At 71.8% G+C, this 108,505-nt stretch carries 111 protein-coding genes and 1 pseudogene (2 of these 112 cut by a window edge); 60 read left to right on the top strand and 52 right to left on the bottom strand.

The genetic code is table 11. The features are described 5' to 3' along the window. The 3 genes from ACFY2Z_RS11970 to ACFY2Z_RS11960 all read right to left on the bottom strand — a co-directional run. Positions 1-456, bottom strand: the 5' portion of a protein-coding gene (locus ACFY2Z_RS11970; protein ID WP_390744038.1) for an SDR family NAD(P)-dependent oxidoreductase. Its footprint begins 513 nt before the window's first position; only the first 456 of its 969 coding nucleotides appear in the window; it begins with the start codon at positions 454-456; its stop codon lies off the left edge, out of view. Positions 457-820: 364 nt separating this feature from the next. Beyond that, a complete protein-coding gene (locus tag ACFY2Z_RS11965) occupies positions 821-1,483 on the bottom strand; it encodes an HAD family hydrolase (RefSeq protein WP_390744037.1) in 663 nt (220 codons plus the stop codon). A gap of 51 nt (positions 1,484-1,534) precedes the next feature. After that, complete coding sequence (locus ACFY2Z_RS11960; protein ID WP_390744036.1) at positions 1,535-2,563, bottom strand: PHP domain-containing protein; 1,029 nt, start codon at positions 2,561-2,563, stop codon at positions 1,535-1,537. 111 nt (positions 2,564-2,674) lie between these two features. Here ACFY2Z_RS11960 and ACFY2Z_RS11955 point away from each other — a divergent pair, with 111 nt between their 5' ends. Then, positions 2,675-2,923, top strand: coding sequence for a hypothetical protein (locus ACFY2Z_RS11955; RefSeq protein ID WP_390744035.1), 249 nt, complete (start codon positions 2,675-2,677; stop codon positions 2,921-2,923). A gap of 118 nt (positions 2,924-3,041) precedes the next feature. Here ACFY2Z_RS11955 and ACFY2Z_RS11950 read toward each other — a convergent pair whose 3' ends face one another. Continuing rightward, complete coding sequence (locus tag ACFY2Z_RS11950; RefSeq protein ID WP_390744034.1) at positions 3,042-4,280, bottom strand: ricin-type beta-trefoil lectin domain protein; 1,239 nt, start codon at positions 4,278-4,280, stop codon at positions 3,042-3,044. A 236-nt stretch (positions 4,281-4,516) separates the two neighbouring features. Continuing rightward, the gene (locus ACFY2Z_RS11945) at positions 4,517-5,077 is read right to left on the bottom strand and encodes a VanZ family protein (protein WP_390744033.1); all 561 of its coding nucleotides are present in this window, start codon (positions 5,075-5,077) and stop codon (positions 4,517-4,519) included. 253 nt (positions 5,078-5,330) lie between these two features. Between ACFY2Z_RS11945 and ACFY2Z_RS11940 the strand changes: the two genes are divergently transcribed. From ACFY2Z_RS11940 to ACFY2Z_RS11915, 6 genes are read left to right on the top strand one after another with little or no spacing between them, the layout of a single operon-like run. Next, a complete protein-coding gene (locus ACFY2Z_RS11940) occupies positions 5,331-5,513 on the top strand; it encodes a hypothetical protein (RefSeq protein WP_390744032.1) in 183 nt (60 codons plus the stop codon). Continuing rightward, complete coding sequence (locus tag ACFY2Z_RS11935; protein WP_390744085.1) at positions 5,510-5,962, top strand: monovalent cation/H+ antiporter complex subunit F; 453 nt, start codon at positions 5,510-5,512, stop codon at positions 5,960-5,962. The genes ACFY2Z_RS11940 and ACFY2Z_RS11935 overlap by 4 nt, the downstream gene beginning before the upstream one ends. Next, positions 5,955-6,218, top strand: a complete 264-nt coding sequence (locus tag ACFY2Z_RS11930; RefSeq protein WP_390744031.1) for a Na(+)/H(+) antiporter subunit B — start codon at positions 5,955-5,957, stop codon at positions 6,216-6,218. The genes ACFY2Z_RS11935 and ACFY2Z_RS11930 overlap by 8 nt, the downstream gene beginning before the upstream one ends. Continuing rightward, positions 6,215-6,979 carry an MnhB domain-containing protein gene (locus ACFY2Z_RS11925; RefSeq protein ID WP_390744030.1) on the top strand — a complete coding sequence of 255 codons (765 nt, stop codon included), beginning with the start codon at positions 6,215-6,217 and terminating at the stop codon, positions 6,977-6,979. The genes ACFY2Z_RS11930 and ACFY2Z_RS11925 overlap by 4 nt, the downstream gene beginning before the upstream one ends. After that, positions 6,976-7,323: a sodium:proton antiporter gene (locus ACFY2Z_RS11920; protein ID WP_355915840.1), complete on the top strand. Its 348-nt coding sequence runs from the start codon at positions 6,976-6,978 to the stop codon at positions 7,321-7,323. The genes ACFY2Z_RS11925 and ACFY2Z_RS11920 overlap by 4 nt, the downstream gene beginning before the upstream one ends. Then, complete coding sequence (locus ACFY2Z_RS11915) at positions 7,323-9,083, top strand: complex I subunit 5 family protein (RefSeq protein WP_390744029.1); 1,761 nt, start codon at positions 7,323-7,325, stop codon at positions 9,081-9,083. Before ACFY2Z_RS11920 ends, ACFY2Z_RS11915 begins: the two co-directional genes overlap by 1 nt. A 25-nt stretch (positions 9,084-9,108) precedes the next feature. Here ACFY2Z_RS11915 and ACFY2Z_RS11910 read toward each other — a convergent pair whose 3' ends face one another. Then, positions 9,109-9,789: a DUF4230 domain-containing protein gene (locus ACFY2Z_RS11910; RefSeq protein WP_390744028.1), complete on the bottom strand. Its 681-nt coding sequence runs from the start codon at positions 9,787-9,789 to the stop codon at positions 9,109-9,111. Positions 9,790-10,039: 250 nt separating this feature from the next. Here ACFY2Z_RS11910 and ACFY2Z_RS11905 point away from each other — a divergent pair. Then, positions 10,040-10,183, top strand: a pseudogene (locus ACFY2Z_RS11905) (ribose-phosphate pyrophosphokinase); the annotation flags it as partial. 154 nt (positions 10,184-10,337) lie between these two features. Beyond that, positions 10,338-12,716 (top strand): DUF1996 domain-containing protein, encoded by a 2,379-nt coding sequence (locus tag ACFY2Z_RS11900; protein WP_390744027.1) that lies wholly within the window; start codon positions 10,338-10,340, stop codon positions 12,714-12,716. 90 nt (positions 12,717-12,806) lie between these two features. Here the strand turns inward: ACFY2Z_RS11900 and ACFY2Z_RS11895 are convergent, their stop codons facing one another. Together ACFY2Z_RS11895 and ACFY2Z_RS11890 are read right to left on the bottom strand one after the other, a co-directional pair. After that, the gene (locus tag ACFY2Z_RS11895) at positions 12,807-13,193 is read right to left on the bottom strand and encodes an anti-sigma factor antagonist (protein ID WP_390744026.1); all 387 of its coding nucleotides are present in this window, start codon (positions 13,191-13,193) and stop codon (positions 12,807-12,809) included. Between the two features lie 139 nt (positions 13,194-13,332). Beyond that, positions 13,333-14,283 carry an NADP-dependent oxidoreductase gene (locus tag ACFY2Z_RS11890; RefSeq protein WP_390744025.1) on the bottom strand — a complete coding sequence of 317 codons (951 nt, stop codon included), beginning with the start codon at positions 14,281-14,283 and terminating at the stop codon, positions 13,333-13,335. Between the two features lie 71 nt (positions 14,284-14,354). Here ACFY2Z_RS11890 and ACFY2Z_RS11885 point away from each other — a divergent pair, with 71 nt between their 5' ends. After that, on the top strand, positions 14,355-15,302 hold the full coding sequence (locus ACFY2Z_RS11885) for a GlxA family transcriptional regulator (RefSeq protein ID WP_390744024.1): 948 nt from the start codon (positions 14,355-14,357) through the stop codon (positions 15,300-15,302). A 12-nt stretch (positions 15,303-15,314) separates the two neighbouring features. On the opposite strand, the gene ACFY2Z_RS11880 is transcribed toward ACFY2Z_RS11885, so the two are convergent. Then, positions 15,315-15,878 (bottom strand): TetR/AcrR family transcriptional regulator, encoded by a 564-nt coding sequence (locus ACFY2Z_RS11880; protein WP_390744023.1) that lies wholly within the window; start codon positions 15,876-15,878, stop codon positions 15,315-15,317. Continuing rightward, the gene (locus ACFY2Z_RS11875; RefSeq protein WP_390744022.1) at positions 15,875-16,237 is read right to left on the bottom strand and encodes a DUF1304 domain-containing protein; all 363 of its coding nucleotides are present in this window, start codon (positions 16,235-16,237) and stop codon (positions 15,875-15,877) included. The genes ACFY2Z_RS11880 and ACFY2Z_RS11875 overlap by 4 nt, the downstream gene beginning before the upstream one ends. A gap of 184 nt (positions 16,238-16,421) precedes the next feature. Between ACFY2Z_RS11875 and ACFY2Z_RS11870 the strand changes: the two genes are divergently transcribed. Then, positions 16,422-16,814: a VOC family protein gene (locus tag ACFY2Z_RS11870; protein WP_390744021.1), complete on the top strand. Its 393-nt coding sequence runs from the start codon at positions 16,422-16,424 to the stop codon at positions 16,812-16,814. Positions 16,815-16,845: 31 nt separating this feature from the next. Here ACFY2Z_RS11870 and ACFY2Z_RS11865 read toward each other — a convergent pair whose 3' ends face one another. Further along, on the bottom strand, positions 16,846-17,154 hold the full coding sequence (locus tag ACFY2Z_RS11865) for a DUF4235 domain-containing protein (RefSeq protein ID WP_390744084.1): 309 nt from the start codon (positions 17,152-17,154) through the stop codon (positions 16,846-16,848). 72 nt (positions 17,155-17,226) lie between these two features. Then, the gene (locus ACFY2Z_RS11860; RefSeq protein WP_390744020.1) at positions 17,227-18,237 is read right to left on the bottom strand and encodes a glutathione S-transferase family protein; all 1,011 of its coding nucleotides are present in this window, start codon (positions 18,235-18,237) and stop codon (positions 17,227-17,229) included. A gap of 244 nt (positions 18,238-18,481) precedes the next feature. On the opposite strand from ACFY2Z_RS11860, the gene ACFY2Z_RS11855 reads away from it, so the two are divergent. Beyond that, entirely contained in the window at positions 18,482-19,426 is a 945-nt protein-coding gene (locus ACFY2Z_RS11855) for a cation diffusion facilitator family transporter (protein ID WP_390744019.1), read from the top strand. Between the two features lie 38 nt (positions 19,427-19,464). Here the strand turns inward: ACFY2Z_RS11855 and ACFY2Z_RS11850 are convergent, their stop codons facing one another. Further along, positions 19,465-19,896, bottom strand: a complete 432-nt coding sequence (locus ACFY2Z_RS11850) for a DUF3291 domain-containing protein (RefSeq protein WP_390744018.1) — start codon at positions 19,894-19,896, stop codon at positions 19,465-19,467. A 157-nt stretch (positions 19,897-20,053) separates the two neighbouring features. On the opposite strand from ACFY2Z_RS11850, the gene ACFY2Z_RS11845 reads away from it, so the two are divergent. After that, entirely contained in the window at positions 20,054-20,686 is a 633-nt protein-coding gene (locus tag ACFY2Z_RS11845) for a MerR family transcriptional regulator (RefSeq protein ID WP_390744017.1), read from the top strand. Positions 20,687-20,864: 178 nt separating this feature from the next. Beyond that, entirely contained in the window at positions 20,865-23,198 is a 2,334-nt protein-coding gene (locus tag ACFY2Z_RS11840; protein ID WP_390744016.1) for a SpoIIE family protein phosphatase, read from the top strand. Positions 23,199-23,262: 64 nt separating this feature from the next. Here ACFY2Z_RS11840 and ACFY2Z_RS11835 read toward each other — a convergent pair whose 3' ends face one another. Next, complete coding sequence (locus ACFY2Z_RS11835; RefSeq protein ID WP_390744015.1) at positions 23,263-23,709, bottom strand: nitroreductase family deazaflavin-dependent oxidoreductase; 447 nt, start codon at positions 23,707-23,709, stop codon at positions 23,263-23,265. Positions 23,710-23,862: 153 nt separating this feature from the next. After that, complete coding sequence (locus ACFY2Z_RS11830) at positions 23,863-24,495, bottom strand: LysE/ArgO family amino acid transporter (protein ID WP_390744014.1); 633 nt, start codon at positions 24,493-24,495, stop codon at positions 23,863-23,865. Positions 24,496-24,894: 399 nt separating this feature from the next. On the opposite strand from ACFY2Z_RS11830, the gene ACFY2Z_RS11825 reads away from it, so the two are divergent. Both ACFY2Z_RS11825 and ACFY2Z_RS11820 read left to right on the top strand, forming a co-directional pair. After that, positions 24,895-26,103, top strand: a complete 1,209-nt coding sequence (locus ACFY2Z_RS11825) for a cytochrome P450 (RefSeq protein ID WP_390744013.1) — start codon at positions 24,895-24,897, stop codon at positions 26,101-26,103. Positions 26,104-26,116: 13 nt separating this feature from the next. Next, the gene (locus tag ACFY2Z_RS11820) at positions 26,117-26,347 is read left to right on the top strand and encodes a ferredoxin (protein WP_355915892.1); all 231 of its coding nucleotides are present in this window, start codon (positions 26,117-26,119) and stop codon (positions 26,345-26,347) included. A gap of 369 nt (positions 26,348-26,716) precedes the next feature. Here ACFY2Z_RS11820 and ACFY2Z_RS11815 read toward each other — a convergent pair whose 3' ends face one another. Beyond that, on the bottom strand, positions 26,717-27,271 hold the full coding sequence (locus ACFY2Z_RS11815) for a TetR/AcrR family transcriptional regulator (protein WP_390744012.1): 555 nt from the start codon (positions 27,269-27,271) through the stop codon (positions 26,717-26,719). Between the two features lie 105 nt (positions 27,272-27,376). On the opposite strand from ACFY2Z_RS11815, the gene ACFY2Z_RS11810 reads away from it, so the two are divergent. The 4 genes from ACFY2Z_RS11810 (at position 27,377) to ACFY2Z_RS11795 (ending at position 31,908) form a co-directional block, all read left to right on the top strand. Continuing rightward, on the top strand, positions 27,377-27,907 hold the full coding sequence (locus tag ACFY2Z_RS11810) for a flavoprotein (RefSeq protein ID WP_390744011.1): 531 nt from the start codon (positions 27,377-27,379) through the stop codon (positions 27,905-27,907). A gap of 35 nt (positions 27,908-27,942) precedes the next feature. Further along, on the top strand, positions 27,943-28,830 hold the full coding sequence (locus ACFY2Z_RS11805; RefSeq protein WP_390744010.1) for an alpha/beta fold hydrolase: 888 nt from the start codon (positions 27,943-27,945) through the stop codon (positions 28,828-28,830). 173 nt (positions 28,831-29,003) lie between these two features. After that, positions 29,004-29,345 carry a hypothetical protein gene (locus ACFY2Z_RS11800; protein ID WP_390744009.1) on the top strand — a complete coding sequence of 114 codons (342 nt, stop codon included), beginning with the start codon at positions 29,004-29,006 and terminating at the stop codon, positions 29,343-29,345. Between the two features lie 418 nt (positions 29,346-29,763). Further along, positions 29,764-31,908 (top strand): ricin-type beta-trefoil lectin domain protein, encoded by a 2,145-nt coding sequence (locus tag ACFY2Z_RS11795; RefSeq protein ID WP_390744008.1) that lies wholly within the window; start codon positions 29,764-29,766, stop codon positions 31,906-31,908. An 18-nt stretch (positions 31,909-31,926) separates the two neighbouring features. Here ACFY2Z_RS11795 and ACFY2Z_RS11790 read toward each other — a convergent pair whose 3' ends face one another. Further along, on the bottom strand, positions 31,927-34,311 hold the full coding sequence (locus tag ACFY2Z_RS11790) for a SpoIIE family protein phosphatase (protein ID WP_390744083.1): 2,385 nt from the start codon (positions 34,309-34,311) through the stop codon (positions 31,927-31,929). A 251-nt stretch (positions 34,312-34,562) separates the two neighbouring features. Here ACFY2Z_RS11790 and ACFY2Z_RS11785 point away from each other — a divergent pair, with 251 nt between their 5' ends. From ACFY2Z_RS11785 to ACFY2Z_RS11775, 3 genes are all read left to right on the top strand, one after another. Continuing rightward, a complete protein-coding gene (locus ACFY2Z_RS11785; protein WP_390744007.1) occupies positions 34,563-34,808 on the top strand; it encodes a hypothetical protein in 246 nt (81 codons plus the stop codon). A gap of 3 nt (positions 34,809-34,811) precedes the next feature. Next, the gene (locus ACFY2Z_RS11780; RefSeq protein WP_390744006.1) at positions 34,812-35,189 is read left to right on the top strand and encodes a toxin Doc; all 378 of its coding nucleotides are present in this window, start codon (positions 34,812-34,814) and stop codon (positions 35,187-35,189) included. Between the two features lie 537 nt (positions 35,190-35,726). Continuing rightward, a complete protein-coding gene (locus ACFY2Z_RS11775; RefSeq protein ID WP_390744005.1) occupies positions 35,727-37,418 on the top strand; it encodes a ricin-type beta-trefoil lectin domain protein in 1,692 nt (563 codons plus the stop codon). Between the two features lie 76 nt (positions 37,419-37,494). Here the strand turns inward: ACFY2Z_RS11775 and ACFY2Z_RS11770 are convergent, their stop codons facing one another. Both ACFY2Z_RS11770 and ACFY2Z_RS11765 read right to left on the bottom strand, forming a co-directional pair. Then, positions 37,495-38,472: a 2-hydroxyacid dehydrogenase gene (locus ACFY2Z_RS11770; protein ID WP_390744004.1), complete on the bottom strand. Its 978-nt coding sequence runs from the start codon at positions 38,470-38,472 to the stop codon at positions 37,495-37,497. Beyond that, complete coding sequence (locus ACFY2Z_RS11765; protein WP_390744003.1) at positions 38,469-39,638, bottom strand: lactate 2-monooxygenase; 1,170 nt, start codon at positions 39,636-39,638, stop codon at positions 38,469-38,471. The genes ACFY2Z_RS11770 and ACFY2Z_RS11765 overlap by 4 nt, the downstream gene beginning before the upstream one ends. Before the next feature lie 114 nt (positions 39,639-39,752). Between ACFY2Z_RS11765 and ACFY2Z_RS11760 the strand changes: the two genes are divergently transcribed. Next, positions 39,753-40,922 (top strand): PucR family transcriptional regulator, encoded by a 1,170-nt coding sequence (locus ACFY2Z_RS11760; RefSeq protein ID WP_390744002.1) that lies wholly within the window; start codon positions 39,753-39,755, stop codon positions 40,920-40,922. Between the two features lie 87 nt (positions 40,923-41,009). On the opposite strand, the gene ACFY2Z_RS11755 is transcribed toward ACFY2Z_RS11760, so the two are convergent. After that, positions 41,010-41,690, bottom strand: coding sequence for a cyclase family protein (locus tag ACFY2Z_RS11755; protein ID WP_390744001.1), 681 nt, complete (start codon positions 41,688-41,690; stop codon positions 41,010-41,012). Next, on the bottom strand, positions 41,690-43,279 hold the full coding sequence (locus ACFY2Z_RS11750) for a purine-cytosine permease family protein (protein WP_390744000.1): 1,590 nt from the start codon (positions 43,277-43,279) through the stop codon (positions 41,690-41,692). Before ACFY2Z_RS11750 ends, ACFY2Z_RS11755 begins: the two co-directional genes overlap by 1 nt. A gap of 457 nt (positions 43,280-43,736) precedes the next feature. On the opposite strand from ACFY2Z_RS11750, the gene dnaK reads away from it, so the two are divergent. From dnaK to ACFY2Z_RS11735, 3 genes are all read left to right on the top strand, one after another. After that, entirely contained in the window at positions 43,737-45,599 is a 1,863-nt protein-coding gene (gene dnaK / locus ACFY2Z_RS11745) for a molecular chaperone DnaK (protein ID WP_390743999.1), read from the top strand. Between the two features lie 2 nt (positions 45,600-45,601). Beyond that, positions 45,602-46,150, top strand: coding sequence for a nucleotide exchange factor GrpE (gene grpE / locus ACFY2Z_RS11740; RefSeq protein WP_390743998.1), 549 nt, complete (start codon positions 45,602-45,604; stop codon positions 46,148-46,150). A gap of 429 nt (positions 46,151-46,579) precedes the next feature. Beyond that, positions 46,580-47,014 carry a protease inhibitor gene (locus ACFY2Z_RS11735; protein WP_390743997.1) on the top strand — a complete coding sequence of 145 codons (435 nt, stop codon included), beginning with the start codon at positions 46,580-46,582 and terminating at the stop codon, positions 47,012-47,014. A 315-nt stretch (positions 47,015-47,329) separates the two neighbouring features. Here ACFY2Z_RS11735 and ACFY2Z_RS11730 read toward each other — a convergent pair whose 3' ends face one another. Both ACFY2Z_RS11730 and ACFY2Z_RS11725 read right to left on the bottom strand, forming a co-directional pair. Beyond that, positions 47,330-48,109, bottom strand: coding sequence for a DUF899 domain-containing protein (locus ACFY2Z_RS11730; protein ID WP_390743996.1), 780 nt, complete (start codon positions 48,107-48,109; stop codon positions 47,330-47,332). A 176-nt stretch (positions 48,110-48,285) separates the two neighbouring features. Then, positions 48,286-48,705, bottom strand: coding sequence for an STAS domain-containing protein (locus ACFY2Z_RS11725; protein ID WP_390743995.1), 420 nt, complete (start codon positions 48,703-48,705; stop codon positions 48,286-48,288). Positions 48,706-49,210: 505 nt separating this feature from the next. Here ACFY2Z_RS11725 and ACFY2Z_RS11720 point away from each other — a divergent pair. Next, positions 49,211-50,086, top strand: coding sequence for a Cof-type HAD-IIB family hydrolase (locus tag ACFY2Z_RS11720; RefSeq protein ID WP_390744082.1), 876 nt, complete (start codon positions 49,211-49,213; stop codon positions 50,084-50,086). Between the two features lie 59 nt (positions 50,087-50,145). Here ACFY2Z_RS11720 and ACFY2Z_RS11715 read toward each other — a convergent pair whose 3' ends face one another. Both ACFY2Z_RS11715 and ACFY2Z_RS11710 read right to left on the bottom strand, forming a co-directional pair. Next, the gene (locus ACFY2Z_RS11715; RefSeq protein ID WP_390743994.1) at positions 50,146-51,360 is read right to left on the bottom strand and encodes a PP2C family protein-serine/threonine phosphatase; all 1,215 of its coding nucleotides are present in this window, start codon (positions 51,358-51,360) and stop codon (positions 50,146-50,148) included. A gap of 83 nt (positions 51,361-51,443) precedes the next feature. Then, complete coding sequence (locus ACFY2Z_RS11710) at positions 51,444-52,448, bottom strand: zinc-binding alcohol dehydrogenase family protein (protein WP_390743993.1); 1,005 nt, start codon at positions 52,446-52,448, stop codon at positions 51,444-51,446. A gap of 135 nt (positions 52,449-52,583) precedes the next feature. On the opposite strand from ACFY2Z_RS11710, the gene ACFY2Z_RS11705 reads away from it, so the two are divergent. Beyond that, on the top strand, positions 52,584-53,378 hold the full coding sequence (locus ACFY2Z_RS11705) for a VOC family protein (RefSeq protein ID WP_390743992.1): 795 nt from the start codon (positions 52,584-52,586) through the stop codon (positions 53,376-53,378). 80 nt (positions 53,379-53,458) lie between these two features. Next, the gene (locus ACFY2Z_RS11700; RefSeq protein ID WP_390743991.1) at positions 53,459-54,151 is read left to right on the top strand and encodes a ribonuclease H; all 693 of its coding nucleotides are present in this window, start codon (positions 53,459-53,461) and stop codon (positions 54,149-54,151) included. Positions 54,152-54,372: 221 nt separating this feature from the next. Here the strand turns inward: ACFY2Z_RS11700 and ACFY2Z_RS11695 are convergent, their stop codons facing one another. Continuing rightward, positions 54,373-55,197 carry a tyrosinase family protein gene (locus ACFY2Z_RS11695; RefSeq protein ID WP_390743990.1) on the bottom strand — a complete coding sequence of 275 codons (825 nt, stop codon included), beginning with the start codon at positions 55,195-55,197 and terminating at the stop codon, positions 54,373-54,375. Between the two features lie 34 nt (positions 55,198-55,231). Continuing rightward, a complete protein-coding gene (locus ACFY2Z_RS11690) occupies positions 55,232-55,639 on the bottom strand; it encodes a tyrosinase cofactor (RefSeq protein WP_390743989.1) in 408 nt (135 codons plus the stop codon). Between the two features lie 415 nt (positions 55,640-56,054). Between ACFY2Z_RS11690 and ACFY2Z_RS11685 the strand changes: the two genes are divergently transcribed. Together ACFY2Z_RS11685 and ACFY2Z_RS11680 are read left to right on the top strand one after the other, a co-directional pair. Further along, positions 56,055-57,560 (top strand): MFS transporter, encoded by a 1,506-nt coding sequence (locus tag ACFY2Z_RS11685; RefSeq protein WP_390743988.1) that lies wholly within the window; start codon positions 56,055-56,057, stop codon positions 57,558-57,560. 122 nt (positions 57,561-57,682) lie between these two features. Continuing rightward, complete coding sequence (locus ACFY2Z_RS11680) at positions 57,683-58,258, top strand: TetR family transcriptional regulator (protein ID WP_390744081.1); 576 nt, start codon at positions 57,683-57,685, stop codon at positions 58,256-58,258. 434 nt (positions 58,259-58,692) lie between these two features. Here ACFY2Z_RS11680 and ACFY2Z_RS11675 read toward each other — a convergent pair whose 3' ends face one another. Then, a complete protein-coding gene (locus ACFY2Z_RS11675; protein WP_390743987.1) occupies positions 58,693-59,319 on the bottom strand; it encodes an alpha-ketoglutarate-dependent dioxygenase AlkB in 627 nt (208 codons plus the stop codon). A 360-nt stretch (positions 59,320-59,679) separates the two neighbouring features. On the opposite strand from ACFY2Z_RS11675, the gene ACFY2Z_RS11670 reads away from it, so the two are divergent. The 3 genes from ACFY2Z_RS11670 (at position 59,680) to ACFY2Z_RS11660 (ending at position 63,876) form a co-directional block, all read left to right on the top strand. Further along, positions 59,680-60,726 (top strand): tetratricopeptide repeat protein, encoded by a 1,047-nt coding sequence (locus tag ACFY2Z_RS11670; RefSeq protein ID WP_390743986.1) that lies wholly within the window; start codon positions 59,680-59,682, stop codon positions 60,724-60,726. Further along, complete coding sequence (locus tag ACFY2Z_RS11665; protein ID WP_390743985.1) at positions 60,723-61,772, top strand: polyprenyl synthetase family protein; 1,050 nt, start codon at positions 60,723-60,725, stop codon at positions 61,770-61,772. The genes ACFY2Z_RS11670 and ACFY2Z_RS11665 overlap by 4 nt, the downstream gene beginning before the upstream one ends. Before the next feature lie 331 nt (positions 61,773-62,103). Next, the gene (locus ACFY2Z_RS11660; protein WP_390743984.1) at positions 62,104-63,876 is read left to right on the top strand and encodes a M4 family metallopeptidase; all 1,773 of its coding nucleotides are present in this window, start codon (positions 62,104-62,106) and stop codon (positions 63,874-63,876) included. A gap of 46 nt (positions 63,877-63,922) precedes the next feature. On the opposite strand, the gene ACFY2Z_RS11655 is transcribed toward ACFY2Z_RS11660, so the two are convergent. Next, the gene (locus ACFY2Z_RS11655; RefSeq protein WP_390743983.1) at positions 63,923-64,594 is read right to left on the bottom strand and encodes an AIM24 family protein; all 672 of its coding nucleotides are present in this window, start codon (positions 64,592-64,594) and stop codon (positions 63,923-63,925) included. Between the two features lie 159 nt (positions 64,595-64,753). Here ACFY2Z_RS11655 and ACFY2Z_RS11650 point away from each other — a divergent pair, with 159 nt between their 5' ends. Next, positions 64,754-66,241, top strand: a complete 1,488-nt coding sequence (locus tag ACFY2Z_RS11650) for an FGGY-family carbohydrate kinase (protein ID WP_390743982.1) — start codon at positions 64,754-64,756, stop codon at positions 66,239-66,241. Positions 66,242-66,307: 66 nt separating this feature from the next. Here ACFY2Z_RS11650 and ACFY2Z_RS11645 read toward each other — a convergent pair whose 3' ends face one another. Further along, positions 66,308-67,507 carry an ABC transporter substrate-binding protein gene (locus tag ACFY2Z_RS11645; protein WP_390743981.1) on the bottom strand — a complete coding sequence of 400 codons (1,200 nt, stop codon included), beginning with the start codon at positions 67,505-67,507 and terminating at the stop codon, positions 66,308-66,310. Between the two features lie 390 nt (positions 67,508-67,897). On the opposite strand from ACFY2Z_RS11645, the gene ACFY2Z_RS11640 reads away from it, so the two are divergent. Further along, entirely contained in the window at positions 67,898-68,758 is an 861-nt protein-coding gene (locus ACFY2Z_RS11640; RefSeq protein ID WP_390743980.1) for a cache domain-containing protein, read from the top strand. Positions 68,759-68,816: 58 nt separating this feature from the next. Here the strand turns inward: ACFY2Z_RS11640 and ACFY2Z_RS11635 are convergent, their stop codons facing one another. Further along, complete coding sequence (locus tag ACFY2Z_RS11635) at positions 68,817-69,737, bottom strand: LysR family transcriptional regulator ArgP (protein ID WP_390743979.1); 921 nt, start codon at positions 69,735-69,737, stop codon at positions 68,817-68,819. Positions 69,738-69,803: 66 nt separating this feature from the next. Here ACFY2Z_RS11635 and ACFY2Z_RS11630 point away from each other — a divergent pair, with 66 nt between their 5' ends. From ACFY2Z_RS11630 to ACFY2Z_RS11620, 3 genes are all read left to right on the top strand, one after another. Next, positions 69,804-70,415: a LysE/ArgO family amino acid transporter gene (locus ACFY2Z_RS11630; protein WP_390743978.1), complete on the top strand. Its 612-nt coding sequence runs from the start codon at positions 69,804-69,806 to the stop codon at positions 70,413-70,415. 97 nt (positions 70,416-70,512) lie between these two features. Further along, entirely contained in the window at positions 70,513-71,871 is a 1,359-nt protein-coding gene (locus ACFY2Z_RS11625; protein ID WP_390743977.1) for an MFS transporter, read from the top strand. Positions 71,872-72,015: 144 nt separating this feature from the next. Continuing rightward, complete coding sequence (locus tag ACFY2Z_RS11620; RefSeq protein ID WP_390743976.1) at positions 72,016-72,387, top strand: DUF6479 family protein; 372 nt, start codon at positions 72,016-72,018, stop codon at positions 72,385-72,387. A gap of 95 nt (positions 72,388-72,482) precedes the next feature. Here ACFY2Z_RS11620 and ACFY2Z_RS11615 read toward each other — a convergent pair whose 3' ends face one another. Then, positions 72,483-73,448, bottom strand: a complete 966-nt coding sequence (locus ACFY2Z_RS11615; RefSeq protein WP_390743975.1) for an ATP-dependent DNA ligase — start codon at positions 73,446-73,448, stop codon at positions 72,483-72,485. Between the two features lie 369 nt (positions 73,449-73,817). Then, a complete protein-coding gene (locus ACFY2Z_RS11610) occupies positions 73,818-74,711 on the bottom strand; it encodes a Gfo/Idh/MocA family protein (protein ID WP_390743974.1) in 894 nt (297 codons plus the stop codon). Between the two features lie 165 nt (positions 74,712-74,876). Here ACFY2Z_RS11610 and ACFY2Z_RS11605 point away from each other — a divergent pair, with 165 nt between their 5' ends. Next, on the top strand, positions 74,877-76,301 hold the full coding sequence (locus tag ACFY2Z_RS11605) for a M1 family metallopeptidase (protein WP_390743973.1): 1,425 nt from the start codon (positions 74,877-74,879) through the stop codon (positions 76,299-76,301). Position 76,302: 1 nt separating this feature from the next. Here ACFY2Z_RS11605 and ACFY2Z_RS11600 read toward each other — a convergent pair whose 3' ends face one another. Then, positions 76,303-78,024, bottom strand: coding sequence for an ArnT family glycosyltransferase (locus ACFY2Z_RS11600; RefSeq protein WP_390743972.1), 1,722 nt, complete (start codon positions 78,022-78,024; stop codon positions 76,303-76,305). A 119-nt stretch (positions 78,025-78,143) separates the two neighbouring features. Next, positions 78,144-78,644 carry a hypothetical protein gene (locus ACFY2Z_RS11595; RefSeq protein WP_390743971.1) on the bottom strand — a complete coding sequence of 167 codons (501 nt, stop codon included), beginning with the start codon at positions 78,642-78,644 and terminating at the stop codon, positions 78,144-78,146. Between the two features lie 252 nt (positions 78,645-78,896). Between ACFY2Z_RS11595 and ACFY2Z_RS11590 the strand changes: the two genes are divergently transcribed. Beyond that, a complete protein-coding gene (locus ACFY2Z_RS11590; RefSeq protein WP_390743970.1) occupies positions 78,897-79,427 on the top strand; it encodes a hypothetical protein in 531 nt (176 codons plus the stop codon). A gap of 260 nt (positions 79,428-79,687) precedes the next feature. Here the strand turns inward: ACFY2Z_RS11590 and ACFY2Z_RS11585 are convergent, their stop codons facing one another. Together ACFY2Z_RS11585 and ACFY2Z_RS11580 are read right to left on the bottom strand one after the other, a co-directional pair. Next, entirely contained in the window at positions 79,688-79,948 is a 261-nt protein-coding gene (locus ACFY2Z_RS11585) for a hypothetical protein (protein WP_390743969.1), read from the bottom strand. Between the two features lie 152 nt (positions 79,949-80,100). After that, positions 80,101-80,493: a transcriptional regulator gene (locus ACFY2Z_RS11580; RefSeq protein WP_390743968.1), complete on the bottom strand. Its 393-nt coding sequence runs from the start codon at positions 80,491-80,493 to the stop codon at positions 80,101-80,103. Between the two features lie 234 nt (positions 80,494-80,727). On the opposite strand from ACFY2Z_RS11580, the gene ACFY2Z_RS11575 reads away from it, so the two are divergent. The 6 genes from ACFY2Z_RS11575 to ACFY2Z_RS11550 all read left to right on the top strand — a co-directional run bounded on the left by ACFY2Z_RS11575 (position 80,728) and on the right by ACFY2Z_RS11550 (position 85,859). After that, on the top strand, positions 80,728-80,940 hold the full coding sequence (locus ACFY2Z_RS11575; RefSeq protein ID WP_311695359.1) for a hypothetical protein: 213 nt from the start codon (positions 80,728-80,730) through the stop codon (positions 80,938-80,940). A 208-nt stretch (positions 80,941-81,148) separates the two neighbouring features. Then, on the top strand, positions 81,149-81,367 hold the full coding sequence (locus ACFY2Z_RS11570; RefSeq protein WP_311695206.1) for a hypothetical protein: 219 nt from the start codon (positions 81,149-81,151) through the stop codon (positions 81,365-81,367). A 79-nt stretch (positions 81,368-81,446) separates the two neighbouring features. After that, the gene (locus ACFY2Z_RS11565) at positions 81,447-83,330 is read left to right on the top strand and encodes a hypothetical protein (RefSeq protein WP_390743967.1); all 1,884 of its coding nucleotides are present in this window, start codon (positions 81,447-81,449) and stop codon (positions 83,328-83,330) included. Between the two features lie 134 nt (positions 83,331-83,464). Next, positions 83,465-84,139, top strand: a complete 675-nt coding sequence (locus tag ACFY2Z_RS11560) for a hypothetical protein (protein ID WP_390743966.1) — start codon at positions 83,465-83,467, stop codon at positions 84,137-84,139. Between the two features lie 336 nt (positions 84,140-84,475). Next, on the top strand, positions 84,476-85,126 hold the full coding sequence (locus ACFY2Z_RS11555; protein ID WP_390743965.1) for a DUF4360 domain-containing protein: 651 nt from the start codon (positions 84,476-84,478) through the stop codon (positions 85,124-85,126). A gap of 217 nt (positions 85,127-85,343) precedes the next feature. Then, positions 85,344-85,859, top strand: a complete 516-nt coding sequence (locus tag ACFY2Z_RS11550; protein WP_390743964.1) for a YceI family protein — start codon at positions 85,344-85,346, stop codon at positions 85,857-85,859. Positions 85,860-85,945: 86 nt separating this feature from the next. On the opposite strand, the gene ACFY2Z_RS11545 is transcribed toward ACFY2Z_RS11550, so the two are convergent. Together ACFY2Z_RS11545 and ACFY2Z_RS11540 are read right to left on the bottom strand one after the other, a co-directional pair. Next, complete coding sequence (locus ACFY2Z_RS11545) at positions 85,946-86,413, bottom strand: peroxiredoxin (RefSeq protein ID WP_390743963.1); 468 nt, start codon at positions 86,411-86,413, stop codon at positions 85,946-85,948. Beyond that, positions 86,410-86,790 (bottom strand): hypothetical protein, encoded by a 381-nt coding sequence (locus tag ACFY2Z_RS11540; protein WP_390743962.1) that lies wholly within the window; start codon positions 86,788-86,790, stop codon positions 86,410-86,412. The genes ACFY2Z_RS11545 and ACFY2Z_RS11540 overlap by 4 nt, the downstream gene beginning before the upstream one ends. 226 nt (positions 86,791-87,016) lie before the next feature. On the opposite strand from ACFY2Z_RS11540, the gene ACFY2Z_RS11535 reads away from it, so the two are divergent. Beyond that, positions 87,017-87,835 carry an SAM-dependent methyltransferase gene (locus tag ACFY2Z_RS11535; RefSeq protein ID WP_390743961.1) on the top strand — a complete coding sequence of 273 codons (819 nt, stop codon included), beginning with the start codon at positions 87,017-87,019 and terminating at the stop codon, positions 87,833-87,835. A gap of 89 nt (positions 87,836-87,924) precedes the next feature. Here ACFY2Z_RS11535 and ACFY2Z_RS11530 read toward each other — a convergent pair whose 3' ends face one another. Together ACFY2Z_RS11530 and ACFY2Z_RS11525 are read right to left on the bottom strand one after the other, a co-directional pair. Beyond that, the gene (locus tag ACFY2Z_RS11530) at positions 87,925-88,854 is read right to left on the bottom strand and encodes a helix-turn-helix domain-containing protein (protein WP_390743960.1); all 930 of its coding nucleotides are present in this window, start codon (positions 88,852-88,854) and stop codon (positions 87,925-87,927) included. A 97-nt stretch (positions 88,855-88,951) separates the two neighbouring features. Beyond that, entirely contained in the window at positions 88,952-89,221 is a 270-nt protein-coding gene (locus tag ACFY2Z_RS11525) for a DUF397 domain-containing protein (RefSeq protein WP_390743959.1), read from the bottom strand. Positions 89,222-89,483: 262 nt separating this feature from the next. Here ACFY2Z_RS11525 and ACFY2Z_RS11520 point away from each other — a divergent pair, with 262 nt between their 5' ends. The 4 genes from ACFY2Z_RS11520 (at position 89,484) to ACFY2Z_RS11505 (ending at position 93,232) form a co-directional block, all read left to right on the top strand. Beyond that, positions 89,484-89,957, top strand: a complete 474-nt coding sequence (locus tag ACFY2Z_RS11520; protein WP_388968669.1) for a hypothetical protein — start codon at positions 89,484-89,486, stop codon at positions 89,955-89,957. Between the two features lie 246 nt (positions 89,958-90,203). Further along, on the top strand, positions 90,204-91,787 hold the full coding sequence (locus ACFY2Z_RS11515) for a PP2C family protein-serine/threonine phosphatase (RefSeq protein WP_390744080.1): 1,584 nt from the start codon (positions 90,204-90,206) through the stop codon (positions 91,785-91,787). Positions 91,788-92,055: 268 nt separating this feature from the next. After that, on the top strand, positions 92,056-92,439 hold the full coding sequence (locus tag ACFY2Z_RS11510; RefSeq protein ID WP_390743958.1) for an STAS domain-containing protein: 384 nt from the start codon (positions 92,056-92,058) through the stop codon (positions 92,437-92,439). Positions 92,440-92,779: 340 nt separating this feature from the next. Continuing rightward, positions 92,780-93,232: an ATP-binding protein gene (locus tag ACFY2Z_RS11505; RefSeq protein ID WP_390743957.1), complete on the top strand. Its 453-nt coding sequence runs from the start codon at positions 92,780-92,782 to the stop codon at positions 93,230-93,232. A gap of 206 nt (positions 93,233-93,438) precedes the next feature. Here the strand turns inward: ACFY2Z_RS11505 and ACFY2Z_RS11500 are convergent, their stop codons facing one another. Further along, positions 93,439-93,870, bottom strand: coding sequence for an ATP-binding protein (locus tag ACFY2Z_RS11500; protein ID WP_390743956.1), 432 nt, complete (start codon positions 93,868-93,870; stop codon positions 93,439-93,441). Between the two features lie 334 nt (positions 93,871-94,204). Between ACFY2Z_RS11500 and ACFY2Z_RS11495 the strand changes: the two genes are divergently transcribed. Further along, the gene (locus ACFY2Z_RS11495) at positions 94,205-94,672 is read left to right on the top strand and encodes a MarR family winged helix-turn-helix transcriptional regulator (protein WP_390743955.1); all 468 of its coding nucleotides are present in this window, start codon (positions 94,205-94,207) and stop codon (positions 94,670-94,672) included. A 91-nt stretch (positions 94,673-94,763) separates the two neighbouring features. Here the strand turns inward: ACFY2Z_RS11495 and ACFY2Z_RS11490 are convergent, their stop codons facing one another. The 6 genes from ACFY2Z_RS11490 to ACFY2Z_RS11465 all read right to left on the bottom strand — a co-directional run bounded on the left by ACFY2Z_RS11490 (position 94,764) and on the right by ACFY2Z_RS11465 (position 100,747). Next, entirely contained in the window at positions 94,764-96,488 is a 1,725-nt protein-coding gene (locus tag ACFY2Z_RS11490; RefSeq protein WP_390743954.1) for a PP2C family protein-serine/threonine phosphatase, read from the bottom strand. Further along, positions 96,485-97,555: a SpoIIE family protein phosphatase gene (locus ACFY2Z_RS11485; RefSeq protein WP_390743953.1), complete on the bottom strand. Its 1,071-nt coding sequence runs from the start codon at positions 97,553-97,555 to the stop codon at positions 96,485-96,487. The genes ACFY2Z_RS11490 and ACFY2Z_RS11485 overlap by 4 nt, the downstream gene beginning before the upstream one ends. Beyond that, positions 97,552-97,947: an anti-sigma regulatory factor gene (locus ACFY2Z_RS11480; protein WP_390744079.1), complete on the bottom strand. Its 396-nt coding sequence runs from the start codon at positions 97,945-97,947 to the stop codon at positions 97,552-97,554. Before ACFY2Z_RS11480 ends, ACFY2Z_RS11485 begins: the two co-directional genes overlap by 4 nt. Positions 97,948-97,994: 47 nt before the next feature. Next, entirely contained in the window at positions 97,995-98,414 is a 420-nt protein-coding gene (locus ACFY2Z_RS11475; RefSeq protein ID WP_390743952.1) for an STAS domain-containing protein, read from the bottom strand. Further along, the gene (locus tag ACFY2Z_RS11470) at positions 98,411-99,310 is read right to left on the bottom strand and encodes an STAS domain-containing protein (RefSeq protein WP_390743951.1); all 900 of its coding nucleotides are present in this window, start codon (positions 99,308-99,310) and stop codon (positions 98,411-98,413) included. Before ACFY2Z_RS11470 ends, ACFY2Z_RS11475 begins: the two co-directional genes overlap by 4 nt. Before the next feature lie 270 nt (positions 99,311-99,580). Then, a complete protein-coding gene (locus ACFY2Z_RS11465) occupies positions 99,581-100,747 on the bottom strand; it encodes a PP2C family protein-serine/threonine phosphatase (protein WP_390743950.1) in 1,167 nt (388 codons plus the stop codon). Positions 100,748-100,831: 84 nt separating this feature from the next. Between ACFY2Z_RS11465 and ACFY2Z_RS11460 the strand changes: the two genes are divergently transcribed. After that, positions 100,832-101,368: a MarR family winged helix-turn-helix transcriptional regulator gene (locus ACFY2Z_RS11460; RefSeq protein ID WP_390743949.1), complete on the top strand. Its 537-nt coding sequence runs from the start codon at positions 100,832-100,834 to the stop codon at positions 101,366-101,368. Positions 101,369-101,633: 265 nt separating this feature from the next. Here ACFY2Z_RS11460 and ACFY2Z_RS11455 read toward each other — a convergent pair whose 3' ends face one another. Further along, the gene (locus tag ACFY2Z_RS11455; RefSeq protein ID WP_390743948.1) at positions 101,634-102,011 is read right to left on the bottom strand and encodes an anti-sigma factor antagonist; all 378 of its coding nucleotides are present in this window, start codon (positions 102,009-102,011) and stop codon (positions 101,634-101,636) included. Between the two features lie 289 nt (positions 102,012-102,300). Further along, entirely contained in the window at positions 102,301-103,497 is a 1,197-nt protein-coding gene (locus tag ACFY2Z_RS11450) for a hypothetical protein (RefSeq protein ID WP_390743947.1), read from the bottom strand. A gap of 283 nt (positions 103,498-103,780) precedes the next feature. Here ACFY2Z_RS11450 and ACFY2Z_RS11445 point away from each other — a divergent pair, with 283 nt between their 5' ends. From ACFY2Z_RS11445 to ACFY2Z_RS11435, 3 genes are all read left to right on the top strand, one after another. Continuing rightward, positions 103,781-105,130 (top strand): transaminase, encoded by a 1,350-nt coding sequence (locus tag ACFY2Z_RS11445; protein WP_390743946.1) that lies wholly within the window; start codon positions 103,781-103,783, stop codon positions 105,128-105,130. Between the two features lie 43 nt (positions 105,131-105,173). After that, entirely contained in the window at positions 105,174-105,614 is a 441-nt protein-coding gene (locus tag ACFY2Z_RS11440) for an Lrp/AsnC family transcriptional regulator (protein ID WP_390743945.1), read from the top strand. A gap of 143 nt (positions 105,615-105,757) precedes the next feature. Further along, entirely contained in the window at positions 105,758-106,012 is a 255-nt protein-coding gene (locus ACFY2Z_RS11435) for a DUF5133 domain-containing protein (protein ID WP_390743944.1), read from the top strand. A 275-nt stretch (positions 106,013-106,287) separates the two neighbouring features. On the opposite strand, the gene ACFY2Z_RS11430 is transcribed toward ACFY2Z_RS11435, so the two are convergent. After that, positions 106,288-106,494 (bottom strand): hypothetical protein, encoded by a 207-nt coding sequence (locus tag ACFY2Z_RS11430; protein ID WP_390743943.1) that lies wholly within the window; start codon positions 106,492-106,494, stop codon positions 106,288-106,290. A 274-nt stretch (positions 106,495-106,768) separates the two neighbouring features. On the opposite strand from ACFY2Z_RS11430, the gene ACFY2Z_RS11425 reads away from it, so the two are divergent. Further along, the gene (locus tag ACFY2Z_RS11425) at positions 106,769-107,260 is read left to right on the top strand and encodes an Lrp/AsnC family transcriptional regulator (protein ID WP_390743942.1); all 492 of its coding nucleotides are present in this window, start codon (positions 106,769-106,771) and stop codon (positions 107,258-107,260) included. Positions 107,261-107,439: 179 nt separating this feature from the next. Continuing rightward, on the top strand, positions 107,440-107,925 hold the full coding sequence (locus ACFY2Z_RS11420) for a DUF2000 domain-containing protein (protein ID WP_390743941.1): 486 nt from the start codon (positions 107,440-107,442) through the stop codon (positions 107,923-107,925). Positions 107,926-107,946: 21 nt separating this feature from the next. Here the strand turns inward: ACFY2Z_RS11420 and ACFY2Z_RS11415 are convergent, their stop codons facing one another. Beyond that, positions 107,947-108,505: the 3' end of a multicopper oxidase family protein gene (locus ACFY2Z_RS11415; protein WP_390743940.1), read on the bottom strand. It continues 935 nt past the right edge of the window; 559 of the gene's 1,494 nt are visible here — the last part of the coding sequence; its start codon lies beyond the right edge, outside the window; it ends in the stop codon at positions 107,947-107,949.

Below are 108,505 nucleotides of genomic sequence, written 5' to 3'. Positions count from 1 at the left end.
CCGGGCCCCGCCCGGCTCGATGGCCGGCCACAGGTGGTTGACGAGCGCGTAGTGCCCCAGGTGGTTGGTGGCGAACTGGGCCTCCCAGCCGGGGCCCACCCGGGTCTCGGGGCAGGCCATGACGGCGGCGTTGTTGATCACGAGATCGAGGGTGCGACCGGAGGCGAGGAAGCGTTCGGCGAAAGCGCGCACGCCGGCGAGGTCACCGAGGTCCAGTTCGTCCACCTCCACGCGCTCGAATCCGGACAGCGCGGCCTCGGCGGCGGCACGGCGCCGCGCCGGGACGACGACCCGGGCACCCGCCTCGGTCAGGGCTCGCGTGGTCTCCAGGCCGAGCCCGGAGTAGCCGCCGGTCACGAGCGCGAGCTTGCCGGAGAGGTCGATTCCGTCCAGGACGTCCTTCGTGGTGCTCCTGGCGCCGAAGCCCGACCCGATTCTGTGCTGTGCAGTGCTCATACGTCGCACGCTACGAATTGGAGCGCGCTCGAAGTCAAACCGGAACCGGCCCCGGCCCTCTCGTCCGGCCCAGGGCGAACGCCCCTGTCCCGTCCCGGGCAGAAAAGAGCCCCGACCGGACGGGGGGATCGCGGTCGGGGCCGACTGTGGTGGGGGCGCACGGCGGTCGCCTCTCGGCGAAAGGCTCCACAGGGCTTCAGCCGAACGATCGTCCCTGTGAGCTGGAGTTGAGGCCCGGGGACACTGTCCCGTCCGCTCCCACGGCTGGTTCAACGGGAAACTACCGGTCGGTGTTCCGGAAAACTGGCGACCCATACGTGATCTACGTCACCTTGCGCACTCGTCGGTGGTACGTGCCTCGGAGCTACGCGTCCGGCGCCAGCGGACTGTCGCCCAGTCTGGCCAGCAGATGTGCCGGATCCCGGAAGACGGAACGGGCACCCGCCTCCCGTAGATCCGCCTCCGGAATGCCGCCCGACAGCAGACCGACGCAGGTCACCCCGGCCCGGGTGCCCGCCCGCATGTCCCAGACGGTGTCGCCCACGAACACCGCCGACTCCGGCGGCACCCCGGCGAGCTCAAGGGCGTGCTCGACGGGCTCGGGTGCCGGCTTCCCGGCCCGCACGTCGTCGGAGCTCGCCGTCGCCGCGATGGCGTCGTCCGCCCCGATCGCCCGGCGCAGCGCCGACAGCTCCCGGCCGCTCGCCGACGTGGCCAGGACGACGTTCCAGCCGTCGTGGTCGAGGCGCCGCAACAGCCGCCCGGCGTCCTTCAGCGGCGGCAGACGGTCGAAGTACGTCCCGTACAGGGCCGTGTGCGCGGCGACCAGCAGGTCGACCTCGTCCCGGTCCCGGCCGCCCAGAAGATGGGCGATCAGGTCCTCCGACCCGAGGCCCACCGACCGGTGGATCGCATGCATCGACACCTGGTGGCCCGCCTGCCGAAACGCCTCCCACCACGTCGTGACATGGAGATGATTGGTGTCGACAAGGGTCCCGTCCACGTCGAACACGGCCGCCCGTCCCATGATGGATCTTCCTCCCTCGCGTACGGGCTCGGGTACCACGGGACATGCCCGTCACACGCGCGAGGGCACCGTCCGCTCCCGGGCCCAGGCCAGCAGCTCGTCGGCGGTCCAGGTGGTGATCACACGCTCGGCGGGCACCCCGCACTCCTCGGCCCGGGCACAGCCGTGGATCTGCCAGTCGAGCTGACCGGGCGCGTGCGCGTCGGTGTCGATCGAGAACAGCACGCCCGCGTCCACGGCCTGCCGCAGCAGCCGGCGAGGCGGGTCGAGCCGCTCGGGCCGGCTGTTGATCTCCACGGCCGTACCGGACTCGGCGCACGCGGCGAACACCGCGTCCGCGTCGAACTCCGACTCGGGCCGTCCGCGGCCGGTGACCAGCCGTCCCGTGCAGTGGCCCAGCACGTCGGCCCGCGGATTGCGGACGGCGGCGATCATCCGGCGCGTCATCGAGCGGGCGTCCATCCGCAGCTTCGAGTGCACCGAGACCACCACGACGTCCAGCCGGTCCAGCAGCTCCGGCTCCTGGTCCAGCGCGCCGTCGTCGAGTATGTCGCACTCGATACCGGTGAGCAGCCGGAACGGTGCCCACTGCGCATTGAGCGCGGCGACCACCTCCAACTGCTCGCGCAGCCGCTCGGCGGACAGCCCACGGGCCACGGTGAGCCGGGGGGAGTGGTCGGTGAGCACCGCCCACTCATGACCGAGCCGCGCGGCCGCCCTGCCCATGTCCTCGATCGGGCTGCCGCCGTCCGACCAGTCGGAGTGCAGATGGCAGTCGCCGCGCAGCAGCGCCCGCAGCCGCTCGCCGCCCTGGGCCAGCGGTGTCTCGCTCTCCCGCTCCAGCTGCTCCAGATAGCCGGGGGCCCGCCCGGCCAGTGCCTCCCGCACCACCTGGGCGGTCTTCGGGCCGATCCCGCGGAGTGCCTCCAGCGTCCCGGCCGCCGCCCGCTCGGCGACCTCGTCCTCGCCCAGCGCGGACAGCACGGAGGCCGCGGTGCGAAACGCCCGTACGCGATAGGTCGGCGCACCGGCGCGCTCCAGCAGGAACGCGATCCGGTCCAGCGCTGCGACGGGACCCATCGGCACCTCCTCACCCCCCAGCCTTGCCCACGGGCACCCGGCTCGCACGGCGGACGCACCGCGGACACCGTCCGGAGCGCTCCGACTCCCGGGGCGCTCTACGCTCTATGCATGACCGAAATCGCGAGCCCCCACATCTCCCATCCGCGGATCATGGTGCTCGGAGTCCAGCCGGGCAATCCGCCGTTCCGAATCGTGGAGATCGACGGCCAGGTGGTCGCCGAGGCGAGGTCGCTCACCGACGTGCTGGCGGTCGCCGCGGAGGCCGGCATCCCGATCCATGACGTCGACGATCCCGACGTGGTCCGATGGGTGGGCGGCGACAAGCTGACCTGGACGCCGCACCACTACCGCCACTGAGTACCACCGGCAGGCCCGGTCCCGTGCCGCGACGCACCCGTACGGCGGGCCTCGGCGGTCCCATCGAAACCCGCCGTCGGGTACGTCCACGGCTCCCGTCGTACGAACCGACGACGGATCAGCCGACCGTCCACTTCTGGTTGGCGCCCCCGGAGCAGGACCAGATCTGCAGCCGGGTGCCGTTCGCGGAGTTGTTGTCGGTCACGTCCAGGCACTTGTTCGCCTGGGGATTGACGATGTCGTGGGCCGCGGTGACCGTCCACTTCTGGTTGGGGCCGCCGGTGCAGTCCCACAGCTGGACCTTGGAGCCGTCCGCCGTCCCGTTGCCGACCACGTCCAGGCACTTGCCGAGCGCCCGCAGGGTGCCGTCCGATCCCACCGTCCACTTCTGGGCGGCCGTGCCGTTGCAGTCGTAGAGCTGGACCGGGGTGCCGTTGGCCGGGTTCGCGCCCGCCACGTCCGCGCACTTGCCCGCGAGCCCGGTGATCGGGACACCGGTGCCGCCGGAGGTGTCGCTCGTCGTCACCTTCACCGAGTCCACGACGAGTTGCTGGGGGAACGTGGTGGAGCCGTCCGGGTCACCCGGCCAGTAGCCGCCGACGGCGAGGTTGAGAATGAGGAAGAAGGGCTTGTTGAACACCCAGGTCTTGCCGCCCAGATCGGCCGGGGTGCGCCGCTCGTAGACCGTGCCGTCCACGGACCAGGTGATCGAGTCGGGTGCCCAGTCCACGGCGAAGGTGTGGAACGCGTCCGCGAACGCCTGGCCGTTCGGCAGGGAGTAGCCGGCGCCTATACCGGCGGAGCCCGAGTAGCCGGGCCCGTGGATGGTCCCGTGGACGGTCCCCGGCTCGAAGCCGACGTTCTCCATCACGTCGATCTCACCGCTGTTGGGCCAGCCGACCTGCCCGATGTCGTTGCCCAGCATCCAGAACGCCGGCCACATGCCCTGTCCGCGCGGAATCTTCATCCGGGCCTCGACATGGCCGTACTGCGCCGCGAACTTGCCCGAGGTGTTGAGCCGGGCCGACGTGTACTGGCAGGTGCCGTACCAGCACTGGTAGTTCGCCGGGTTCTCGCGGCGGGCCGTGATCACCAGATGTCCCTGGCCGTCCAGCGCCGCGTTCTTGTTGCCCGACGTGTAGTACTCCCGCTCGTGGTTGTTGACGTTGTCGCCGGTCTCGATCTGCCACTTGGACGAGTCGACGGCGGCACCGGCCGGGCCGTCGAAGTCGTCGGAGAAGACAGTCGCGTCCGCCGCCTGTGGGGCCGCGTGGGCCGCCGGTGTGAAGGCGGACGCGGCGAGTACGGCGGAGAGCGCGGCGAGGAGACATCTGCGCAGCAGGCGTGGGGAGTCCATGACGCTGCCTTTCCGTACGGCCGCCCGGACACGGGTGGCCGACTGGGGTGGGGGTGGCCGGTGCGGCCGGGAATGCCGGGCGCGCCGGAAGCGGCGTGTTGGTTCAGTTCTTGATTCAAGAGGTGAGGTAAGGGGTCGTCAAGACCTTGGTCCGGACTAATCATGTGACATCTGCTGATGGGTGCTCACGTCGAGTGTGCGTGCCCCCGCCGTAGACGTAGGGCGGATGCCGCTGGTCAGTTCTTCTTCTCCCGGTCCGTGTCGCCGCGCCGTCGCACTCGCGCGTGCACGGCGCGCCCCAGCCGTCGTCCGAGCAGCAGATAACCGAGCAGCGCGCCCGTCGTGTTGAGGATGACGTCATCGATGTCGAACGCACGGCCGGTGACGAGCGCGCCCTGAGCCAGCTCGACCAGCAGCATCACCACCGCGGTCACGATGCCCACGCGCACGATGCCCCGGGTGCCGGGCGCAAGCACCGGCAGCAGGATCCCGAACGGCACACCGAGCAGGATGTTCCCGCCGATCTGCTTGACGGCGTCGCGTGCCGCGGGCTGCTCCAGATAGGCGCGCAGTGAACGGCCCGGGTGCAGGTTGCTGTGGACCAGGGCCCGGGAGGCGGGTGACGGCTCCAGGGTCATCCGGGCCAGTGCCGCCGCGAAGGCCACCATTGCCACAAAGGCGAGCGCCATGACCAGCAGCCGGACGGGGAGCGGGAGCGGTCGCCGCTCCTTTCGCGATCCCGTGGTCCGGCTGCGGCCGACCTTCGCGGTGCGCGCGCCCGACACTGTACGTGCCATCTCACCCTCCTAAATGCAAGTTCCCTCCGGCTAGGCCCTGTTACCCCCGATGGATTCGCTGATACCCGGTCGCGCCGGGCCCGGAGGGGCGGTTGACCCGATGCGCCCCAGGTGTGCCGCAGGCGGTTTCCCGTCTCGCGGGCGGGGCACTCCGGGCAGCAGCCACCGAGCGCGCCGTCGCTTTCCGGGAGCGGCGCGGTGCTTGGATGGCATGGCGGACATTTCTGGAGGAAAAGGTGGGCGGAGGTGGAGCATGACCGCGCGTACGGCACTCGGGGCCACCCTCGAAGTGCTCGGCTGGTGGGCCGCCCTCACTCTGCTCTGGCTCGTCCTCATCAGCACCGTGTACACCCTGGAGTGGGTCGTGGGGACCTCCGCCGCACTGGTCTGCGCGATCGCGGCATGCGCCGCACGACGGGCGGTGAGCGCACGGTGAACGGCTGGACCTGGACGGCCACCGTCGCGCTCGGCGTGGGCGTCGGCACCACCGTGTGGGGCGTCGCCACCGGGCCGCTGCGCCGGCGCGTCGTCGCCCAGAACATGTCCAGCGCGGTGACCGCCCCGGGACTGCTTCTGCTCGCCCAGGGCTACGAACGCCCGGCGTACATCGATCTCGCCCTGCTCCTCGCCCTGCTCGGCCCGGTCGGCACCCTCGTCTTCGCCCGGCTGCTCGCCGACGACCTCGCCGCCGACCCGCCGCACGCCCGGACCGTCACGTTCGTCGTCGCCGGCTACGGGGCCGTGGTGGTGCTGGTCCTGTGCGCCGTCACCGGCCCCGGGCGGGCCATGGTCAAGCTGCTGGTCATCGGGGCGCTGCTGATCGGCGGCAATCTCGTGGCCTCCCGGGCGCTGTCCGGCGGATTCACGGAGAGCCGGCGTGGATGACCCGCTGATCGTCGTCGTCCTGCTGCTGGTCGCCGCCGTGGCGACCGCGGCCGTCGCCGTGCGCGACCCCGTGCGCCAGGCCCTCGTCCTGGCTCTGCTCGGCGTCTGCCTCGCCCTGCTGTTCACCGTCGCACAGGCCCCCGACGTGGGCCTGTCCCAGCTCGCCGTGGGCTCCGCGGTGACCCCGCTCCTGATCATGCTCTCGGTGCGCAAGATCAGACGCAGGCAGAAGGACGGGAAGGAGAGGGCGCGATGACCCGGCGCCTGCGCATGGTCCTGCTGGCCCTCGGCGGCACCGGCCTGGCGGCCCTGCTCGTCGCCGCGTGCCTCGGCCTGCCGGACTTCGGCGGCGACCGGCACCCCTACGGCGACCGGGCCGTGCGCGCCTCGCTCGCCCGGAACACCGCCAACACGATCGCCTCCGTCAACTTCGACCAGCGTGCCTTCGACACGCTCGGCGAGATGAGCATCCTGTTCGCCTCCGTCCTCGGCACCGTCGTGCTGCTGCGGCAGACCCGCGACGAGAAGCGCGGCCGACCGGACCCGGAGGAGGCCGCGCCCCCCGTCCGCCGGTACGCACTTGTCGTCCTGCCCGTGGCTCTGGTCTGCGGCCTCTATGTGATCGCCCATGGCCAGCTCAGCCCCGGCGGCGGCTTCCAGGGCGGAGTCGTCGCGGCGACCGCCCTGCATCTGCTCTACCTCGGCGCCGACTACCGCGCCCTGGAACGCATCCGGCCGCTCGGCCTGTTCGAGGTCGGCGACGCTCTCGCCGCATGCGCCTACCTGGTCACGGGACTCGCGGGCGTCCTCGCCGGCACGTCCTTCCTCGCCAACACCCTGCTTCCGTACGGCACCTTCAACATGCTTTCGTCCGGCGGGACGGTGCCGCTGCTCAACGCCGCCATCGGGATGGAGGTCGCCTGCGCGGTCGTCGTCCTGCTCGCCCGCTTCCTCGACCAGGCCGTCGAGATCGAGGACGGCCACGAGCACGACAAGGAGGACGACACGAAACGATGACCGTACTGCCGTACCTCGTCGCCGTGTGGATCTTTCTGACCGGCTGTTACGGCCTTGCCACCAGCCGCAACCTCATCCACGCGGTCGGCTGCCTCGCCGTCTGCCAGTCCGCCACCTATGTCCTGCTGCTGGCCGTCGGCTACCGCGCCGGCGGGACCGCGCCGGTGTACTCCGACATCAAGCCCGGCTCGCGCCCGGTCGTGGACCCGGTGGTGCAGGCCCTCACCCTCACCGATGTCGTCGTCGGTGCCACCGTCACGGCCCTGCTGCTCGCCCTCGTCATGCAGGTCTCCAAGCGCCACGGCACGGTCGACCCGGACGCACTGCGGGAGCTGCGCGGCTGATGAACCATCTGCTGCCCTTGCTGGTGGCCGCGCCGCTGCTCGGTGCCGGCCTGCTGATCGTGTGCGGGCGCCGGCTGCCGCGCCTCGCCGCCGAGAGCCTCGGCTGCGCCGTCTCGGCCGGGACCGCGGCCCTCGCGATCCTGCTGTGTCTCAACTCCTCACCGCCGCTCACCGAATGGGTCGGAGCGTGGACGCCGCACAACGGTGTGAGTGTCGGGATCGTCCTCATCGGCAACGGCCCGGGGCTCGGCCTGGCCGCGCTGGCCTCCCTGCTGACCCTGGCCGCCCTCGCTTACTCCTGGCGCTACTTCGAGGAACCGCCCCGCAGGCACGCCGGTTCCTACCCGGCCCTCATGCTGCTGTTCCAGGGCGGCATGTGCGGCTTCGCGATCACGGGCGACCTGTTCAACGCGTTCGTCTTCTTCGAGCTGATGGGCGCCGCCGCCTACGCCCTGACCGGCTACCGCGTCGAGGAGGCGAAGGCCGTCCAGGGCGCCCTGACCTTCGGTGTGATCAACTCGCTCGGCGCCTACGCCATGCTCATGGGCATCGGGCTGCTCTACGCGCGCACCGGCGAACTGTCCATGATCCATATCGGCCGGGCCCTGGACACCCACGGCGGACCGGACGCCCTGACCCTCGCCGCCTTCGTGCTCGTGCTGACCGGGCTGCTGGTGAAGGCCGCCGCCCTGCCGTTCCACTTCTGGCTGCCCGACGCGCACGCGGTCGCACCCACCCCGGTGTGCATGCTGCTGTCCGGTGTCATGGTCGAACTCGGCGCCTACGGGATATGGCGCGTCTACGGCACCGTCTTCTCCGGACCGGGCGGGATCCCGGCGGCCGACTTCGAGCGCGCGCTCACCGTGCTGGGTGTCCTGACGGGCGTGATCGGTGCCCTGATGTGCTGGTACCAGCGCCATGTGAAACGGCTGCTGGCCTGCTCGACCATCGCCCATATGGGCCTGTTCCTCGTCGGCATCGGCTCCCTGCTGCCCGACGCCGACGACGGGGTCGCGCTGTACCTCCTCGGCCACGCCGGTGCGAAGGCCGCCCTGTTCGCCTGCACCGGCCTGCTGCTGGACCGGTTCGGCTCGGTCGACGAACACGCGCTGCACGGGCGCGCCCGGCCGCTGCGCGGGGTCGCGGTGATGTTCGTGCTCGGCGGACTGGCGCTGGCCGGACTGCCACCGTTCGGCATCGCTCTCGGCAAGGCGGTCGTCGAGGAGGCGGTGGGCGGACCGCTGACCGTGGTGTACGTCCTCGTGTCAGCGGTCACGGGCGGCGCGGTGCTCCGGGTCGCCGCAGGGGTCTTCTACGGACTGGGGCGGCCGCCGCGCGTCGGGTCCGCGTACGAGACCACCGGGACCGGCGAGGAGCCCGAGACCCGGCACCGGTTGAGCCGGATCCCGGACACCATGACGGCCGTGCCCGGACTGCTGCTCGCCGGCTCGCTCGCCGTGGGAGCCGTACCGGGCTTCGCCGGGGCCGTGGCGCGCTCGGTGAACGAGGCCGGGTCCGGCGGGGCGCTCGCCACCCCGCACTGGACCGCGGCCGGTGTCCTGCTCGGGCTGGCCTCCACGGCGCTCGCCCTCGCCCTGGCGGCGCTCGCCGTCAGCCGCCCGGAACTGTTCGGCGCACGGCCGTGGACACTGCCGCTGCGGCGGCTGCAGTCCGGGCACATCGGGGACTACGTGGCCTGGTTCCTGGTGGGCACGGTCCTGCTCGGGGCGCTGGCGCTGCCCGGGATCCTGACCGGCTGACGGGCGCCCCCGCCGTGCGGACCCCTCAGGTGCCGTAGGACACCTTCACCTCCTTGAAGCCGAGGGATTTGAGCAGACCGTCCAGCATGCTGGTGGTGTTCGCCTCGGCGCGCTGGGTCAGCTCGCTGTCCTTGGCGGCGTCGCCGATGTGCCGGACCGCGAGCTGCTGCACGGCGCGTTCGCTGTTGGGATTGTCCGAGAAGAGGTCGCCGATCCGGTCCAGCAGGCCCCGCTGTTTGGAGACGGCGTAGGAGCGGTCGGCGTCGAGCGTGGGCTTGCCCAGCGCCGCGTGCGGCAGCCGGAGGGTGGCGGACGTCCGGTCGCCGTTGACCGTCACGTCCTGCTTGCCGACCTTGCCGAGGTCGACGTACGCGTCGACGGTGCCCGCGCCCACGTACAGCGTGCGGGTCCCGCGGATCGCGGACGGCAGGAACCTGGAGTCCTTCTCCAGGTCCACAACGACCTGGAAGTTGCCGGAGGCGGCCTCGTAGCGGCTCATGTCCTGGATGGACGCGAGCAGCGCGGGCCCCGACCGGTCGTGCGTGTCCGTGCCGAACAGATCACGCAGTCCCGGCAGCACACTCAGCCGCAGTCCGGCGAACAGCACCGCGAGCACCGCGACGAGGGCGATGACCGCCTTGGCCCAGCCGGGCGTCCGCCGCTGCACGGGCGTCGGCTCGGGCCTCTGCTTCGTGGACGTCGTCATGTCGACAGTCCTCCCTTCTTCTCGCCGGTTTCCCGCCATATGCCGTGCCGGAACGCGGAGTCGGGCGTTTGAAACAGCCGAAGGCCGCGGCCCTCGGTCCTGCGTACGGACGGCTTTCCGCCGACACCGTGATGGCCGTAGGGCGACTGCGCACCGCGTCTGCTCCGGGTACTGCGTCCATGGGGCTTCGTCTCATACCGGGGGACACCCGAGGGACGCCGACCCGTTTCACCGGGCGGCGCGGGGTCCGACGAACACGGTGCCGGTCGCGGTCGCGGAACGCACCGAGAAGCTGCGCGTCCTGTCCATCGCCCCCGCCCTGGCCGAGGCCGTGCGCCGCATGCACAACGGCGAGTCCGTCAGCACTCTGTTCGAAGCGACCCGGGACGAATAGGGAGGAGACGCACGTCGGCATCGCGAAGTCATATGAGCTGACTGTGAATTCGTGATGCGTTTGAACACGCCCGGGCCCGGCTGCGTACAGGGGAGGGGATTTTCGTGCCAGGCCCCACGATGTGCCAGGCTCCACGACGTGTAGGAGTACTCCCTTGAGACGCAATTCGCGCAGACGCCCGACCGGCGCACGGCGCGCGACTTTCGCAGCAGTCGCGCTGATCATGGGAGGAGGGGGACTGGTAGCGGCGAACGTCTACGCCTCGGCGAGCGAAGGCGGCTGGGGCGGTACGTCCGGCCAGAGCGGCGGCGACCAGACCCTGGCGTCGCGCACCGTCACCCTCGACTGCCCGGACGTCGGCCAGCAGTTGACCCAGACGCCGGCCAAGGCGAAGCAGCAGGTCGACACGGATCTGGCCACCCTCGACAAGCAGATCACCGACGCGTACGAACGGCTTGCCTCGACGCGCCAGGCGCAGACGGACGACGGGAGCTACGTCCAGAACGCGATCCTCGGCCCGCTCAAGGACAAGCGCGCCGCGGTGATCGACCGGATCAAGGCCGACTACCAGCAGGCGGGTGCCACCGCTCCCGGCGCGATCGACGGCATGGCCCCGTGCACCGGGGTCCCCGCCGACCAGGGACAGCCTCCGGCCGGCGGGCAGAGTGGCACCGGCCAGGACGGCACCGGTCAGAACGGCGGCGACCAGAGTGGCACGGGCCAGAACGGCACCGGGCAGAACGGCACCGGGCAGAACGGCAGCGGCCAGAACGGTCAGCAGCAGGGCAACGGTGGGCAGGCCGCCAGCGGCCCCGTCGCCTCTGACTTCGTGGACATCCGAAGCGTGCAGCCGAACGCCCAGAAGCCCGCTCAGCAGGGCGGCGCCTCGACCGGCGCCTTCGTCACCAAGTGCGGTGTCAACGCCAACGGCGACCACAACACGGACAACGTGATCGTGGCGCCGGGCGTCAAGAACGGCGCTCACCATCTGCACGACTACGTCGGCAACCAGTCGAACGACGCCTTCGCCACCAACGACACGTTCGCGGCGGCCCAGACGAGCTGCGAGAACCAGCAGGACAAGTCCTCGTACTACTGGCCGGTGCTGCGAGTGCAGGACGGCACGCAGGACTTCGACCAGAACAACGACGGCGGCGGCAAGGAAGGCAACATCGGCAAGATCCTGGTGGCCAAGAAGGCCCAGATCACGTTCGTCGGCAGCCCGACGAGCAAGGTCGTCGCGATGCCGAGGTTCCTGCGGATCATCACCGGTGACGCCAAGGCGTTCACCAACGGTCCGGCGAACGCCAACTCCCACTGGAGCTGCACCGGTTTCGAGGACCGCCAGCTGACCGACAAGTACCCGATCTGCCCCTCCGGGAGCAGCGTGGTGCGTTCGTTCGCCTTCCAGAGCTGCTGGGACGGTCAGAACATCGACAGCGCCAACCACCGCACCCATGTCGCCTTCGCCGATGCCAACGGCAACTGTCAGAACGGCTTCAAGGCGATCCCGCAGCTCACGATGCGCCTGGTGTACGACGTTCCGCCGCCGGTCATCGAGAACGGCCAGGTGAAGAACCCCTACGCGGTGGACGGCTTCCCCGAGCAGCTGCACAAGCCGGTCACCGACCACGACGACTTCATCAACGTCATGACCGACGAGCTGATGGGCCAGGTCGTCGACTGCATCAACAACGGCCGCCAGTGCGGCGGCGGGGCCGGTGACTCGTCGCAGAACACGCCACCGCCCTCCGCCCCTTCGTCCGGTGGCAACACGGGTTCCGGTCAGGGTTCCTCGTCCGGTGGCAACACGGGTTCCGGTCAGGGTTCCTCGTCCGGTGGCAACGCGGGTTCGGGTCAGGGTTCTTCGTCGGGCGGTAACGCGGGTTCGGGTCAGGGTTCTTCGTCGGGCGGTAACGCGGGTTCGGGTCAGGGTTCTTCGTCGGGCGGTAACGCGGGTTCGGGTCAGGGCTCCTCGTCCGGTGGCAACTCGGGTTCGGGTCAGGGTTCTTCGTCGGGCGGCAACGCGGGTTCGGGTCAGGGCTCCTCGTCCGGCGGCAACTCGGGTGCGGGTGCCGGTTCCTCGGCGGGCGGCAACGCGGGTTCGGGGTCCTCGGCCGGTGACCACTCCGGGGCCGGGGCCGGGTCCGGCGGCGGCCAGACGGCGCAGCCGACGACAGGCACCACGGGAACCTCGGGTGCCGGTACGGGGTCGGGCGGTGGCCAGGCTGGTGGCATCCCGCGGGTCTTCGCATCGGCCTCGGCGGCCCATGGTGAGACGTCCGCCGCGCCGCAGGGCACCTCGGACGACAGCCACAGCGGGTCGGGCGCCGCGCAGCCCTCGGCGGCCGCGCAGCCTTCCGCCGCGGGCGGGTACGCCCCGACCGCCCCGCCGCAGACCGAGCCCCAGGCGGTCACGGGCGGACTGGCCGAGACCGGTGCCAACCTGTGGCCGGCCGCGGGCGGAGCGGTGCTCGTCATCGCGGGTCTGGTGCTGCTGCGCCGCATCGCACGCAGGCCCGTCCGGTACTGATCACGGACGGCACATGAAGGGGCGGGACCCGTCGACGGGTCCCGCCCCTTCACTCGTCCCGGACCGGACGCCTTCCGCGCCCCCACCGGATCAGTTGATCTCCAACGTCCCGGTGACCTCCGACCGGCCGAGCACCTCGTCCAGCGACGCCGCCGGCGGCAGCACCTCGGCGAGCCGGGTGAGGTGCAGAATGCGCAGCGTCAGCGGATGGGTGCAGACGAGGTGCAGCGCGCCGCCCTGTGCGAGCACCCGGCGTCGGGCGCGGAAGAGCAGACGCAGCCCCGAGCAGTCGAAGAACTCCACCGGTCGAAGGTCGATGACGACCTTCGGTGCCCGGCGGCCCGTCGCGGCGTCCAGGAACGGGGTGATCTCGAGTGCCGCGGCGACATCGATCTCACCGTGGAACTCGATCACCAGATGACCGCGGTCCCGGTGGATGCGCAGGGACCGGGGGAGCGGTGCGGGGCCGTGCTGCACGTCGACATCGCCTCCACCGGCTCCTGGGCAGGAGTGGACCCAAGTGCATTGTTCACTCTGCAAGTTACCTCGATGGAGCGAATTTCAGCATGTTCGGTTGACATATGTCTTCCCTATTGGGCGTGCAGCTGAGGAGCCGTCAGTCAACCAGCAGGACCAGCTTGCCCGTGGTCCGGCCGGCGTCGCCGATCTCGTGCGCCTTGGCGGCCTCGGCCAGCGGGAACGTCCCGGCGATGGTGGCCCGCAGCCTGCCCTCCTCGACGAGCCCGGCGATGGCCCGCATCCCGTGGTGGTCGGCGTCGACGAGCATCTCGGTCGCGCGCACCCCCAACTTCTCGGCCGCCACGGGCAGTTCCTTCGATCCCGCGGGCAGGATGGTGACCAGGATTCCGCCCGGGCGCAGGGTGTGCAGCGAGCGCTGGACGTAGTCACCGCCGATCGTGTCGAGGACGACGTCGACGTCCCGCGCCGCCTCCGCGAAGTCCGTCTCCCGGTAGTCGATCAGCTCGTCCGCGCCCAGTTCCCGCAGGAAGTCGTGCTTGCCCGCGCTGGCCGTTCCGATGACATGCGCGCCGCGCGCCTTGGCGATCTGCACGGCCACATGTCCGACGCCGCCGGCGGCCGCGTGGATCAGCACCCGCTGGCCCGGCCGCAGGTCCGCCGTCTCGACCAGGGCCTGCCAGGCGGTCAGCGAGACCAGCGGAAGCGCGCCGGCCTGGGTGTGGTCGATGACCGAGGGCTTGTGGACGAGGGCGCGCGCCGGGACGGTGACGTACTCGGCGTGCGAACCGTGGCCGTAGGGGTAGGGCAGCATGCCGAAGACCTCGTCCCCGGGCTTGAAGAGGGCGACGCCGAGTCCGGTCTCCTCGATCACGCCGGAGACGTCCCAGCCGAGGACGAACGGCGGCTCGCCGAGGAATCCGCCGGTGGCGCGGTGCTTCCAGTCGGTCGGGTTGACCCCGGCCGCGCGTACCCGGACCAGCACCTCGTTGGGTCGCGGAGAGGGGCGCTCCAGCCGGACTTCCCTGAGGACCTCGGGACCGCCGAGGACGTCCTGACCGATGGCGCGCATCGTGTTCACAGTGCTCATGGTGTCCCAGCGTGCCGGTGCGCGCCCGCCGGGGAAATGGCATGATTGCCAAGCTTCGATAGAATCCTGCCATGCGGCATGTGGAACGAGTCGTGGTCCTGGCGCTCGACGGCGTCTACCCCTTCGAGCTGGGCATCCCCAGCCGGATCTTCGGCGCGGCCGACGGGCGCTACGAGGTGCTGACCTGTTCGGTCGACGGGCGGCCGGTGCGCAGCAACGCGGACTTCTCGATCACCGTGGAGCACGGGCCGGAGGTTCTGGCCACGGCCGACACCGTCGTGGTCGCGTCCGTCGCGCCCTCGTACATCACCCCGGACCTCCCGGAGGACGTCGCCGCGGCTCTCGCGCGAATCCGTCCGGACGCCCGTATCGTCTCGATCTGCACGGCGGCCTTCGTGCTCGCGGCGGCCGGCCTGCTCGACGGCCGGAAGGCGACCACCCACTGGCAGGTCGTCGACCAGTTCCGCCGGAGCTTCCCGCAGGTCGACCTCGACCCGGACGTGCTCTTCGTCGACGACGGACGGCTCCTCACCTCCGCCGGAGCCGCCTCCGGGATCGATGTCTGTCTGCACATCGTGCGCACGGACCACGGCAGCGCGCTGGCCAACGCGGTGGCCCGGCGGTGTGTGGTGCCGCCGTTCCGGGACGGCGGGCAGGCGCAGTACATCGAGCAGCCGATTCCCCAGCAGGGGGCGGCGAGCACGGCCGCGGCCCGCGCCTGGGCCCTCGAACACCTCGATGAGCCGCTCGCGCTGGCCGATCTGGCCCGGCGCGCCGGGATGAGCCTGCGCACCTTCGCCCGCCGCTTCCAGGAGGAGGTGGGCCTGAGCCCCGGCCGCTGGCTCATCCAGCAGCGGGTCGCCCGCGCCCGTCATCTGCTGGAGTCGACCGATCTGTCGGTGGATCAGATCGCCGGCGAGGTCGGCTTCGCCACGGGGGCCTCGCTGCGCCAGCATCTGCACGCGGCGATCGGTGTCTCCCCGCAGGCGTACCGCCGCACCTTCCAGGCGGCCCGCTGAGGAAGGTGCCGCTCACCGGCTGCGATGCAGGGCGACCAGCAACTGCCAGGACTGGTCGGCGATCTGACGCGGCGTCGCCTCGATCAGGTCGTGCAGCCAGTCCGCCAGCACGCCCGCGAAGGAGGCGGCCACCGCGGACGCCACCAGGGGCGCGTCCGCGGCACCCGCGAGTTCACGCTCGGCGAGGCTGCGGGCGCGCAGATCCCGATGCAGGACACGGCCGAGCGGGCCGCCGCCGCCCGGCGTGAGCAGCGTCCGGTAGAGGGCGGCGTGCGGGGCGAGCCCGGCGAAGAAGTCATGGAGTGCCGCCGGGGCGTGTACCGGGTCCGGTCGGCCGCGCCAGGCGTGCAGCGCGTCCACGGCCTCCCGTACGACATCGGCGCAGGCGTCGACGGCCAGTGCCTCCAGGTCCGCGTAGTGCACATAGAACGTGGCACGTCCGACCCCGGCCCGGCGCACCAGGGCGGCGACGCCGATCTCCTCCAGCGGGCGCTCGGCGCACTCCCGCAGCAGGGCCTCCCGTAGTCGTGCACGGGTGCGGGAGGCCCGGGGGTCCGCCGGCTCCGCCGCGGTCATCGCGCCACGAGCACGGCGGCCAGAGCGAGCGCACCGGGCAGCGCCTGGGCGACCAGGATCCGCCGGTTGGCGGTGACGGCCCCGAACACGCCCGCGATCACCACGCAGGCCAGGAAGAACACCTGTACCCGGAATCCGGTCGGGTCACCGGCCACGAGCCCCCACACCAGACCGGCCGCCAGAAACCCGTTGTACAGGCCCTGGTTGGCGGCCATCGGCGCGGTGGCACTCGCCATCTCCGGCGCGAACCCGTGCAGCCCGCGCCCGGGCTTCTTCTCCCAGAGGAACATCTCCATCACAAGGATGTACGCATGCAGCAGGGCCACGAGCCCCACCAGCACGTTCGCCACGATCTCCATCGACGACCGACCCCACCCCGAAGACAACTCACATGGACAGGTGTCCAGCATACCTGGACAGGTGTCTTGGAATTACCCGGACGTCTCCGGGCAGTGCGGCCCGGGCCGACTGAATGCGCAGGAGGGGGATATCCGGAGAGGGATACGGGCGGGGTCGCCCGCCCTGGGCACATAGGGAGGAAGCATGTCACCGGTCGTGGCGGGCGTCGTGGTCCTGGACTGCGCCGAGCCCGAGAAGCTCGCCGTGTTCTATCAGCAACTGCTCGGCGCCGAGGAGACCGACGCCACCGCGAACCGGGTGGAGATACGGAGCCCGGACGGGCTGCGGCTGGCGTTCCGCCGCGACGCGAACGCCACCCCGCCGAGCTGGCCCCGCCCCGAGAACTCCCTCCAGGTCCATCTGGACTTCATGGTCGACGACCTGGACGAGGCCGAGCGCAGGGTGGTCGGCCTGGGCGGCCGTCCGCTGGAGGCCAAGGACGCGGCGGGGCCGTTCGAGGAACGCGGCTACGCCGATCCCGCCGGGCACTCCTTCACCCTCTGTCTGACGAGGGCCACGGCGCCGAAGCGGGGCTGAGACGGCGCGTGGCCGCGCGGCGGCGCGGGACTCAGTCCCGGCCGCCCTTCGTCGTGGCCGGCCACGAACCCGTGGACCGCTCGATCGCCTTCGCCCCCGCGCGGTCCGCCACGCTGCGGGCCACGGCGAAGAGCGCGCCCTGGACGGCCGCCGCGAGCACTATCTCGCCCCAACCGCGGTCCTTGTCCAGTGCGTCGGGTGCGTTGTCCTCGTGTCGGATCGCCTTCCACGTCCGGCGGAAGGCGACCCCCGCGAGGGCACCGCTCGCCCAGCCGAGAGCGAACCCGACCGGCTTGTAGACCAGCGGGAGGCCGGCCTTCCCCTTCTTGCCCTTGGACACGTTCTCCTCCTTCGTCGTGTGCGTGGCCTTCGCCGCGCTCCTCTGTTCGTCCACCCGCTCCCCGGAGCGCTCTCAGGGCCGCCCGGAGACGGGGACCTCCTCGCCCGGCCGCACCGGTCGGGGCGGTGTCCCGTCCCCGAACGGGCGCCCGCCCAGCTGCTCCCGGCCGTGCGCCGAGAGCCAGCCGGCCAGCTCCGGTCCGAGCGGCACGATGCCGGTCGGGTTGATCCCCGTGTGGACCTCGTAGTAGTGCCGCTTGATGTGGTCGAAGTCGACGGTGTCCCCGAACCCGGGTGTCTGGAACAGGTCGCGGGCATACGCCCACAGCACCGGCTCCTCCGCCAGCTTCCACCGGTTGCACTTGAAGTGGCCGTGGTAGACGGGGTCGAAACGTACGAGCGTGGTGAACAGCCGGATGTCGGCCTCGGTGATCGTGTCGCCGACCAGGTACCGCTGCCCGGCCAGACGCTTCGACAGCCACTCCAGCCGGTGGAACACCGCGGTGCACGCCTCCTCGTATCCCTTCTGGTCGGTGGCGAACCCGGCCCGGTAAACCCCGTTGTTGAGGTCCTCGTACACGCCGTCCATCACGTCGTCGATCTCGTCGCGCAGCCGCTCGGGGTAGAGGTCGGGAGCCCCCTCGCGGTGCAGTGCCGTCCACTCGGTGGCCAGATCGAGGGTGATCCGCTGGAAGTCGTTGGTGACCAGTTGCCCGCTCGGCACGTCCACGATCGCGGGCACACTGACGCCGCCCGGATAGCCGGTCTCCCGGGCGTCGTAGGCCTCGCTGAGGAAGCGGATGCCGAGAACGGGGTCGCGGCCGTCGGCGTCGAGGCTGAACCGCCAGCTGCGGTCGTCCTGGATCGGATCGACGATGCCCATCGACAGCGCGTCCTCCAGGCCGAGCAGCCGCCGGGAGATCACGGCACGGCTCGCCCAGGGACAGGCCCGGCTGGCCACCAGTCGATAGCGGCTTTCCGTCACCGGCCAGCCGTCGCGCCCGTCCGCCGTGATCCGGTCGGCGAAATGGCTTCTGGACCGCTGGAACTTCTTCTTGCCGTATGCGCTGTTGCCGTCGCTCATTCCCCGCCTCCTGACGCGGGCGTTCGCCCGCACGGTGGTTGGGTTCCCCCTTTGTCCCCCGATTTACGTCCCGGCGCCGTGTGAGGTCGGTCGACGGGGGCAGTCGGGCGAGGTGAGCGGGACATCATCCGACGCGGACGAGCGGGAAGGGCCACGGACGGTGGAGGAGCCTCCGGACGGCGATGCGCCGAAACACAGGCCTGCGCGGCACGGCGGGGACTCGGACGGCAGGACACGTGTCACGGTGCTCGTGGCGCTCGGCGCGAACCTGCTGATCGCGGTGGCCAAGTCGGTCGGCGGACTGTTCGCGGGTTCGCCCGCGCTGTTGTCGGAGGCCGCGCACTCCGTCGCCGACAGTCTGAACGAGATCTTCCTGCTGGCCGCGCTGCACCGCAGCCGTCGCCCGGCCGACCGACGCCATCCCTTCGGCTACGGCAAGGAGCGGTTCTTCTGGTCGCTGCTCGCGGCCGTCGGCATTTTCGTGATGGGCGGCTGCTTCTCCTTCTTCCAGGGGCTCGAAGCCCTCAAGGGTGGCGCGAAGGAGTCGCACAGCGGCTATGTGGCCGGGTTCGCCGTGCTCGGGGTCGCGCTGCTGTCGGAGGGCGCCTCGCTGGTGCGGGCCCTGCACCAGGTGCACCGTCAGCAGGGCACGACCGCGCAGCGACTGCGCGACCCCGCGTTGCGCACGGTGCTCGCCGAGGACAGCACGGCGGTGCTCGGCGTGCTGCTCGCGATCGCCGGCATGTCGCTGCACATGGTCACCGGGAGCGTCGTGTGGGAGGCGTCCGCCTCGGTCGCCATCGGCGCCCTGCTCGTCTACGTCGCCTACCGGCTCGGCCGGGACGCCCGGGACCAGCTGATCGGCCAGGCCGCCGATCCGGAGCTCAGCGAGCGGATCCGCGCCCTGCTGACGGCACAGCCCGAGATCGACAGCGTGGAGGCGCTGCTCACCATGCAGCTCGGCCTCGGTTCCCTCCTGGTGGCCGCGCGTGTCGACCTGGTTCCCGGGCTGGACAGTGAGGAGGTCGAGGAGGCCGCGGTACGCATCAAACGCTCGGTCGCGCACACCGTCCCGGAGGCCGACCAGATCTTCCTCGACATCACGGACGCTCCGACCCGTGCGGCGGAGCGGCAGGCCCGCGGCGGTGCGGCGGGCCCCGCCGCCGCGAGGGAGTACGGCGGGAACTGACGGACGAGTGCCCGGCCGGTGGCCACCGCGAGGCGCGGTCAGACGGCTGTGGCGGGCCCGCCGGCGGTCTGTGCGTCGCGGCGTTCCTGCTCGGCCAGCCGACGCCGGGCGTCCGCCCAGTCGAGGGGCAGTTCCGCGGCCGGTACCTGCCAGAACGTGAAGACCGAGCGGCTCATCGTGGAGCGCAGACCGGCCATGACCGACCGGTGCGGCTCGGCCTTGGCATACGCGTACACGGCCTGCTCGCTCTCCCATGCCGACAGCGTCCAGAACGTGCGTTTGAACGGCTGGGCGACCAGCGAGACGCCGTACGCGCCCGGCGCGCTGCGGGCCTGCTTCCACGCCGCGAGCGACTTGAGGAAGAACCGCGGTACGTCGGCGAGTGAACGGACCTCCAGCCGGGAGGCCATCACGACGGCCTCGGCGTCCGACGGGGGATTGCCGACGGTGGTCCAGGGGAGTGTGGGCACGGCACGTCCTTCTTCCGGCGGGGAGTCGAGGGCACCGCGGTGCACGGAGACCGAAAGGGGCGCACCGCGGGCGGGCATGATCGGAGGCCCCATTGGATACCTCCACTATCCATGTTAGACAGTGAAGGTATCCAATGACCAGAGTGGAGCCGCCCCGATGCGTCTGTCCGAACTGAGCCGCCGCAGTGGCGTCTCCGTCACGACGATCAAGTACTACCTTCGTGAGGGCCTGCTCCCGCCCGGCCGTCAACTGTCCGCGACCCAGGCCGAGTACGACGAGGACCATCTGCGCCGGCTCCGTCTGATCCGCGCGCTCACCGGCCCGAGGGGCCTGTCCGTCAGCATCACCCGGGACCTCCTGGGCGCCCTGGAGGAGCACACCGGGGACATCCATGTGCTGCTGGGTCTCGCTCTCGGCGCGATCGGCCCGGCCGGGGAGCCGGGCGGCGACGCCCCGGCGGGCTCCCCCGAGCGGGGCGAGGTCGACCGGCTGGTGGACGAGTTGGGCTGGGCGGTCCACGCGGGTGCGCCGGCCAGGACCACCCTCGCCGAGACCCTGGCCTCGCTGCGTGGCCTCGGCGTCCCGCTCGACTGGCGTGCCCTGCTGCCGTACGCGCGGCTGGCGGAGCGGACCGCGGCGCTCGACTTCGACCAACTGGAGGGGATCGACGACTCGTTGGAGGTCATGGAACGCGCGCTGCTGCTGACCGTCCTGCTGGAGCCCGCGCTGCTCGCGCTGCGGCGCCTGGCCCAGGAGAACGAGTCGGCCCGCCGGCACGCCGGCGCCTGAACCGGGGCTCCGGCTGCCGCGTTCGACCCGGGGGGTCCGGCTCCCGTGCCGCACCCGGCGCACGCTCGCCCGGGGGCCACCGTCCGCCGTACCGGCCGCGGCACCCGGACCGTGCGACCGCCGTCCCCGCCGCCGGGCCGGGTTGAGGCAAAGTCCCCGATGGATCATTCTGGATCATATGGAAGAAGTCGCCGCCGCGGCGATCGTCGACGCCCGGGGCACGGTGACGGGATGGACCGAGGGCGCGCGGCGGCTGACGGGATACGCGGCCGAGGAGGTCGTGGGTCGCGCGGCGCAGGACCTGCTCGCCGAGGACGTGTCCCCGCCCGTGCTGACCGCGCTCACCGGCACCGTCGTCCTGCGGCACCGGGACGGTGGTTCCTTCCCCCTGCGCGTCAGCGCGTACCCGGTGCTCGGCGCGGACGGCGAGCCGCAGGGCTTCGTGGTGACCACGACGCCCGAGGCGGCGGAGTCGCTGGTGGTGGCCCTGGCGTATCAGCAGGCACCGGTCGCGATGTCCGTGTACGACACACAGCTGCGCTTTCTGCGCGCCAACGACAGGGCCGCCGAGCTCCTGGAGGCGGAGGCGGACACGCTGGCGGGACAGCGCTTCGCCGACCTCCTGTCCGAGGACGACGAGTCCGGCTGGCGCTTCAACCGCTCGTTGCGCCAGGTCGTCGAAACCGGGCGCCCCGTGCACTACGAGAACCACACCCGTCCCTCGACGCAGCACCATGAGCATGCCTGGACCATCGACATGTGGCCGGTGCAGGACGCCGCCGGCGAGGTGACCGCGGTCGCCGCGGCGGCCGTCGACGAGACCGAACAGTACTCGGCCCGCCGACGCCTGATGCTGCTGAACGAGGCCGCGGTCGCCATCGGCACCACGCTGGACGTGCCGCGCACCGCCGAAGAGCTGCTGGAGGTGGTGGTCCCGCCGTTCGCCGACTTCGCCAGCGTGGATCTGCTGGGCTGGGTCCTCGGCCAGGACGAACGTCCCACGGAACGTGACGACCCGGTCATGCGCCGGATCGCCCACCGGTCCGTCACCGAGGGGACACCCGAGGCCGCGGTCAGGCTGGGAGACGAGGACATCTATCTGCCGCACTCGCCTCCCGCACGCGCGCTGCGCGAGTGCCGGGCCGTGCTCCGCCGGGCGGGCGAAGCCGACTTCGACCGCTGGGTGCAGGAGCGCAACGCACGGGACGTCGGCGACCCCGCGGCCCGGAACGGCGCTCACTCCCTGATGGCCGTCCCGATCATGGCCCGCGACACGATCCTGGGCGTCGCGGTGTTCGTGCGCATCCGCAACCCGGACCCCTACGTGGCCGACGACACCGTCTTCGCCGAGGAGCTGGTCAGCCGGGCGGCCGTCTGCATCGACAACGCCCGCCGCTTCGCCCGTGAGCGGTCGACCACCCTGGCACTCCAGCACAGCCTGCTCCCGCGTGCCCTGCCCGGACCGGTCGGTCTCGAGGTGGCCCACCGCTATGTCCCGTCCGGGTCGACGGCCGGATTCGGCGGGGACTGGTTCGATGTGATCCAGCTGTCCGGCAGTCGGGTCGCCCTGGTCGTGGGAGACGTGGTCGGCCACGGCATCGGGTCAACGGCAACCATGGGCCGCCTGCGCACCGCCGTCCGCACCCTCGCCGACGTCGACCTCGCGCCCGACGAACTCCTCACCCATCTCGACGACCTGGTCTCCCACCTCGCGTCGGAGGGAGCCGGTGGCGAGGTCGCCGAACTCGGCGCCACCTGCCTGTACGCCATCTACGATCCCGTCTCGCGCCGCCTGGACCTGGCCGCGGCGGGACACCCCGCCCCGGCCGTCCTGCAGCCCGACGGCAGCGCACACCTCGTCACCATGTCGGCCGGCCCGCCCCTGGGCGTCGGCGGCCTGCCCTTCGAGTGCCTTCGACTGGAGCTGCCGGAGGGCTCGCTGATCGCCCTCTACACCAACGGGCTGATCAGGGGCCACAGGCGTGATCTGGACTGCGGCACCAACGCACTGTGCCATGCGCTGGAGGTGCCGAAGGACTCCCTCGACACCCTGTGCGACGCGGTGCTGAAGGCGGTGCTCCCCGACGAGCCCGGCGACGACGTGGCCCTGCTGTTGGCGCGCACCCGGGCCCTGGGTGCCGACCGGGTGGCCACCTGGGACGTCCCCACGGACCCGGCGTATGTGGCCACCGCACGGCAGAACGCCGTCGACCGGCTGGCCGAATGGGGCCTGGAGGAGGCCGCGTTCGTCACGGAGCTGGTGGTCAGCGAGCTGGTGACCAACGCGATCCGGTACGGCGGATCGCCCATCCGGCTGCGGCTGATCCGTGACCGTTCACTGATCTGCGAGGTCTTCGACGGCAGTTCCACCTCGCCGCATCTGCGCCGGGCACACGCCTTCGACGAGGGCGGCCGAGGTCTGCTGCTGGTCGCCCAGCTCACCCAGCGCTGGGGCAGCCGGCAGACCGACCAGGGCAAGACGATCTGGGCCGAACAGACCCTTCCCGACTGAAGTCCCCGCGACACACGGACGGGCCGCACGGCGAGAGCGCCGCGCGGCCCGCCACTGCCTGAACTCACTTCCCGGTGGGCTCCAGCACGAAGAGGGGGATCTCCCGGTCCGTCTTCTTCTGGTAGTCGGCGTACGGCGGGTAGGCGGCCACGGCTCGCTCCCACCACTGCGCCTTCTCGTCTCCCGTGACCTCACGGGCCGTCATCTCCTGGCGCACCGGCCCGTCCTGGAGCTCCACCGTGGGGTGCTCCGTCACGTTGTAGTACCAGACCGGGTGCTTGGGCGCGCCGCCCAGCGAGGCCACCGCGGCGTACCGGCCGTCGTGCTCCACGCGCATCAGCGGAGTCTTGCGGATCTTGCCGCTCCTGGCCCCGAGGGTCGTGAGGATGATCACCGGCATCCCCGTGTCCTGGAGGGTGGTGCCCTCGGTGCCACCGGAACGCTCGTACAGATCCACCTGTTCGCGCACCCACTGCGTCGGGCTGGGTTCGTACTCGCCCTCAAGAGGCATGTCATCCGTCCCATCGTCGCGTACGACTGTTGTCGCGTCCGCCGCACGGCGGACCCACCGTCCTGCCGCGCGAACGCATGCTTCGTGATTCAACACCAGTCGCGCCCGGTTTCATCCACACCACGCTTCCGGCCCGGACCCCGGATCGCGGCCTCACCCGGGACCGGTCAGCACCCGCACCGCCAGCGCCGCGATCACCGTGCTGGAGACGAGCGCCGTCACCAGTCGCCCGCGCCGCCCGGTCAGCACCCGGCCGAGCAGCGCACCGCCCCCCGCCAGCGCCAGCTGCCAGCTCGCGGACGCGGCGAACGCCGCGAGGACGAACAGCCCCTGCTCCAGCGGCCGTACGGAGTCCGTGGCGTGGCCCCCCAGCACCAGCGCGGCGAAGTAGATCACCGTGGTCGGGTTCAGCAGGGTGACGCCGAGCAGTCCCAGATACGCCCGCCCGGGTCCCGCCGGTGCCGCGCGCTCCGGGACGGCCCGCCCCTCGGAGCGGTACCGGCGCAGTGCGCCGACGGCGCCGCGCACGGCGAGGACGGCCAGCACGAGCGCGGACACCCGGCGCAGGGGGACCAGTACCGGTTGCAGGGCGGCGGCGAGGGCGGTGCCGCCGACGGTCGCCGCCAGGGCGTAGATCCCGTCGGCGGTGGCGACACCGAGCGCGGCGCACACGCCGGTGCGCAGGGACGTACGGGCGGAGAGGGAGAGGAGATAGGCCGAGACCGCTCCGACGGGTACGGCGATGCCGTATCCCGCGACCAGTCCCGCCACCAGCGCGGCGGTCACGACCGGCGCGGCGAGAGCCTCCGGGGACGGCCGGACTGCTGCTGTCGGCCCCGGCCGGAACATGCGGGGGCGAGGGACGGGGGCAGCACGGTGTCGGCGGTGAACATGCGCCGATCCTTCAGGAGCGGCGGATGCGCGGGCAAGCGAATTACCATGGTCGGTGCGGGGCGCGCGACGCGCTTCCGCAGGGTGCGGCGGTACGGGCGGCCCGCCGACGGCGACCCACGGCCCACGTCGGCCGTCTTCGCCCGGTCGCCGACGACAAGCTTCGGCCACATACGGCATCCGGCGGATCTGGCCGAACTTCGAGTGGCCCTGTAGATGCCTCGGGCATCTAATTGATGATGACCGGCAAGAGCGAATCTTCGCCCTGCGAGGTCATACATTGCGAGGTCATACATGACGAAACCCGCTGTGACCCAGTCAGAACCCGTCGCCTTCCCCCAGGACCGCACCTGCCCCTACCACCCGCCCGCCGCCTACGACCCCTTGCGCAGCGAGCGGCCCCTGACCCGCGTCACGCTCTACGACGGACGCGACGTCTGGGTGGTCACCGGCCACTCCACGGCCCGGGAGCTCCTCTCGGACCCGCGCCTGTCCTCCGACCGGAACAGGGACGCGTTCCCGGCGACCAACCCACGCTTCGCCGCCGTCCGCGACCGCAGGGTGACCCTGCTCGGCATGGACGACCCCGAGCACCGCACACAGCGCCGCATGCTGGTTCCGAACTTCACGCTCAAGCGGGTCAACGTCCTGCGCCCGCGCATCCAGGAGACCGTCGACCGGCTGCTGGACGCCGTGGAGGCGGCCGGCCCGCCGGTCGAGCTGGTGAGCGCCTTCGCGCTGCCCCTGCCGTCGATGGTGATCTGTGCGCTGCTCGGCGTCCCCTACGCCGACCACGAGTTCTTCGAGGAGCAGTCCCGCAGGCTGCTGCGCGGCCCCACCCCGGCCGACACCCAGGACGCCCGCGACCGCATGGACGCCTACCTCGGGGACCTGATCGACGCCAAGCACGAACAGCCGGGGGACGGACTGCTCGACGAGCTGATCCAAGAGCAGCTGCGCGACGGAGGACTGGACCGGTCCGAGCTGGTCTCGCTGGCCACGCTGCTGCTGATCGCCGGGCACGAGACGACCGCGAACATGATCTCCCTCGGTACGTTCACCCTGCTCCGGCACCCCGAGCAACTCGCCGAGCTGCGGGGCGACCCGGGTCTCATGTCCGCCGCGGTCGAGGAGCTGCTGCGCTTCCTGTCCATCGCCGACGGGCTGATTCGGGTGGCGACCGAGGACATCGAGGTCGCCGGGTGCACCATCCGCGCCGACGAGGGTGTGCTGTTCTCCACGTCCGTCATCAACCGGGACACCGCCGCCTTCCCCGAGCCGGATCTGCTGGACTGGCACCGCACCAACCGCCACCATGTCGCCTTCGGGTTCGGTATCCACCAGTGCCTCGGCCAGAACCTGGCGCGGGCCGAGCTGGAGCTCGCCCTGAGCACCCTGTTCGACCGGCTCCCCGGGCTGCGGCTGGCCGCCCCGCCGGAGGAGATTCCCTTCAAACCGGGCGACACGATCCAGGGGATGCTGGAACTCCCCGTGACCTGGTAAGAGGCTGTCGGCCATGACAGATGACATCTCCATCTCCATCGACAGGGACGTCTGCATCGGTGCGGGCCAGTGCGCCCTGACCGCGCCGGGCGTCTTCACCCAGGACGACGACGGCTACAGCGAGGTCCTGCCCGGCAAGGAGGACGGTGGCGGCGACCCGCTCGTGCGGGAGGCGGCACGCGCCTGTCCGGTGAGCGCCATCACCATCAGCGAGAAAGGAGTCGAGGCTTCCCGGGCGAGCTGACCCCGCTGCGGCTCCGAGTCGAGGACATCGAGGACAGCGGGGGACGCCCCAGGAGCCGTCCTCGACAGCCACCGTCGGCCCACGCGGGCCCCACCGTGACCAGGGGGTGTCTGACAATTCGCGCCGGATCAGCGCGCGGCGTCCGGCGCAGGGCGCACCTCCCGGCGGCAGCCGGGGGAGCGTCGCAATGCGGTGGATCATCCGCGTACCGGACGTACTCGGGTGATCCGGCAACGCGGCGAGCGTGCCTGGGGGCAGGGCACCTCCCAGCCGCCAGGCCGGGGGAGTCGCGTGCCCGGCGGGAATTGTCAGACACCCCCGAGCGGCGGTCCGCCGTGGTCCGGCGGTGGCGTCCGGCCTGCCGGAGCGTTACCGGTAGGCCGCCAGCAGCAGCCCCGCGGCCCGGCCCGCCTGATCGGCGGGCTCCGTGGAGGCCTCCGTGCCCGCGGTCACGATGGCGCCCTCGGCCAGCAGGAACAGCTGGTCGCCGAGGTGGGCGGGCAGCCCGGCATCGGACACCAGACCGGTCAGATACGCCCTGAAGGCCCGCTTGTGGGCGCGTACGAGAGCCAGCACCCGGGGCGATGTGGCGCCCAGCTCGCCGTACGAGTTGATCCAGGCGCAGCCGCGGAACCCGGGCTCGGCGAACCACTCCCGCAGCCAGGCGAACACGGCTTGAATGCGCTCCACGGGGTCCGTGTGCCGGTCCACGTGCTCCGTCAGCCGCTGCCGCCAGCGGACGTCACGCCGCTCCAGATAGGCCTCGACCAGCTGCTCCTTGGCGGGGAAGAGCTGGTACAGCCGCTTGAGCGACACACCTGAGGTGCCGCGGATGTCGTCCATCCCGACGCTCTGTATGCCACGGCCGTAGAACAGCTTCTCCGCCGCGTCCAGCGCCCGGTCGCGGGCGACTTCGCTGTCCATGCACGAACTCCTTCCGGGGTCCCCGACCGAGAGAACCGGCGTTCTCAACGGTAGCAGCGCCCCGGCGCACCGCATGGTGCCGGGTATGCGGCCTAGAGTGCAGGCGTGAACCAGGACGTCTCGAAACCCTTTCTGTACGTCGTCGTCTGTGCCGCGGGCGTCGCCCAGGGCGTCGGCAAACTGGTCGCGGCCGCCCTGGAGGACGGCTGGGAGGTCGGGGTCATCGCCACCCCGCTCGCCCTGCGCTTCTTCGACACCGACGATGTCGAGGCAAGGACGGGCCACCCGATCCGGTCCGCCTGGCGCGCACCGGGCGACCCCCGGCCGTTCCCGGACCCGGACGCTGTCGTCGTGGCCCCGGCCACCTTCAACACCGTCAACAAATGGGCCGCCGGGATATCCGACACTCTGGCCCTGGGCGTCCTGTGCGAGGCGTACGGGCTCGGTGTGCCGATCGCCGTCCTGCCCTGTGTGAGCGAGGCGCTGGCGGCCCATCCCGCCTACCGCGCCAGCCTCGAACGGCTGGGCGGCATGGGGGTCCGGTTCGGGGACCCGTACGCCGGAGAGACGGACGAGGACGGCGGGCGTCCCGAGTTCCGGTGGGAGCGAGCCCTGGACCTGCTCCGTCAGCGCTGAGAGCGGAGACCGCCGCGGCGCTCTACTGTCGTTGCATGACCGGAGACCGCTTCGTGCCGGCCGTGCACGACCACGGCGGAGAAGGGCCGCCCCTGCTGCTCCTGCACGGTGCCGGACGCACACTCGCCGACTGGGCCGCCGTCGCACCCCTGCTGGTACCGCACCACCGGGTGGTGGCCATGGATCTGCGCGGCCACGGTCACTCGCCCTCCGGCCCGTGGCGCCTGCCCGAGGTGCTCGCGGACATCGAGGAGGTTCTCGCGGTCCACGGGATCCCCGACGCCCTTCCCGTAGGGCACTCCCTCGGTGGCATGCTCGCCGTGCGGTACGCGCTGGAGCACCCGGACGTCACCCCCGGCGCGGTGAACCTCGACGGATTCGGCTGGGGGCGCCCGGACCAGTACGTGGGTCTCGACCCGGACCATGTCGTACAACGCCTCGGCCAACTCAGGGAGTTGAGCATCGCCGCCCAGAAGAGGGAACTGCCCGCGGACGGGCTCAGAGGCCTGCTCGCCGAGGAGCGCGTGATCTCCGAACAACTGGGCATTCCCTATGAGTTGCTCGAGGCCGGTGTGCTGCGCTCGGTGCGGGAGCGGGACGACGGGATCCTGGAGCTGCGCCCCGGCCGGAGCGAGATGCTGCAGATGTGCGCGGTGATCGACTCCCTCGACCTCTTCGCCCTCTTCCGCAGGATGACCGCTCCGCTGCTGCTCGTCCGCGCCCGGCGGCAGGTGCCCCGCGTTCCGGGTCTGGACTGGTTCGACCACATGAGGGCCGCCTACGCCAAGGGGCTCGCCCGGGACCTGGCCGCGCTGGCCGAGGAGCGGCCGAACGTCACGGTCACCCCTGTCGACGCCACGCACGCCATGCTGCTGGAGAACCCCCGGGCGGTCGCCGAGGCGATCCTCGACTTCGCCTCCTGAGGGCCTTGGCCCGGTGCGGGCCGGCGGCGAACTCTGTGCCGCACGGGCCCACGCCCTCTCGGTCGACGGTACGGTCTCACCGTCCGACTGTCCTGGCGGCCTTCGGTGGTGGGTTCCCGGCCGACGGGCGGTTCGCCTCGGTCAGTGCGCGCGCGGTCGACCAGGCCGTCGATGTGGTCCGATGTCAGTGGTCCGACGCCGAACAGCACCCGGCGGCCCCCACCGGCGCCGACCTCGCCAAGGCGACGGTCCGACTCGGCTTCGGGCCCGTCCCCGGGCCGATGGCGGCGTTGATCCACCTCACGGAGGTGCTCGTCCACGGGGTGGACCGGGCGACAGCCGTCGGCCGCACGGCCGTCGTCGACCAGCGGCTGTGCGAGGACCTGCTCGCGCACATACGGCGCCCCGGTATGGACGCGTTCCGCAGGCCCGGAATGTTCGGGCCGGAGAATCCGGCCGCGGAGGGCGCGGCGGCGCACGTGCGACTGCCGGCGTTCCTCGGGCGGCAGGTCTGAGACGGAAACGGGTGCGTCGCCGGTGGCGGCGCACCCGCCGGGCGCTCACCGCTCGGCACAGCGCCGGACCGCCGGATGAATTTCCGGGAGAGCGAAGCGGACAACCCGGTATTTCCAACGCCGATTCCCGTTCTACTGACTTTCTGTCAACTCACCGGCGGCGCACAGGAATGCAAAACTGAGGACCTGTCTTGTTCGTGCTCGGCGACCTGTGCAAAAGTGTCACTGTCGGCGCGCGGACCATTCCCTTTATCGCAGCGCGGCCGACGTTGTCGTGCACCGTCCGCTTCACCGGAGCTGCCTCGGGCGAGTGTTCGATATGCCGGATAATCCTCAGGGCACTTCCCCATGCGTGATCGGTCGGGTGGTGCCTCCATTGGTATGTACTAAAGAACTTCCGTGCGGGCTTTGGAGGAACGTGGACGCGCAAGGCGGGGCTCAGCGGAATTCCCCGGACTCCTTCCCGTCGTACGACGCTACGGACGAACAGCTCGCCGCCGAGCTGAAGAAGTCCGCCGGCAAGAGGCCCGTGCACCATCCGGTCGGCGAACTGCTCGGCCGCCACTGGGAGGCCGCCTACTCCTACGCCCGGTTGTGCACGGACGGCGCCCACCCCGCCGGAATGCTCACCACGGCGGCATTCACCCGGCTCTTCGAGGACTCCGCCCGGCAGGGCGGGCCCACGGCCGCGTGGCGGCCCCACCTGCTCGTCACCATCCGGCGTCTCGCGGGGGAGTGGCTCACCGACCACCGGCACGCCCTGCTGCACCCCGACCTCCGCTCCGACCCCGCGAGTGGCGAGCGTGCCGCGGTGCGGCTGCTGCCCCCCGAGACCCGTCGACTGGTGTCGCGTGCCTTCCAGCGGCTCCCCGAGCCCGCCCGCTGTCTGCTGTGGCACACCGAGGTCGAACACGATGAACTCGCCGTCCCCGCCGCGCTGTTGGGTCTGGGGACGGCCGACGCCGCGGTACGGGTGGACCGCGCGCGTGAGCAGTTGCGCGAGGGGTGTCTGGACGTCCACCGCGAGTCCGCCCCCGACGGGGAGTGCCGTCGCTATGCGGGCCTGCTGGACGCCTCCCTGCGCCGGGAGGACGGCGTGCTCGATCCCGACCTGCGCCGTCATGTCGACGGCTGCATCCACTGCCACCACGCCGCCGAGCAGTTGGAGGGCTTCCACCGGCGCCTTCCGCTGCTGCTCGCGGAGGGCGTGCTCGGCTGGGGTGCGCAGGCCTACCTGGAGACGAAGAACGAGCCCGGCGCGGGGTCCACGCCACCGGCACCGCCCGTGATGTCCCTCGTCGGCGGGGAACCCCTGGTCGGCGGGGAACCCCTGGTCGGTGGGGAACCCTTGGTCGGTGGGGAACCCTTGGTCGGCGGGGAACCCCTGGTCGGTGGGGAACCCTTGGTCGGTGGCGAGCCTCCGGTCGGTGGGCAACCCCTCGTCGGTGGCGAACCCCTCGTCGGCGGGGAGCCGCTGGTCGACCCGGCCGACGGACGCCCCCGGGCCACCACCGCAGCCGACCCCATGGCCTCCGCCGGCCCGGCCGTTCCCGGTGCTCAGGGCGCCCCCGCGACGGACGGCCCGGACAGCGACGCCACCATGCCGGCCGCCGCAGGCCGGCGCTCCGCCAACAGGCGCAAGACCCCCCGGCGTTCGCCGCGTCGCCGGCAACTCACCCTCGCCGTGGCCACGGTGAGCGCGCTCGTCCTCATACCGCTGGCCGTGTGGTCCGGCGCGAGGTCGGGCGGGGGCGCCGCGACCGGCAAGGGCACGCCGTCCCGTGTGCCCAGCCCGGGAGCGTCGAGCGGCTCCGGATCGCCCTCCCTGATCGGCGCCGCCGCCGATGTGCCCACCGGCGCCTTCGAGGGCCGGCTGCGCGACGAGGACAGCGGTCTGTGCATCGGCCTCGGCCAGGACAAGGCGGTCGTCGGCGCCGAGGCCGTGCTCCTGTCCTGCGCGTCCTCCGTGACCCAGCAGTGGGCCTACGAGACCGACGGACTGCTGCGCAGCGTCGCCGCACCGGATCTGTGCCTCGACTCCCATCTCGGCTACTCGGTCCAACTCGTCGCCTGCGCGGGGGCCACGGGGTCCGCGGCGAAGAACGTCCGCTACGACTTCACCCTCCAGGGCGCGCTGGTACCGCGCTTCGACCAGGACCTGGCCCTGACCCCCGCCTCCTCCTCCCGAGGTGCCTCGCTCGTACTCAAGCCGCGGACCGGGGACGACACCCAGCGCTGGCATGCGGACATCTCGAACACGCTCCGGATGCAGACGGCCGACTGGGGCGCCGTGGCCTCACCGACGCCCACGGCGGCGCACGACGCCGAGCCGTCCCGCGCGGCGGCCCCGGCGAGCGCGAGCACACCGTCGCGGACCGCCGCCCCGAGCGCGAGCGCATCGGCGAGGGACCGGCCCCTCTCCGGGAGCGAGGGCGGCTGCTCGGGCCCGTACTGCCCGCCGGACGGCGCGAGCGGCGGGGGCGGCCACGGTGGCTGGGGCGGGCACCACGGCTGGAGCGGGAACCACGGCTGGGATCCGTCCGGGGGCCGAGACGGCCACTGACCGGGACCGGCCGCCGCCTCACTGCACCAGACTCAGCTCGGCCCAGATGACCTTGCCCTCGGTGGTGTGGCGGCTGCCCCAGCGCTGGGCGAGCTGAGCCACCAGCAGCAGACCGCGACCGCCCTCGTCGTAGGTCCGCGCCCGGCGCAGATGCGGGGCGGTGAGGCTGCCGTCGGACACCTCGCAGATCAGCGTGGTGGCGTCATGGATCAGCCGCAGCCGGATCGGACGTTCGCCGTAGCGGATGGCGTTGGTGACCAGCTCGCTGACCACCAGCTCGGCGGTGAACGCGGCCTCGGTCATCCGCCACACCTCCAGCCGCCCCACGACCTGCCTGCGGACCGTGGCGACCAGTGCCGGATCGGAGGGGATCTCCCAGGTCTGCACCTGCGCGGAGGGCAGCCCATGGGTGCGGGCGAGCAACAGGGCCACATCGTCCGGAACACCGCCCGCGGGCAGCAGGGTGTGCAGGATCCGGTCGCAGGTGTCGTCCAGCGAGCCCCGACCGGCGGAGGATCCGGCGAGGGTCGAGCACAGCAGCCGGTGGTTCGTGTCGATGTCACGCTCACGGCTCTCGATCAGCCCGTCCGTGTACAGCCCGAGCACCGTGCCCTCGGGCAGGTCGACCTCGGTGGATTCGAAGGGCAGCCCGCCGAGTCCCAGGGGCGGCCCGCCCGGCAGTTCGATCTGCTGGGCCGCCTGGCCCGGCGGCACCATCACCGGGGCGGGATGGCCCGCCCGCGCGAGCGTGCACCGACGCGAGACCGGGTCGTAGACCGCGTACAGGCAGGTGGCACCCACCTCACCGGTCGGGCCCTCGAGCCCCGTCTCCTGGGACATGCGTATGACGAGATCGTCGAGCTGGGTGAGCAGTTCCTCCGGCGCCAGATCGATGTCGGCGAGCGTCCGCACGGCGGTGCGCAGCCGCCCCATGGTGGCGGAGGCCTGGACACCGTGCCCGACCACGTCGCCGACCACCATGGCGATCCGCATCCCGGACAGCGGGATCACGTCGAACCAGTCGCCGCCCACACCCGCGCGGGCCGCGGGCAGATAGCGGGAGGCCGCCTCCAGCGCGGCGGTGGACGGCAGACTGCGGGGCAGCAGACTGCGCTGGAGCGCGAGTGCCGTCTCGCGCTCGCGTTCGAACCGCCGGGCGTTGTCGATGCAGACGGCGGCCCGCGCGGTGATCTCCTCGGCGATCAGCACATCGTCCGGAGTGAAGGGGTCCGACCGCCGGAACCGTCGCAGCACGGCCACCCCGAACGTCCCGCCGCGGGCCTGGATGGGGACCGACATCGTGGAGTGCACGCCGAGTTCGCGGACGCGTCTGCCGCGGTCCCGGTCCCATTCGAGCCACTCGGTGAGCGTCGTGGCGAGATTGGTGGCCACCATCGTCCGGCCGGCCACCAGCGAGGACGCCTGCGGGGACGACGCGGGGTACCGGCCGACCTGGCCGGGCTCGATCAGTGCCTCCGGGCAGCCCGGGGTGATCGACTGATGGGCGGCGCGGCACAGCGTGACCGGCGGGGTGACCGAGGAGGGCCCCGGCCGGGACCCGTCGCCCGGTGGCTCCAGCAGATCGACGCTGACGAAGTCGGCGAGCGCGGGCACGCACACATCGGCCAGCTCCTGTGCCGTTCGGGTCACGTCGAGGGTGGTCCCGATGCGGACGCTGGCCTCGTTGACCAACTGCAGCCGCTCCCGCGCCAGATACTGCTCGGTGAAGTCGTGCGCGGTGACACACACGCCGCGCACCCGGCCGTGGTCGTCGACCAGCGGCGCGAACCGGGACAGCCAGGCATGCGCCAGACTCTCGCCGCCGCTGCGCCGGCGTGTCTGCACATCCCGGCTCCGGCCGGTCTCCAGGACCTCGCGGGCCTCGCTCTCCAGATCCTCGCTCTCGGGTCTGCCGCTGATCTCCGTCAGCCGCAGACCGCGGATCCGCTCCCGCGGGAGTCCCACCAGGTCCGCCATCGCCTCGTTGCACGCGTACAGCCGCAGGTTCCCGTCGAAGACGGCGAGGGCGCAGGGCGACCAGTTCAGTGCCGTGCGGAGCGGCCGGTCGTCCTCCAGCAGGCGGTCCAGGTCGCCGAGCGGGGTGACGACCAGCCATGCGCCGCCGTGCTCCTGCGGACGATGATGGCCCAGCAGCCACATCGGCAGGGTGCCGCCGTCGTGGTGACGCAGCTGCACCGTGCCGCTCCAGCGGGTACCGTCCGGCTCGGCTCGCGGTACCGGGCTGCCCGGGACGAGCAACTCCGCGGCGGGGCGGCCCTCGGCCTCCCCGGGCGCATACCCCAGCAGTCGGCGTGCGTCCTCGTTCCAGTGCATCAGGATGCCGTTGTCGTCGATGACTGCCCGAGCCGTGGCGGCTTCGCCTGGAGGATGGACCGGGCTCATCGCCACTCCCTTGCGCACACTCTCGGTGAACAAGTGCATCGCTCGTGTTCCAGCCTAGTCCGTGGCCGGAATACACACCCCCGAAGCCGACGGCCGGGAGAGCGGCGGCGGGTCGACCGGCTCGCCGGTCCGCCCGCCCCATCCCGTCCCCGCCCGTTCGACGGGCCGCTCACCTGCTTCCGGTACCTCTCTAACCCTCTTCCCACCTGCGGCTATTTACCGCCGAGTACCCGAGAGGTACCGTGTGGGGCATGCCAGCCCTCAACGTGGAGTTCAGTGATCGGGAGCTAGCGGACCTGCGACGGATCGCCAAGGAGCGCGGTACGTCGATGAAGGCCCTGGTACGCGAGGCAGCCGCGGCCGACATCGCGCGGCATCGGGCCCTGCAGGAGGGCGCCGAGGCGTTCCGCCGGTTCTTCGAGGGGCACGCGGACGAGTTCGCTGCGGCCTTCCCCGAGGACGAGCCGCCCACGAGGAGTGAGGGGCAGGACGCCTGACCCATGGCCGCCGTCCTCCATGTCGATGTGCCATGGCTGCTGCAGCGCCATGAAGAGGTCCTTCCCGACCAGCCCGTCATCAACGACTTCTCCGCGTTGGTCGCCGCGGTCGCCCGCCACCGTGTGGACCCACCCCGTCTCGGTGTGGACTCCGATCCGGCCTGGCGCGCCGCCGCCCTGCTGCACACGCTGACCCTGCTCAAGCCGCTGCCGTCGGCGAACGCGCGCTTCGCCTGTGCCACGGCGGTCGCGTACATGTTCGTCAGCGGTGTCGGCATCGATCCGCCGTACGGCGCCCTGGTCGACCTCGCGCGCGATCTCATCTCCGGCAAGACCGATGTCTACGGGGCGGCGGACCGGCTGCGATCCTGGCAGATCTGACCTACGGCCTTCCCGCAGGAAAGCCGTCACCCGCGCCCCGGGGAATGCCGGCGCGCGGGGCTCGGGGAATGCCGGTGTGCCGGTGTGGGGAATGCCCGTACTCGACGGTGTGGGCAATGCCCGTACTCGAGGCCGCAGGCATTGTCGGCGGGTGCGGTGCGGGGATTACCGGCACCCGGGGCCGGGGATCGGCGGTACTTGGGCCACGGGTGCGCCGAAAGCCGGTGCGAACGCGCCGAGTTGCCGACCCGACCCGCCCTGGTTTTTCCCTGATACCGATGTTGTTCAAGCGCCTTGTTGGCCCTGAGCGACCTGTGCGAAGGTGACCTTCGCGCGCAGGGGCCATGGCCGCTCGGAATCGCCGCTCTCCGTTTTGGGCCGCCGGCGAGCTCACAAAGCTCATCACCCGGCGGCCGTCGTGCGGCATTCCCCGCGCCGTGTACCCGGCGCCCCCGCCGCGATGGTCCCCACACGCCAGGGCCCTTTCGGCGACCCGAACCCCGTGTGCCGCCTTGTGCCTTGGAAGGAACCCGCTCAGTGCACACCCCCCACCCCCCGCGTCCGTCCCGTCCTCCGCGCCGCCCCGGCCTGACCCTCGGGGAATCCGACGAGGTCCTGGCCTCCCGGCTCAGGGGCCGGCCCGTGGGCGAGGTCCCCGAGCCCGTCGCGCTGCTGATGGCGCGGCACTGGCAGCCCGCGCACGAGTACGCGGTCATCTGCCTCGCCTCCTCGGCGGACATCGCCTCGATGGTCACCGCCACCGCCTTCCACCGGATCCTCGGCCAGCTCATGCGTTCCGCGTCCGCGGGCGCGTTGCGGCCCCGGATTCTGGTGGCGGTACGGGACACGGTCGGGGACTGGGCCGCCGACGAACGGATATCGGAGGTGCTGCGCGAGCTGAGAAAGCCGGCGGGGGGCCGGGGCATGCGCGCGGCGAAGTCCCTGACTCCCGAGAACCGCGTCCTCGCCCGGCGCGCCTTCGAGGCGCTTCCCGAACTCGACCAGTGCCTGCTGTGGCACATCGAGGTCGAGGCCGAGGACGTGTTCGTCCCGGCGGCTCTGCTGGGCATGACCCCCGGGGCCGCGGCGGGAGCGCTGGAGCAGGCCCGTGATCAGTTCCGGGCCGGCTGTGTACGGGCCCACCGGGAACTGGCCCCGACCGACGAATGCCGCTTCCACAACCGACTCCTCGACGTCCCTCTGCGCCGCGGCGGCGCGCTGTTGCCCGATGTGCAGCAGCACCTCTTCGAGTGCCCCTACTGCCGCTCCGCCGCGGAGCAGCTGAGCCATTTCGAGGGCGGGCTCGGCGGACTTCTCGCTGAAGCTGTCCTCGGCTGGGGAGCACGCCGCTATCTCGACTCCCGGCCCGGCCGCACGCCGTCCCGGGCCGCCGCCCGGACCGGGGCGGGCCCCGGCGGCAGACACGCGGGCGGCGGGCGCCGCCGCCTGCTGTCCCGGATCCCCCCGCAAGGTCGCCGATTCCTGGCGGACGAGCGGAACACCAGGGCACTGCTGACCGGGGTCGGCGTCACCGCCGCCGTCGCCCTCGCCTCCCTCCTGGTGGCCGGCGTGTGGTCGGACGACGGTGGCGCCGACCCCGTCGCCTCCACCAGCGCGAGCGGCAGGACCGGGACGCTCTCGGCCGGTCCCGACTCCGCGCCACCGCCCGGCGCCGCCGGACAGTCCGTCGCCCCGCAGCGGACCCGGCTGCGCAATGTCGCCGCGGGCCTCTGCCTGGACGTCCGCGGCACGGTCCGGGCCGGCGCGGAGACCCGGCTCGCGGCGTGCACGACGGCGTGGACCCAGCAGTGGTCGTACGAGGGCGACGGTCTGCTGCGCAGTGTCGCCGACCCGGGTCTCTGCCTCGACTCCCGTGCCACCGACGGGGTCGTGAAGCTCGCCCAGTGCGTCGACGCGGGCGAGGCGGGCGCCGACGACGTCCGCTACGACCTCACCGTGCGGGGCGAGTTGCTGCCGCGCAGGGCCGAGAACCTCGCCGTCGCACCCGCGAGCACCGACCCCGACACCGATGTCGTCGTCAAGGCCCGCGACGGCTCCGACACCCAGCGGTGGACGACCGACGGCCGGTCGGCGGCGCCCCGGTCGCTGTCCGTCGCCGGGACGGACGAGCAGCCGACCACCCCGGTCCCGCGTGGTTCCGGTCCCGCGCGGGCCCAGTCCCCGCGCTCGACCGCGCTCTCGCCGGCCCGACGGACGACGACGTTCTGAACGCCCCGGCACCGGCGGGCACGCCGCTCCGCCCGCCGGGCCGTGGCAACCCCCACGACCCGACCCTGACACTCCGTCAGGAGACGGTGTCCCGGGGCTCCTTCCCGGCCAGGAAGTCGGCCGCGTTCTGCACGGCCGCCAGGGCGATCCGCACCAGGGTCTCCCGGGTGACCCCGGCGACATGCGGGGACAGCACCACGTTCGGTGCCCTGAGCACCCGGAGGGCCGCGGTGGGCGGTTCGGGGTCGAAGACGTCGAGGCCCGCCCCGGCCAGCGCGCCCCGCTCCAGTGCGTCCGCCAGGGCGTCCTGGTCGATGAGGGCGCCCCGCGCCGTGTTGATCACGAACGCGGTCGGTTTCAGCAGGGCAAGGCGGTCTGCGTCGAGCAGATGCCGGGTCTCCTCCGTGAGCGGCGCGTGCAGCGTCACATAGTCGGATGTGCGCAGCAGTTCGTCGAGGGGGACATGGCGCGCCCCGCCGAGCCGGGCCTCCGTCGCCGCGTCCACGCCCTCGGGTCCCGCGTACAGGATCCTCATGTCGAAGGCGACCGCGCGCTGCGCGACCTCCAGGCCGATATGGCCGAGTCCGACGATGCCGAGGGTCTTGCCGGACAGCTCGGTGATGGACTGCTGCAGCCGCGGCAGCGCCCAGTCGGCGTCGACGAGCGCGGTGTGCGCCGGCACCAACTGTTTGGCCAGGGCGAGCATGAGCGCGAAGGTCTGCTCGGCCACGTTCTGCTTCTCCGCGCCGCTGGAGCCGATGTTGCACACGGGCACGTCGTGGGCGCGGGCCGCGTCCAGGTCGACGTAGTCGAAGCCATGGCTAGCACACTGGACGAGTTCCAACTCCGGTGCGGCAGCGATGTGTTCGGCCGTGACCGGGGCGAGGCCCGTGACGATCACGTGCGCCGCGCGCAGCGCCGCCGGGTCCTCGTCGGTCCGCTCCACCACGGTGACGTTCGCCTCGCCGGGGAAGACGGCGGAGAGCGTGGCGCCTGCCGTGCGCCCGCCGACGTGGGGCGAGATGACGGCCAGCACGTTCTTGAGGTCGGTCATGAGGTCTCCTCGATCAGATCGGCGGGGCCGAGGGTGGTGGGGCGGGCGTGCCCGGACAGGGCGAGCGTGAGGTCGAACTCGGCGAGCAGACAGCGGATGACGTGCTCGACACCCGCCTGGCCGTCGAGCCCCAGTCCATAGGCGTACGGCCGTCCCACGAGCACCGAGCGCGCGCCCAGCGCGAGCGCCTTGAAGATGTCGTCGCCGGTGCGTATCCCGCTGTCGAACAGCACGGTGAGCCGGTCCCCGACCGCCTCCACCACCCGCGGCAGCGCGTCCGCGGCGGCCACGGAACCCGCCACCTGCCGGCCGCCGTGGTTGGAGACCACCACGCCGTCCATCCCCGCGTCGAGGGCCCGCCGGGCGTCGTCCGGGTGCAGGATGCCCTTCAGCACGATGGGCCCGTCCCAGTTCTCCCGCAGGAACGCCAGGTCCGGCCAGGTCTTGCCGGGGTCCGCGAACATGCCCACGAAGTGCAGCACGGCGGCGTCGGGGTCCTCGTGCACCGGCTTCGCCAGGCCAGCCTGGAACGCCGGGTCGGTGAAGTAGTTGGCGGTGCCCACCCCGTGCAGGAAGGGCAGATACGCCTGGTCCAGGTCCCGGGGCCGCCAGGCCAGCAACGGTGTGTCCAGCGTGACGAACAGGGCCGTGAACCCGGCCGCCTTCGCCCGGGCCAGGAAGCTGCGGGTGACCTCGCGGTCCTTGGCCCAGTACAGCTGGAACCAGCGCTCTCCGTCCCCCGACGCCTCGGCCACCTGCTCCATCGGCGTACTGGAGGCCGAGGACAGGATGTACGGCACACCCTGTGCCGCGGCGGCCCGTGCAGCCGCGGACTCCGCGTCCGGGTGCATGATCGACAGCACGCCGACCGGCGCCAGGGCCAGCGGAGCGGGCAGCGGCCGCCCCAGCACCTCGACGGACAGATCCCGTTCGTGGACGTCCCGCAGCATGCGCGGCACGATCCGGCGGCGCTCCAGCGCGGCCCGGTTGGCCCGTGCGGTGCTGCCGTTGCCCGCACTGCCCGCCACATAGCCGACCGGTCCCGGCCCGAGCCGCTGCTCGGTCAGCTCCTCCAGCCGGGTCAGATCGGTGGGCAGCCGCGGCACGGCGCCCGTCATGCCGTTCAGATAGATCTCGTACTGGAAGTCCGCCCAGTGCCGTGTCATCCCGTGCGCTCCGCCTCTCGTCCCTGAGACCGCGTGGTGTGGCGACGATCCTTGCGACCCTGACAAGTTCCGTCCACCGTGGTGCACACAACGCACGGCTGTCATCATCACCCTGTGATAAACCAGCCCCTGCCGTCCCGCAGCCGCGTCCGGGACGAGATCCTCGCCGACCGGCGGGTCGTGGAGGGGGTCGTCGCCGCCGTCCACGCCCAGGTGCCGGTCTATGCCGCGCTGGACGACGGAAGGCTGACGGAGGTGCGCGCCATCGCCGCCTGGGGGGTCGACCGGCTGCTGCAGCTGTGGGCCACCGACGGCACGCTGGCCCCCGCCGACCTGCGCCGCTTCCGCGGCATCGCGGCGGCCCGCGCGGCCGACGGCCGGCCCGTACAGGCGGTGCTGCGCGCCTACCGGGTGGCGGCGACCGTCCTGACCGACGAGGTCGCCGCCCGGGCCGGGGACCTCACGCCGGCGGACGGCTTCGCACTCGCCCGTGTCCTGCTCACGGCACTGGACACGCTGTCCGAGGTGGTGGCCACGGCCTATGCGGCCACCACCGAGGACCTCGCCGGGGACCGCGACCGGGCCCTGCGGCTGCTGCTCGACGATCTGATCGCGGGACGGCACGCCTCGGCGGGAGCGCTGACGGACCGCTCGGCGCGGCTGGGCGTCCACATCCCCGACCCCTACTGCCTGCTGGTGGCCGAGCCGACGACCGAGGGCGGCCCCGACATGTCGTACGAGGCGGCCGCGGGCCTGCTCGCCGCGCTCGGCGACGGCGGTGTGTCACTGTCGACCGTCCGCGGCTCCCGGGCCGTGCTGCTGCTGCCCCAGGCTGCGGGCCGGCGGGCGCCGGCCGCCCTCGACGAGCGGGCCTGGCGGGCCTGCGTGATCACCGGGGAGGGCCTGGACCGCGTCGCCGTGGCCCACCGGCTCGCCGCCGACGCCCTCGACACGGCACCCTCGCACGCCCACCGTCCCGGCCGGGTGCTCACGGACGCCGACGCCCATATCCTCGCCCTGCTCGCCGGGCACCCGGCCGCCACCCCGGATCACATCGCCCACCTGGTCCTCGGCCCGCTGACCGAGCCGGACCAGCGCCATCTGCTCCAGGCCCTGACCGCGTACATCGAGGCGGGGTCGGCCACCGCCGCGGCCCGCGCGCTCCATCTGCACCCGCAGTCGCTACGCTACCGGTTGCGCCGGATCCACGCCCTGACCTCCCGCGATCCGCGCGATCCGTGGCAGCGCCTGACCCTGGACCTCGCCCGTACGATCAGGACCTGATCCGGCGTCATGCGCCGAACCGCACCGCCGGCGGACCTCCCCCGGGGGAGTGCGGCCGCGGTGCCACCCCCGTGCGACCCCGGGGACTCATGCGGACGCCGCCGGGCCGCCGACCCGGGCCACGGCCCGCACCGGGGCGCCGTCCGAGCCGGGCAGGTGCAGCGGGAACAGCTGGACCTCCACCGAGCGGCCCGCTCGCTGCGCGGCGAGCACCCGGTCGAGGCCGGTGAGGTTCTCGGCGATCACTCCGGTCGCGCCGCACAGCACCCGATGGGCGGGCAGGTCCGGGTCGCCGGACGGGTCCACGCTCAGCGCGTCCACCCCGACCGTGCGGACGCTCGCGTTGACGATCGCCTGCGCCGACTCGGGCGTCAGCCAGGGGTGGTCCGCATAGGCGTCGGTTCCCCAGTAGGCCGACCAGCCGGTCGCCAGCAGCAGGATCGCGCCCGGCTGGAGCCGCAGCAGACTGAGCGCGGGCGCGAGCAGCTCGGGCGTGATCGCTGTCCGCGCCGGCAGGCCCCGGACGTCCGCCACCACGGCCGGGCCCGCGAACCGGTCCAGCGGCAGTGCGTCGAGCGCGGGCCACGCCGAGTTCACGTGGTACGGCGCGTCCACATGCGTCCCGGACTGCGAACCCATGTGCAGGCTCAGGACGTTCACGCCGTCCGTCGCCACCCGCAGCGCCCGTTCCACCTCGACCTGCGGGTCTCCGGGATAGACGGGCATCCCGGAGACCACGGGCACCGACAGGTCGAGCCAGGTGTCCATCAGCCGCCCTCGACCACGAGCGCCGGAGTGCTCCCGTCCACCGCGCCCGGCCCGGTGATCGGGGGGATGGGCGCCTCGACGGTACGGGCCAGTCGCGCGCCCTCGGGCCCGTACGCCGCCCGGGGCTCGGGGAAGAGCCGCAGCAGCACCAGGAAGAGGATCGCGGCGACGGCCAGCGACAGCGGAAGGCTGATGTCGACGCCGTTCGCCAGATCGCCCAGCGGACCGACGAACTGGCCGGGGATGTCGGTGAACAGCACGCCGATCACCGCCGAGACCCACCAGGCGGTCATGCCCCGCCAGTTCCAGCCGTGCGTGAACCAGTAGCGGCCGCCGCGCTGGCGGCGGTTGAAGACTTGCAGCGCGTCCGGGTCGTACCAGCCGCGCCGGGTGTAGAAGCCGAGCATCATCACGACCATCCACGGAGTGGTGCAGGTGATGATCATCGTGGCAAAAGTGGAGATCGACTGCACCAGGTTCAGCCCGAAACGGCCGATGAAGATGAACGCGATCGACAGCACGCCGACCACCAGCGTCGCCTGGACCCGGGACAGCCGGGGGAACACCGACGAGAAGTCCAGACCGGTTCCGTACAGCGACGTCGTGCCCGTCGACATGCCGCCGATCAGCGCCAGCAGGCACACGGGCAGGAAGAACCAGGTCGGTGAGATGGCGAGCAGACCGCCGACGAAGTCCGGGGCCGACGGGTCGACGTACTTCGGCGCCTGCTTGGCGATGATGCTCGCGGTCGCCAGCCCGAAGACGAACGGCAGGAGCGTCGCGATCTGGGAGAGGAACGCGGCAACGACCACCTTGCGCCGTGGTGTGTTCGCGGGGATGTACCGCGACCAGTCGCCGAGGAACGCGCCGAACGACACCGGGTTCGACAGCACGATCAGCGCCGCGCCGATGAACGACGGCCAGAACAGCGCCTTCGTCGCAGGATCGGCGGAGGCGGTGAAGGTGCCGGCGTATGAGGGGTCGAAGTCCCCGGCGAAGGCGATCGCCCCGAGCAGGAACAGCACGGTCGCCGAGGTCACCGCGATCTTGTTGACGAACAGCATGAACCGGAAGCCGTAGACGCACACCGCGAGCACGAGGCCCGCGAACAGCGCGTAGGCGACGACGTACGACAGATTGCCGCGCGCCAGGCCGAAGAGCCGGTGTGCGCCGCCGACCAGGGCGTCACCCGAACTCCACACGGAGATCGAGAAGAACGCGATGGCGGTGAGCAGGGAGAGGAACGAGCCGACCACCCGGCCGTGCACCCCGAGGTGGGCGGAGGAGGAGACCGCGTTGTTCGTGCCGTTGACCGGGCCGAACACCGCCATCGGGCACAGGATCAGCGCGCCCGCGACCACTCCGAGGACCGTCGCCGCGAGCCCCTGCCAGAAGGAGAGGCCGAACAGGATCGGGAAGGCGCCGAGGACGCAGGTGGAGAAGGTGTTGGCGCCGCCGAAGGCGACCCGGAACAGATCCAGCGGGGTCGCGGTGCGATCCGCGTCGGGGATGCGCTCGACGCCGTAGGTCTCCACCTCGGTCAGGGATGGGGGTGCGGCGGCGGAGGAGGATTCGGGGTTCTCGGGCAACGGAAGCTCCAGCGGGGGACGGGCGGCGGAGCGCGTTCGTGGCGCGACGGGTGGACGGCACCGGTCCGACGCGGGGGTGTGCGGGGGAGACGGGGCCGTCCGCTGATGGTGTGCAGACGGTAAGGCGCCCCACACGGCCCGCACCAGAGGATGCTTCATCCAACTTTCGTGCTCCGGATGGATGGTTCCTCCATAGCCCCTCGTCCGGGGAGAGGCGTCGTGTCCTCGGCCGGGGGAAGGGGCCGGATCGCCGTCTGCCCGATCAGGGCAGACGATGAAAGAGACGAAGGAGATGAGAGAGACGAAGGTGCCGTCGCCGGTCCGGACGGCGTCGCGTGGCGCCGTCGGGCAGGAGTCACCTTGACAGGGGGCCGCTCAAGTTTTATTCAGACAGATAGGAAACCAGGACAAAAACCGCAGCCCGAAAGGCTATCGGGAGACGAGGAGGCAGGGTCCCATGGCACGTCCGGTCGGTATCGACCTCGGCACCACGAACTCGGTGGTCTCGGTCCTGGAGGGCGGCGAGCCCACAGTCATCACCAACACCGAGGGCGCCCGGACCACGCCGTCGGTCGTGGCCTTCGCCAAGAACGGCGAGGTGCTGGTCGGCGAGGTCGCCAAGCGGCAGGCGGTGACCAACGTCGAGCGCACCGCGCGGTCCGTCAAACGCCACGTGGGCGACCAGTCGTGGCGCTTCCCGGACAGCGGCACCATCGACGGCAAGAAGTACACCGCACAGGAGATCTCCGCGCGGGTGCTGCAGAAGCTGAAGAGGGACGCGGAGGCCTACCTCGGCGAGGACGTCACCGACGCGGTGATCACCGTCCCCGCGTACTTCGACGACTCCCAGCGGCAGGCCACCAAGGAGGCCGGGGAGATCGCCGGCCTGAACGTCCTGCGGATCATCAACGAGCCGACGGCGGCCGCGCTCGCGTACGGACTCGACAAGGAGAACGACCAGACGGTCCTCGTCTTCGACCTCGGCGGCGGCACCTTCGACGTGTCGCTGCTGGAGATGGGCGAGGGAGTCATCGAGGTGAAGGCCACCAACGGTGACACCCACCTCGGCGGTGACGACTGGGACCAGCGGGTCGTCGACCACCTGGTCAAGCAGTTCAAGAACGGCTACGGCATCGATCTCTCCCAGGACAAGATGGCGGTGCAGCGACTGCGCGAGGCAGCGGAGAAGGCCAAGATCGAGCTGTCGAGTTCGTCCGAGACGACCATCAACCTGCCCTATGTGACGGCCTCGTCGGAGGGGCCGCTGCACCTGGACGAGAAGCTCACCCGCGCCCAGTTCCAGCAGCTCACGGCCGATCTGCTGGACCGCTGCAGGAACCCCTTCCACCAGGCGGTCAAGGACGCCGGGATCAAGGTGTCCGACGTCGACCACGTGATCCTCGTGGGCGGCTCGACCCGGATGCCCGCCGTGACGGACCTGGTCAGGGAGCTGACGGGCAAGGAGCCGCACAAGGGCGTGAACCCGGACGAGGTCGTCGCCGTCGGCGCCTCGCTCCAGGCCGGTGTCCTCAAGGGTGAGGTCAAGGACGTCCTGCTCCTCGACGTGACCCCGCTGTCCCTCGGTATCGAGACCAAGGGCGGCATCATGACCAAGCTCATCGAGCGCAACACCACGATCCCGACCAAGCGGTCCGAGATCTTCACCACGGCCGAGGACAACCAGCCGTCCGTGCAGATCCAGGTCTACCAGGGCGAGCGCGAGATCGCGGCGTACAACAAGAAGCTCGGCATGTTCGAGCTGACCGGTCTGCCGCCGGCGCCGCGTGGCGTCCCGCAGATCGAGGTGTCCTTCGACATCGACGCCAACGGCATCATGCACGTCACGGCGAAGGACCTCGGCACCGGCAAGGAGCAGAAGATGACCGTCACCGGCGGCTCCGCGCTGCCGAAGGACTCCATCGACCGCATGGTCCGCGAGGCCGAGCAGCACGCCGAGGAGGACCGCAAGCGGCGCGAGGCGGCCGAGACCCGTAACCAGGGCGAGCAACTCGTCTACCAGACCGAGAAGCTCATCAAGGACAACGGTGACAGGATCCCGGGGGATGTGCGCAGCGAGACGGAGAGCGCCCTGGCCGAGCTGAAGGAGGCGCTGAAGGGCGAGGACAGCGCGGAGATCCGCCGGACCGTGGACAAGGCGGCCACGGCGGCACAGAAGATCGGCAGCGCCCTGTACGAGCGGGCGCGCACCGAGGGCGGCACGGCCTCGGAGCAGAGCGCGGCCGACAGTGGCGCCAAGGACGGCGACGACGTCGTGGACGCCGAGATCGTGGATGACGACGACACCTCGCGGGCGGGCTGATCGTGGACCGGATCCAGCCGCAGAGCACGGAGTTGCGACGTCTGCTGGGCGAGCGCACCGCCGATCTGCAGCGGGTCAAGGCGGAGTACGACAACTACCGCAAGCAGGTGCGGCGCGACCGTGTGGCGGTGCGTGAGATCGCCACGGAGAACGTGCTGCGGGCGCTGCTGCCCGTGCTCGACGCCGTGGAGGCGGCCCGCAGGCAGGAGGAGGCCATGCCTCCCGGTCTCAGGGCCGTCGTCGATGTGCTGGAGACCCAGTTGGGCTCCCTGGGCCTGCAGGCGTTCGGGGCGGAGGGCGACCCCTTCGACCCCATGTGCCACGAGGCGGTGACCCATGTCGTCGCCACGGACACGGAGTGCCTGATCTGCACCGAGATCCTCGGTCCCGGCTATCGGGTGGGCGACCGGCTGCTGCGCCCCGCGCGCGTCACGGTCACCGGACCGCCCCCGGCGGGCGGCACGGTGGACGGCGGATGGACCGGGGCGGGGCACGCCAGGGGCGGCCGAGTGGACTCCTCAGGGCCCGCCGCCCTGCGGCGGGGGCCGTAGCCGGGAGACTGCCGCCTCGACCCCCGGCCGCCACGGTTGTGGGTCAAGGTGACTTCCGGCCCGGGGGTGGATCGTTGGGCGGGGGCCCAGGGGCCCGTTCCGGGGCTCTGGGGGCGGCAGCTGAAGACAGCGCTTACCGGAACCTGTAAACGGAATGTTTCAGGCCGATTGCCGAGCCACGGGAAACCGGCCAGTCGGCGGTCCGGGACAAGCCGTAACCGCGCAGTTTCAAGGGGTGAGTGTGCGAATTATGTGACTTCACGCCACTGATTCAATACTCAAAGTTACCGAAACGCAGGGGGTCGATGTGAGTTTCCGGCGCGGACTCGGCAGACTCCCGATCGCCGAACCGGCACCGGACGTTGCGGCTCCGGCCTACGTGTTGTCGAAGCTGAAACGTCACTTCAATCGAGCGGAAGGATGCACACAATGCCGAACACCGCGCGCTGGGCAGCGACCCTCACCCTCACGGCCACCGCCGTCTGCGGCCCCATCGCGGGGACCGCGCTCGCCGCCCCGAACGCCACCCCTGCCTCGTTGTACGCCCCCTCGGCCCTGGTCCTGACCACGGGTCACGGGCAGAGCACCGCCACCGCCACACCGCAGCGAGCGGTCACGCTGACCTGCGCGCCGGCCGCCTCGGGCACGCACCCGGCCGCCGCTGACGCGTGCGCCGACCTGCGTGCCGTCAACGGCGACCTCGACGCTCTGCGGGCCCGAGAAGGCGTCTTCTGCACGAAGTTGTACGACCCCGTCGTCGTCACCGTGCAAGGCGTATGGCAGGGCAAGCGCGTCGACTACGAACGCACCTTCGCCAACGAGTGCGTGAAGAGCTCCTACGGGACTGCGCTCTTCGCGTTCTGAGAGCCGGGATCGCGCGGTCATCGCGAGCGTGGACCGCGGGCTTGTAACTGGGGAGTGCGAGCCCAGTCGCGGCGACCGTGAGATCTCGCAGCGGGGACCGGCCGGAAGGAGTGGGGCCATCCGGCCGGTCTCCGGAATCTTGTGTCCTTGACGGACCGTCACCCCGCTGCGCGTGTCGCAGCGGGGTGAAGTCGTATACGACCGAGGCCTTTCCGGGCGCCGCCCGTGGCCGGGCCGAGGGTCTGACGTGTGGCCGGATGTCGCGGAGCGTCTGTGTCGCGGATCGCGGTTCTGCTTCGACGAAGATGCCGCGGGTCAGCGGTGGTGGCCGTGCCGGCCGAGGGTCTCCACGGGGGTCGCGCCGGGGCGTGTCCACTGCGGCACGGGGCGGCTGGTCGGACCCCAGGTTGCGGTCCCGTTCGCGTCCGAGCGCCAGGACCAGCACGGGCCGCGCCCCTCCGGCCGGCCCTCGGGGTTGTCCTCCCACGCCTCGCCGCGACCGCAGGGCGTCATGTCGAGCAGGCCGAGGGACCCGTTGACCCGCTCGTTGCCGCGGCCCGTCGTGGAGTAGGTGAGGAACACGCGGTCGCCGTCGCGCAGGAAGCAGGCGAGGTAGCCCATGTCGCCGCCGACCGGTGCGGCCACGTCGCGCACCGAGTACCAGGGCTGGGTGTAGCCCATGAACTCGACGTAGGAGGCCACCTCGTCCGGGCGGCCCGTGGTCAGGACGGCGAACGAGACGCCGCGGGCGTTGAGGTAGACGGCGTCCTTCAGGTGCCAGGCCGTGGTCGTGCAGCCCTCGCACTGCCCCTGGTGCGGCGCGCCGTCGTACCACATGTGCTTGTAGACCACGAGCTCGTCGCGGCCCTGGAACAGGTCCAGGAACGGGACCGGGCCGTCGGGTCCGACGACCTCGACCGTCCCGTCGAGCTCCACCATCGGCAGCCGGCGGCGGGCCGCGGCGAGGGCGTCGCCCTCGCGGGTGTGGGCCTTCTCGCGGACCAGCAGCTCGTCACGGGCGGCCTGCCAGGTGGCCAGGTCGACGACGGGCGGGCGGCCGGGCAGCGCGGTCGGGTCGTCCGGCGTGGTCGTCATGGTGTCCTCCGCGGTGTCTCGTGCCAGGCGGCGTTCTACGCCGTCCTACGACGGTCACCGGAACAGACTCCCGACCCGTCCGGAACTCATCGCGGCAGGGGTGCCCTCGGCCGAGCATGCACCGACCATGTCGGACTGACGAGGTGCAACACGTGTTGAGCGGCGCCTCTCGGACATCAGGCCGCACCGTGCGGATCCCCTCCGGGTGAGGGCTGCGCTCCGTCTCCCCCCGTCCCCTCCGGCGACGGCTGCGGACCCGGCATCGTGGCGAGCGGGGGGAACCGTCTGAGCAGGCCCGCCGCGCGCAGCAGACGGTGGACGCGGGGCCGGTCCGAGACCAGGCGCAGCCGCCCGCCGTGCTCCCGAGCCCTGGACTCCGCCCGGCACAGCGCGCGCAGGCCCGAGCAGTCGAAGAAGACGACCGGCCGCAGGTCGACGAGCACGTCGGGCGCGGGCCGGCCCGTGGCTGCCTCCAGGTGCTCGGCCACGGAGCCCGCCGTCGCCATGTCGATCTCGCCCGACACCTCGACCACCGTGTACGGGCCGAGGGTGTAACTGCGGGCGAAGGGGTTCGCCGCCACCGGTTCGGAGGACATGGCCGGCTCCTCCTCGGCAGGGGAGTATGCGTTGATCTGCGTAGATACCCCGCCCCGGGCGAAAACATCCCTACGGCCGGCCTGACAAGATCTAGTTCACTCGACCAGATGAACTTAAGTACTGATGTCTTGACAGGCCCGGGATCCATGGCACCCGGGATGACGCCCGGCGACCCCAAACCGCTGGTCCGACGGCAGCCCTTACGATGACCCACGACGAGGCAACGGCGCCGACGACAACAGACCCGACCGCAAGAGGTGAGATGGAGATCCACCGAGCGCTCGCCGGGGCCGCCGTTCCGAGCCCGGCCCCGACAGGGCAGCCGACCCACCGGATCGTCTCCGGCCCCCTGCGCTCCCGTCGTCGGGACGGGAGCACCGGATGACCGCCGACGCCGGACTCACCCTCCCCGTCACCCCGCCCCGCGCACCCACGCCCGGAGCGACTGACGCTCCGACGCGGACGCGGCCCCCGCACGCCCTCGCCGCCACCAGAAAGCAGGACATGTCCTCCACGCCCTCGTCGCTGCTCGCCACCGCCGGGACCACCCCCGAGCTTCCGAGCGACCCCGTCGACATCCGGCTCGTCGTCACCGACATGGACGGCACGCTCCTCGACGGCGACGGGCGGATACCGGAGGGCCTGTGGCCGCTCCTCGCCGAACTGCGCCGACGCGGCGTGCTGTTCAGCCCGGCGAGCGGCCGCCAGTACGCGACCCTGGCCCGGCAGTTCGCCGACGCGCGCGAGGGGATGGTCTTCATCGCGGAGAACGGCACCTACGTGGTGCGCGACGGGGCCGAACTCGGTTCCGATCCGCTGGACGCGGCGGTGGCCCACCGCGTCGTCGCCACCACGCGCCGTCTCGCGGCCGACGGCGTCGACGTCGGGGCGGTGCTGTGCGGCAAGCGGTCCGCGTACGTGGAGCGGACCGACGACGCGTTCGTGGCGGAGGCCGAGCGGTACTACGCCCTGCTGGAGACGGTGGAGGACCTCACCGCCGTCGAGGACGAGTTCCTCAAGGTGGCCCTGTTCGACTTCGGCCCCGTGGAGCGGACCACCGCCCCGGCCCTGAAGCCGCTCACCGCGACCCACCAGGTGGTCGTCTCGGGCCGGCACTGGGTCGACATCATGAACGCCGCCGCCAACAAGGGCGCCGCGCTACGCCGGCTCCAGCAGGAGCTGGACATCACGCCGGCGCAGACGCTGGTGTTCGGGGACTACCTCAACGACCTGGAGATGCTCGACATGGCCGAGTGGTCCTTCGCCATGGCCAACGCCCACCCGGAGGTGATCCGGCGGGCCCGTCACCTGGCACCCCCGAACACGGAGAACGGCGTCCTGCGCACGATCACCCGCCTGCTCCACCTGCCCACCCCCTGAGCAGGGGCCCGAGACACCTGCCCTCAGGCATCCAGGGGGCCCCACGTCGGCGGCGGCCCTCATATCTCCGGACGGCGCCGGATCCGGGCCGCCAGGACGGCCACGTCGTCCTCCGCGTGCCCGGCGTCCAGACGGTCCAGCACGTCCGCGAGCAGCTCCTCCACACCGGCTCCGGGCCGCACCCGCAGCCCGGCCAGCCGGGCCAGCGACACGTCGATGTCCTCCTCACGGCGCTCCACGAGACCGTCCGTGAACAGCAGCAGCGTGTCCTGAAGCGTGAGCGGACGCGTGGTCGGCTCATAGCCGCCGAGCCCGGTCCCGAGCGGCGGCCCGGTCGGCACGTCCAGCAACTGGCCGGTGCCGTCCGCGGCGAACAGGGCCGGCGGCAGATGCCCCGCGCTGGTCAGCGACGCCGTACCGCGCGCCGGGTCCACCTGGGCCAGCAGGCAGGTGGCCGGTCGGCGGGTGCCCTCCTCGTAGACGGCGGCGTCCAGCCGGCGCAGCACCCGGTGGGGCGGCAGATCCGTGGAGGCCATGTAGCGCAGCATCGAGCGGTAGGCGTTCATGTCGACCGCCGCGTCCAGCCCGTGCCCCATCACGTCGCCCATCACCAGCAGGGTCCGCCCGAAGTGCAGCCGCACCGTCTCGAACCAGTCCCCGCCGACCAGGGTCCCGCCGCCCGCGGGCAGATAGCGCGTGGCCAGGTCCAGATTGGGATGCGGCCGCCCCGGCTCGGCCAGCAGCGCCCGCTGGAGACGGAACACCGTGCCGCGCACCGCCGAGTGGTAGCGCGCGTGCCCGAGGTGCACGGCCGCCAGCCGGGCCGCGAAGAACGCGAGAGCGACGTCCCCCTTCGAGAACGGCGGCCCCTGCCGCACCCCCAGCAGCACCCCGTACGAGCGGTCGCGCCCCTGCAGCGGCACGGTCATCACCTGCCGCCCGGCGGACGCCGAACTGCCCGGCGCCACGGTGACCGGGAGCCGCTCGATCAGCGCGCGCAGCGACAGCGGGCGGGCGTCGTTCGCGCTCCACGCGCCGAGCAGCCCGGCGCGCCCCACGGTGACCACCCGTTTCATAGCGGGCGGGGACCCGGGGGCGGACGGCGTGGACGGGGGGTCCTCGGGCAGCAGATCCACCGCTACGGCGTCGCACACGCGCGCGCACACATAGGCGGCCAGCTCCTCGCACGTCTTCCGCCCGTCGAGGGTCGTACCGATCGACTCGACAGCGTCCTGAAGGCCCTGCTGGGGATCCGCAGCGTGCTCAACGCCCACAGCGCCACCTCCGCGACAACACATCCCGAGTCCATCCACGCACGGGGCGGCCGGGCTCGCACCCGCGCCACGGCCCGACCCGCTCAGAGGTCGTTCACCAGTACGGCCGCCCCGTCGAATCGTCCAGCCTTCAGGTCGCCGAGAGCGCGCTGCGCCTGCGACAGCGGGTACGGATGCGTCGTCGCACGGACGCCGTACCGGGCGGCGAGCTCCAGGAACTCCCGGCCGTTCTCCCGTGTGTTCGAGGTGACGCTGCGCACCTCCTTCTCGTAGAACAGCTCGCTCTCGTAGTGCAGTACCGGGACGTCGCTCAGATGAATGCCCGCCACCGCCAGCACACCGCCGCGGTCCAGCGCCCGCAGCGCCACCGGGACCAGTTCCCCGGCCGGCGCGAACAGGATCGCCCCGTCCAGCGGCTCCGGCGGCCGATCGTAGGCACCGCCCGCCGACGCGCACCCCAGCGAGAGCGCCAGCCGCCGTGACGCCTCGTCCCTGGTCAGCACGTGCACGGTGGCCCCCTGCGCCAGCGCGACCTGGGCGCACAGATGCGCGCTGCCACCGAACCCGTACAGCCCCAGCCGCCCGCCCGGCGGCAGCGACGTCCGCAGCAGCGCCCGGTAGCCGATGATGCCCGCGCACAGCAGCGGCGCCAGCGCCACGTCGTCCACGTCCGCCGGCAGCCGGTAGGCGAAATCGGCGGGCACCGTCGTGTACTCGGCGTATCCGCCGTCGGCGTCCCAGCCGGTGTACTCGGAGCCGGGGCACAGGTTCTCGGCTCCCCGTACGCAGTACCGGCAGGTGCCGTCCGTACGGCGCAGCCACGCCACCCCGACCCGGTCACCGACAGCCCAGGTGCCCGCCGCCGCTCCCACCGCGGCGACCACGCCCGCCACCTCGTGCCCGGGCGTCACTCCCGGCCGGTGCACCGGCAGATCGCCCTCGGCGACATGCAGATCCGTACGGCACACACCGCACGCCCGCACCTGCACCAGCAACTCGCCGGTCCCCGGCACCGGGACCGGCCGCTCCACGAACCGCAGCGGCTCCCCCTCGACGGGACCCGGCCGGTCCACCGCCCATGCGCGCATCGCCCGCTCCCCGTCGCTCGACGACTGCCCCCTTCCAGTGTCGGGCAGGTGTGCGGGCCGGCGCGCGACGCGCGGGGTACCTGGCTACGGTGGGAGGCGGAGCCCGAGCCGTCGAACGGGGAAAGGTCGTACGCCATGGCGGTACAGCCCGAGGGAACGCCCTGCTGGGCGGACGCGATGTTCAGCGACATCGAGGGTGCCAAGCGCTTCTACGGCGACGTGCTCGGCTGGACGTTCGGCGAGTCGTCGTCGGAGTACGGCCACTACACACAGGCCTACGTCGACGGCAAGGCGGTCGCCGCGGTCGTACCGCCCATGCCGGGGCAGGAGGGCCAGTCCGCCTGGTGCCTGTACTTCGCGGCGGCGGACGCCACCGCGACGGCACGGAGGATCCGGGAGCACGGCGGCGACGTGCTGATGGAACCGATGCAGGTCGGCGACTTCGGCACCATGGCGCTGGCCCGTGACCCGAGCGGTGCCGTCTTCGGCCTCTGGCAGGCAGGCACCCACGAGGGCTTCGAGGCCGTTGGGGTGCCCGGCGCGTACTGCTGGGCCGAGGTCTTCACTCGCGCACCGGAGAAGTCCGACGCCTTCTTCCCCGCGGTCTTCCCGTACCAGGCCAAGCAGATCCAGGACGAGGCGATCGACTTCCGTGTCTTCGAACTGGGTGGCGCACCCGTGCTCGGCCGTATGAAGATGACGGACGACTTCCCGCCGGAGGTCCCGCCCTACGTCAACGTGTACTTCACCGTCGACGACTGCGATGCCGCGGTCCGGCGCGCGGTGGACCGCGGCGGGATTCTGCGGTTCGGTCCGATGGACAGCCCCTTCGGCCGGGTCGCGGCGCTGAGCGATCCCCAGGGCGCCAACTTCTCCGTCATCGACGTCACCACCACCCAGGGCGAGATGCCGGCCATGACCGCGGTGTAGGCGCCGGGCGAGTCCCCCGGCTCGGCCCGTGTCCGGGTGCTCGGTCCGGCCCGGGGCCGGGGCGGTCTCCGGGGCGTGGCATGATCGGAGACATGCCTGTACGAGTTGTGGCCGCCTGCGACGGGGCTTCGAAGGGAAACCCCGGACCTGCCGGATGGGCCTGGGTCGTCGCCGCCGACGACGAGATCCCCGGCCGCTGGGAAGCCGGCCCGCTGGGCAGGGCGACCAACAACGTCGCCGAACTGACCGCGCTGGAACGGCTGTTGACCGCCGTGGACCGGGACGTCCCGCTGGAGATCCGGATGGACTCCCAGTACGCAATGAAGGCCGTCACGACCTGGCTGCCCGGTTGGAAGCGCAACGGCTGGAAGACCTCCGCGGGCAAGCCCGTCGCCAACCAGGACCTGGTCGTGCGGATCGACGCGCTGCTCGACGGCCGTGAGGTCGAGTTCCGCTATGTCCCCGCGCACCAGGTGGACGGCGACCGCCTCAACGACTTCGCGGACCGGGCCGCCAGCCAGGCGGCCACCGTCCAGCAGGCGGCGGGCAGTGAGTACGGCTCCCCGGAGCCGCCGCCCTCGCCCGCCCCGGCGGCGGCTGCCCCGGCCCGCCGCGGCGCGCCCGCGCGAAAACGCACCACCACCGGCCGCACCCTCAAGGCCAAGTTCCCCGGTCGCTGTGTCTGCGGCCGCTCGTACGCGGCCGGCGACCCCATCGCCAAGAACACCCAGGGCTGGGGCCACCCGGAGTGCCGCACGACCGGCGACGACTAGGGGATGGCTGACACTTCGCGCCGGATCAGCGCGCGGCGTCCGGCACGGTGCATCGCAAGGCGGAGATCGTCCGAGTGCTGGGTGTACGCGGACGATCCCGACAACGCGGCGAGGTGCCGCACCAGACGCCGATGGCCAGACGGGACTTTCGAAACCCGCCCTGGCACCGCATAGGCGGCGTCGGCCCCTCGGGTGCCGTCGTCGCCGTCCCGGCCACGATCTCAGTCGGTGTCGAACGTGTAGTACGCCGTGTGGTCCAGCAGATCGGCCGGGCGTACGTCGTTCCAGGGCTTCATCGTCTCGTTCAGATCGACGACGTCCGGTGTGCCGCCCGTCGGCAGATAGCCGGACCCCGGATGCCGGCGCTGCCACTCGGCCCACAGCTTGTCGACGAAGGCGTGGTGCAGCCAGAAGACCGGGTCGTTGGGGGAGACTCCGGTGGCCATCTGGCCGCCGACCCACACATGGACCCGGTTGTGGAGGTTGACGCCCCGCCATCCTTCGAGGTGGTTGCGGAACCCGTCCGACGCGCTGTTCCAGGGCGCCATGTCGTATGTGGACAGGGCGAGCACCGAGTCGACCTCGGCCCGCGTCGGCAGGGCGCGCGCACCCTCGCCGAGGGAACGCCGGAGATAGGTGCGGGTGTCCACCCGGACGGCGATCGGCCAGTTGCCGGCGGACGCGGAGAACGCTCCGTCCATCACCCGCCCGTCCAGGCTGCGCCCCGTGCCACCGAGGAAGTCCGGCCCCCACAGCGAGGAGCGCGCGGAGCGGTCGGCGGTCCAGTCCCAGTAGGGCAGCGCGACCGAGGAGTCCACGGACTGCAGGGCCCGTTCGAACTCCACGAGGAATCTACGGTGCCAGGGCAGGAACGACGGCGAGCGATGGCCCGTCCGTTCACCGGTGTCGGTGTCGCCCATGATGAAGGCGTTGTGGGTCGTGACGAAGGCGTCGTAGCGGCCGCTGCGCTTGAGCTCGACGAACGCGGCGACCAGCCGCCGCTTCTCGTCGGCGGTGAGGCTCGCCTGGTTCTTGCGTACGGTCATGTGCGGAAGGCTCCGGAAATCCTGTGCGGGAAGGTCAGCTGAACGGGACGAGCGGGGCGCCCTGAAGCTCCACGACGGCGGCACGGGCCGCCGCCCGAGGGTCCGGCACGGGGGCGTAGTGGCTGACCACACTGATCCAGCTGCCGTCCGCGTTGCGCATCACGTGCAGTTCGATCCCGTCGATGAACACGCCGTATCCGGAACCGTGGTGGCCGCCCGCGGTGGCGCGGCCCTCTATTCGGCGGCCCCGGTAGACCTCGTCGAAGGGCGCGGGCGCGCCGTGGTCGTGCCCCGGCGCCATCGCGGCGGAACCCGGCGCGGAGGAGACCGCCGCGGAGGCGGCCGGGGTGGCGGCGGAGGCCGGGGCGGCCTGCGCCGCAAGACCGCCGGCCGCTACGGCGGCCCCGGCCGCGAGGGCGCGGCGGCGGGAGAGTTCGGACATGCGAAGTCCTCTTGGATCGCTGGGTGTTGACGTCCCGTCCTGCCTATCCGGCGGTTGCCGGAGCCGCGAAATCCCGACGAACGGGTTGGCTGCGATCAGGACAATTGCCCACATGCCGTGCAGAGTTGAACGAAGATGATCTTGCCGCGAAGTCGGCCGCGGGCCCGCTGGACGGGGAAATTCCGCCCCACGGGGAGCCGGCGGACGAGGAATTTTCGCGACCGGTGCCCCGTTCGTGGCGCCGCTCACGTCCGCGATCTGACGCGAACTGCCGCGCGCGGCCCGGCTCGCGGGCCACGGCCGGCGACGCACCTCGGCGGCGAGGCGAGAACATGCTTTTGAGTGAATGCCCATTCACCCGGTACGGTGAATGGGCATTCACTCGTCTTTCCCTGTACCGGCCGCCGGAGTGTTCATGGTCCCGATACCCGCCCCCGCCCCCCGCTCCGCCGACCTCGCCGGGAGGGACGACGGGCGGCCGGGAGTGCGGGACCGGCTGGCGGTCCCGGTGCTGGCCTTCGGTGGCATCCTCATGGCCGTCATGCAGACGGTGGTCGTCCCCCTGCTGCCCGACCTGCCCCGGCTCACCGGCGCCTCCGCGGGCACCGTCTCCTGGATGGTCACCGCCACGCTGCTGGCCGGCGCGGTGCTCACCCCGGTGCTCGGGCGCGCGGGGGACATGTACGGCAAGCGGCGCGTGCTGCTGGCCGCCCTCGGGCTGATGACGCTCGGCTCGCTGCTGTGCGCGCTCTCCACCGACATCACGGTGCTCATCACCGCGCGTGCCCTGTCCGGTGCGGCGGCCTCGGTCGTCCCGCTGTCGATCAGCATCCTTCGTGACGAACTGCCGCCCCAGCGCACCGGATCCGCGGTCGCGCTGATGAGTTCCACGGTCGGCATCGGCGCCGCCCTGGGGCTGCCGCTGGCCGCCCTCGTGATCCAGTACGCGAACTGGCACGCCATGTTCTGGGTGACCACCTGCCTGGGCGCCTTCGGTCTGCTGCTGGCCTGGTGGGCGGTGCGCGAGTCGCCGGTGCGGGCTCCGGGGCGCTTCGACGTCCTGGGCGCGCTGGGGCTCGCCGCCGCGCTGATCTGTCTGCTGCTGGGCGTGTCGCAGGGCGGCGAGTGGGGCTGGGGGAGCCCGCGGATCGTGGGCCTGTTCGCGGCCTGTGTCCTGGTGCTGGCGCTGTGGTGCCGACAGCAACTACGGGTCGAACAGCCCCTGGTCGACCTGCGCCTGGCGTCCCGCCCGCGCGTGGCCCTGCCCCATCTGACGGCGCTCCTGGTCGGCTTCGGGTTCTACGCCAACTCGCTGCTCACGGCCCAGCTCGTCCAGGCGCCCAAGGCCACCGGCTACGGGCTCGGCCTGTCCATCGTGGGCAGCGGCCTGTGTCTGCTGCCCGGCGGGGTGACCATGCTGCTGTTCTCCCCGGTCTCGGCGCGTATCTCGGCGGCTCGGGGCCCCCGGGTCACCCTCGCCCTCGGCGCGGCCGTCCTCGCTCTCGGCTACGCCGTACGCATCGCGGACAGCCGTGACCTGTGGATGGTCGTCGTGGGTGCCTCGATCGTGGCGACCGGCACGACCCTCGCCTACTCGGCCCTGCCCACCCTGATCCTGCGGGCCGTTCCGGCCGGCCAGACGGCCTCCGCGAACGGGGTGAACGTCCTGATGCGCACCATCGGCCAGGCCGTCTGCAGCGCGGCCGTCGCCGCGGTCCTGGTCCACCACACCAGCCGTCTCGGAGGCGTCCCCGTGCCCACGCTCCATGGCTATCTGGTGGCGTTCGCGATGGCGGGCGGCGTCGCGCTGGTGGCCTGTGCGGCGGCCCTCGCCATCCCAGGGGACGGGGGGTCCGGCCGTCTCGGCCGGGTACAGGGGGAGACTACGGTGCCTCATGACGAGGCGCTGGAAGGAGCGTGAGCGCTGTGCCCCCCTCATCCGCTGCCGCCCGCCGAGCCCGGGCCGCCGCCGAGGACACACCCGTCCGCCGGGCGGACGAGAGACCGGCCCACCGCGACGAGGGGCCCGCACCGGGGGCTGCCGTGCGCACCACGGACACCGGCGGATCCCCCGTACGCCGCGACGCCGAGGCGACGAAGGCCGCGATCCTCCGGGCCGCCCGCCACTTCCTCGCCCGTCAGCCCCACGCCGACATCACGCTCAAGGCGGTCGCCGAACGGGCCGGGGTCAGTCCGCCGCTGATCCTGAAGTACTTCGGCAACAAGGACACGCTCTTCACCCAGGTCATGTCCTTCGAGACGGACGCCTCGGCCCTGCTGGACGCACCGCTCGACGACCTCGGGCGGCACATGGTCCGCCAGGTCCTGGTGAGCCAGACGCGGCAGGGCGCCGACCCCCTCCTGCGCATCGTGTTCGCCCCGCTGCACGGCGACCGGGGCGACATCCTGCGCGACAACTTCCGCACCCAGGTCACCACCCGCCTCGCCGCCCGGCTGGGCGGGCCCGACGCGGGCCTGCGCGCGGAACTGGCGCTCGGCACCCTGCTGGGACTGGGCGTGATGTTCGGTATCGCGCGCGGAACCCGTCTGCGCGCCACGGACATCGAGACGATCGTCGAACGCTACGCTCCCGCCGTCCAGGTGCAGCTGACGCCCTAGGCGTATTGCCCTGTGAGACACCTCAGGGTTCTAACTAGTCAAGCGGCGGCAGCGAGTTCGACGGGGAAGGCGGTCTGTTCGACGAACAGCTCGCGGTGCTGGAGGCAGTGGTAGAGCTGGCCGAGCATACGGTTGAAAAGGCTTCTCTGGCCGGCAGCGTGCCAGTCTCCGTGGTCGTCGCGGCGTCTTCACCCGACGCTGCCCGGCCACCGAGCACCGCTAATACCGGATTAGGTTGGGGACGCTGCCGGCGGGTGAGTGGCCTTACGGCGCGGTGTGTCCGCGGTGGTGATTGTAGGTGTGCAGCCAGTCGGGGAAGACGTCGCAATCCACACCGAACCGGAAGGCCCTTCGCCTGTTCAAGATCCCTCAGCCGAGACCTGGCTCACCCGTCCACAACCTCTGGGGACAGAACCCCTGGTGCTGTGACCGGCTCAGTTCACCCCGCGTGGCCGGAACTGGATGCTGATCCGGGGGCCGGTCGCCCGGGTGCTCTTCGGTACCGCGTGCTCCCAGGTCCGCTGACAGCTGCCGCCCATGACGATCAGGTCGCCGTGCCCGAGGGGACGCCGCAGGACCTCGCCGCCGCCCCGCGGTCTGAGCGCCAGATCGCGGGGAGCGCCCACGGAGAGGATCGCGACCATGGTGTTCTCGCGTGCGCCGCGGCCGATCCGGTCCCCGTGCCAGGCCACGCTGTCGCGGCCGTCCCGGTAGTAGCAGAGCCCGGCCGTGACGAAGGGTTCCCCGAGCTCGTCCGCGTAGTGGGCGGACAGGGCGTCGCGCGCCTCCGCCAGCACGGGGTCCGGCAGGGGATCGCCCGGTTGGTAGTGGGCGAGGAGCCGTGGCACGTCCACCGTGTGGTCGTACATCTGCCGTCGCTCGGCCCGCCAGGGCACCTCGGCGGCCAGCCGCTCGAACAGCGCGTCGGCTCCGCCGAGCCACCCCGGGAGCAGGTCGATCCATGCCCCGGCGGCGAGCGGGGTCCGCCGCAGCCCGTCGAGCGGGCCGAGCCGGAGGTCGTCGGTCTGGTCGAACAGCGAGCCCTGGAGATGCGTGGCCATAGGGGCAGCCTACCCCTTGAATCGAAAATATGTTCTGATCGCGGCCGGGATGCGCCGTGCTTCGGTGTGGCGTACGTCAACTGCTTTGCTGCGAAGCAACCTTGGGGATGCGGGTGGCGTCCTGATCGACAACGGGCGGTGGTGCGGCCCGGGCATCGGAAGGGTTCCGGGCAGGTGTCCAGGACCCTATACGCGCTGTGTATACATATCGCGTATACACGTCACGTATACATTTTGTGTATACGTGTGCGTCCGCCACGGAGCGGAGAACCGCATGCTCGCCGTGCCTGCCGTCCCCCCAGCCAGCACCCGTCGGCCGCGCGTCAACGCGCCCGGTCGGCAGCAGACCGAAAGGCACTCATGTACGGCAAGGCCTTCGCCCCGGAGTACCAGGGCGCTCTGACCTCCCTGTCCGTGAACTCCTCGCTCACGGACGTCCTGGCCGCGGGCACCGAGCAACTGCGGGCCGCCGAGCGCGCCGGGGCCCGGCAGGAGGCGGCCCGCTCCGGTCTGGCGGTCGCGGAGGCGCACCGTCGGCTCGGCCAGGTCACCGAGGCCGACCGAGCCTGGAAGGCGAGTTACCGCGCCGCCCGGGAGGCGGGCGACACCGCGGCGATGGCGTGGGCCCTGTGGAGCGGTGGCACCCTGGCCCGGCAGCGCGGCGCCCTGCCTCTGGCCTGGCGGCTGCTGCGGCTCGCCGCCGACCTCGGCGAGCGGGCCGGGGACGTCGTCGTGCGCGGATATTCGCTCGCGGGAATGGCCGAGACCGGTCGCATCCAGGGCGACTACGAGGCCGTGACCGCCCTGCACGAGCAGCTGCTGGCCGAGGCGCGCCGCCGTGGCGAGGCCCGCCACACCGTGTGGGCGCTGGAGGGCATCGCGCAGATACATCGAAACACCGGCGCGTACGACACCGCGTACGCCATGTTCGAGGAGGCGGCCGACATCGCCGCCGGCGCCGACGACCGCCGTGGCCACGCCTGGGCGCTGCGCGGTCTCGCCGACATCCTCTCCGTCCGGGACGGGAACACCGAGCGGGCCCTGGAGCTGCTGTCCGAGGCGGAGACCGGCTGCCGGGAGATGAACCTCCTCGGCGCGCTCGCCTACAACCACAAGATGCGCGGCAACGTCCTCTACCGCGCCGGGCGTTACGAGGAGGCGCGCGACCTCTACATCCAGGCGCTCGCCGAGTTCGAGGGCATGGACGAGCCGCGCGGGACGGCTCTGGCCCGCCTGGGCCTCGTCAAGTCGCAGGCCCGGCTGGGCCGTGCCGGCGCCGAGACCACCGCCGATCTCGACGCGCTCGCCCGGGACCTGGACGGGATCGGACTGCGGCACGGCCGCGCGATGGTCCTGCGGGCCTACGGGGAACTCGGGCTCACCGCCCCGGAAGGAACCGGACGATGACCGCCCCGGCCACCGCGGACGCCCTCGGCTCCCGGCGCGAGCACCTCGCCGCCGGACGGATCCTCGACCGGGCCCGCGATCTCGTCGCCCCCGCCCTCACAGACGCTGTCGCCACGCTGCACCCCTGGATCGCCGAGATGGCCGTGTACGCGCTCGGCCGCGGCGGGACGGACACCGGCGGTCGCGGGAGGGAGGTCAACTCTCGGGGCGGCAAGGGCGTCCGCCAGGCGCTCGCCCTGCTCGGCGCCGAACTGGCCGGCGCGCCCGCCGGCAGCGGCGTCCCCGCCGCCGTGGCCGTCGAACTCGTGCACACCTTCTCCCTGGTGCACGACGACATCATGGACGGCGACGCCCTGCGCCGGGGTCGCCCGGCGCTGTGGAAGGCGTACGGCACCGGCCCCGCCGTGCTCGCGGGCGACGCGCTCCTCGCCCTCGCCGTGGGGACCCTGAGCACGGCCCCGGAGGCCGCGCGTCGGCTCAGCGCCGCCCTCGACGACCTCGTCCGCGGACAGGCGGACGACCTGCTCTTCGCCCGCCGCCCCTGGACCGGTCCCGAGGCCGTGACCGCGGGGGAGTACGAGACGATGGCCGAGCGCAAGACGGGGGCGCTGCTCGGCTGCGCCCTCGCCCTGGGGGCCCAACTAGGCGGTGCGGACGAGAGGATCGTGGCCGCCCTCGACCGGGCGGGCCGTCACCTCGGCGTGGCGTTCCAGATCGTCGACGACCTGCTGGGCATCTGGGGCGATCCCGAGGTCACGGGCAAGCCCGTCCACGGCGATCTGCGGGAGGGGAAGAAGACCTTCCCGGTCCTCGCCGCCCTCGACGGTCCGTACGGCCCCGAGCTGGCCCAACTGCTCGGCGCCCGTGACACGGCGGAGCGGGCCGCGGACCTCGTGGCGCGGGCGGGCGGCCGTGCGGCCGCGCTGCGCGAGGCCCGTCGGCATCTCACCGCCGCGGACGCCCTCCTGGACTCGGCCCCGTGCTCCCCGCATGCGGCCGGGGAGCTGCGCAGCCTGCTCTCGGCCCTCACTCGGCGCACGGTCTGAGCCCGCTCGCCTCCGGTTGCCGCGGCGCGGGGCCGGAGGCGATGCGACATCGGTCACATCCCGCCCGGAAGGCGGCGGTGCGGGCAACCGACCCCTGCTCGCCGCCCCTCTCTCCACCAGACGCACCATCGGTCATCGGCTGGCCACGCAGATCTCATCTTTTGTAAAGAGATCACCTGAAAAGCCGTAGAGCGGATCTTCCTTCTTTACATGTACATGGTGAATGTATGAGGGTGGCGCTTCGGGGCCCGACCAGCCCCCACGGCGCCCAAGAGCGCCGTGCGCAAGGGCGGTCGGCGCTCACGGCCGCCCCCTGTGATGAAGGAACTCTGTGCGCAAACCCCACATACGCAGGCTGACGGTCGCCGTCACGGTGGTGACGGCGACCACGATCCCGGCCCTACCGGCGCTTGCCGACGTTCCTGCCGCCGCGGCGGCCGCGGCGCTCTCGCCGGTCGACGCGGCCCGGGCCGCCGCGTTCGCCCACGCCTCCGCCACCGGTGTCACGCGGGGGGACACCTTGCAGGCCAAGGACGTCATGACCGACCCGGACGGCAAGCAGCACGTCCGTTTCCTCCGCAGCCACCAGGGCATGGCCGTCCTCGGCGGCGACCTGGTCGTCCATCTGGACCGGCGGGGCGGCTACCTGGGCGTGACCCGTGCCGCGGACCACGCCGTCAAGCCCGCCACCACCGAGGCGAAACTGACGGCCGAACAGGCCGCGCGCAAGGCCGCCGACGCCGCGCAGGGCGAGGCGGGCGCCGCCGAACTCGTGGTGGACGCCCGTGACGGCCACGCCTCCCTCGCCTACCAGGTGCGGGTCACGGACAGCCGCACCGCCGAGGCGGGCGGTTCCCGCACGGTCGTGGTGGACGCGCTGACCGGTCAGGTCCGCAGCGACACACCCGACAGCGACGAGTTCATCTCGCCCGCGCTGGGCCGGACCCTGCGCGAGCGGGGCGAGTCGGCGATCCCGGTGACCGACGGCCCGGTGGCGCTGTCCGGCCTCACCGCCGCGACGGCCTCCGCGGCCGTCCCCTACCCGTCCACCGCGAACGGCACCGGCGCCTCCCTGTTCGTCGGGAAGGTGCCGCTGACCACCACCCGGACCGCCCGTACGAAGTACCTCCTCAAGGACCCCACCCGCTGGGGCACCGAGACCCGCGACGCCAAGGGCCGGGAGCTGGAGGCATTCTCGCGCGGCACCGCGTTCACCAGCGCCACCGACAAGTGGGGCAGCGGCGCCACCTCGAACCGCGCCACCGTCGCGGTCGACGCCCAGTACGGCATCACCAAGACGCTGGACTTCTACAAGAAGACCTTCGGCCGCAAGGGCATCAAGAACAACAGCACCGGCGCCCACGCGATGGTCCACTTCGGCAGCAAGGTCGGCAACGCCTTCTGGGACACCGACTGCGGCTGCATGCTGTACGGCGACGGGGACGGCACCCTGTTCAAGAAACCGCTCGTCGTCCTCGACGTCACCGGTCACGAACTGACCCACGGTGTCGTCGACGCCACCGCCGGCCTCGAACCGACCCGTGTGGACCGCTTGGGCCAGTACGGCGAGCCGGGGGCCCTCAACGAGTCGCTCGCGGACATCTTCGGCACGGGCGTCGAGTTCGCCGCCGACAACCCGAAGAACCCGCCGAACTACCTGATGGGCGAGAAGCTCGGGCTGCGGCAGAAGTTCCTGCGCCGCCTCGACCACCCCTCCCTCGACAAGCTCGAGGGCACGGTCGACTACTGGTCGTCCCAGGTGTCCGACACCGAGGTGCACGCGGGCTCCGGCGTCTCCTCGCACGCCTTCTATCTGCTGGCCGAGGGCAGCGGCAGGAAGACCATCGGCGGCGTGGCGTACGACTCGCCCACCTACGACGGCTCGAAGGTGACCGGGATCGGCCGGGCCAAGGCCCTGGCGATCTTCTACCGGGCGCTCACCCGGTACATGGTCTCCACGACGGACTTCCACGACGCGCGCACCGCGACGCTGAAGGCCGCCGCCGACATGTACGGCGCGAGCAGCACCGAGTACCAGACGGTCGACGCGGCCTGGGCGGCCGTCAATGTGACGGCCGCCGACGCCCCGTCCGCCGGCAACTGATCCGGTCCGGACACGCGGGGGTCCGCCGTCCGGCGGGCCCCCGCGCTCAGTGCTCCTTCTGCGGGGTCACCTCACTGGGCCGTACGACCACGTAGCCCTCGCCCTCCAGCTTCAGCTGGACCGCTTCCCCCGAACCCCCGCGCAGCATCGAACCGATGGACTGCGACCGGTGCAGCGAGGTCTGGAGCCGCGCCGTCCAGCCCACCACCGCGTCGGTGTCCACGAACACCGGCTGCTGCGGCGAGACGGGTATGACGAGCGGGTTGCCCTCGCACATCAGCCCCAGGTGGCCGAACCCGGTGAACACGCTGTTGAACAGCCCGCCGCCGGCGATGCCCGCACCCTTCACGGTCTGGATCCGGTACGACAGCGACGCGTCGAAGCAGAGCACGTTGCGCCCGTTGACCGTGAACTCGTCGCCCTGTTCGACCTCCACGATGAAACAGTTCTGCGCCTCGTGCGCGAACCAGGCCTCGCCCTGGCCGCGCACGACCATCAGCGGCAGCCCCTCGCCCGTGACGGCCCGCTTGAGCATCCCGCCGACGCCCTGGCCCTTGCGTTCGAACTGCAGGTTTCCGCGGTAGGCGACCATCGCGCCCTGCCGCGCGAGCATCTCGCCGTCCACCACGTACCGGATGGACTTGGCGTTCTGCACGGACATACCCGGCCCGTCGGCCGGCTGCACCATGTGGTCGCTGGAAAACAGATCACCCTTCATGGGCGCATGGTGTCCCGGAAGATCACGTTCCGCCAAGCTCGGCGATGTACTGAAACGGCAACAACCCCGCAGGCGCGCCGACTTCTGCGTTTCGGCCGATGACCGGACCGTGGGAGGGGAACGATGTCCCAGGAGTCACAAGGCGAAGGACGGAAGCGCATGACGGTGCTCGGGGTCGACATCGGTACGTCCAGCAGCAAAGGCGTGCTGGTCGGCACGGACGGGACGGTACTCGGTACGGCGGTGCGGCCGCACACGGTCAGCCGGCCGAGGCCGGGTCATGTCGAGATGGACGCGGCCGTCTGGTGGGACGAGTTCGCCTCCCTCGCCCGTGAGCTGGTACCGCCCGGTTCCGCCGTCGAGGCGGTCGGCGTCAGCGGCATGGGCCCGTGCGTGGCCCTCGCCGACGAGAACGACACACCGCTGCACCCGGCCATCCTCTACGGCGTCGACACCCGCGCCACCGCCCAGATCGCCCGGCTCGACGCCGAGCTCGGCCCCGACGCCGTGCTGCAGCGCTGCGGGTCCCTGCTGTCCACCCAGGCAGTCGGCCCCAAGATCGCCTGGCTCGCGGAGCACCGGCCCGGCATCACCGCCCGCGCCCGGCGGCTGTACATGCCCAGCTCCTACCTGGTGAACCGGCTCACCGGCGCCTATGTTCTCGACCACCACTCGGCGAGCCAGTCCGTGCCGCTGTACGACTCCACCACCGAGGAGTGGTACCGCCCCTGGGCGCGCCGGATCGCGCCGGACCTCGAACTGCCGTCGCTGCGCTGGCCCGGTGAGATCGCCGGGCGGGTCACCGCCGGCGCGGCGGCCGTCACCGGACTCCCCGTCGGCGTCCCGGTCGTCACCGGCACCATCGACGCCTGGTCGGAGGCGCTGAGTGTCGGTGCCCAGCACACCGGCGACCTGATGCTCATGTATGGCAGCACCATGTTCCTGATCAACACCGTCGCGGAGCGGCTCCTGGTGCCGCAGCTGTGGAGCACGGTCGGCGCACTGCCCGGGACGCGGAGCCTGGCCGGCGGCATGGCCACCTCCGGGATGATCACCGACTGGCTGCGGGAGCTGCTCGGAGTCTCCGGGCACGATGCCCTGCTCGCCGAGGCCGAGGCGTCCGGTGTCGGCGCGAAGGGCCTGCTGATGCTGCCCTACTTCGCGGGGGAGCGGACCCCGGTAGCCGACCCGGACGCCCGGGGCGTGATCGCCGGACTCACCGTGGAGCACACCCGCGGCGACCTGTATCGCGCCGCGCTGGAGGCCACCGCCTTCGGGGTGCGGCACAACGTGGAGGCGATGCGCGCGGCCGGCGCCGACATCCGCAGGGTCGTCGCGGTGGGCGGGGGCACCCAGGGCGGTCTGTGGACCCGTATCGTCTCCGATGTCACGGGACTGGAACAGGAGATCAGGACCGTGACGATCGGCGCGAGCTACGGGGCGGCGTTCCTCGCCGCGAACGCGGTCGGCGACGTCGACATCGACAGCTGGAACCCGGTCCGCGAGCGCGTCCTGCCCGAGCCCCGCCGGCAGTCGCGCTACGACGGTCTCTACGACCTCTACCTACGGCTGTACCCGGCGACCCGCGACATCGGCCACGCCCTCGCCCGCCATCAGCGCGCCACCGCCGAGGCCCCCCGGGGATGAGGACCGCCGTGGACGACCCGCACCGGGGTGGGGCCGCCGCGCGGCGGCCCCACCCCGGGGACCGGCTCACCCCTTGATCTCGGTCCAGGCCTGCACCCAGCGGGAGTACGGGACGCACTTGACGTTCGTCCGGCCGTCGAGACACTGCTCGATCGGAGTCGTCCAGAACGCGATGTCCTTCCAGTAGCTCTCGTCGGTGGCGTGGAAGGTGTCGCAGAACGCCGGGTCGCTGGTCTCGTCGCAGGACTTGATGTTGGCGGGCGCCTCGCCGTAGTACTCGGCCACCTGCGCGTTGACCTTGGGAGAGATGATCCAGTTCATCCACTTGTACGCGCAGTTGGGGTGCTTCGCCTTGGCGGACAGCATCCAGGTGTCGGACCATCCGGTGGAACCCTCCTGTGGAAGGACCGCCTTGACCTTGGCGCCCTCGCTCTGGGCGAGGTTGGCGATGACCTGCCAGGTGGTGCCGATGGTGGAGTCGCCGCTCTTGAAGGCGGAGACCTCCTTGAGGTAGTCGCTCCAGTACTCGCCGACGTTGGGGCGCTGCTTCTTCAGCAGGCTGACCGCCTCGTCGAACTGCTCCTGGTCGAGTGCGTACGGATTCTCGATGTGCAGCCCCGGCCGGGTCTCGCGCAGATACAGCGCCGCGTCCGCGATGTAGATCGGTGAGTCGTACGCCGTGAGGTGCCCCTTGTGACGGGAGGCGTCGTCGAACACCGCGGACCAGGACGTGGGGGCGGGGGAGACCTCACGCGTGTTGTACATCAGCAGATTGGCGCCGCGGCCGTGCGGAATGCCGTAGGCGGTGCCGTTGACGGAGTTCCAGCTCTGGTTCTTCAGCCCGAAGAAGACGTCCTGGTAGTTGGGCACCAGGTCCGTGTTCACCGGTGCCGCCTCGCCCGAGGCGATGAGCCTGAGGGAGGCGTCGCCCGACGCGGAGACGGCGTCGTAGGCGCCCGACCTCATCAGTTTGACCATCTCGTCCGAGCTGGCCGCCACCTTGGCGTGGACCTGGCATCCGGTCTGCTTCTCGAAGGGGGTCACCCAGTCGGCCTTCGGGTCCGTGGAACCGTCCTCCACATAGCCCGCCCAGGCCACCAGATTCAACTGGCCCTCCGTGCGGCCGAGTTCCGACTGCGCCTTGAGGTCCGGCGGGTTGAAGCCGGCCGACGAGGAGGCGCTCGACTCGTCGAACAGTCCGCAGCCGCCGACGAGCAGCAGCGAGCAGACGGTGGCCGTCGCTTTCAGGGATCTCTTCAGACGCACGGAAATCTCCACGGTGTGGGGGGGTGGGGGGATTGGGGGGCGGTTGTGTGACGGTGGGTGACAGTGAATGCGTGGGGCGTGCAGCATGCGACCCGGGCGAAGGGCGCGACTGTGCGTCCGTGCATCCGGGGTGGGGCGGCGGGCGTGGCTGTCGGGGCGACGCCGGGCGTCACGGGTCACGACGGCGCGCTCGAGCGTCGCCCCTGGCCGATGGGCGGACCGGCGCGACCGCCCGAGAGTCCGCCTGCAGGACTGGGTGGCACCTGCGGGCGGATGGCGTGGTCAACACCCTATGGAGGGTCGCCGTTCTGATCAACTTCTGTCTGTGTAAGGTGAGTTGACGGAGAGTCAAGATGCGGTGAAGCGAGCCGGGCGTATACGGTCGCGGTCATGTCCGACCTCCCGCAGCAGCCCGGCGCCGCGCCGTGCCTCGCCCCCCAGGCCGTCCCGACGGGCCCGAGTCCCACCGCGAGAGACGGCGGCCGCCACACGGGTGCGGCCACGGCGACAATCGACGCGGTCACGGAAGCCGGCGTGGCGGCCCAGGTGCGCCACACCCTGGAAGCCGTCTTCGACACCGTCGCCCGGGTCCGGGCCGACACCACGGCCCTGCTGACCCGTGTCGCCGCCGAGGGCCGTGCCCCGCAGACCGCCGACCTCGCCGTGCTGCGCCCCGGTCTTCACCAGGACCTCGTCCGGCGCGAACTGGTCTCCGGAGTCGGCTTCGTGGCGGCCCCGGGGCTGCTCGGCGATGCACCGGCGTGGCTGGAGTGGTGGCAGAGCGATTCCGACGGGGGCGTACGACCGCTGCTGCTGGACCTAGACCCACGGCAGTCCGCGTACTCCGACTACACACACTGGGACTGGTTCGCGCTGCCCCGTGACACCGGCCATCGCGCCGTCGCCGGTCCGTACGTCGACTACCTCTGTTCCGACGAGTACAGCCTCACCCTGTCCGCGCCGGTGCATGTGGCGGGCCGGTTCGCCGGGGTCGCCGCGGCGGACGTCTACCTCAGACACTTCGAGGCGGCCGTGATGCCGTTGCTCAAGGAACTGCCCCGAGCGACGCACCTGGTCAACGCGCGCGGCCGGGTGGCGGCCTCGGCCGACCCGGCCCATCTGGTCGGCTCGCTCACCAAGGGCCCCGACTTCGGCGCCGTGCTCACCGGGGCGCGGGCCCACCGCCACGAGGGGCTGCGGCTCGTTCCGTGCGACGACATTCCGCTCGTCCTCGTCGTCGCGGAGGGCTGACCCGGCCGGGCGCCCCCGCGGACGCGGGAAGCGGGGTGCACGCCCCGTCAGAGAGACGTCAGGCGCGCGGCGCGGTGCCGAGCGCGTTCCCGGCCGCCGTCACGACCGCGTCGGCCACCGCCGCCAGCGCGACGGAGTCCAGCTTCCACTGCTGCCAGTACAGCGGGACCTCCGACGGCCGGTCCGCGGCCAGGTTCACCAGCCGTCCCGACCGCAGCAGCGGCCCGGCCTGCGGCTCGGGCACCAGACCCCACCCCATCCCGGCCGCGACGGCGTCGAGGTACCCCTCCGACGTCGGTACGAAATGCCGCCGCGCACCGGCGCCCTCGGCGGTGCGCAGCTCACGCAGGAACCGGTCCTGGAGGTCGTCGCGCCGGTCGAAGGCGATGACGGGCGCGTCGCCGATCACCTCGCGCAACGGCACCTCGGGCCGGCGGCCGAGCCACCGGTCGGCGAACGCCGGGCTCGCCACCGCCAGATACCGCATCCGTCCCAGCCCCCGCACACTGCAGCCCGCCACCGGCTCCGGGGACGACGTCACCGCGGCCATCACCCGTCCCTCGCGCAGCAGGGTGGCCGTATGGGCCTCGTCCTCGCGGCGCAGTTCGAAGCAGATCCGCAGGTCCTCGGGCACTTGGGAGAGAGCAGGCAGGAACCAGGTCGCCAGTGAGTCCGCGTTCACCGCGATCGACAGCCGCGTCATCTCCCCGGCGCCGGTCATCCCCAGGTCGGCCCGGGCCTCCCGCTCCAGCCGGGCGAGCTGACGCGCGAACCGCACGATCACCTCACCCGACTCGGTGGGCCGCACCGGCTTCGCCCGGGTCAGCAGCACCCGTCCGGTGCGCTGCTCCAGCGCCTTGACCCGCTGGCTGACCGCGGAGGGCGTCACATGCAGGACGCGCGCGGCCGCGTCGAAGGTGCCCTCGTCCACCACGGCGAGCAGCGTCCGTACCTGGTCCAGCGGAAGTTCTGACATCACGAACGCTAATGTTACGTAAGAATCTTTAGCTGTACTTCGGATGTCCTGGTACATAGCGTCCCGCTCATGACCCTCGCACTGACGGCCCTCGCCGCCGGATTCGCCACCGGACTGTCCCTCATCGTCGTCATCGGCGCCCAGAACACCTTCGTGCTGCGCCAGGGCATCCGCCGCGAGGCCGTCCTCGCCGTCGTCGGCATCTGCGCCCTGTCGGACGCCGCCCTGATCGCGCTCGGCGTCGGTGGAGTAGGAGCCGTCGTCGTGGCCTGGCCCGGGGCGCTGACCGCGGTCGGTCTGATCGGCGGCGCCTTCCTGCTGGTCTACGGAGCCCTCGCCGCCCGCCGGGTGCTGCGGCCCTCGGCCATGGGGCTGGACGGCACCTCCGAGCGCTCCCGCAGGCGAGCCGTGCTCACCTGTCTGGCGATGACCTGGCTCAACCCGCACGTCTACCTCGACACCGTCTTTCTGCTCGGCTCCCTCGCGGCCGGCCACGGCTCGCTGCGCTGGACCTTCGGGCTCGGCGCGGCCCTGGCCAGCCTGTGCTGGTTCGCCGCCCTCGGCTTCGGTGCCCGGCTGCTCGGCCGCTTTCTGTCCCGCCCCTCCTCCTGGCGTGTGCTGGACGCCCTGGTCGCGGTGACGATGGTCACAACCGGTGGCCTGCTGATCACCGGACCCTGAGCCCGGGCGGCCGGAAGGCCCCCGACGGCCGGGAGCGCGGGCCCATCGGTGATAGTGAACCGGGAATCAAAAGGTGTATTGAGCAGCTAGGAAGTCCGTGGACACGAGCGAGAGCACGACCGACAACGGAACCGACGGCGGAAATAGCAGCGGAACAGACAGCGGAACAGACAGCGGAACAGCGGCTCAGGACGACGGGCAGGACGCGGGGGGAGCCAAGAGGCGGGGATGGCGCCGCTGGGCGATGGACACCCGGCCGCTGCGCCGCCCCGCCTACCGCCGCCTGTGGACGTCGACGGTCATCACGAGTGTCGGCAGCCAGCTCACCGCGGTCGCGGTGCCCAAGCAGATCTACGACATCACGGGCTCCTCCGCATGGGTGGGCTACGCCAGTCTGGCGGGCCTGCTGCCGCTCGCGGTGTTCGGCCTGTGGGGCGGCGCGATCGCCGACAGCATGGACCGCCGTAGGCTCCTGCTGCTCACCAACTCGGGTCTCGCGGTCACGTCCGTGCTCTTCTGGGTCCAGGCCGCCATCGGTCTGGACTCGGTGGTCGTGCTCATGGCGCTGCTCGCCCTCCAGCAGGCCTTCTTCGGCCTCAACTCCCCGGCCCGCAGCGCCTCCATCGCCCGACTGGTACCGGCGGAGGAACTCCCGGCGGCGAACGCGCTCGGCTCGACCGTGATGCAGACCGGCCTGGTCGCGGGCCCGCTCCTGGCGGGCGTGCTGATCCCCGTGATCGGCCTGTCCGAGTTGTATCTGATCGACGCCCTGGCGCTGTGCGTGACGGTGTGGGCCGTGCTGCGGCTCCCCGCGCTGCCACCCCTGTCGGCGGCGGTGAGGAGCAGCGCCGGCTGGCAGGCGATAGCCGACGGATTCCGCTACATGTCGCTGCACAAGGTGCTGCTGCTGTCCTTTCTCGCCGACATCATCGCCATGGTGCTGGGCATGCCCCGGGCGCTGTTTCCGCAGCTCGCCGCCCACACCTATGAGTCCCACGGGGAAGGACTCGCGCTCGGACTGCTGTTCGCGGCCATTCCGATCGGCGCCGTGCTGGGCGGTTTGATGTCCGGCACGTTCTCCCGTGCGCGCCGCCACGGACTCATGGTCATCCTGTCGGTGATCGCCTGGGGCGCGGCCATCACCGGCCTCGGACTCACCACGAACCTCTGGGTGGCCGTGGTCTTCCTGGCCGCCGCCGGAGTCGCCGACATGGTCTCGATGGTCTTCCGCGGGGCCATTCTCCTGTCGGCCGCCACCGACGAGATGCGAGGCCGGATGCAGGGCGTGTTCATCGTCGTCGTCGCGGGCGGCCCCCGTCTCGCGGACGTCCTGCACGGCACGGTCGGCTCGGCCCTCGGCGTCCGCACGGCCATCGCGGGCGGCGGCCTCCTGGTGGTCCTCGCCACTCTGGTCCTCGCCCTCGCGACCCCGGCCCTGCGCGAGTACCGGATCTGACCGGGCACCTCGTCGGGGACCGGAACCTGGTCAAGGAAATACGACTGTCGCGCGTCCGGCAATTCCCGGGCGCGCGACTGGCGTATTTCCGGGAGTAATTCCCGGGGGAGCGCGATTTCCATTCGACGGGAGTATGGTCGGATTATGAATACGATGAGCTACGTACTGCTGGCGGTATCGCAGGAACAGGTCAACGTGTTCCTCGCCTTCATCGGCGGTATGGTCGTCTCCGGGGCACTGATCTGGGCCGTACGGATCGGTATGGTCGTGCGAGACCGGGAACCGGACCCACCCACCCCTGAGGAACAGCCGCACCTCCCCGACACCGGCCCCGTCCTCGAGGAGCGGGAGGTCCGGGAGCCGGAAGAGATGCCGCACGCCGCGCAGGAGAGCGAACGGCTCATGCCGTACGAGCTTCATCACGCGGCGAGCAAACGCTGCGACGACCAGCAACGCAAGCGCTGGCTCCCCGGCTCCAGCGGTGCGTTCGGCAGCGGCGGCCCGGGCCACGTCTGAGCCGCCCACGACCGCCACGCCACCGGTCCGGCGCGTTTGCCCCGGCACGTATGCAGGCAGTACGTCCGGGGCGGACGCGCCGGGCTTCGGCGCTCTCACGGCAGCTCGGCCGCAGACTCCTCCGGCGTCAGATCCGGACGCATCCGCAGCCATGACGGCTGTCTGAGCAGCCCGGACCGGGTGCGCGTGCTGTAGCGGACCTCGCCGACGAGTCTCGGCAGGACCCAGCGGGCCCCCGTCACCCGGGGGTCCCGGTCGAAGGGGCACACCCGTGACTCCAGGGGCGTGAGCAGCCGGGCGAGTTCTTCCCGCTCCGCCTCGCTCCAGCCGGTGCCGACCCGGCCCACGTAGCGCAGCCGCCCCGCCTCCCGCTGCCCCACCAGCAGCGCCCCGGGCAGCCCCGACAGCCGGCCCTGGCCGGGCAGCCAGCCGCCGACGATCACATCCACCGCCCGAACATTGCGGATCTTGATCCAGGACCGGGACCGCACCCCCGGCTCGTACACCGAGTCCAGCCGCTTGCACACCAGCCCCTCCAGACCGCTCTCCCGCGTCGCCTCCAGGGCCTGGGCGCCGTGGCCCACGATCGCGCCCGGCGTCGACCAGTGCGGCCCGCCCAGCGCGAGCGCCTCCAGCTGCCGCCGACGCTCCGCGTAGGGGAGCCGCGTGAGGTCGTGCCGCAGGAACATCACGTCGAACAGCACCAGATGCACAGGCGTCTGCGCCGCACGGCGCGCCGCCAGCGCCGGTGAGTGGGCCAGTCCCATCCGGGACTGCAGCCGCTGGAAGTCCCCCCGCCCCCGCTCGTCCGGTGCCACCACCTCCCCGTCCAGCACGGCGGGTGTCGCGCCCAGGACGCCCCCCAGCGAACGCAACTCGGGATACGCCCCCGTGATGATCTCCCCCGACCGGGCGCGCAGTTCCACACTGCCGTCACCGGGCAGATAGACCACCGCCCGCTGGCCGTCCTGCTTGGTCTCGTACGCCCACCGGTCGTCCTGCCGGGCGGGCGGCAGCACGCCGGGCGTGGCGAGCATGGGGGCGATCAGCGGAAGTCTCACGAGTCAGTTGTCGACGCCGCCGGGCACCGGCAGGCGTCCCGTCCCGGCGTTTTCCCCTGAACGGCGCCGGAGCCGTCGCTGCGGCCGGGAAGGTTTGCCGCGGGCGAACCTTCCCGGCCGCAGCATCAGTGCCCGGCTGCCCCAAGCTCTCGGCTCCTCTCGAGCAGGGGGAGCCCATGACGCCGCTCCTCGACGGGCGAACGTTGCCTGCCGGGGCACAAGTGCCCTGCGCCATTGATTCGTCGTCAGTTCTTGGGTGCCGCAGCGCTGCCGGCTCCCCGAGTACGCCGAAGCTGGGGGCCGAGCGGGCGGCCAACCTACCCGGCGGGACGGGGTGCGAATCCACCTACGAACTTCAGGCGCAGGACACTAGGTCAGCGCGGCCTGAGAGATCAGTTCCTGCAACCGCAGCCCTCGCCGGACGTCCAGCTCGCCGGACACCCCGGTGCGCACGGCCGTGGCGAACTCGCGGCGCAGCACCGGCCAGGCCTCCTCGTAGTCGAGCCCGGTGGTGTCGTAGACCAGGGGAGGCCGCGGTCCGAACAGCTCGACGCGGGTGCCGCCCCGCGGGACGTCCACCGAGCCGGACAGCGAGCACTGGCTGATCGCGCCCGTGGTGTGCTCGCAGGTCAGCTCGATCCAGCGGCGGGGATCCCCGGTGCCGCGTACCCGGACGACGGGTCCGACCGCCGCGTCCAGCAGATCGAGCAGATGCGGCCCCACGTCGAGCAGCGCGCCGTGCTCCAGGCGCCACGGGGTCGCGAAGTCGCCGCCCAGGAAGGCGCCACTCAGTCCGCTGGAGCGTGCGCCGACGACTTCCGTCCCCCGTGCGGCGGCCAGGAACCGACGGGCCGCCGGGTGGTAGCGGTTGCTCAGGACGAGCTGGGAGACGACCCCTGCCTCCCCGACCGTGTCCGCCAGCCGTCGCGCCGAGGCCAGATCCCCTCCGAGCGGCTTCTCCAGCAGCAGGGCCCGGCCCGCCCGTGCGGCCCGCCCGGCCAGTTCGGCCTGGACCGCCGGAGGGACCGAGAAAGCCACCGCGTCGCAGGAGTCCAGGAGTTCCTCGAACCGGTCGGTGGCCTTCGCGCCGTACGGGGCCGCGGTCTCGCCGGCCGCCTCCTCGCGGCGCGCCCACACCGCCGTCAGGCGGGTCTCCGGCCCGGCCGCGAGCACCCGTGCGTGCACGGCGCGCGCCCAGGGCCCCGCCCCGACGAGCCCCACCCGCAGGGGCTCCCCGGTCCACGGCGGCAACAGATCAGTCATGGCACGAACTCCATCACGTCTCCACGGACTTGAACAGAACCGCTTCCCGTACCGGTCCAACCCCCGCCCGATACCAGGGAACTTGACCGAACACAGATGACTCCGGGGACGGGCCGCACCCTAAGCTGACGGCCGTTGATCATCCGTCCCTCGACAGGAGTCACCGTGACGCCACCCCGTCCGCACACCCGCAGACGCAGCACCGTCCTTCCCCGGCAGGCCGTCGCAGGAACGGTCCCCGTCGCCCTCGCCGCCTTGCTCGCCGCCGCGGGCCCCGCCGCGGCCGGCACCGTGGGCGCGTCCGGGGCGGGCGACCCGTACTTCCCGCTCGAGGGCAACGGCGGCTACGACGTGTGCCATTACGACCTGACCCTCGGCTACACCCCGGTCGGCCGCCACCTCGACGGCCAGGCCGTCCTGCACGCCCGGGCCACCCAGCGCCTCACCCGCTTCGACCTCGATCTCCAGGGCCTCAAGGTCACCGCGGTCACCGTCGACCACCACAAGGCGTCCTTCCGCCGCGACGGGCAGGAACTCGTGGTCTCCCCGCGGCACGCGCTGCGCAAGGGCCAGGACTTCCGTGTCGCCGTCAGCTACCAGGGCACGCCCAAGCCGGTCACCGACCCCGACGGCTCGCTCGACGGCTGGATGCCCACCGACGACGGCGCGTTCGTGGCGGGCGAGCCGCAGGGCGCCATGACCTGGTTCCCCGTGAACAGCCACCCGCGGGACAAGGCGTCGTACGACATCACGATCACCGTGCCACGGGACCGCACCGCCGTCTCCAACGGCGTCCTGGTCAGCCGGAAGACCGCCCACGGGCACACCACGTTCCACTGGCGCCAGTCCGAGCCGATGGCCGCGTACCTGGCCACGGCGACCGTGGGTAGGTTCGACGTCGAGCAGTACACCACCCGGGACGGCATCAAGATCTTCAACGCCGTCGACCCGCGCGAGGCGTCCGCCGCCGCCCCCGTGCTCAAGAAGCTGCCCTCCGTCCTCGCCTGGGAGAGCAAGCTCTTCGGCCCCTACCCCTTCCGCGCGGGCGGCGCCATCGTCGACAAGGCCACGAACGTCGGCTACGCGCTGGAGACACAGACCCGGCCGGTCTACGACCGGGCCCCCGATCTGAGCACCCTGGTGCACGAGAGCGCTCACCAGTGGTTCGGCGACTCGGTCAGCCTCACCCGCTGGCAGGACATCTGGCTCAACGAGGGCTTCGCCACCTACGCCGAGTGGCTCTACGGCGAGCAGCACGGAGGCACGACGGCACAGCAGTCCTTCGACGCGCTCTACGCCCGCCCGGCGAGCGACGAGTTGTGGGCCTTCCCACCCGCCGACCCCGGCAGCGGGGCCCACATCTTCGACACACCGGTCTACGCCCGGGGCGCCATGGTCCTGCACCGGCTGCGCACGACCGTAGGCGACGCGGTGTTCTTCCGCATCCTGCGCACCTGGGCGGCCGAACACCGCGGCGGCCACGGCACCACGGCCCAGTTCATACGGCTCTCGGAGCGTCTGTCGGGCAAGGACCTCGGGGCGCTGTTCCACACCTGGATCGGCACGGCGGGCAAGCCCACCGCGCCCTGATCTACGGCCGCCGGAAGATCGTGATGGAGTGTCCGACGTCGTCGACCGCCCTGCTGCCGCGGATCAGCCGCTTCAGCGGTCCCTGCGCCTTGGCGATCGACGAGTCGGACACCACCAGCAGCCCGTGCACCCGCTCCGGCCGCACCTTGAGCGGGTCACGGCCGTGGATGCCGTACCAGGAGGGCACGCCGCTGCCTTTGTAGACCAGCCACACCTCCCGCTCCCGCGGGTAGCGCTCACGCAGCCGGTCGGCCAGCCGCCCGAGGTCCTGGCCCCAGTCGACGTTCGAGTCGTGCAGCCTGAGACGGGTCTTCGCGGGACCGCCGAAGGCCTCATTGGAGTACGGGAGGTAGTACGGGTAGGTGCGCAGCGAGCTGACCGCGACGAACGCGAGCAGCACCGCCGTCACGGCGTACGCCCCACGCCGCCGCAGCGCGACCACACAGGCGGCCGCCACGGCCAGGAACACCGGCACGAACAGCGCGTAGCGCACCCCGAGGTCACGTGACCCCTGCAGGGCCGCCGCCAGCAGCACCCCCGGCACCACCAGCACATACGGCACGGCCGCGCGCAGCGGGGGCACCGCCGCCATGACCCCGGCACCGAGCAGCCACAGCGCCAGCATGCCGAGCGGTGTCTTCACCAGGAGCGCGGCCGGCAGGTAGTACCACAGCGCGCCGGCGTAGACGTGGCCGAACAGATAGCCGTGCCAGGTGGCGCTCTCGAAGCCGAACTGGATCCGCATCCCGTCGCGGTACGCGTCGGGGAACGGCAGCACGTCGATCAGCAGCCTCCGCAGGCCGTGCACCGCTGGTACGTTCGCCGGCGTCGTCCACCGCAGCCGGGGATCCACGGCCAGATACACGGCCCATACGACCGCGATCAGCACCAGTGCGACACCGGCGGCCGCCGCCAGGGCTCCCGCCGCGCGCCGCCGCCGGGGCACGGTGCCGGCGGTCGCCCGCCAGTACGACCAGGCGGCCAGCACCAGCAGGACCGGCACCGCGGGCAGGGTGCTCATCTTCGTGGCGACGGCGGCGCCTGTCGCGAGACCGGCGAGGAGCAGATACGGCAGCGGTCGGCGCCGGGCACGCCACAGCATCCAAGTCGCGGTCACCACGAACCCCGCGGCGGGCATGTCGAGGGTGGCCAGCGAGCCGTTGGTGATCAGATCGGGGGAGAACGTGTACAGGGCCAGCGCCACCAGGCCGCCCACCCGTCCCACGAGATCGCGCGCGAAGCCGAAGACGACCAGCCCGAACAGCAGCGTCACCACCATCACCGGCAGCCGGGCCCAGAACATCACCCGCCAGGGGTCGTTGCCCGACTCGTACAGCAGCCGTCGCCCCAACTGCCCCTGGTCACCGTGGAATCCGGCCTTCAGATGCGGATGCGCGAACACCGTGCCGACCGCGACGACGAGCTTGCCGAGCGGCGGGTGCTCCGGGTTGAACCGCAGACTGTGCTCCCGGACGTACACCACCGCCGTGCCCACGTAGACGGGTTCGTCGATGGTGGGCGTCTGCCGCACGGCGGTGGTGACCATGGCCACGGCCATCTGCGCCAGCAGCGCGACCACCAGCAGCGCCAGCAGCGGCCGCCGGTGGCGCCGCAGCCGCTCCCGGTGGCTGCCGCCCCGCCGACCGCCGGCCGGCGCCGCACCGGGGGCCGCGGCGGGCCCGTCGTCGGCTGCGAGGAGCGACTGCTGTTCGTACGTCATCATGTCCTCTGCTACGTCGGAACGGCAGGACCTTGCTCAACGGCGCACGGGGCACGGGGCACGGCGGGCCACGCGTGCGAGCACCGGAGGAGAAGAGCGGGACACCGCAGGTGCCGGGCCCGTCAGGGCCGCACGTACTCCTGCCGCACGGTGGAGGCGAGATGGGCGAGGGCGTCCTCGGCCCGGGTGCGGTCGGCGTCGTCGAGCGCGCCGAGCGCGTCGGCCGCGGCCTCCCGCACCGGCCGGGGCACCTCGTCCAGTGCGGCCATCCGGTAGGCGACCGTGCGCCGCGCGGCCCGTTCCTCGGGGGTGACCCCCGCCGGCCCCGTGCGCGGGAAGACCGCGGCCTCGTACACGGCGATGTGCAGGAGCACGCCGTGGGCTATCCCCTCGGCGTAGCCGCGCACCCCGGCCTGCCGCCGGGCCGCCGCGAAGTGGGTGAGCGCCCGGCGGCGGAAGAAGAACGTGACGAGCGCGGTCGCCGCGCCGGTGCCCGCCGCGGCGACGAGCGCGATCCGCGCCCCGCCGAAGAGGGCGCCGAGGAGAGCGCCGCTCGCGGTGGTCAGACAGACCAGCCCGGTGACGAGGAGACGCAGTGCGCGGGCGGGCGTGATCGGGGCCATGGCGTGCAGTGTGCCAGCCGCCACAGCGGCCCCAGGCGGGAGCCCCGGTTCCGCCGTGCCGCGGGTGGCGGCGGGCGTGATGTGCGACACGTGCACGACGGTCCCCCTCGGGGCCTTCGGGGGATCCTTGCTGCGCATCGCTTGATCGGTGATCAAGCGGGGAAAATCCGCTGACCACGCGGTGTTCTCCGCATTTGACACTTTGTTGCGTGCGCGGATAGGAAACAAGGCGCGGAAGTGGAGAGGTGGACTGTGCGCGAGCCCCATGTGATCGGTGACTGGCAGGAATGCTCGGACGAGCATGCCGGTCTGCGTATTCGCGTGCACCGCCTGGAAAAGGCGGAGCCGCCGCGCGGGCGTGACGACGCGGCCGAGGGCCTCACGTATTTCCGCTTCCGGGTGACCGTCGAAAATCGCGGCGGGGACGTCGTCGACATCCATCTCGAGGACGGTCAACTCGACATCCGCACCGGCTCCGACGGGGAGAGCGCGTTCCTCGACTGGCGCAACTCGCAATTCATCGAGGGTTTCGATCTCTATCCGCTGCGCCGCGCGACCGCGGTGCTGTACGCCGCCGCCCCGGAGGCCTGTCTGCATCTCGTCGACATCCAGGTGCAGGTGAAAGCCGGCGAGGAATGGGCCGACCGGTACCTGTGGTCCGGCGATCTGAGCGCGCCGGACGGTATGCCGCAGGCGGGTGCCCGTCCCGACGACGTCTCGGAGATGCTGGCCGGACAGATCAGCACGTTCCTGCGTGAGCAGGCGGAACGAGGGCCGAGCTGACCCGGCGCGCCGGGGCTATTCGCCACGGTGCCGCCAGTACCACACGGCACCGGCCACGAGAGCGATCAGGAAGACGAGCGGCACGATCATGCCGGGGACGCGGGCCGGGTTCATGGTGCCGCCCGGAAGGCGGGGCGGTGGTGCTCAGGTGCGGTCTTTCCCATGGCCGTGATGGTGCCCTGCCCGGGGGCTGGTAGCCACGGTCCCGGCGTCCGGAATTGCGTACGAGGTCTGCCCCGCGCCCGGCGGCGGGCCCGCGGTCACTCGCGGTAGACGGTGAGTACGGCGCCGTTGACCTCGATGCGCTGAGGAGTGGGGCCCTCACCACGGCGGAGCATGGTGAGGCACTGGTCGAAGAGCGCGAGTTCGTCCTCGCTCAGTACGGCCGCCGCGAGGTCGAGCAGTTCTCCGATGGCCGTGTCGGTGAGGTCGGCCGGCAACTCGCCGGAGAGCAGGACCACGGATTCTCCCGTGGGCCCTTTGACGATGGCGGTGGTGGGGCCGCCGTGTACGAAGAGCAAAGTTCCCCCCAGTCGGCCCGGGGCGTGCGGCTCACGGGTCCCGGGCAGGAGGAGAGACTAGCGGCGGATCATGGGCCTTTGGGCGGGAGTGGCTACTTTTTGCGGAAGTGGCAGGCGGGGTGCGAAACCGCTGCGCTCGCCGCCGTCCGCGGTCAGGAAGCGTCCGAACCGCGGTTCAGCAGCGACTCGACCAGCGCCGCGACATGGCGGCGGTCCTCGGTCGACAGTCGCTGGACGCTGGCGATGAGCACGTCGACCTCGGGGTCGCCGGGGGTGCCGGAGACGGGCGCGGGTTCACCGGCGGGGGCGTAGAAGTGGATGCCGCACGCCTCCGCGGCGGCTTGACGGATGGACCCCAGGGGCAGTCCCAGGCCCAGGGCCAGCCCTTCGAGGGTGGCCGGCTGGGGCATGCGGGCCATGTGCTCGGTCGTGGCCAGATGGTGGACCGTGGAGCGCGGGATGCCTCCGCGGCGGGCGACGTCACCGTAGGACCAGTGCTCGCTGTCCAGTCGGTCGCGGATGATCTGCTGCAGTGCGTTGGCCACTGATGGTCACTTCCTGCTCGCCGCCGGGCGGAACTCTTCCGTGTCGGATCATTCTAGGGGCGACTTGGGCGTGTGACGGAAGGTGTTCTCCTGAACCGCTTGCGTCACACCGATCGCGGCCCGTAGTGTCCAATCTCGTTGGACAGCCCGTCCGACGGAGTTGGACGCGATCCGGGGGGACCTGACCGTGTCCGACGGAAACACGACACGAACCCTGAGGGGGAATCGATCATGATGGATCCTCGTGAGCTCGACGCCGAGTCCGCGGAGCTGCTGCCGGGCCGTGAGGCCCTGGGCCGCCTGAAGTTCAGCTTCGGCAAGACGGTGAACGTCACCAAGCACGTCGCCAACGTCTCCGCGCACAACGAGTCGGCCGCACTCAACGACCACTCCGCGTGGTCGGTGGCGGACTCGGGTGCCGCCCAGTCCATCAACATCGGCCAGTGATCCTGTGCCGCACGGGCCGGCGCCCCGGCGTCGTGCGGCACTCGGTATCGCCGCGGCGACGCATCACCACACACCTCCGCCCGCCGCGACGGTACCACCGACTGGTCTCGTCGTCTGACGACACGTCACCACCTCTCGCCGGGCGGTGCCTTGCACCGCCCGGCACCCATCAAGCCTGTCAACGAAGGTCTTTAGGAAAGGACACGCCATGAGCATGAACGCGTACGAGCTGGACGCCGAGTCCGCGGAGCTGCTGCCGGGCCGTGAGGCCCTGGGCCGCCTGAAGTTCAGCTTCGGCAAGACGGTGAACGTCACCAAGCACGTCGCCAACGTCTCCGCGCACAACGAGTCGGCCGCGGTCAACGACCACTCCGCGTGGTCGGTCGCCGAGTCCCAGGCCACCCAGTCGATCAACATCAAGCAGTAACCCCCGTACAACGAGGGCATGTCCGGCGGACCGCGCACGGGGCAGGCGCGGTCCGCCCTTGGGGGGAGGAAAGGCGCATATGACGCTGCTGGGGGACAACACCGCGGCACTGTACGACACCGGCCCCGTACCTGGGCCCGGGGGAATGCCGGTGACCTACGAGCAGGTCACCGCGGCGAACCCGACCGTCGTCGGCTTCGAGAAACCGCTCGTGCCGCGGCTCAGCGCCGGACTGCAACTGCACGGCGAGTATCAGGGATCGGGCTTCACCGAGCCCAAGTACATCGCCCGTCGGGGGGACGGGCAGGTCGTGCAGCTGTCCCGGCTGCTGCACCTGGTGGCGTCGTCGGTCGACGGCCACCGCGACATCGAGACGATCGCCCACCGGGTCAGCGCCCGGTTCGGGCGCGAGGTCAGCGCGGAGAACATCCGCTATCTGGTCGAGAACAAGCTGGACCCGCTCGGGGTGACGGTCCCCGAGGGCCAGGAGGAGGACGAGGTCGTAGCGCCCCGATCGGACCTGCTCCTCGCCCTCAAGGGCCATCGCGTCCTGTTCAACGAACGACGAGTGGCGAGGATCGCCCGGGCGCTGGCCTGGCTGCACCGCCCCCTGGTGGTGGCGGCGGTGCTCGTGGGCATCGCCGTGCTGGACGTCTGGCTGTTCGCGTTCTTCGGCGCGATCACACCCGTGCTCGAGGTGCTGGACCAGCCGGTGCTGCTGCTCGTGGTCTTCGTGCTGACCGTGGCCTCCCTGGTCTTCCACGAGTTCGGCCATGCCTCGGCCTGCCGCTACGGCGGCGCCCGGCCCGGCTGCATCGGCTGCGGCCTGTTCCTCATCTGGCCCTCGATGTACACGGACGTCACCGACGTCTACCGGATCGGACGGGCCGGCCGGCTCCGCACCGACCTCGGCGGCGTCTACTTCAACGTCGTCTTCATGCTGGCCATGGCCGGCGCCTACGCCGTGAGCGGTCAGGCGTTCTTCCTGGCCGCGGTCTATCTGGGGCACTTCGAGATCCTCGAACAGCTGATGCCGGCCGTACGGTTGGACGGCTACTACATCCTCGGCGACCTCGCCGGTGTGCCCGACCTCTACGGCAAGATCAAGCCGATCCTGCTGAGCCTGGTCCCCGGGGCCAAGGGACGCAAGGCCCGCGCCGAGGTCGCCGCGCTCAAGAAGTCGGCCCGGGTCATCGTCGCCACCTGGGTGCTCACCATGGTGCCCCTGCTGGTCGGCGAGATGGGCTACGCGCTGTGGAACCTGCCCCGGCTCACCACCACGATGGTCCGCTCGCTCACCGAGCAGGTCCTCGGCACCGGCGGCGCGTTCGCGCACGGGGAGATCGCGGCCGGGCTGATGGGCGTGGTCGGCTGCGTCATGCTGCTGTGCCCCATGGCGGGCGTGGTCTATCTGTCCGTGAAACTGGGCGGACGTCTCTGGCGGGGCGCCGCGAAGTCGACGGCCGGGCGGCCGGGTCTGCGCATGGCGCTGTGCGGGGTGCTCCTGGTCGCACTGGGCGGCCTCAGCTACGCCTGGGTCTCCGGTCTGACGCCGGAGCCGCTGCCGAAGCGGCCTCCGATCGCTCCGATCCTGCAGCCCGGTGTGTCGACCTCGGCCCCGCCCGCACGGGTCGCCACCCCATCGGACCGGCAGCACGCCACACCGTCGGCCACGGCCACCGGCGTGCCCTCGGGCGCAGTGTCCCCGACCGCCTCGGCCGCTCCCACCGTCTCGGCGAGCCCGTCCGACTCCGTGAGTCCCGGGCCGAGCGCCTCCACGACGCCGTCCGGGGCCCCCGGCGGCAAGCCGACCGGCAGTCCCGCCGCGGGCGGTCCCTCGGTGTCCGTTCCTGCGGATCCCGGCTCCGCCTCGCCGTCCCCGCCGCCCTCCGAGACCGTCACCTCGTCCCCGTCGGTCCCCGTGAGCGAGTCGCCCGCCGGGCCCACGCCGTCCGCTTCCTGAACACCCCGGGCCACGCCCCGGGGGTCGTGCGGACCGGCCCTGGGCCCGGGGCCGGTCCCGCCGTCGGCCGGGAGTGCCGTGCACCCCGGTCCGGCGGCGCCCGTTTGTCGACACCACTCCAGCAGGAGACCCAAGTGAACCAGCACCGCAAACCACGTACACATTCAGCCTTCACCCAACGCGCCGTCCGCGTCGGGCTGTTCGCCGCCGGCGCGGCCGGAATCGCGACCGCGGTTCCCGCACAGGCGGCGACGGGGACACCGCAGCACACGGCGGTCGTCACCGACCAGACCTTCAGCCGCGCCGACTTCCATCACCACACGCAGGCCAGGGACTCCTTCACGGTGCGCCAGTTCGGCACGGTCAACGCCGCCACCGTGCGCAACCAGGCCAACGCCGTCGGGGTGGGCTGCTCGGTCGACGACCACTGCCGCTCGGTCGCCCTGTCCTTCCAGATCGTCACGATGGCCGGTGAGCACACCCATCTGAACGCCCTGAACCGCGGCGACGCGGTCAACAACCACTGCGACGGCTGCCAGACCCTCGCCGGGGCCTATCAGTTCGTGGTCTCCACGCCCCGCCCCCTCAACCTCGACCAGGGGACCAGGCGGCGCCTCGACGACATCCATCGTCGACTGGACGCCCTGACCCGCTCGACCCTTCCGGCCACCGAGCTGAAGCAGCGGGCCGACGCGCTGGCCGCCGAGGTCAACACCGTGCTCAACGACGCGGTCGCGAAGGCGCCCAAGGGTGCCGAGCGGCCCACCGTGACGCTCCACCGCCACCTGGACGGCTGGCCCGCCCACTGACCGGGCCGGCCCGGCCCGCCGCCTCCGGAAGGGCCCGGGGCGGCGGGCCTCCGCGCGTTCACCCGGCGGCCCGTCGGCCGAACACGGTGAACGATTGGCCGGAGATGGCCGTTCCGGATTGATGACGCAGTACATACGATGCGGTCGCTCCCGGTCTTCACAGCTCGTTCACAGGCCGGGTGGCGCGCCTGCCCCAATTTGGCATGCGCATGATCGACCAGCTCGGTACCTGATCCAACGCACCTGGTCCGCGACGGTCCCGCCGGTGAGGGGCCGCACCCCCCAGAGCCGGCGGTGTCACGCCGCCGGAGAACCGATGCAACGGATGGGAGAACCATGGCCGGTGGACTGTTCCTCGGTGGCGCGCTAGCCGCGCTCCTCGCCACCGCATTCCCCGTACAGGACCCGTCGGGCGGCTTCACCGACCCGCCCCCGGACAAGATCGTCATCAAGATCGCCACGGTGAACGGCTCCGGCTGCCCCCGGGGCACCGCGGCGATCGCCGTCTCGCCGGACAACACCGCCTTCACGGTGACCTACAGCAACTACCTCGCCCAGGTCGGCGGGGGCGCCGATCCCACCGCGTTCCGCAAGAACTGCCAGCTCAACCTGATCGTGCATGTGCCGCAGGGCTTCACGTACGCCATCGCCAGCGCGGACTACCGGGGCTTTGCGTCCCTCCAGCGCGGGGCCGGCAGCACGGAAAAGGCCTCGTACTACTTCCAGGGCTCGTCGAGCACGGCGGCGCTCACCCACCCGTTCTCCGGTCCGTACAACGACAACTGGCAGGCCACGGACACCACGGACTGGGCGCAACTGGTGTGGGCGCCCTGTGGGGTGCAGCGCAACTTCAACATCAACACCGAACTGCGGGTCAATGCCGGCACGTCGGCGCCCGGCAGCACGAGCTTCATGACGATGGACTCGACGGACGGTGACCTGAGCACCATCTACCACCTGGCCTGGAAGGAGTGTCCCGACTCCTGATCCCCGGTCCGTCCGGTGTCACCGTCTCCTTCGCACCGGAGCCGGTGACACCGGGCGCGGGACGGTCCCCGGCCCTGGCTCGCGGGTGTCATCCAATGTTGAACCAGCTTGTTGTTCAAAATTGGAGAAGAGGGTAGCGTGAGGTCATCCAATATTGGATGACCTCGTTGTCGTCCCATGGCATCCGCTTCTCCACGTACCTGCCAGGAGCCCACTCATGACCGTCGCCGTCGAAACCGGACTGTGGCAACTCGACCCCACCGCCTCCACCGTCGCCCTGCGCCACCGGACCATGTGGGGCCTCGTCACCGTCAAGGGGGCCTTCACCACCCTGAGCGGTCGGGGCGAGGTCAGGCCCGACGGCTCCGTCGAGGGCGTCATCACCCTCGACGCCGCCTCCCTGGACACCAAGCACACCAAGCGCGACCAGCATCTGCGCTCGGCCGACTTCTTCGACACCGACCACCACCCGGAGATCACCTTCGTGGTGCGCAGCGCCGCGGCGGGCCCGGACGACACGGCCTCGATCACCGGCCGGCTCACCGTGCGCGGTGTCAGCAGGCCCCAGAACCTCACCGCGCGCATCGTGCGGGCCGACGCGGAAGCCGTCACGCTGGAGGCGGAGTTCACCGTGGACCGCGAGCAGTTCGGCATGGGCTGGAACCAGTTGGGCATGATGCGCGGCCTGACCAGCGTCAACGCCACCCTGCGCCTCACCCGCTCGGCGGTGTGAAGATCCTCGCGCACACGGGGACACGAACGGGCCCGGACCGCTCGACGGCGAGCGGTCCGGGCCCGTGGGTGAGGGGTGTGCGACCGTCAGGCGCGGTGGGCCCGCAGTGCGGCCAGCGCCCGGTCGGCGTGCGCGCTCATCCGCAGTTCGCTGCGCACCACCTCCAGCACCGTGCGGTCCTCGCCGATGACGAAGGTGACCCGCTTGGTGGGGGCGAGGGAGAAGCCGCGCTTGACGCCGAAGCGCTCGCGCACCGACCCGTCCTCGTCCGACAGCAGCGGGTAGCCCAGGGTGTGACGTCCGGCGAACTCCTGCTGCCGCTCCACCGCGTCACCGCTGACGCCGACCAGGGTTGCGCCGGCGGCCGTGAACTCGGCGGCCAGATCCCGGAAGTGGCACGCCTCGGCGGTGCATCCCGGGGAGAGGGCGGCCGGATAGAAGAACAGCACGACCGGCCCCTCGGCGAGGAGTTCGGACAGTCGCCGCTGGGTCCCGGTCTCGTCCGGCAGGGCGAAGTCCTCGACCTCGGTTCCGACCTCGACGCGATCCGTCATGACCGCTCCTCCGCGTTCTTCGCGACACCGCGCGCCCACAGCACCAGCGGCACCTGGAGCGGGAGCCGGGCCAGCGCCGCGGCCCGCAGGGGTGCGGGGCGGTCGCGCCAGTCCACGGCCATCTGCACGTTCGCCGGGAGCACGCCGACGAAGAAGGCCGCCGCCGCCCGCGCGGCCCTACGGCGGGTCCGGGGCAGCGCCACTCCGGCCGCCAGCGCCAGCTCCACGGCGCCACTGGCATAGGTCCAGGCCCGAGCCGAGCCCGGCAGGGCGCGCGGGACCATCGCGTCGTACTGCCGCGGCGCGACGAAGTGAGTGACGCCCGCGGTGGCCAGCAGGCCCGCGAGCAACAGGGGTGAGCGTTCCGACCGTGACACCGTTCCTCCTCCAGGGCCTGACCGGGCGCATATTACTGGACGGTACGACTCCGGGTGGACGTTCCCTCGCGAGGGGCCCCGTCCGCACGGGAGTCGACGGCACCCCTGAACCATGCGATCGCACCCCTGTCCTCCGCCGAAGGGCTGGCAACCGCAAACGTTCCTTCCCTAGGATGGGGTGCCCGTCGAGCCGGTCCCGGCGGCACGGCATGGATCTGGGGGAGCGATGCAGCCAGGCAGGCAGTTGTCCACGTCCATCGACGCCACGGTGCCGACGGCCGCCCGCATGTACGACCACTATCTCGGCGGCAAGGACAACTACGCGGTCGACCGGGCGGCCTGCGAGGAGCTTGACAAGGTCGTGCCCAGCACGCGGGCGCTCGCACTGAACAACCGGAGGTTCCTGCAGCGCGTCGTGGGGACACTCGCGGAGGACTACGGCATCCGGCAGTTCCTCGACCATGGATCAGGACTGCCCACGCAGAACAACGTCCACCAGGTCGCACAGCGGGTCGACCCCGCCAGCCACGTGGTCTACGTGGACAGCGACCCGATGGTCCTGGTCCATGGCCGGGCGCTGCTGGAGCAGGACGAGCGCACCGCGGTCATCCAGGCCGACATGCGGGACACCGAGGCCATCTTCGCCCACCCCGACACCCGGCGCCTGATCGACTTCTCGCAGCCGGTTGCCGTGCTCTTCAACTCGGTGATGCACTGCATCCCGGACAGCGAGACCGACGGCCCGCCCGCCCTGGTCCGCCGGGTGGCCGAGCGTCTGGTGCCCGGCAGCTGCCTGGTGATGTGTCAGCTGGTCAGCGAGGACGCCGAGGTCCGGGACTTCGTCACCGGTTTCATGGACCAGGCCACCCAGGGGCACTGGGGGCGCGTGCGCCAGGAGAAGGACGTCGCGGCCTGGTTCGACGGGATGGACATCCTCGAACCGGGCCTGGTGGAGGTGTCCACCTGGCGGCCGGACAACGAGGTGGCGCCGCGCCAACTCACGCAGGAGTGGATCGAGTTCGGCGGAGTGGGCCGGATCCGCTGACGCGGCCGCTCCCCGTCGCCCGTCGGCCCGCTGACCCCGATGTCAGCGGGCCTGGGGAGTGTTTCGAAAGTCCCGTCCGGCCCGCGACGCTACTCTCGAAACGTGCCCTGGTAGCGCTCCTCGAGAGTCCTGCGCAGCAGCCGGAGTGACGCACGGGGGTCGAGGGCCTCGTCGGCGAGCCGGTCCAGTACCACCCGGTACTCCTCGGTCTCGTCGCGGTCCTCCAGGAAGTTGGCGCTCCTGATGTGCTCCAGGTAGACGATGTCCGGCAGTTCGAGACCGCCGAAGCGCAGATAGGTGACCGGTATCGAGGGGGCCGAGGCGTTGGTCACGTCCAACGGCACGATCTGCACGGTCACATGGGGCAGCTCCGCCGTCTCGATGAGATGCTCCAGCTGCTCCCGCATCACCTCGCGACTGCCGAGCACCCGCATCAGGACCGACTCGTCGAGGATCGCCCACAGTTGCGGGGCGTCGGGGCGTGACAGCAGCTCCCGTCGGCGCATCCGCAGCTCCACCCGGCGCTGCACCTCGGCGGCCGACGCGGTCGGCAGTCCGCGCTCCACCACGGCTCGGGTGTAGGCCGCGGTCTGCAGCAGCCCGGGAACGTACTGGATCTCGAAGGTACGGATGGCGGCGGCCGCCTCCTGCAGCCCCACCAGACGGTCGAACCACTCGGGCATCAGGCGCTTGTCGTAGCGCTGCCACCAGCCGGGTTCACCGGCGCGTTGCAGCAGCTTGACCAGGACCGCGGCCTCGTACTCGTCGGCCTCGTACAGTCGCAGCAGGGCGCGGACGTCGCCTTCCGTGGGCGGCTTGCGGCCCTTGCCCGCCTCGATGCGCGACAGCTTCGCGGGGCTGAAGCCGAGGGCGCGCGCCGCCTGCTCCTGAGACAGGCCGGCATCCTCCCGGATGCCCGCCAACTGCACGCCGACCAGCATCTTCAGCAGAGTCGGAGCGGGTTGCGTCTGCGTCAGATACGGTTCGAGGCGGGAGATGCGGTGCGACTCGGCGGACATCGTGGCTCCCTGCTGGCCGACAGAAAAGCAGACCCGCAGTATCGCATTCGAACGGGTTCCGCCGCATACGCCGGTGAGACGACTTTCCGGTCCGTGCTCAGGCGAGGTGGTCGAACTCGCCGTCCTTCGCGCCGGCCAGAAAGGCCGCCACCTCCGCGGCGGTGTACACGAGAGCGGGCCCGTCCGGGTCCCGGGAGTTGCGCATCGCGACGCTCCCGTCGGCCAGGGCGGCCAACTCCACGCAGTTGCCCTCGGCGCTGCTGTGCCGGCTCTTGATCCAGCGGGCGTCCAACACACTGGCCCGCACTCCGTTCTGCTCTGATGACACCGCAGTCTCCTCGCTGACGTTGCGCCACGGGGGGGGCATCGGAGTGCACGGGGTGGGGTGCACCGGCCGGTTCCCGGGGCTCTTCTACCCGTCGTGCAATTTCCCATGCAATTGCACGACGGTGCTGACTGCGTGGATAATAGCGGCGGCGTCAATCGCACGGCGTACGCCACCTGATGACGTGACATCAGGAAAATGTCACGTCATCGCCCTGGTACCGGACGTCAGGCCCACTCGTCGGGGCCGTGCGCGGAGCAGGGACGACGAGGGCCCGGCTCCACACTGTTTGCGGGGAGTGGATATGGCGACAGCACTGAAAGGCCTGGAACGCGTGCCCTGGGGCGCGATCAAGGACTCCAGCGGATCCGCGGAGGCCATCCCATTCCTGCTTCGCACCCTCGTGCGGGGCGACGAGTCCGCCGCGAGAGCGGCACTGGGCGATCTGCGGACCCGTATCTGTCAGTACGGCTTCGTCGTCGACCAGGCGACGGCCGCCACGGTTCCCTTCCTGTGGGAGCTGGCCCGGCTTCCCCAGGTGACGTGCCGCGTGCAGATAGTCCATCTGCTCAAGAGCATCGCCGCCGCACGGCAGTGGGAGAGCACCGCCTCCGTGTACCCCAAGCTGCTCAACCACCGTCATGACTACGTGGGCTGGGAGCGCCAGGCCCGCAGTGCGGTCCGCGCCGACCACGGCACGCTGCGGCAACTGCTCTCGGAGTCGGACATCGAACTCGCCGAGGCCGCAAGCGAACTGGCGTCCGCACTCGCCGCCTGAGTGTCCTCGACTCCCGCCGCGCGCCGCGGCCGGTCGCTTGCGGATGGCCGCCGGACGCGAGATGGTTGTCGTAGGACAACGGTCTCGTCGCTCGTGCAACGGAGACGCTCGCGCGGCCGAGACGCCTGTGCGACAGAGAAGGGAACGGGTCGCGGACGCGACCCCCTGCCTGTGGACACCTCCCAGCGGACTTTCGCCGATCCCCAGGGCCACGACACGGCATGGGACAGTGCTCCCTGTCCGGTCATGGTCGCGGACCGGAGCGGCTGCCTGGTGGAGTTGAACGCCGTCGCGGCAAGCCTGTTCCCGAAGGCAGGGCACGGCTCGTGTCTGCGGGACGTCGTACCGGCATGGCTGTTCGAGGCCCACCAACGGTTCGCCTCGGACGCGGCCCGACCGGACCGCACCGTCGCGACCCCTGCCTCCGGACGTATCGGAGAGCGCTCGTTCGCAGCTCACCCGGCCCGCTCCGCGCAGGACCGCGTCGTGTGGTGGCTGGTGGACGACACCGACCGCCGTCTCGCAGAGGAAGCCCTCCGCAGCGAGCGAGCGCGCACCGCCTTCCTGACCAGAGCCTCCACCACACTGCTGGCCTCGCTGCATGTCGAGACCTGTATGGAGACCACCGCCCGGCTGGCCGTCGAACACCTCGCCGACGCGGCCGTCACCGTCGCCCCTGCCCGACGCCGGGGGAACCCCGTCACCTTCTGCGGCCCTTCGGGCGAGGTCACGCACACGACGGTGCGCGCGGATCCGGAGGACGTGCCGGGTCTCGGCGAGGCGCTGCGCGGTCTTCCGCCGGTGCCCTCCCGCTGGATCGACCCCGCCGCGCTCCCCGACTGGGCGGTGCCCGCCGGGCTGGCCGGACCGGTCGGCTCCGTCGTGGTGTCGTCGCTGCCGGGACACGGCGTACCGGCGGGAGCGCTCATCCTCCTGCGCACCGAGGACCGCCGGACGTTCAGCGAGAGCGAGGAGGTCCTCGCGCGGCTCTTCGCCGCCCGGGCCGGCGCCGCGATCTCCGCCGCGCGGATGTACGCCGACCAGGCCGCCATCACCACGACCCTGATGCGCGAACTGCTGCCGCCCCAGCTGCACAGCGTGCACGGCGTGGAGTTCGCGGGCGGCTACCGGCCCTACAGCCAGGACGACCGCGTCGGCGGCGACTTCTACGACGTCCACCCGGGCGCCACCGACGAGGAGGAGACCCTCGTCGTCCTCGGCGACGTGTGCGGCAAGGGACTCGAGGCGGCCGTGCTCACCGGGAAGATCCGCAACACCCTCCAGGCGCTGCTGCCATTGGCCGCCGACCACCGGAGCGTCCTCGGCCTGCTCAACGGCGCGCTGCTCAACTCGCATCACACACGGTTCGCCACCCTCGCGCTCGCGTCCGTCATCCGCCGCGGCGGCACGGTACGGCTCCGCGTCACCAGCGCGGGACACCCCGCCCCCCTGCTCGTCCGGGCCGACGGCCGCGTCGAGGAGGCGGACACCCGCGGCACCCTGGTGGGCGTCTTCCCGCAGATCACCTCCACCACCGCCCATCTGGAACTCGCGCCCGGCGAGACCTGTCTGCTGTTCACCGACGGGATCATCGAGGCCAGGGGAGGCCCCTGGGGCGACGAACTGTTCGGCGTCGACCGGCTGATGGCGGCGGTGACGGAGTGCGCCGGGATGCCCGCCGAAGCAGTGGTGGACCATGTGCAGATGCTGGCGGCGCAGTGGGTCGGCGGCGGCCGCCACGACGACATGGCGGTCGTGGCCGTCACCGCGCCGCACCACGCGCACCTCAGCGCGGTCGACGGACGTACCCGGGGGAGGTACACCGCGTGAGCACGACGCCCGTCCGCCCCACCACGACGGCCGGCCCGGACGCGGTCCACGACCGGCTGGCCGGGACGCCTCACCGTCGTACAGGAGCACGCGGTCACCGCCGTGCACGACCTGGTCATCGCCGCACTCGCCCACCATCCCGAACACCGCGGCGAACCGCCCGGCCGGCTGGGGGACTGCCAGCGGGACTGCCGCACTCTCGGCGTGGTACACGACGCGATGAGGACCCGACCAGCAGCACCGAACATCCCCGCCCCGGAAAGTCCAGATGACGACCTCTCACACACCCTCCCTCACGCTCACGGTCGAGACCGAGCGAACCGCGATCGTCGTACGCGTCGCCGGGGACCTCGACTACGAGTCGTGCGACGAACTGGTGAGCACCGTCGACGGTCAGCTGGCCCAGTGGCCCCGAGGCGGCCCCGCGCTGACCGCGCTGCGCCTCGACTTCGCGGGGCTCGGAGCCGTCGACTCCATGGGGCTGTCCGCCCTGCTGACGATCCGCCGGCGGACCGACGCGGCGGCCATCGACCTCCGGCTCGACGAGCGTCCCCCCGCTCTCCAGCGGCTTCTGGAGATCACGGGCTCCCTGGAACACCTCACCGCTGCGTTCGAGGACAGCCACGCCGGGGAGCAGCCCGGGGCGGGCTGACGGCGGAAGCGCCCGAGAAGGCCGCGAGGACGGCTCTACGGGCGCGCGGTGCCCGTCCGCCGGCCACCGCCGACGGGCGTCGCGTCCCCGGGTACGACCCCGGGCGGCGTTCGGAACCATGGCCTCGGCGAGGCCGGGTAGAGGAAGGGGTGATGAACGTACGAGATCACGCCACGCCACCCCGTGCCCGCCGGGACCGCTGCCGTCGTCCCGGCGGGATCTCCGACCGTACGGGCGATGCCCGCCTCCGCGCCCCGCGCCTGCCGGTGTGCGCGCCGGGCCCGCCGTTTCCGTCCGTTCGCCGGGGCCTGACGGGAACGCGCGACTGTCCGAGCGAGCGATGAGACCCGCCGAGCTGCCGGCCCAGGACGACGGGAAGCGGACCTTCGGGGAGGCGATGACCGCAGCCTCGGCCCGCGCACACGTCCTGACGGTCGTCCGGGGCCACTGGGACGCCTCGGGCCGTCCGCCCGCCGAGCAGGCCGTCACCGATCTGCTGCTCGTCACCTCGGAGCTCGTGTCCAACGCGATCAGGCACGGCGGCGGTGTCGTGGCCTTCGAGGCGACACCGGCGCGGGACGGTATCAGGCTCACCGTGCACGACCGCAGTCCCGACATCCCCACCGTCGCCTTCGGCTCCGGAGCGCTGCCCGTGGGGCACGACGGCGGCGGGTACGGGTGGCCGTTGATCATCAAGCTCGCGTACGACATCGTCATCGAGCCGTGTGCGGACGGCGGCAAGGCCGTGAGCGTGGTCGTGCCCCTGGGCACCGGACCCGAACCCACTGGATGAGGGCCCCGCGTGCCGGGCCCGGGGGACGCCGGGGAGGCGCCCGCCGCGTCCGGCGTCCGGCGGCTGCGCGTCGTGTCCGAACCGGGGTCACGGACCGGCCGGTCCCGGACGAGGCCGATCGGCTCCGGGACGCCGCGCCGGGCCGTCTGACCGGCGGGGCTGGTCCCGCGAACGTGTCCCGCCGAGGGAGGACACCTCCATGTGCCCTACCAGGGGAGAAAGACGTGCACGTCCTTGCCCTCCGGCTGGATGATCACACTCACCTGGTCGCAGAGCGTGTGCACGAGATGCCAGCCGATCCCGCCCGGGCGCCCGGGCCGGAAGGGCCGCGGGGTGGGCGGGATCGTGCTGGTGTCGTGCAGCGTCACATGAATCCCGTCGTACGTCGGACGCATCCGCAGCGCGAAGTGGCCCGGCGCGTACTGGACGGCGTTGGCGGCCAGCTCGTCCACCACCAGCAGTACGTCGTTCCAGTGCTCCGGACTGGTCGGCGGCGAAGCCCGCGCCAGCCGGCGCAGAAACCCCTCGGCGGCCAGCCGCGCGTCGGTCACGTCGTGCAGTTCGCCCTTGAAGTCGGCGACGAGGTTCTCGACCGCCTCGAGCGGCCAGGCCTTGTCCCACTGCGGCTCGGTTGCCATGCCGTCCTTCCCCCGGCCGTCGTACCGGCCGGTTCTCGTCATCCGTCGCGCTGTCGCCCGGCCCCCCTTAACACGGTTGCCAGAACGCCGAGAGCTACGCATCCCGGATCACAGGTCCCTCGCCCGGGCCACCGTGACCCCCTCCGGTCGGGGGCGTCGTGCAGCGATCTCGTGAAGATGGCCGGGTCCGGCGGCGTAGCCGGGGGCGTGCTGGGTACGGGCGCCGGTCGGGCCGACCATGTCGGCCGAGGCGAAGGGTGAACCGGTCGTGGGCGAGTGCGGGGGAGCGGACGGCGCGGCGGGCAAGAGAAGCGCGGTGGGAGATGACCGTGAGGTGACAAAGGCAGAAGAGACCAGGGGGACGCCCCGGGCGCTGGCCCGGCAGGTCGCCGACGCGGTGGAGAGCCTGGTGGCGCTGTGGACCGGGGCGGCCGAGGCGGTCACTCCACGGCTGTCCAGCCATCAGCTGAACGCGCTGACCGCTGTCCGGCAGCGCTCGGAGCTCAATCTCACGGCGCTCGCGGAGACGCTGGGCATCGCGCTGCCCGCGGCCAGCAGACTCTGCGACCGGCTGGAGGCCGCGGGACTGCTGGAGAGGGTGATCCATCCCCGCAACCGGCGCGAGCTCCAACTGAGGGTGACCGCGCATGGACGCAGGGCGCTCGCCCAGATAGCGGAACGGCGGTCCGCGAGGCTGGCGGAAGTGCTGGCCGCGATGACCCCCGCCCAGCAGGCCGCGCTGGAGGACGGGCTGCACGCCTTCCGGGCGGCCCGGACGGCACAGTCGGACGAAGAGGCGTAGCCCCGCGTCTCCGGTACGCCGCGGCCGACGAGCGGCGCCTTCATCGCGATGGAGGCGGCGGGGCGGCCGGCAGGGTTCTCGGAGTCCGCTGCTAGCTGTCGTAGTGGCACAGCAGCAGGCACACGTCGTCGTCGCCCTCGGAGTCCCGCAGCATCGGGTCCAGGACCCGGTCCGCGGCGCCCTCCAGATCGTCGGCCAGCTTCGGCAGGTCGAGCGCGGACAGGGCCTCGGTGAGCCGCCGGATGCCCGGGTCGATGCCCTGGGCCCGCCGCTCCACCAGGCCGTCCGTGTACAGGGCGAGGGTCGACCCGGCCGGCAGCGGGGCGGTGTGGTCCTCGATGGCCTGCCGCAGCGGAATGCCCAGCATGGCCCCCGGTTTGTCGTCGAGGGTGTGGACCAGGCCGTCGGGTGTGCGCAGCATCGGGGGCGGATGTCCGGCGGCCGCCCAGGTCAGGACGGGTTCGCCGGGGCGGAACCGGGCGATGACCGCCGTGGCGTACAGATCCGGCTGCAGATGGTGCAGGAACAGATGCAGCCGGGTGAGCAGTTGGCCCGGGGTGCCTCCGTCGACGGCGTAGGCGCGCAGCGCGGTGCGCAGCTGACTCATCATCACCGCGGCGTGCAGTCCGTGGCCGGTGACATCGCCGATGACCGCGATCACGCTTCCGTCGGGCTGGCGGAAGGCGTCGTACCAGTCTCCGCCGATGTTGAGGCCGTGGGTCGCCGGCAGGTAGCGGGCGGCCAGTCGCAGTCCCGGGGTGGTGGGCAGGTCGGTGAGCAGCGCTCGCTGCAGTGTCTCGGCGATGTCCCGGTTGTGCTCGAAGCGCTGGGCGTTGTCGATCGCGATGCCGGCCCGGCGGGCCAGCTCGATCAGCATCACCGCGTCGTCCGGGTTCCACCGGTCGCCCGGCGGCGTGAGGATCAGCACGCCCAGGGCCGTCCGCCGGGCCGACAGGGGAACGCACAGCAGGGGCCGGGTGGGGTGCAGAGCGGACGGCGGCCGGTCGTCCACGCCGGGCAGGCCGCCGGGGTGGGCGGCCGCGTACTGCGGACGTCCCGTGCGGGCGGCGACGACGGCGGCGGCGGGACGGGGCGCGTGTCCGTGCGCCTGCTCCTCCTCGTCGCCGAGCAGCCATACGTCGACGCTGCGCGCGTACGCCGGGATCAGCAGTTCGGGGAGCAGCCGCACGATCTCCCCGTGGTTGAGGGACGCGGTGAGCGCGGCACTGGTGTCGGCGAGGAAGGTCAGCCGCCGGCGTGCCTCCTCCGCCTCGGTGCGGGCGGCCCGTTCGGCGGCGAACAGCTCCTGCTGCGCCCGTCCCGCGGCGTCCAGCTCCGCGTGCAGGGCGAGGACGCCCTGGTTCGTCTGGTGCAGCTCCTCACGGTGGAAGGCGACCAGCGCCTCCTGCTCGGCCAGGGCGTCGAGCACGCGTGCCGCGTCGTCGTCGGCGCCCAACAGCCCCTCGGCGAGGGCCGCCGCACGGGCGGGGACCACGGCCGTGCCGGCGCCGGCCGCCCGCTCCGAGGCGGGGACCGAGGCCTGCCAGGTGAGGTCGGCGTCGGAACTGTCGTCCGGATGCGGGCAGAGAGTGAGCCACAGGCGCCGCCGGTCCCCGGCCGGGGACGCGGGAGCGGTCCTGAGGGTCAGCCGCCAGGCGCCTCCCTTGGTGAGGCACTGGCGCAACTGTGCGGTGAGCGCGGTGACCAGCCGGGTGCGGTCGAGTGCGGGGACGCCGTGCTCGGCCGCGAGCCGGGCGGTGGCGATCCGGGCCCGGGCGGCGTCGACGACGGTGGTGATCTGCCAGGTGTGGGTCATGGTTCACGATTCGGCGGTGTGGGGGACAGCACGGCCACCGTGGTGTCGTCCCGGACGGGCCGGGCCGAACTGCTGGAGTCGCGCACGATCAGGGCGGCCGTCACCCCCGGGTCCAGGGTCGCGGCGGGCACCTCCGGGCGGAGCGACCACCGGCTGGGCAGACCGTCGCTGTGCAGGACGAGGAGGCAGTCGGGGCTCCAGGGCAGCCGATGGCGGGGGAGGCGCGCGGGGACGTGGGCGCCGACTATGCCGGGATGCGACAGAAGCGGCTGCCAGCCGTCGCCGGTGCGCAGCCGCGCGCCGATGTTGCCGATGCCTGAGAACTCCAGATGCCCTGCGGCGAGGTCGAGTTGGGCCACCGCGACGGCGGCGCCCCGGGTGTCGTGGAGCGCGGTGTGCAGCGCGGCGAGCAGCTCCGGTGCCGTCAGCCGAGGATTTCCCCGCAGTTGTCGTACGGCGGCGTCGGACGCCTCGGCCGCGCGCGGGCCGTGTCCCAGGCCGTCGGCGAGAAGCAGCGTGAGGCGCTCACCGGACCGTACGCAGGCCCAGGCGTCGCCCGAATGACCCTCGACGAGGGGGATGTTGATCCCTCCGGCGCGCACCGGCGCCGGCGCGCGCCGGTCCCGCTCGCCCCTCCGGCGCGCGTCCGAGGGGCCTATCCGGACCAGGGCCACGGTGCCGCGCCCGGGCGAGCTGTGCAGGTCGAAGTCGTCCGCCAGGCGCCGGCAGGTGCCGAGCCCGGCCCCGAGCGAGGCCGTGGTCGAGAAGCCGTCGTGCAGCGCGGCCGACAGGTCCGCGATGCCGGGGCCGTGGTCGATCGAGACGATCTGCACAGCGGCCCGCTCGCCGTCCGCGGCGGCACCGTCCGGCGCGGCCGGCGTCTCCAGCAGTATCTGGCCGCCGCCCGCGTGCTTGAGCAGGTTGGTGGCGAGTTCCGTGGCGACCAGCACGGTGGCCGCCTGCCGGTCCGCACCGAATCCGGCGTGGCCGCAGGCCTCCTCGGCGGCCAGCCGGACGTCCCGGAGCCGGGTCGTGTCGTGCACGGGCACGTCCCAGACCCGGGTCATCGCGCCTCCCCGCGCGGGCGTGGCGCTCCGGCCGTCCAGCAGACCACGGTGACCGAGGTGCCCCCGCCGGGCCGTGTGTCGATCGAGAACTCGTGGACCAGCCGCCGGGCTCCGCCGAGCCCCAGGCCGAGCCCGCCGCCCGAGGTGTAGCCGTCGGTGAGCGCCCGCTCGACGTCGGCGATGCCCGGTCCCTGGTCGGTGAAGGTCAGCCGGAGGCCACGGGCCCTGCCGTGGTCCAGGACGGCGGACTCGACCTGTCCGCCGCCGCCGTGGACGAGTGTGTTGCGTGCGAGCTCGCTCGCCGCGGTGATCAGCTTGGTCTGTTCCACCAGGCCGAAACCGATCTCGGCAGCTGCCCGCCGCACATGCTGTCGTACCCACGCCAGATCCATGTCCGAGCGGATGGGCAGGCATGCGGCGAGGCGGCCCGATGTCTCCGTCACGCGTTCTCCTGGCGTTCTGGGACGTGGGACAGGGGGGCGGACGCCCGGGTCAGCATCCGTAGGGCCTCGTCGGTGTCGAGCGCGGTGCGCAGGCCCGGCAGGGTGAGGCCGAGTTCCACCAGGGTGATGGCGACCGCGGGGCGCATGCCCGCGACGACGGTCTGTGCGGCGAGCAGTGTGGCGCTCGCGGCGATCTCGGCGAACACCCGGCCCAGGAAGGAGTCCACGATCTCGACTCCGGAGACGTCGATGACGACCCCGTTCACCGGGCTGCGGGTGATGGCCGCCGCGATGTCCTGCTGGAGCTGTTCGGCCGCCTTGTCGTGCAGTTCGCCCTGGAGCGTGACGAGCAGGACGTCACCGAGCTTCAGTACGGGGATGTGCGCGCCGTCCGGCGCCCAGAGATCCCCGGTCACCGTGTGCCCCCGCCGGTGGCCGCCCGGTCGACGATCACGACTCCCAGCCGGTGGAGGGCGTGGGCGAGGGCGTCGGCCAGGGTCGCGCGGGTGACGACCGAACCGAGGTCGATGCCCAGGTGCACGATGGTCTGGGCGATCGCCGGCCGGATGCCGGAGACGATGCACTCCGCCCCCATGAGGCGGGCCGCGGCAACCGTCTTCATCAGATGCTGGGCCACCAGCGAGTCGACGGTCGGCACCCCCGTGATGTCCAGGATCGCGAACCGCGCCTGCTGGGCGACGACGGCCTCCAGCAGGCTCTCCATCACGACCTGGCTGCGGGCGCTGTCCAGGGTGCCGATCAGTGGGACGGCGACGATGCCGTCCCACAACTTGATGACGGGCGTGGCCACTTCGAGCAGTTGCAGACGCTGCCGCTCGATGATGTCCTCACCGGCGCTGAGCGCCGTCTCCATGACGACCAGGCGCAGCGTGCCGAGCAGGACGGTGAGCGTGACCAGGTGCGGCCCGGCCGCCTCCCCGTCCGCCTCGGCCAGATCGGCGGCCAGCAGCTCGCTGACCGAGGGACGCAGCGCCGCCACCTCCTCGGCGATGTGGCCGGGGCTGGAGCCGGCCCGCGCGCGGGAGGCGGCCATGCGGGCGAGCTGTTCGCGCACCCCGAAGAAACCCGGCGCCCGGACGTCCTCGATCCGCTCGGTGGCGGCCACCACGGCGAGCGCCTCCACCAGGGCACCGGCGGCCTCCACCGCCTCGTCGCGGGAGACCGTGAAGACCGTCCGGAACAGAGTCTCGTCGGCCCAGCGCTGGGAGATCTGCTCCCGGCGGCGTTGCAGGAAGTCCCCGACGATTCGTGCCGACGCTCCTCGGTTGGTTGCCGACTCCTGGTCCGTCACGTCCCTGTCTCCTTTGCACGTCTGCTCCCCCGGCTGCCAGGGAGCCTCCTCGGAGAGCGCGGTTCATTGTCGCGCGACAACTGTAATCATGGGAGATCCCGCCGGGCACCCGTGGCCTCCCGGACGGTCGTCCAACGAACGGGGGACCCGGCCAACTGCCGTCCGTATCCGGGCCGCCGCCGCCCAGGCGGAAGGCGCCGACGGCAGCCGGGCACCGAGACGGTGTGCGGCCCTTCCCGCGGGGCGCGACCGCCGTGGCCGGAAGCCCCCTCAGGAGCGCGGCTGCCGCCCGAACCAGTCCAGGCACACCACGAGCGCGTCGTCCTCCGCGGTGGGCCCGCCGCGGTGGTCCGACAGCTCCCTCAGGACCGCGCGGGGCACCTCGGCGGCCGGAAGCAGCCGCGTGGCCGCGATCGCCTTCGCCAGCGCCTTCTCGCCGTAGGTCTCGCCTCCCGGGGCGAGGACGCTGTAGACGCCGTCGCTGACGAAGACGAGCCGGTCGCCCGGTTGTACGTCGATCTCCTGCGCGACGTAGTCGGTCTCCTCGAACATGCCGAGGGGCAGCTGCGCGTCGAAGTCGACCGCTTCCACGGTCCGGCCGCGCATCCGCATCATCTGCGGGGAGCCGGCGTCCACGACCTTCACCCGGCCGGTGGACAGCTCGAAGTCGAGCAGGAGCACGGACAGATAGCAGGCACCCCGGTAGTGGGCGTAGACGGCCTGGTCGGCGAGGGCGGCCTGGTCCTCGATGGGGATCCCGGCGCGCCGGGCGTTGCGCAGCGCGTTGATGCCGAGGTTGGTCAGCAGCGACGCCTCGATGCCCTCGCCCATGCCGTTGGTGATGTAGAGCATCAGCCGGTCCGGACCGGCGGACCAGTCGAAGTTGTCACCGAAGATCGCGTAGGCGGGCTCCAGTTGGGCCCCGAGCGCGTACTCCGGCCGAGCGCACGAGCGGCCCGGCAGCAGCTGCCACTGCATCTCGGCCGCGAGCGTCAGCCGGTCCCGGCGCCGGGCCTGGAGATACACGTCCGTGTCCCGCTCGGCCACGAGCATCTCGTGGCCGAGGACCTCGGCGATGTCGACGAGTTCGGGAAGGACCTCGGCGGCCGTCGCGGACGGCAGCGTGACGGTCAGTACGCCGAGCCGGTCACCGCGTACCGTCACCGGCAGATGGGCCCGGGCCAGCTCGCCGGTCTCCTCCACGACGGGGTCCTGCGCACTGAAGGCCCGGCCGACCGTGGTGCCGTGCATCGCCACGGACTCGGTGACGGGGAACTGTGCGGAGACGGGCTGCAGCACGGTGAGCCCGTAGTCCGCCATCAGGAGTTCGGCGGACTCGGCCGCGTACTGGCTGCGCAACACGTCCCGGAGCGCCTCCACCAACCGGTGGGGAGCCGCGTTCCGGAGCGCCCTCTCGGCTGTGACGAGTCTGTTCACGATGTCGGATACGCCATTCTTCCACTAGTACGATTCCGGACCCGTGCCCTGAGGGACTCCGCGCCCGTGCACGTATCTATCGTTATGCGTGAGCTGTCGCCCCGGCAGGCCGACAGGATTCGAGAAGCCTGGGAGAATGAGACGGTGACTTCCTCCAGCCCGCGTCCCGAGCCCAGCGAAGTGGCGCGTGTGACCTCAGAGGCGGCGGAGCTGCTGGAGGTCCTGTGGGGGCGCGCCTCGACGGCCCCCGTCTCGGCTTCCCAGCTGCGGGTGCTCTTCATACTCGAGCACAACGAGGGCATCAATCTGCGCACGCTCGCCGACGCTCTCGGGTCGACCCCGCCGTCGACGAGCCGGCTGTGCGACCGCCTCCAGGCCGTCGGGTACGTCGAGCGCGCCGCCAGCTCGACCAGCCGGCGCGAGCTGCGCCTGTACTTGAGCCGTCGGGGCAGATCCTTCCTGGCCGAACTGCGCGAGCGCCGTGAGCGTGCGCTGGAGTCCGTCCTGGCCCAGATGCCCACGGCCAAGCGGACCGCACTCCTGCAGGGCCTGGAGGCCTTCTGCGTCGCCGCGGCGGCACAGCTCCACGAGGCCGAGGGACCCGACGCCCGTACGGCCTGAGCCGCGGGCGGGCAGGCGCGCCCCGCAGGTGTGCCGGACGCCTGCCGCGGTCGGTCGGCGCGCGCAGCCGGCTCCGCCCACCGCCACATCCCAGTTCCTTCCGTACTTTTACTGACCCAACTTTGTTGCCTGACGGCTACAGTTGTCAAACGGCAAGTATTGGGGCCGGCGGAGCCGCCCGCGTGGGCGTCCGCCCGTGCGTGGGCTCGCTGTACCCCGGAGGCCCGCCGTGCGGGCGCGGCCCGGGACGCCTCCGCGTCCTCCCCTACGGCTGGCTCAGGGAGTCACCGACCTTGTCGAGCGCCTCGTCCGCGGTCGGGTAGGAGGGGACCGTCAGGCTCACCCCTGTCAGATCGAGGATCCGCTGCACGGCAGGGGCCGGATCGATGAGGCCGACCGAGCCGCCGATCTGCCGGGTCTCCTTGTAGGCCTTGAGAATGATGTTGATCCCGGACGAGTCCATGAACGGCACCGCCGAGAGGTCGAGCAGCAGATGGCGGCGACCGTGGTGGGTCTGGTTGGCGAGGTGGTGATGCAACTCCGTCGCGGTGTCGACGTCCAGGAATCCCTGCACGACGACCAGCGCGACATCCTCTCGGGGCATCGTCACTTCGATGGACAGGGGGGTCTGCTCAGTCGACACAATGTCCTCCCATACGTACGGCGTGCGTAACTCGCCTACCCCGGGCCGGACAGCGGATGCACCGCGGGCCGCGCCTCGGAGGTGATCAACCTCTCGCCGCCGGAGCGGTGCCCCGGCGGCGAGTCCGGCACCGCGTACCCCTCAGACATCTCTCCACACCAGCGGACCCTGGAGATGTGGGTACGGGATCGGGGGGCGGCGCCGGCATCGCGCGGGGCACCCGCACCGCCGGAACGCCGCTGCGGTTACTCCCGGGTCCGTCCGTCGGACGGCTGCGCGGGGGAGGAGCTCAGCGCCCCGCGTCCTGTTCCCTGCCGCCGGGCACGGAGGTGTCCGGGGTCGTCTCCTTCGCGGGGTCCGTGGCGCGGAGATCCTCGGCGTCCGGCGGGCGGAGCAGCTTGGCGCCGTCCCGGACCCGCTCCAGCGACTTGGTCAGGGCGCGCAGGGAGAAACCTTCCCGCTTGCGTGCTTCCTGCCGCGGCGGGGGCAGCGCGCCGGACGAGTCCCGGTAGGCCGCCAGCGCCTCATGGGCCAGTTCGGCCGCCTCCCGGTACAGGTCGCGCGACTTGGTCATGGCGTCCAGGGCCTCGGCGTAGGCGGCGAGTTGGAGCCGCGCCGCGGCCAGTTCCTCTTCGAGGGTCGTCAGATGCCACTGGGCGCGCAGCTCGGACAGCGCCTCCGCCGCGCCCTCGGGCAGTGGCCGGGGCTCCAGGGCGTAGCGGCAGACCGTGTCGAGGAGTTCCTGCGGCCGGGAACCGTCGAGGAACACGGTGCGTACGGCGAAGTCGTCGTGTCCGACGCCGGGGGCGGCCGGTGCCGAGGGCAGCACCACGGCGCCACCGCGGGGCACCCGCGCCCCGAGGTCGTAGAGAGCCCAGTTGACCACCTGGAACTGTTCGGGCGCGGCCCGGTGCTCCACGATCCGGTGCCGCAGGCCGGAGGGCAGCAGCGGTGCGAGGGGACGCAGCCCGCGCTCGTCGGGCGTCATCGCCTCGTGGACGATCACATGGATGCTCCAGGAGTTGCGCGCGCAGTCCTTCAGCAGGCGACGCAGCGACCGGTCCTCCGCGGGCAGCGGGTTGATCTCCCGGAAGCGCAGATCCCCGACCACGTCGTGGTCCCAGGGCGCGTCGGCGTCCTTCGGCCAGAACACGGTCGCGGGCGAGGGCCACTCGAGGTCCCAGGTCCGGTCCGCCTCCGCGACCAGCACCCACTCCTGTGAGCCGTCCTTCTCGTCGGGTGCCTCGATGTTCAGGCGGGCTCGCACGACGACGTCGTCGGTCACGAGCCAACGGGCCTCGAAGGCGCGATGGGGCACGCCGTCACGGGAGCCCTCGAACTCGAGGTGGTCCTGGATGACCGCACTGTTCTTCAGTTCCCGCAGCCGGTGCCGGACGGTGTCCTCGGCGCCCGGGCCGAGGTGGCGCCCGCGCGCCGGCCACACGGTGTCGGGAGCCGCGGCAGGGGCGATGGGGGACTTTGCCATGAGGTCACTCTGCGAGGGATCGGGACGGGTGCGCTTCCCAGTGTGGTCGCGCCCGTCGCGGGGCCGGGGACGGGGGTGGAGTCGGGGTCAAGATCGCTTGTTCCCACCGTATGCCCCCGCTGGCGGCGGAGCCGCACCGCATCGCCGCACCGAATCTCCCGGAGCCACAGGAACGCATGAATCGATTGCTGAAACAGCTGATTCTGCGGCCAAGTGTTGTTGGAACGCGCGATTCAGTCGTACAGTCCTGGCCATCATGTGTTGCCGAACATAGGGGTACGCCATGGACCGCGCCCGTCTGCGTCAGCTCCTCGCCCGCGAGAGCGCCGAGGCCGAGCGGCTCAACCCGCGCTCGCGGGCCGCCTATGCGGGCGCCGACCATCTCTTCGGCCGGGTCCCGATGACCTGGATGAACAAGACCGCGGGCGCCTTCCCGCGCTATCTCGCCGCCGCCCGCGGCGCCCGCGTCACGGACCTCGACGGCCACGACTACATCGACTTCTGCCTCGGTGACACCGGCGCGATGGCCGGTCACTCCCCGGACCCGGTAGCCGCGGCCGTGCACCGGCGGTTCACCGAACTCGGCGGTGCCACGGCGATGCTGCCCACGGAGGACGCCGAGTGGGTCGGCGCGGAACTCACCCGGCGCTTCGGACTCACCCGGTGGAGCTTCTCGCTCACCGCGACCGACGCCAACCGCTGGGCGATCCGGCTCGCGCGGGCGGTCACGGACCGTCCGAAGATCCTCGTGAACAGCTACAGCTATCACGGCAGTGTCGACGAGTCGCTGATCGTCGTGGGACCGGACGGGCGCGGCACGGCCCGCCCCGGGAACGTCGGCGCGCCCTGCGACGTCACCCTGACCAGCCGGGTCGCCGAGTTCAACGACCTCGACCAGCTCGAACGCGAACTCGCGCACGGCGATGTGGCCGCCGTCCTCATGGAGCCCGCCCTCACCAACATCGGCATCGTGCTGCCCGAACCCGGATATCTCGCGGGCGTACGGGAGTTGACCCGGCGCACGGGCACCCTGCTGATCAACGACGAGACGCACACCTTCTCCGCGGGCCCCGGCGGCTGCACCGGGGCCTGGGGTCTGGAGCCGGACCTGCTCACCATCGGCAAGGCGATCGGCGGCGGCATCCCCGCCGGTGCCTACGGACTCTCCGCCGAACTGGCGCAGCGGCTGCTGGGCCGGGAGGACCTGGACCTCGTCGACATGGGCGGGGTGGGTGGCACCCTCGCGGGCAACGCGCTCTCGGTGGCCGCGACCCGGGCGACCCTCGAACACGTCCTCATCGACGAGGCGTTCGCCCACATGGAGAAGCTGTCCGAGCGGTTCGAGGACGGCGTGCGGTCCGGCATCGAGCGGTGGGAGCTGCCGTGGTCGGTCAGTCGGCTCGGTGCCCGTACCGAGTACCGCTTCACGAACCCCGCACCGCGCACCGGCACCGAGTCGGCGGCCGCCGCCGACCCCGAACTGGAGGACTACCTCCATCTCTTCCTGGCCAATCGGGGCGTGTTGCTCACCCCGTTCCACAACATGGCGCTGATGTGCCCCGCGACCACCGAGGAGGACGTCGACACCCACACCGGGCTGTTCGACGCCGCCCTGGCCGAGCTCGTCGGCTGACCGGCGTCGGTAGGCTGGGCGGCGATCACCGGGAAGGAAGAGCGTGGACGAGATCGACCGGGCCATTCTGCGGGAGCTGCAGACCGACGGCCGTATCGCGTACGCCGATCTCGGCCCCCGCGTCGGGCTCTCCGCCTCGGCGGTCCGCCAGCGTCTGCAACGGCTGCTGGACACCAAGGTCGTCCAGGTCGTGGGCGTCACCGATCCGATGCGGATGGGCGGCCAGGCGATGGCCCTGCTCGGCGTCACGGTGGACGGCGATCCGCGGGCCGTCGCCGACGAGTTGGCCGCCCACCCGGAGGTCGTCTACTCGGTCCTGACGTCGGGCGGCTTCGATCTGTTCGTGGAGGTCGTCTGCGGCGGGCCGCGCGAGCTGCTCGACTTCGTGGGCGACGTGGTCCGCGTGGTGGAGGGCGTCGAGCGCGTTCAGGCCTTCCCGTACTTCGGCATCCACACCCACCGCTTCCTCTGGAACGTGGGGTAGCCGCCTCCTCCCGGCGCTTTCGGGCCCTCGCCCCGATCGGGGCGTAGGAAACGTGCCAAAAAAATCCCCGCGTGCGAGGAGTTGCGCATGGTTTACGGAGGATAGGGCACACGGCTCGAAAATCGAGAGAGAGGGCCTGGACTGTGCTCGTTCCGGATCTGAAGGTGGTCAGAGGACTGCTGACCCGGTACGCGTCCCTGCGGATCGCACTCGCCGAGAGGGACACGCCCGAGGGGGCACAAGAGCTGGAGGATGTCAGCTACACGCTGTGCGTCATGATGGGGACCCGCACGGTGCAGGAGGCGGTGGAGGCCGCGGACGCGCTGCTCACGGCGGGCAGCGGGCAGGTCAACTCGCGGGAGGCCGACGGGGAGAGCGGGCTGCCGGTGGCCGTCTGACCCGCGTCGCGCTGCGTGCCGCGGCCGGGCCCCGGCTCGGGCCGGTCCGGAGTCACCCCACCGGGATCCCGCGTCCTTGGCGCGGGGACTCGGACCGGATTGCGACGCTCGTGATCAATACACCCAGGGCCTGTCGTCACACTCGCGTCGCCGCCCGGAGGGCGGCCCTGCGTCGTCAGGTGCGTGCTCTCGGCGGGCTGGGCTCGGACCCGAGCCCAGCCCGCCGAGAGTGCGTGCATGGCGTCGCGGGGCAGGCGGGAGTTTGACGACAGGTCCTAGGGCAGCAGCTTGTCGAACGCGGCTCGCCCCTCGGACGCGAGCTTGCGCTCCGCCCACGCGAGCGTGCGGGGGGTGATGTCCCTGCCCGAGGCGAGGACCAGATCCTCCGGTGTGGCGTTCGCCGGAAGCTCATGCAGCAGTTCGTCCGGCGTGGCACGGTCATCGGACGGACGACGCGACGCATCAGGCTGTGACGTCGACATGGTGTCTCCTATGCGTGTCGATCCGCAGTGGTGGCACCCGCGGTCGTCCGAGGGCAGGACACCACACTCTTCCCTCACCTTTCATCGAGATGACGCCGCGCGCATCCCGAGGAACCCAGGACAGACGGCGACCGAATCCCCGCACCCGGCCGTCGGGTACGGGTAGTTGTGATGTGTGTACGTACGGCGACGCAATGGTCGCACCCCTCGCGCGGGCCATCCGTACGGGCCGCGCAGGGTCCGGCCGAATGTCGTACGGCGTACCGTGGACTACATGGACCTCGACGCCCTCGACCGCGCGCTGCTGCGGGAGTTGCAGACCGACGCCCGCCGGACCAACCGGGATCTGGCCGCGAGCACGGGCGTGTCCCCGTCCACCTCGCTGGAACGGGTACGGCTGCTGCGCGAGCGCGGAGTGATCACGGGCTATCACGCGGCCGTCGACCTGGAAGCGGTGGGCCGCCCGGTCCAGGCCCTCATCTCCGTCCGCATCCGGCCGCCGGCCCGCCCCGTCATCGAGGGGTTCCGCGAGTGGGCCGCCCGGCTCCCCGAAGTCATCGGCCTGTTCGTCACCTCGGGCGCGCACGACTTCCTCATCCACATCGCCGTTCCGGACGTCAACGGCGTCTACGCCTTCGTGATCGACCGGCTGACCGAACGCCGCGAGGTCGCCGATGTGCAGACGACCCTGGCCTACGAGCATGTCCGGTCCCGTCATGTCGAGCCCGCGGCCGACCGCCCGCGGGACCGGGGAAGGACCCGGTGAGGAGGCGGACCCCGCTTCCGCACATCCGATGCCCGATTCCGGGGATCGCCGAATGAAGTGCGCCATCGCCGGTCGCCGAGCCGCCCACGCAGGCATGAATTCGATCGCTCTGTCCTCCTGGCACACATCTGCCTAGGCTCACACTGCCTCACCGCAGAAACGCTCAGGAGAGACGTCATATGACCATTGAAAGCACGATCAGCGCGCCCGTCGGTTTCGCTCCCGAGGAGGTCGACCCGACCGTCTCGACCCGCGCCGCCCGGCTGAAGTGGGTCGTCGTCGTGGACCGGGAGCTGCCGCCGGGGCGCGCGGTGAACGCGGCGATCTGCGCGGCGGCGGCGACGCAGTCCGCGGTCACCGGCCTGCTCGGCGAGGACGGGGTCGACGCGGACGGTGCCGTCCACCCGGGGCTGCCCTGGGCGGGGTGCTCGGTGCTGGCCGCGGACGCCGCGACACTGCGCGCCATCCGCACCAAGGCGGCCTCGTACGCCGACACCTTCGTCGCCGACATGCCGGTCCTCGCCCAGGAGACGATCGTGTACGCCGATTACCGGGCCGCGCTGGGCACGACCCCGGCCGACGACCTCCGCTACTGCGCCGTGAGCATCGTCGGTCCGCGCAACCGCGTCAGCAAGATCGTGGGAAAGCTTCCGTTGCTGCCCTGACGCACCGGCGGCCCGTGGCGGTCATCGCGCGGTGGGCCTGAGGCTCTCGGGCCGGGGCCGGACGATGTCGAGCACGGCCATCATGCCCCCGTCCTCGTGGTTGAGGATGTGGCAGTGCAGCACGGTCCTGCCGATGAAGTCGGTGAAGTGGACACGCAGGACCGCGGACGCCCGCGCGGGCAGGTTGATGGTGTCGTACCAGGCCCGGGAGGCCGGCTGGGCCTTCCCGTTGATGCTCATCAGCTGGAAGTCGTTGGTGTGGAGATGGAAGCTGTGGGCCTCGTCCGAGTCATTGCGGACCGTCCACTCCTCGACCGTGCCCAGGGTGGAGATGAAGTCGGTCCGGCGGGGGTCGTAGGTCCGGCCGTTGATGAAGAACTTCGTGCCCGCCTTGTTCTCCGTGAAGAGGATGGTCTTGCGGGCCGCGATCTTCGCCCGGGTCAGGTCCTCGTGCGGGGCGAAGGCGGTCGGGACGACGGCTCGCGGCATGGGCGTGCCGCTGGTGACGACCGTCGCGAGGTCGGCCTGGGGGAACTTGTTCCCGGCCGGGCCGGTGTTGTAGGGGAGCGTCTGCAGCCGG

Origin of the sequence: Streptomyces sp. NPDC001222 (assembly GCF_042896945.1) — a bacterium.
Classification (GTDB): Bacteria; Actinomycetota; Actinomycetes; order Streptomycetales; family Streptomycetaceae; genus Streptomyces; species Streptomyces gibsoniae.
Note: the sequence above shows the minus strand (reverse complement) of the source record. Positions and strands in the feature narration are given on the sequence as shown.

What these genes read in the sequence shown, in the direction of transcription:
- ACFY2Z_RS11965 (WP_390744037.1), bottom strand. Translation starts at nt 1,483, where the DNA reads ATGGGACGGGCGGCCGTGTTCGACGTGGACGGGACCCTTGTCGACACC.
- ACFY2Z_RS11960 (WP_390744036.1), bottom strand. Translation starts at nt 2,563, where the DNA reads ATGGGTCCCGTCGCAGCGCTGGACCGGATCGCGTTCCTGCTGGAGCGC.
- ACFY2Z_RS11955 (WP_390744035.1), top strand. Translation starts at nt 2,675, where the DNA reads ATGACCGAAATCGCGAGCCCCCACATCTCCCATCCGCGGATCATGGTG.
- ACFY2Z_RS11950 (WP_390744034.1), bottom strand. Translation starts at nt 4,280, where the DNA reads ATGGACTCCCCACGCCTGCTGCGCAGATGTCTCCTCGCCGCGCTCTCC.
- ACFY2Z_RS11945 (WP_390744033.1), bottom strand. Translation starts at nt 5,077, where the DNA reads ATGGCACGTACAGTGTCGGGCGCGCGCACCGCGAAGGTCGGCCGCAGC.
- ACFY2Z_RS11940 (WP_390744032.1), top strand. Translation starts at nt 5,331, where the DNA reads ATGACCGCGCGTACGGCACTCGGGGCCACCCTCGAAGTGCTCGGCTGG.
- ACFY2Z_RS11925 (WP_390744030.1), top strand. Translation starts at nt 6,215, where the DNA reads ATGACCCGGCGCCTGCGCATGGTCCTGCTGGCCCTCGGCGGCACCGGC.
- ACFY2Z_RS11920 (WP_355915840.1), top strand. Translation starts at nt 6,976, where the DNA reads ATGACCGTACTGCCGTACCTCGTCGCCGTGTGGATCTTTCTGACCGGC.
- ACFY2Z_RS11915 (WP_390744029.1), top strand. Translation starts at nt 7,323, where the DNA reads ATGAACCATCTGCTGCCCTTGCTGGTGGCCGCGCCGCTGCTCGGTGCC.
- ACFY2Z_RS11910 (WP_390744028.1), bottom strand. Translation starts at nt 9,789, where the DNA reads ATGACGACGTCCACGAAGCAGAGGCCCGAGCCGACGCCCGTGCAGCGG.
- ACFY2Z_RS11890 (WP_390744025.1), bottom strand. Translation starts at nt 14,283, where the DNA reads ATGAGCACTGTGAACACGATGCGCGCCATCGGTCAGGACGTCCTCGGC.
- ACFY2Z_RS11885 (WP_390744024.1), top strand. Translation starts at nt 14,355, where the DNA reads ATGCGGCATGTGGAACGAGTCGTGGTCCTGGCGCTCGACGGCGTCTAC.
- ACFY2Z_RS11880 (WP_390744023.1), bottom strand. Translation starts at nt 15,878, where the DNA reads ATGACCGCGGCGGAGCCGGCGGACCCCCGGGCCTCCCGCACCCGTGCA.
- ACFY2Z_RS11875 (WP_390744022.1), bottom strand. Translation starts at nt 16,237, where the DNA reads ATGGAGATCGTGGCGAACGTGCTGGTGGGGCTCGTGGCCCTGCTGCAT.
- ACFY2Z_RS11870 (WP_390744021.1), top strand. Translation starts at nt 16,422, where the DNA reads ATGTCACCGGTCGTGGCGGGCGTCGTGGTCCTGGACTGCGCCGAGCCC.
- ACFY2Z_RS11860 (WP_390744020.1), bottom strand. Translation starts at nt 18,237, where the DNA reads ATGAGCGACGGCAACAGCGCATACGGCAAGAAGAAGTTCCAGCGGTCC.
- ACFY2Z_RS11845 (WP_390744017.1), top strand. Translation starts at nt 20,054, where the DNA reads ATGCGTCTGTCCGAACTGAGCCGCCGCAGTGGCGTCTCCGTCACGACG.
- ACFY2Z_RS11840 (WP_390744016.1), top strand. Translation starts at nt 20,865, where the DNA reads ATGGAAGAAGTCGCCGCCGCGGCGATCGTCGACGCCCGGGGCACGGTG.
- ACFY2Z_RS11835 (WP_390744015.1), bottom strand. Translation starts at nt 23,709, where the DNA reads ATGCCTCTTGAGGGCGAGTACGAACCCAGCCCGACGCAGTGGGTGCGC.
- ACFY2Z_RS11825 (WP_390744013.1), top strand. Translation starts at nt 24,895, where the DNA reads ATGACGAAACCCGCTGTGACCCAGTCAGAACCCGTCGCCTTCCCCCAG.
- ACFY2Z_RS11820 (WP_355915892.1), top strand. Translation starts at nt 26,117, where the DNA reads ATGACAGATGACATCTCCATCTCCATCGACAGGGACGTCTGCATCGGT.
- ACFY2Z_RS11815 (WP_390744012.1), bottom strand. Translation starts at nt 27,271, where the DNA reads ATGGACAGCGAAGTCGCCCGCGACCGGGCGCTGGACGCGGCGGAGAAG.
- ACFY2Z_RS11805 (WP_390744010.1), top strand. Translation starts at nt 27,943, where the DNA reads ATGACCGGAGACCGCTTCGTGCCGGCCGTGCACGACCACGGCGGAGAA.
- ACFY2Z_RS11790 (WP_390744083.1), bottom strand. Translation starts at nt 34,311, where the DNA reads ATGAGCCCGGTCCATCCTCCAGGCGAAGCCGCCACGGCTCGGGCAGTC.
- ACFY2Z_RS11785 (WP_390744007.1), top strand. Translation starts at nt 34,563, where the DNA reads ATGCCAGCCCTCAACGTGGAGTTCAGTGATCGGGAGCTAGCGGACCTG.
- ACFY2Z_RS11780 (WP_390744006.1), top strand. Translation starts at nt 34,812, where the DNA reads ATGGCCGCCGTCCTCCATGTCGATGTGCCATGGCTGCTGCAGCGCCAT.
- ACFY2Z_RS11770 (WP_390744004.1), bottom strand. Translation starts at nt 38,472, where the DNA reads ATGACCGACCTCAAGAACGTGCTGGCCGTCATCTCGCCCCACGTCGGC.
- ACFY2Z_RS11765 (WP_390744003.1), bottom strand. Translation starts at nt 39,638, where the DNA reads ATGACACGGCACTGGGCGGACTTCCAGTACGAGATCTATCTGAACGGC.
- ACFY2Z_RS11755 (WP_390744001.1), bottom strand. Translation starts at nt 41,690, where the DNA reads ATGGACACCTGGCTCGACCTGTCGGTGCCCGTGGTCTCCGGGATGCCC.
- dnaK (WP_390743999.1), top strand. Translation starts at nt 43,737, where the DNA reads ATGGCACGTCCGGTCGGTATCGACCTCGGCACCACGAACTCGGTGGTC.
- ACFY2Z_RS11735 (WP_390743997.1), top strand. Translation starts at nt 46,580, where the DNA reads ATGCCGAACACCGCGCGCTGGGCAGCGACCCTCACCCTCACGGCCACC.
- ACFY2Z_RS11730 (WP_390743996.1), bottom strand. Translation starts at nt 48,109, where the DNA reads ATGACGACCACGCCGGACGACCCGACCGCGCTGCCCGGCCGCCCGCCC.
- ACFY2Z_RS11725 (WP_390743995.1), bottom strand. Translation starts at nt 48,705, where the DNA reads ATGTCCTCCGAACCGGTGGCGGCGAACCCCTTCGCCCGCAGTTACACC.
- ACFY2Z_RS11720 (WP_390744082.1), top strand. Translation starts at nt 49,211, where the DNA reads ATGTCCTCCACGCCCTCGTCGCTGCTCGCCACCGCCGGGACCACCCCC.
- ACFY2Z_RS11710 (WP_390743993.1), bottom strand. Translation starts at nt 52,448, where the DNA reads ATGCGCGCATGGGCGGTGGACCGGCCGGGTCCCGTCGAGGGGGAGCCG.
- ACFY2Z_RS11705 (WP_390743992.1), top strand. Translation starts at nt 52,584, where the DNA reads ATGGCGGTACAGCCCGAGGGAACGCCCTGCTGGGCGGACGCGATGTTC.
- ACFY2Z_RS11700 (WP_390743991.1), top strand. Translation starts at nt 53,459, where the DNA reads ATGATCGGAGACATGCCTGTACGAGTTGTGGCCGCCTGCGACGGGGCT.
- ACFY2Z_RS11695 (WP_390743990.1), bottom strand. Translation starts at nt 55,197, where the DNA reads ATGACCGTACGCAAGAACCAGGCGAGCCTCACCGCCGACGAGAAGCGG.
- ACFY2Z_RS11690 (WP_390743989.1), bottom strand. Translation starts at nt 55,639, where the DNA reads ATGTCCGAACTCTCCCGCCGCCGCGCCCTCGCGGCCGGGGCCGCCGTA.
- ACFY2Z_RS11685 (WP_390743988.1), top strand. Translation starts at nt 56,055, where the DNA reads ATGGTCCCGATACCCGCCCCCGCCCCCCGCTCCGCCGACCTCGCCGGG.
- ACFY2Z_RS11675 (WP_390743987.1), bottom strand. Translation starts at nt 59,319, where the DNA reads ATGGCCACGCATCTCCAGGGCTCGCTGTTCGACCAGACCGACGACCTC.
- ACFY2Z_RS11670 (WP_390743986.1), top strand. Translation starts at nt 59,680, where the DNA reads ATGTACGGCAAGGCCTTCGCCCCGGAGTACCAGGGCGCTCTGACCTCC.
- ACFY2Z_RS11665 (WP_390743985.1), top strand. Translation starts at nt 60,723, where the DNA reads ATGACCGCCCCGGCCACCGCGGACGCCCTCGGCTCCCGGCGCGAGCAC.
- ACFY2Z_RS11655 (WP_390743983.1), bottom strand. Translation starts at nt 64,594, where the DNA reads ATGAAGGGTGATCTGTTTTCCAGCGACCACATGGTGCAGCCGGCCGAC.
- ACFY2Z_RS11650 (WP_390743982.1), top strand. Translation starts at nt 64,754, where the DNA reads ATGACGGTGCTCGGGGTCGACATCGGTACGTCCAGCAGCAAAGGCGTG.
- ACFY2Z_RS11640 (WP_390743980.1), top strand. Translation starts at nt 67,898, where the DNA reads ATGTCCGACCTCCCGCAGCAGCCCGGCGCCGCGCCGTGCCTCGCCCCC.
- ACFY2Z_RS11630 (WP_390743978.1), top strand. Translation starts at nt 69,804, where the DNA reads ATGACCCTCGCACTGACGGCCCTCGCCGCCGGATTCGCCACCGGACTG.
- ACFY2Z_RS11620 (WP_390743976.1), top strand. Translation starts at nt 72,016, where the DNA reads ATGAATACGATGAGCTACGTACTGCTGGCGGTATCGCAGGAACAGGTC.
- ACFY2Z_RS11610 (WP_390743974.1), bottom strand. Translation starts at nt 74,711, where the DNA reads ATGACTGATCTGTTGCCGCCGTGGACCGGGGAGCCCCTGCGGGTGGGG.
- ACFY2Z_RS11600 (WP_390743972.1), bottom strand. Translation starts at nt 78,024, where the DNA reads ATGATGACGTACGAACAGCAGTCGCTCCTCGCAGCCGACGACGGGCCC.
- ACFY2Z_RS11595 (WP_390743971.1), bottom strand. Translation starts at nt 78,644, where the DNA reads ATGGCCCCGATCACGCCCGCCCGCGCACTGCGTCTCCTCGTCACCGGG.
- ACFY2Z_RS11575 (WP_311695359.1), top strand. Translation starts at nt 80,728, where the DNA reads ATGGATCCTCGTGAGCTCGACGCCGAGTCCGCGGAGCTGCTGCCGGGC.
- ACFY2Z_RS11570 (WP_311695206.1), top strand. Translation starts at nt 81,149, where the DNA reads ATGAGCATGAACGCGTACGAGCTGGACGCCGAGTCCGCGGAGCTGCTG.
- ACFY2Z_RS11565 (WP_390743967.1), top strand. Translation starts at nt 81,447, where the DNA reads ATGACGCTGCTGGGGGACAACACCGCGGCACTGTACGACACCGGCCCC.
- ACFY2Z_RS11555 (WP_390743965.1), top strand. Translation starts at nt 84,476, where the DNA reads ATGGCCGGTGGACTGTTCCTCGGTGGCGCGCTAGCCGCGCTCCTCGCC.
- ACFY2Z_RS11550 (WP_390743964.1), top strand. Translation starts at nt 85,344, where the DNA reads ATGACCGTCGCCGTCGAAACCGGACTGTGGCAACTCGACCCCACCGCC.
- ACFY2Z_RS11545 (WP_390743963.1), bottom strand. Translation starts at nt 86,413, where the DNA reads ATGACGGATCGCGTCGAGGTCGGAACCGAGGTCGAGGACTTCGCCCTG.
- ACFY2Z_RS11535 (WP_390743961.1), top strand. Translation starts at nt 87,017, where the DNA reads ATGCAGCCAGGCAGGCAGTTGTCCACGTCCATCGACGCCACGGTGCCG.
- ACFY2Z_RS11530 (WP_390743960.1), bottom strand. Translation starts at nt 88,854, where the DNA reads ATGTCCGCCGAGTCGCACCGCATCTCCCGCCTCGAACCGTATCTGACG.
- ACFY2Z_RS11525 (WP_390743959.1), bottom strand. Translation starts at nt 89,221, where the DNA reads ATGCCCCCCCCGTGGCGCAACGTCAGCGAGGAGACTGCGGTGTCATCA.
- ACFY2Z_RS11520 (WP_388968669.1), top strand. Translation starts at nt 89,484, where the DNA reads ATGGCGACAGCACTGAAAGGCCTGGAACGCGTGCCCTGGGGCGCGATC.
- ACFY2Z_RS11515 (WP_390744080.1), top strand. Translation starts at nt 90,204, where the DNA reads ATGGTCGCGGACCGGAGCGGCTGCCTGGTGGAGTTGAACGCCGTCGCG.
- ACFY2Z_RS11510 (WP_390743958.1), top strand. Translation starts at nt 92,056, where the DNA reads ATGACGACCTCTCACACACCCTCCCTCACGCTCACGGTCGAGACCGAG.
- ACFY2Z_RS11505 (WP_390743957.1), top strand. Translation starts at nt 92,780, where the DNA reads ATGAGACCCGCCGAGCTGCCGGCCCAGGACGACGGGAAGCGGACCTTC.
- ACFY2Z_RS11500 (WP_390743956.1), bottom strand. Translation starts at nt 93,870, where the DNA reads ATGGCAACCGAGCCGCAGTGGGACAAGGCCTGGCCGCTCGAGGCGGTC.
- ACFY2Z_RS11490 (WP_390743954.1), bottom strand. Translation starts at nt 96,488, where the DNA reads ATGACCCACACCTGGCAGATCACCACCGTCGTCGACGCCGCCCGGGCC.
- ACFY2Z_RS11485 (WP_390743953.1), bottom strand. Translation starts at nt 97,555, where the DNA reads ATGACCCGGGTCTGGGACGTGCCCGTGCACGACACGACCCGGCTCCGG.
- ACFY2Z_RS11480 (WP_390744079.1), bottom strand. Translation starts at nt 97,947, where the DNA reads ATGGATCTGGCGTGGGTACGACAGCATGTGCGGCGGGCAGCTGCCGAG.
- ACFY2Z_RS11460 (WP_390743949.1), top strand. Translation starts at nt 100,832, where the DNA reads ATGCGTGAGCTGTCGCCCCGGCAGGCCGACAGGATTCGAGAAGCCTGG.
- ACFY2Z_RS11450 (WP_390743947.1), bottom strand. Translation starts at nt 103,497, where the DNA reads ATGGCAAAGTCCCCCATCGCCCCTGCCGCGGCTCCCGACACCGTGTGG.
- ACFY2Z_RS11445 (WP_390743946.1), top strand. Translation starts at nt 103,781, where the DNA reads ATGGACCGCGCCCGTCTGCGTCAGCTCCTCGCCCGCGAGAGCGCCGAG.
- ACFY2Z_RS11430 (WP_390743943.1), bottom strand. Translation starts at nt 106,494, where the DNA reads ATGTCGACGTCACAGCCTGATGCGTCGCGTCGTCCGTCCGATGACCGT.
- ACFY2Z_RS11425 (WP_390743942.1), top strand. Translation starts at nt 106,769, where the DNA reads ATGGACCTCGACGCCCTCGACCGCGCGCTGCTGCGGGAGTTGCAGACC.
- ACFY2Z_RS11420 (WP_390743941.1), top strand. Translation starts at nt 107,440, where the DNA reads ATGACCATTGAAAGCACGATCAGCGCGCCCGTCGGTTTCGCTCCCGAG.